Source organism: Pseudomonas sp. ASL4 (assembly GCF_056680395.1).
This window is the reverse complement of record NZ_CM155280.1, coordinates 5923004-6038346: the sequence shown is the minus strand read 5'-3', so window position 1 is coordinate 6038346 and position 115343 is coordinate 5923004. Positions and strand designations below refer to the sequence as shown.

General features: G+C 59.6%; 88 protein-coding genes and 1 other RNA gene (2 of these 89 running past the window's edge). 46 read left to right on the top strand and 43 right to left on the bottom strand.

Going from position 1 to position 115343, the window contains the following annotated elements; all coding sequences use genetic code 11:
* Nucleotides 1-62: the 5' end (the start) of an ANTAR domain-containing response regulator gene (locus tag AC1MEW_RS27565; protein ID WP_322267854.1), read on the bottom strand. The gene continues 514 nt to the left of window position 1, outside the view; only the first 62 of its 576 coding nucleotides appear in the window; it begins with the start codon at nucleotides 60-62; its stop codon lies beyond the left edge, outside the window.
* Nucleotides 63-77: 15 nt separating this feature from the next.
* Nucleotides 78-1289: a CmpA/NrtA family ABC transporter substrate-binding protein gene (locus AC1MEW_RS27560; RefSeq protein ID WP_201255915.1), complete on the bottom strand. Its 1212-nt coding sequence runs from the start codon at nucleotides 1287-1289 to the stop codon at nucleotides 78-80.
* 231 nt (nucleotides 1290-1520) lie between these two features.
* Between AC1MEW_RS27560 and AC1MEW_RS27555 the strand changes: the two genes are divergently transcribed.
* Nucleotides 1521-2540, top strand: coding sequence for a quinone-dependent dihydroorotate dehydrogenase (locus AC1MEW_RS27555; protein WP_201202098.1), 1020 nt, complete (start codon nucleotides 1521-1523; stop codon nucleotides 2538-2540).
* 292 nt (nucleotides 2541-2832) lie between these two features.
* Here the strand turns inward: AC1MEW_RS27555 and rmf are convergent, their stop codons facing one another.
* A complete protein-coding gene (gene rmf / locus AC1MEW_RS27550) occupies nucleotides 2833-3048 on the bottom strand; it encodes a ribosome modulation factor (RefSeq protein ID WP_003223300.1) in 216 nt (71 codons plus the stop codon).
* 532 nt (nucleotides 3049-3580) lie between these two features.
* Between rmf and rlmKL the strand changes: the two genes are divergently transcribed.
* Together rlmKL and AC1MEW_RS27540 are read left to right on the top strand one after the other, a co-directional pair.
* Nucleotides 3581-5851 carry a bifunctional 23S rRNA (guanine(2069)-N(7))-methyltransferase RlmK/23S rRNA (guanine(2445)-N(2))-methyltransferase RlmL gene (rlmKL, locus tag AC1MEW_RS27545; RefSeq protein WP_201196284.1) on the top strand — a complete coding sequence of 757 codons (2271 nt, stop codon included), beginning with the start codon at nucleotides 3581-3583 and terminating at the stop codon, nucleotides 5849-5851.
* A 143-nt stretch (nucleotides 5852-5994) separates the two neighbouring features.
* Nucleotides 5995-8394, top strand: a complete 2400-nt coding sequence (locus tag AC1MEW_RS27540) for a sensor domain-containing diguanylate cyclase (protein WP_480424324.1) — start codon at nucleotides 5995-5997, stop codon at nucleotides 8392-8394.
* Nucleotides 8395-8650: 256 nt separating this feature from the next.
* Here the strand turns inward: AC1MEW_RS27540 and dacB are convergent, their stop codons facing one another.
* On the bottom strand, nucleotides 8651-10111 hold the full coding sequence (gene dacB / locus AC1MEW_RS27535) for a D-alanyl-D-alanine carboxypeptidase/D-alanyl-D-alanine endopeptidase (RefSeq protein ID WP_480424322.1): 1461 nt from the start codon (nucleotides 10109-10111) through the stop codon (nucleotides 8651-8653).
* Nucleotides 10112-10345: 234 nt separating this feature from the next.
* Between dacB and AC1MEW_RS27530 the strand changes: the two genes are divergently transcribed.
* A complete protein-coding gene (locus AC1MEW_RS27530; protein ID WP_201202105.1) occupies nucleotides 10346-10690 on the top strand; it encodes a YggL family protein in 345 nt (114 codons plus the stop codon).
* A gap of 111 nt (nucleotides 10691-10801) precedes the next feature.
* On the opposite strand, the gene AC1MEW_RS27525 is transcribed toward AC1MEW_RS27530, so the two are convergent.
* Nucleotides 10802-11992: a benzoate/H(+) symporter BenE family transporter gene (locus AC1MEW_RS27525; protein WP_201202107.1), complete on the bottom strand. Its 1191-nt coding sequence runs from the start codon at nucleotides 11990-11992 to the stop codon at nucleotides 10802-10804.
* 267 nt (nucleotides 11993-12259) lie between these two features.
* On the opposite strand from AC1MEW_RS27525, the gene AC1MEW_RS27520 reads away from it, so the two are divergent.
* A complete protein-coding gene (locus AC1MEW_RS27520; protein WP_201255913.1) occupies nucleotides 12260-13024 on the top strand; it encodes a GntR family transcriptional regulator in 765 nt (254 codons plus the stop codon).
* 180 nt (nucleotides 13025-13204) lie between these two features.
* Here the strand turns inward: AC1MEW_RS27520 and guaD are convergent, their stop codons facing one another.
* The 4 genes from guaD to xdhA form a co-directional block, all read right to left on the bottom strand.
* Nucleotides 13205-14509: a guanine deaminase gene (gene guaD / locus AC1MEW_RS27515; RefSeq protein ID WP_201202109.1), complete on the bottom strand. Its 1305-nt coding sequence runs from the start codon at nucleotides 14507-14509 to the stop codon at nucleotides 13205-13207.
* An 8-nt stretch (nucleotides 14510-14517) separates the two neighbouring features.
* On the bottom strand, nucleotides 14518-15363 hold the full coding sequence (gene xdhC / locus AC1MEW_RS27510; protein WP_480424320.1) for a xanthine dehydrogenase accessory protein XdhC: 846 nt from the start codon (nucleotides 15361-15363) through the stop codon (nucleotides 14518-14520).
* Between the two features lie 118 nt (nucleotides 15364-15481).
* Nucleotides 15482-17884, bottom strand: a complete 2403-nt coding sequence (gene xdhB / locus AC1MEW_RS27505) for a xanthine dehydrogenase molybdopterin binding subunit (RefSeq protein WP_480424318.1) — start codon at nucleotides 17882-17884, stop codon at nucleotides 15482-15484.
* The gene (gene xdhA, locus AC1MEW_RS27500) at nucleotides 17877-19331 is read right to left on the bottom strand and encodes a xanthine dehydrogenase small subunit (protein ID WP_201202119.1); all 1455 of its coding nucleotides are present in this window, start codon (nucleotides 19329-19331) and stop codon (nucleotides 17877-17879) included. The genes xdhB and xdhA overlap by 8 nt, the downstream gene beginning before the upstream one ends.
* Before the next feature lie 265 nt (nucleotides 19332-19596).
* Here xdhA and AC1MEW_RS27495 point away from each other — a divergent pair, with 265 nt between their 5' ends.
* The 6 genes from AC1MEW_RS27495 to ffs all read left to right on the top strand — a co-directional run bounded on the left by AC1MEW_RS27495 (nucleotide 19597) and on the right by ffs (nucleotide 29058).
* Nucleotides 19597-20256 carry a GntR family transcriptional regulator gene (locus tag AC1MEW_RS27495; RefSeq protein WP_201202121.1) on the top strand — a complete coding sequence of 220 codons (660 nt, stop codon included), beginning with the start codon at nucleotides 19597-19599 and terminating at the stop codon, nucleotides 20254-20256.
* Nucleotides 20257-20258: 2 nt separating this feature from the next.
* Nucleotides 20259-23747: a chromosome segregation protein SMC gene (gene smc / locus AC1MEW_RS27490; RefSeq protein ID WP_201255911.1), complete on the top strand. Its 3489-nt coding sequence runs from the start codon at nucleotides 20259-20261 to the stop codon at nucleotides 23745-23747.
* Nucleotides 23748-24005: 258 nt separating this feature from the next.
* Nucleotides 24006-24860 carry a cell division protein ZipA gene (gene zipA / locus AC1MEW_RS27485; RefSeq protein WP_201202130.1) on the top strand — a complete coding sequence of 285 codons (855 nt, stop codon included), beginning with the start codon at nucleotides 24006-24008 and terminating at the stop codon, nucleotides 24858-24860.
* Nucleotides 24861-25085: 225 nt separating this feature from the next.
* The gene (gene ligA / locus AC1MEW_RS27480) at nucleotides 25086-27443 is read left to right on the top strand and encodes an NAD-dependent DNA ligase LigA (protein ID WP_480424315.1); all 2358 of its coding nucleotides are present in this window, start codon (nucleotides 25086-25088) and stop codon (nucleotides 27441-27443) included.
* A gap of 186 nt (nucleotides 27444-27629) precedes the next feature.
* On the top strand, nucleotides 27630-28793 hold the full coding sequence (locus AC1MEW_RS27475; protein WP_201202132.1) for a zinc-binding metallopeptidase family protein: 1164 nt from the start codon (nucleotides 27630-27632) through the stop codon (nucleotides 28791-28793).
* A 168-nt stretch (nucleotides 28794-28961) separates the two neighbouring features.
* Nucleotides 28962-29058: signal recognition particle sRNA small type (ffs, locus tag AC1MEW_RS27470), an RNA gene on the top strand.
* Between the two features lie 184 nt (nucleotides 29059-29242).
* On the opposite strand, the gene AC1MEW_RS27465 is transcribed toward ffs, so the two are convergent.
* Nucleotides 29243-30151 carry a DUF2167 domain-containing protein gene (locus AC1MEW_RS27465; protein WP_201255910.1) on the bottom strand — a complete coding sequence of 303 codons (909 nt, stop codon included), beginning with the start codon at nucleotides 30149-30151 and terminating at the stop codon, nucleotides 29243-29245.
* Between the two features lie 161 nt (nucleotides 30152-30312).
* Nucleotides 30313-30627, bottom strand: coding sequence for a helix-turn-helix domain-containing protein (locus tag AC1MEW_RS27460; protein WP_123403304.1), 315 nt, complete (start codon nucleotides 30625-30627; stop codon nucleotides 30313-30315).
* Between the two features lie 416 nt (nucleotides 30628-31043).
* Here AC1MEW_RS27460 and AC1MEW_RS27455 point away from each other — a divergent pair, with 416 nt between their 5' ends.
* Nucleotides 31044-32744 (top strand): putative bifunctional diguanylate cyclase/phosphodiesterase, encoded by a 1701-nt coding sequence (locus AC1MEW_RS27455; RefSeq protein ID WP_201255909.1) that lies wholly within the window; start codon nucleotides 31044-31046, stop codon nucleotides 32742-32744.
* 142 nt (nucleotides 32745-32886) lie between these two features.
* On the opposite strand, the gene AC1MEW_RS27450 is transcribed toward AC1MEW_RS27455, so the two are convergent.
* Nucleotides 32887-33636, bottom strand: coding sequence for a substrate-binding periplasmic protein (locus tag AC1MEW_RS27450; protein WP_201255908.1), 750 nt, complete (start codon nucleotides 33634-33636; stop codon nucleotides 32887-32889).
* A 145-nt stretch (nucleotides 33637-33781) separates the two neighbouring features.
* Between AC1MEW_RS27450 and dnaX the strand changes: the two genes are divergently transcribed.
* The 5 genes from dnaX (at nucleotide 33782) to AC1MEW_RS27425 (ending at nucleotide 39567) form a co-directional block, all read left to right on the top strand.
* Nucleotides 33782-35869, top strand: coding sequence for a DNA polymerase III subunit gamma/tau (dnaX, locus tag AC1MEW_RS27445; protein ID WP_480424313.1), 2088 nt, complete (start codon nucleotides 33782-33784; stop codon nucleotides 35867-35869).
* 63 nt (nucleotides 35870-35932) lie between these two features.
* Nucleotides 35933-36271: a YbaB/EbfC family nucleoid-associated protein gene (locus AC1MEW_RS27440; protein ID WP_123403312.1), complete on the top strand. Its 339-nt coding sequence runs from the start codon at nucleotides 35933-35935 to the stop codon at nucleotides 36269-36271.
* A 308-nt stretch (nucleotides 36272-36579) separates the two neighbouring features.
* Nucleotides 36580-37614 (top strand): NADP-dependent oxidoreductase, encoded by a 1035-nt coding sequence (locus AC1MEW_RS27435; RefSeq protein ID WP_201202135.1) that lies wholly within the window; start codon nucleotides 36580-36582, stop codon nucleotides 37612-37614.
* Between the two features lie 65 nt (nucleotides 37615-37679).
* Nucleotides 37680-38282: a recombination mediator RecR gene (gene recR, locus AC1MEW_RS27430; RefSeq protein ID WP_201202136.1), complete on the top strand. Its 603-nt coding sequence runs from the start codon at nucleotides 37680-37682 to the stop codon at nucleotides 38280-38282.
* A gap of 136 nt (nucleotides 38283-38418) precedes the next feature.
* Nucleotides 38419-39567, top strand: a complete 1149-nt coding sequence (locus AC1MEW_RS27425) for an acyl-CoA dehydrogenase family protein (RefSeq protein ID WP_201202137.1) — start codon at nucleotides 38419-38421, stop codon at nucleotides 39565-39567.
* Between the two features lie 99 nt (nucleotides 39568-39666).
* Here the strand turns inward: AC1MEW_RS27425 and AC1MEW_RS27420 are convergent, their stop codons facing one another.
* Nucleotides 39667-40215 carry an adenine phosphoribosyltransferase gene (locus tag AC1MEW_RS27420; protein WP_008057870.1) on the bottom strand — a complete coding sequence of 183 codons (549 nt, stop codon included), beginning with the start codon at nucleotides 40213-40215 and terminating at the stop codon, nucleotides 39667-39669.
* A gap of 79 nt (nucleotides 40216-40294) precedes the next feature.
* The gene (gene fnr, locus AC1MEW_RS27415) at nucleotides 40295-41026 is read right to left on the bottom strand and encodes a fumarate/nitrate reduction transcriptional regulator Fnr (protein ID WP_201202139.1); all 732 of its coding nucleotides are present in this window, start codon (nucleotides 41024-41026) and stop codon (nucleotides 40295-40297) included.
* Nucleotides 41027-41182: 156 nt separating this feature from the next.
* On the opposite strand from fnr, the gene AC1MEW_RS27410 reads away from it, so the two are divergent.
* Nucleotides 41183-41665: a hypothetical protein gene (locus AC1MEW_RS27410; protein WP_480424310.1), complete on the top strand. Its 483-nt coding sequence runs from the start codon at nucleotides 41183-41185 to the stop codon at nucleotides 41663-41665.
* Here AC1MEW_RS27410 and hemN read toward each other — a convergent pair.
* The 14 genes from hemN to ccoN (AC1MEW_RS27340) all read right to left on the bottom strand — a co-directional run bounded on the left by hemN (nucleotide 41662) and on the right by ccoN (AC1MEW_RS27340) (nucleotide 56215).
* Nucleotides 41662-43044, bottom strand: a complete 1383-nt coding sequence (hemN, locus tag AC1MEW_RS27405; protein ID WP_322267863.1) for an oxygen-independent coproporphyrinogen III oxidase — start codon at nucleotides 43042-43044, stop codon at nucleotides 41662-41664. The two genes, AC1MEW_RS27410 and hemN, sit on opposite strands and share 4 nt — an antisense overlap.
* Nucleotides 43045-43245: 201 nt before the next feature.
* A complete protein-coding gene (locus tag AC1MEW_RS27400; protein ID WP_201202144.1) occupies nucleotides 43246-43929 on the bottom strand; it encodes a sulfite exporter TauE/SafE family protein in 684 nt (227 codons plus the stop codon).
* On the bottom strand, nucleotides 43922-44140 hold the full coding sequence (ccoS, locus tag AC1MEW_RS27395) for a cbb3-type cytochrome oxidase assembly protein CcoS (RefSeq protein ID WP_201202146.1): 219 nt from the start codon (nucleotides 44138-44140) through the stop codon (nucleotides 43922-43924). The genes AC1MEW_RS27400 and ccoS overlap by 8 nt, the downstream gene beginning before the upstream one ends.
* 24 nt (nucleotides 44141-44164) lie before the next feature.
* Complete coding sequence (locus AC1MEW_RS27390) at nucleotides 44165-46615, bottom strand: heavy metal translocating P-type ATPase (protein ID WP_480424306.1); 2451 nt, start codon at nucleotides 46613-46615, stop codon at nucleotides 44165-44167.
* A 144-nt stretch (nucleotides 46616-46759) separates the two neighbouring features.
* Complete coding sequence (locus AC1MEW_RS27385; RefSeq protein ID WP_201255905.1) at nucleotides 46760-47296, bottom strand: FixH family protein; 537 nt, start codon at nucleotides 47294-47296, stop codon at nucleotides 46760-46762.
* 11 nt (nucleotides 47297-47307) lie between these two features.
* Nucleotides 47308-48723, bottom strand: a complete 1416-nt coding sequence (gene ccoG / locus AC1MEW_RS27380; RefSeq protein ID WP_201202154.1) for a cytochrome c oxidase accessory protein CcoG — start codon at nucleotides 48721-48723, stop codon at nucleotides 47308-47310.
* A gap of 590 nt (nucleotides 48724-49313) precedes the next feature.
* The gene (ccoP, locus tag AC1MEW_RS27375) at nucleotides 49314-50291 is read right to left on the bottom strand and encodes a cytochrome-c oxidase, cbb3-type subunit III (protein WP_322267865.1); all 978 of its coding nucleotides are present in this window, start codon (nucleotides 50289-50291) and stop codon (nucleotides 49314-49316) included.
* A complete protein-coding gene (locus AC1MEW_RS27370) occupies nucleotides 50288-50473 on the bottom strand; it encodes a CcoQ/FixQ family Cbb3-type cytochrome c oxidase assembly chaperone (protein WP_003175465.1) in 186 nt (61 codons plus the stop codon). Before AC1MEW_RS27370 ends, ccoP (AC1MEW_RS27375) begins: the two co-directional genes overlap by 4 nt.
* 5 nt (nucleotides 50474-50478) lie before the next feature.
* Nucleotides 50479-51087, bottom strand: a complete 609-nt coding sequence (gene ccoO, locus AC1MEW_RS27365) for a cytochrome-c oxidase, cbb3-type subunit II (protein ID WP_054593209.1) — start codon at nucleotides 51085-51087, stop codon at nucleotides 50479-50481.
* Nucleotides 51087-52529 (bottom strand): cytochrome-c oxidase, cbb3-type subunit I, encoded by a 1443-nt coding sequence (ccoN, locus tag AC1MEW_RS27360; protein ID WP_201192899.1) that lies wholly within the window; start codon nucleotides 52527-52529, stop codon nucleotides 51087-51089. Before ccoN (AC1MEW_RS27360) ends, ccoO (AC1MEW_RS27365) begins: the two co-directional genes overlap by 1 nt.
* A 485-nt stretch (nucleotides 52530-53014) precedes the next feature.
* Nucleotides 53015-53968 (bottom strand): cytochrome-c oxidase, cbb3-type subunit III, encoded by a 954-nt coding sequence (gene ccoP, locus AC1MEW_RS27355; RefSeq protein WP_480424303.1) that lies wholly within the window; start codon nucleotides 53966-53968, stop codon nucleotides 53015-53017.
* Nucleotides 53965-54168, bottom strand: coding sequence for a cbb3-type cytochrome oxidase subunit 3 (locus AC1MEW_RS27350; protein WP_201192892.1), 204 nt, complete (start codon nucleotides 54166-54168; stop codon nucleotides 53965-53967). The genes ccoP (AC1MEW_RS27355) and AC1MEW_RS27350 overlap by 4 nt, the downstream gene beginning before the upstream one ends.
* A 3-nt stretch (nucleotides 54169-54171) precedes the next feature.
* Nucleotides 54172-54780, bottom strand: a complete 609-nt coding sequence (ccoO, locus tag AC1MEW_RS27345) for a cytochrome-c oxidase, cbb3-type subunit II (RefSeq protein WP_201202163.1) — start codon at nucleotides 54778-54780, stop codon at nucleotides 54172-54174.
* A gap of 10 nt (nucleotides 54781-54790) precedes the next feature.
* Complete coding sequence (ccoN, locus tag AC1MEW_RS27340) at nucleotides 54791-56215, bottom strand: cytochrome-c oxidase, cbb3-type subunit I (RefSeq protein ID WP_201202166.1); 1425 nt, start codon at nucleotides 56213-56215, stop codon at nucleotides 54791-54793.
* Between the two features lie 111 nt (nucleotides 56216-56326).
* Between ccoN (AC1MEW_RS27340) and AC1MEW_RS27335 the strand changes: the two genes are divergently transcribed.
* A complete protein-coding gene (locus AC1MEW_RS27335; protein ID WP_201255903.1) occupies nucleotides 56327-57004 on the top strand; it encodes an alpha/beta family hydrolase in 678 nt (225 codons plus the stop codon).
* 196 nt (nucleotides 57005-57200) lie between these two features.
* On the opposite strand, the gene AC1MEW_RS27330 is transcribed toward AC1MEW_RS27335, so the two are convergent.
* The 3 genes from AC1MEW_RS27330 to acnA all read right to left on the bottom strand — a co-directional run bounded on the left by AC1MEW_RS27330 (nucleotide 57201) and on the right by acnA (nucleotide 62652).
* Nucleotides 57201-58766, bottom strand: coding sequence for a methyl-accepting chemotaxis protein (locus tag AC1MEW_RS27330; RefSeq protein WP_201202172.1), 1566 nt, complete (start codon nucleotides 58764-58766; stop codon nucleotides 57201-57203).
* A gap of 104 nt (nucleotides 58767-58870) precedes the next feature.
* Entirely contained in the window at nucleotides 58871-59662 is a 792-nt protein-coding gene (locus tag AC1MEW_RS27325) for a CPBP family intramembrane glutamic endopeptidase (RefSeq protein WP_480424302.1), read from the bottom strand.
* Between the two features lie 248 nt (nucleotides 59663-59910).
* The gene (acnA, locus tag AC1MEW_RS27320) at nucleotides 59911-62652 is read right to left on the bottom strand and encodes an aconitate hydratase AcnA (protein ID WP_201205002.1); all 2742 of its coding nucleotides are present in this window, start codon (nucleotides 62650-62652) and stop codon (nucleotides 59911-59913) included.
* A 222-nt stretch (nucleotides 62653-62874) separates the two neighbouring features.
* On the opposite strand from acnA, the gene rlmM reads away from it, so the two are divergent.
* Together rlmM and tusA are read left to right on the top strand one after the other, a co-directional pair.
* Nucleotides 62875-63948 carry a 23S rRNA (cytidine(2498)-2'-O)-methyltransferase RlmM gene (gene rlmM / locus AC1MEW_RS27315; RefSeq protein ID WP_201192860.1) on the top strand — a complete coding sequence of 358 codons (1074 nt, stop codon included), beginning with the start codon at nucleotides 62875-62877 and terminating at the stop codon, nucleotides 63946-63948.
* 230 nt (nucleotides 63949-64178) lie between these two features.
* On the top strand, nucleotides 64179-64430 hold the full coding sequence (gene tusA / locus AC1MEW_RS27310) for a sulfurtransferase TusA (protein ID WP_054054315.1): 252 nt from the start codon (nucleotides 64179-64181) through the stop codon (nucleotides 64428-64430).
* On the opposite strand, the gene AC1MEW_RS27305 is transcribed toward tusA, so the two are convergent.
* The gene (locus AC1MEW_RS27305; protein WP_201255901.1) at nucleotides 64427-65836 is read right to left on the bottom strand and encodes an MATE family efflux transporter; all 1410 of its coding nucleotides are present in this window, start codon (nucleotides 65834-65836) and stop codon (nucleotides 64427-64429) included. The genes tusA and AC1MEW_RS27305 overlap by 4 nt on opposite strands.
* Nucleotides 65837-66172: 336 nt before the next feature.
* Here AC1MEW_RS27305 and pdxB point away from each other — a divergent pair, with 336 nt between their 5' ends.
* Nucleotides 66173-67315, top strand: coding sequence for a 4-phosphoerythronate dehydrogenase PdxB (gene pdxB, locus AC1MEW_RS27300; protein WP_480424300.1), 1143 nt, complete (start codon nucleotides 66173-66175; stop codon nucleotides 67313-67315).
* Between the two features lie 186 nt (nucleotides 67316-67501).
* Here pdxB and AC1MEW_RS27295 read toward each other — a convergent pair whose 3' ends face one another.
* The gene (locus tag AC1MEW_RS27295) at nucleotides 67502-67681 is read right to left on the bottom strand and encodes a PA1571 family protein (protein WP_201204992.1); all 180 of its coding nucleotides are present in this window, start codon (nucleotides 67679-67681) and stop codon (nucleotides 67502-67504) included.
* A 255-nt stretch (nucleotides 67682-67936) separates the two neighbouring features.
* Here AC1MEW_RS27295 and AC1MEW_RS27290 point away from each other — a divergent pair, with 255 nt between their 5' ends.
* Complete coding sequence (locus AC1MEW_RS27290) at nucleotides 67937-69724, top strand: ABC transporter transmembrane domain-containing protein (protein ID WP_201255900.1); 1788 nt, start codon at nucleotides 67937-67939, stop codon at nucleotides 69722-69724.
* Between the two features lie 100 nt (nucleotides 69725-69824).
* Nucleotides 69825-70859: a Fic family protein gene (locus tag AC1MEW_RS27285; RefSeq protein WP_480424299.1), complete on the top strand. Its 1035-nt coding sequence runs from the start codon at nucleotides 69825-69827 to the stop codon at nucleotides 70857-70859.
* Nucleotides 70860-70875: 16 nt separating this feature from the next.
* On the opposite strand, the gene AC1MEW_RS27280 is transcribed toward AC1MEW_RS27285, so the two are convergent.
* Nucleotides 70876-72804 carry a transglycosylase SLT domain-containing protein gene (locus AC1MEW_RS27280; protein ID WP_201204988.1) on the bottom strand — a complete coding sequence of 643 codons (1929 nt, stop codon included), beginning with the start codon at nucleotides 72802-72804 and terminating at the stop codon, nucleotides 70876-70878.
* Nucleotides 72805-73016: 212 nt separating this feature from the next.
* Between AC1MEW_RS27280 and AC1MEW_RS27275 the strand changes: the two genes are divergently transcribed.
* Nucleotides 73017-74933, top strand: coding sequence for an ATP-binding cassette domain-containing protein (locus AC1MEW_RS27275; RefSeq protein WP_201257040.1), 1917 nt, complete (start codon nucleotides 73017-73019; stop codon nucleotides 74931-74933).
* Between the two features lie 193 nt (nucleotides 74934-75126).
* On the opposite strand, the gene AC1MEW_RS27270 is transcribed toward AC1MEW_RS27275, so the two are convergent.
* Nucleotides 75127-75564, bottom strand: a complete 438-nt coding sequence (locus AC1MEW_RS27270) for a universal stress protein (RefSeq protein ID WP_077748224.1) — start codon at nucleotides 75562-75564, stop codon at nucleotides 75127-75129.
* 104 nt (nucleotides 75565-75668) lie between these two features.
* Between AC1MEW_RS27270 and AC1MEW_RS27265 the strand changes: the two genes are divergently transcribed.
* From AC1MEW_RS27265 to AC1MEW_RS27235, 7 genes are all read left to right on the top strand, one after another.
* Nucleotides 75669-76106, top strand: coding sequence for a hypothetical protein (locus AC1MEW_RS27265; protein ID WP_201204982.1), 438 nt, complete (start codon nucleotides 75669-75671; stop codon nucleotides 76104-76106).
* Nucleotides 76107-76724: 618 nt separating this feature from the next.
* Entirely contained in the window at nucleotides 76725-78872 is a 2148-nt protein-coding gene (gene fadB / locus AC1MEW_RS27260) for a fatty acid oxidation complex subunit alpha FadB (RefSeq protein WP_201204980.1), read from the top strand.
* Between the two features lie 32 nt (nucleotides 78873-78904).
* Entirely contained in the window at nucleotides 78905-80080 is a 1176-nt protein-coding gene (fadA, locus tag AC1MEW_RS27255; RefSeq protein ID WP_201192830.1) for an acetyl-CoA C-acyltransferase FadA, read from the top strand.
* Between the two features lie 99 nt (nucleotides 80081-80179).
* Nucleotides 80180-80416, top strand: a complete 237-nt coding sequence (locus AC1MEW_RS27250) for a DUF1653 domain-containing protein (RefSeq protein WP_046047845.1) — start codon at nucleotides 80180-80182, stop codon at nucleotides 80414-80416.
* Between the two features lie 114 nt (nucleotides 80417-80530).
* Nucleotides 80531-83158, top strand: a complete 2628-nt coding sequence (gene topA / locus AC1MEW_RS27245) for a type I DNA topoisomerase (RefSeq protein ID WP_201204978.1) — start codon at nucleotides 80531-80533, stop codon at nucleotides 83156-83158.
* Nucleotides 83159-83299: 141 nt separating this feature from the next.
* Nucleotides 83300-83824, top strand: coding sequence for a DUF6586 family protein (locus AC1MEW_RS27240; RefSeq protein ID WP_201204976.1), 525 nt, complete (start codon nucleotides 83300-83302; stop codon nucleotides 83822-83824).
* 152 nt (nucleotides 83825-83976) lie between these two features.
* Nucleotides 83977-84210, top strand: coding sequence for a hypothetical protein (locus AC1MEW_RS27235; RefSeq protein WP_123403749.1), 234 nt, complete (start codon nucleotides 83977-83979; stop codon nucleotides 84208-84210).
* Nucleotides 84211-84303: 93 nt separating this feature from the next.
* Here the strand turns inward: AC1MEW_RS27235 and sulA are convergent, their stop codons facing one another.
* Nucleotides 84304-84777 carry an SOS-induced cell division inhibitor SulA gene (gene sulA, locus AC1MEW_RS27230; protein ID WP_201204974.1) on the bottom strand — a complete coding sequence of 158 codons (474 nt, stop codon included), beginning with the start codon at nucleotides 84775-84777 and terminating at the stop codon, nucleotides 84304-84306.
* A gap of 10 nt (nucleotides 84778-84787) precedes the next feature.
* A complete protein-coding gene (gene lexA / locus AC1MEW_RS27225; protein ID WP_201192821.1) occupies nucleotides 84788-85396 on the bottom strand; it encodes a transcriptional repressor LexA in 609 nt (202 codons plus the stop codon).
* A 229-nt stretch (nucleotides 85397-85625) separates the two neighbouring features.
* Between lexA and AC1MEW_RS27220 the strand changes: the two genes are divergently transcribed.
* The 4 genes from AC1MEW_RS27220 to AC1MEW_RS27205 all read left to right on the top strand — a co-directional run bounded on the left by AC1MEW_RS27220 (nucleotide 85626) and on the right by AC1MEW_RS27205 (nucleotide 91606).
* Entirely contained in the window at nucleotides 85626-86333 is a 708-nt protein-coding gene (locus AC1MEW_RS27220; protein WP_201204972.1) for a TetR/AcrR family transcriptional regulator, read from the top strand.
* A gap of 158 nt (nucleotides 86334-86491) precedes the next feature.
* Nucleotides 86492-87502: a beta-N-acetylhexosaminidase gene (gene nagZ, locus AC1MEW_RS27215; RefSeq protein WP_480424295.1), complete on the top strand. Its 1011-nt coding sequence runs from the start codon at nucleotides 86492-86494 to the stop codon at nucleotides 87500-87502.
* Between the two features lie 12 nt (nucleotides 87503-87514).
* Nucleotides 87515-88252, top strand: a complete 738-nt coding sequence (locus AC1MEW_RS27210; RefSeq protein ID WP_201257041.1) for an S-methyl-5'-thioinosine phosphorylase — start codon at nucleotides 87515-87517, stop codon at nucleotides 88250-88252.
* Between the two features lie 60 nt (nucleotides 88253-88312).
* Nucleotides 88313-91606, top strand: a complete 3294-nt coding sequence (locus AC1MEW_RS27205) for a DEAD/DEAH box helicase (protein WP_480424293.1) — start codon at nucleotides 88313-88315, stop codon at nucleotides 91604-91606.
* 142 nt (nucleotides 91607-91748) lie between these two features.
* On the opposite strand, the gene AC1MEW_RS27200 is transcribed toward AC1MEW_RS27205, so the two are convergent.
* Genes AC1MEW_RS27200 through mfd form a run of 3 tightly spaced genes read right to left on the bottom strand, consistent with a single transcriptional unit; the run spans nucleotide 91749 to nucleotide 98480 of the window.
* On the bottom strand, nucleotides 91749-94442 hold the full coding sequence (locus AC1MEW_RS27200) for a DEAD/DEAH box helicase (RefSeq protein WP_480424291.1): 2694 nt from the start codon (nucleotides 94440-94442) through the stop codon (nucleotides 91749-91751).
* A gap of 11 nt (nucleotides 94443-94453) precedes the next feature.
* A complete protein-coding gene (locus AC1MEW_RS27195; protein WP_480424290.1) occupies nucleotides 94454-95020 on the bottom strand; it encodes a CsiV family protein in 567 nt (188 codons plus the stop codon).
* Nucleotides 95021-95030: 10 nt separating this feature from the next.
* Complete coding sequence (gene mfd, locus AC1MEW_RS27190; protein ID WP_201256544.1) at nucleotides 95031-98480, bottom strand: transcription-repair coupling factor; 3450 nt, start codon at nucleotides 98478-98480, stop codon at nucleotides 95031-95033.
* Between the two features lie 364 nt (nucleotides 98481-98844).
* On the opposite strand from mfd, the gene AC1MEW_RS27185 reads away from it, so the two are divergent.
* The 5 genes from AC1MEW_RS27185 (at nucleotide 98845) to AC1MEW_RS27165 (ending at nucleotide 106985) form a co-directional block, all read left to right on the top strand.
* Nucleotides 98845-100308, top strand: a complete 1464-nt coding sequence (locus AC1MEW_RS27185) for a glyceraldehyde-3-phosphate dehydrogenase (RefSeq protein ID WP_131059940.1) — start codon at nucleotides 98845-98847, stop codon at nucleotides 100306-100308.
* A 626-nt stretch (nucleotides 100309-100934) separates the two neighbouring features.
* Nucleotides 100935-102140 (top strand): HlyD family secretion protein, encoded by a 1206-nt coding sequence (locus AC1MEW_RS27180; RefSeq protein WP_201256545.1) that lies wholly within the window; start codon nucleotides 100935-100937, stop codon nucleotides 102138-102140.
* The gene (locus AC1MEW_RS27175) at nucleotides 102137-103381 is read left to right on the top strand and encodes a hypothetical protein (protein WP_480424287.1); all 1245 of its coding nucleotides are present in this window, start codon (nucleotides 102137-102139) and stop codon (nucleotides 103379-103381) included. Before AC1MEW_RS27180 ends, AC1MEW_RS27175 begins: the two co-directional genes overlap by 4 nt.
* Before the next feature lies 1 nt (nucleotide 103382).
* Entirely contained in the window at nucleotides 103383-105536 is a 2154-nt protein-coding gene (locus AC1MEW_RS27170) for a glycosyltransferase family 2 protein (protein ID WP_201256547.1), read from the top strand.
* Between the two features lie 9 nt (nucleotides 105537-105545).
* Entirely contained in the window at nucleotides 105546-106985 is a 1440-nt protein-coding gene (locus AC1MEW_RS27165) for an efflux transporter outer membrane subunit (protein WP_201256548.1), read from the top strand.
* 109 nt (nucleotides 106986-107094) lie between these two features.
* On the opposite strand, the gene tcuC is transcribed toward AC1MEW_RS27165, so the two are convergent.
* Nucleotides 107095-108396, bottom strand: a complete 1302-nt coding sequence (gene tcuC / locus AC1MEW_RS27160; RefSeq protein WP_201256549.1) for an MFS transporter — start codon at nucleotides 108394-108396, stop codon at nucleotides 107095-107097.
* 445 nt (nucleotides 108397-108841) lie between these two features.
* Between tcuC and AC1MEW_RS27155 the strand changes: the two genes are divergently transcribed.
* The gene (locus tag AC1MEW_RS27155) at nucleotides 108842-109786 is read left to right on the top strand and encodes an FAD:protein FMN transferase (protein ID WP_322270866.1); all 945 of its coding nucleotides are present in this window, start codon (nucleotides 108842-108844) and stop codon (nucleotides 109784-109786) included.
* A gap of 207 nt (nucleotides 109787-109993) precedes the next feature.
* On the top strand, nucleotides 109994-111388 hold the full coding sequence (sthA, locus tag AC1MEW_RS27150) for a Si-specific NAD(P)(+) transhydrogenase (protein WP_201204956.1): 1395 nt from the start codon (nucleotides 109994-109996) through the stop codon (nucleotides 111386-111388).
* Between the two features lie 42 nt (nucleotides 111389-111430).
* Here sthA and AC1MEW_RS27145 read toward each other — a convergent pair whose 3' ends face one another.
* Both AC1MEW_RS27145 and AC1MEW_RS27140 read right to left on the bottom strand, forming a co-directional pair.
* Entirely contained in the window at nucleotides 111431-112153 is a 723-nt protein-coding gene (locus AC1MEW_RS27145; protein ID WP_201204953.1) for a glycerophosphodiester phosphodiesterase, read from the bottom strand.
* A gap of 13 nt (nucleotides 112154-112166) precedes the next feature.
* A complete protein-coding gene (locus AC1MEW_RS27140; RefSeq protein WP_201204951.1) occupies nucleotides 112167-112748 on the bottom strand; it encodes a PilZ domain-containing protein in 582 nt (193 codons plus the stop codon).
* Nucleotides 112749-112842: 94 nt separating this feature from the next.
* Between AC1MEW_RS27140 and AC1MEW_RS27135 the strand changes: the two genes are divergently transcribed.
* The 3 genes from AC1MEW_RS27135 to AC1MEW_RS27125 form a co-directional block, all read left to right on the top strand.
* Nucleotides 112843-114093 (top strand): lipoprotein-releasing ABC transporter permease subunit, encoded by a 1251-nt coding sequence (locus tag AC1MEW_RS27135; RefSeq protein ID WP_201204950.1) that lies wholly within the window; start codon nucleotides 112843-112845, stop codon nucleotides 114091-114093.
* A 7-nt stretch (nucleotides 114094-114100) separates the two neighbouring features.
* On the top strand, nucleotides 114101-114784 hold the full coding sequence (gene lolD / locus AC1MEW_RS27130) for a lipoprotein-releasing ABC transporter ATP-binding protein LolD (RefSeq protein WP_201192792.1): 684 nt from the start codon (nucleotides 114101-114103) through the stop codon (nucleotides 114782-114784).
* A 63-nt stretch (nucleotides 114785-114847) separates the two neighbouring features.
* Nucleotides 114848-115343 carry the 5' end (the start) of a lipoprotein-releasing ABC transporter permease subunit gene (locus AC1MEW_RS27125; protein WP_201204948.1) on the top strand. It continues 749 nt past the right edge of the window, so 496 of the gene's 1245 nt are visible here — the first part of the coding sequence; the start codon lies at nucleotides 114848-114850; its stop codon lies beyond the right edge, outside the window.

The following is a 115343-nucleotide window of genomic DNA, read 5'->3' as shown; positions in this document are numbered from 1 at the left end:
AGGGCGGCTTTCAAGCGCCCGACTTTCTTTGCGGTGTCGTTGATCAGCAGGATACGCAACATATTCGCGGGCTCCTGTCAGCGGCTGGCGAGAAGCGGCGAGCTGTTGCTCATGGCGTGCAATTTGAAGCTTCGTGCATAGCTGGCCGGGTCTGAGCCGTCCCAGATTTTGCCGTCGATCAACTGACCGCTGCGCATTTCCTGGCCCCAGGCGGAGACGCCGACGGCAGTGGCGGCGTCGCGGTACAGGTCCAATTGCTGAACCTGACGGGCTACACCGAGGTAATCCGGGTCTTCGCGCAGCAAACCCCAGCGGCGGAACTGGGTCATGAACCACATGCCATCGGACAGATACGGCAAATTGACCTCGCCACCACCGTGAAAACGCAAGGCGTGCGGGTCCTGCCAGCGATTGCCGAGGCCGTCGGCGTAATCGCCGAGCAGGCGCGGCTCGATGCAGTCCAGCGGTGCATCGAGATATTCGGGTGCACTCAACAACTGCGCGGTGCTGCAACGGTTTTCCGGGCTTTCTTCGATGAAGCGGCTGGCTTCGAGGATCGCCATCACCAGCGCCCGGGCAGTATTGGGGTATTGCTCGACAAAGGCGCGGGTGCAGCCGAGGACTTTTTCCGGGTGATCGGGCCAGATGGTTTGAGTGGTCGCCATGGTAAAGCCGAGGTTCTGTTTCACCGCGCTGGCAGACCACGGTTCGCCAACACAGAAACCGTCGATGCGCCCGGCCTGCAGGTGCGCGACCATTTGCGGCGGCGGCACCACCACGCTGTCGACGTCTTGCAGCGGATGGATGCCCTGACTCGCCAGCCAGTAATACAACCACATGGCGTGGGTGCCGGTCGGAAACGTCTGGGCGAAAGTCAGTTTTGGGCGAGTTTGGTGCACATGCCGGTCCAGTGCTTCAGGACTGGTCACGCCCAGCGCTTGCAAACCGTGGGACAGGTTGATGCTTTGGCCGTTCTGGTTCAGACCCATCAGCACCGCCATGTCGGTGGGCGCAATGCCGCCGATGCCCAGGTGCACCGCGTAAATCAGGCCGTAGAGACTGTGGGCGGCGTCGAGTTCGCCGCTGACCAGTTTGTCCCGCAGGTTGGCCCAGGAGGATTGGCGCTTGAGGTTCAGGGTCAAGCCGTAGGGTTGGGCAAAGCCCTGGGTGGCGGCGACCACCACCGAAGCGCAGTCGCTCAGGGCCATGAAGCCTACGTCGATCACGGACTTTTCCGGGGCATCGCTGCCGTTGACCCAGGCCAGCGGGCCGACTGTGGTTTCATTCATCGGATAAACACCTTCCAAAAAAAAGCGTCGTCCCAGGTCCCCGCATGAGCAGAACCGGGTGACGACGCCATTGTCCGTCGACTCATCCCGCCGTTGGCATGAGTGCTGATGCCTATGCCGGTGCAAGGCATATGCCATCGAACGCTGATTTGCGTGTGCGCCTCGCTTGCGACCCCGATGCCCGGCTATAATCGCCGCCTCATTTCGCCGTCATTCGAGTCAAACCCGCCCATGTACACCCTGGCCCGTCAGCTGTTGTTCAAACTTTCCCCGGAAACCTCCCACGATCTGTCCCTGGACCTGATCGGCGCGGGCGGGCGTTTGGGCCTCAACGGCTTGCTGTGCAAGGCCCCGGCGAAAATGCCGGTGAAGGTCATGGGCCTGGAGTTTCCGAATCCGGTGGGTCTGGCGGCCGGTCTGGACAAGAACGGAGCGGCCATCGACGGTTTTGCCCAGTTGGGTTTCGGCTTCGTTGAAATCGGCACCATCACCCCGCGTCCGCAGCCAGGTAACCCGAAACCACGGATTTTCCGCTTGCCGGAAGCCGAGGCGATCATCAACCGCATGGGTTTCAACAACCTCGGTGTCGATCACCTGCTGGCTCGTGTTGCAGCGGCCAAGTACAAGGGCGTGCTGGGCATCAACATCGGCAAGAATTTTGATACGCCGGTTGAGCGTGCAGTCGACGACTACCTGATCTGCCTGGACAAGGTCTACGCCCACGCCAGCTACGTGACGGTCAACGTCAGCTCGCCGAACACCCCGGGCCTGCGCAGCCTGCAGTTCGGTGATTCACTCAAGCAATTGCTCGCCGACCTGGCCCAGCGCCGGGCCGAACTGGCCTTGCGCCACGGCAAGCATGTTCCGCTGGCGATCAAGATCGCTCCGGACATGACCGACGAAGAAACCGCCCAGGTCGCGCAAGCGCTGATTGAAACCGGGATGGACGCGGTGATTGCCACCAACACCACCCTGAGCCGGGTCGGCGTCGAAGGCATGGAACATGGCGACGAGGCGGGCGGTCTGTCCGGCGCGCCGGTTCGCGACAAGAGCACCAACACCGTCAGGGTCCTGGCAGCAGAATTGGCCGGCCGTTTGCCGATCATCGCCGTGGGTGGCATCACTGAAGGCAAGCACGCGGCTGAGAAAATCGCTGCAGGTGCGAGTTTGGTGCAGCTGTATTCGGGCTTCATCTATAAGGGCCCGGCGCTCATCCGTGAATCGGTCGACGCCATAGCGGCCTTGCGCTAAACCCCGTAGGAGTGGGCTTTTGTGGCGAGGGGGCTTGCCCCCGTTGGGCAGCGAAGCGGCCCCAAGCCAGCCAACCCGGTGTGTCAGATGAAACATGGTGGCAGGGTTTACGACTGCTTCGCAGTCGAACGGGGGCAAGCCCCCTCGCCACAATGGTCTCACCGTAGATTTTGCGGGCATAAAAAAGGGCACCTCGAAGGTGCCCCTGGGCCGGAGCCCGCCGTCCGGATGGGACGTGCGTGGTTAATGCGTTATGTATTCAGATTGTTGTGTTGCAGTGTCTGGCCCTTTGTTAGCCAACGGCGTGAAGTTCGTTGAGTCTATGGATTCCCGCAGTGCCGGTCATACCGTCCCAGTTGTCGCCGCGTCCTTCGCGCCAGCCGTTAATCCAGGCTTGGCGTACCGACGGTAGAGTAAATGGGCAAAGCTCACGGGATTTGCCACCAACGCCATATTGATATCCGCGCAAAAATGCTCTTTCCAACGGATCACGCTTAAGTCTTCTCATAGGGTGTTGCCCTCACTTGTTGACTGTATTTATCGCGTCGACCTCAATCGAGGTCTGGCAGAAAAATTCTGCCGTTGGTGGCTCGCTGCCGGCGTCGCGAGCCAAGGTGTTGACGCCGTTGCGACGTCAACCTGTGTTGAGTTCTAACCAATGCGTCACATCGAGGGAATGATCGTTTTGTCATAAGGACGTAACGATAAAGATGCTATGGCCATAAGTAACAAGGCGTTTGTAACGTGTTTGTTGCTCAAAGCCCCGGTATGATCGGCCCCGCGCTAGATGACGGGGTTAATCCTTTAGTGAGAATGGCCCACCGTTGCACTGGGGTACTATTCGACGAAGGGTCGAGTTATGACATTTTGTTGCATCAACTTTTTTCTCTGCCCTGGCATCTAAGCTCTTTTAACCCGAGCAGTCAGGGTGGGACGGCACACCTTCGTGCCACGCGGGCGCTCTTTTAGAAAAGCGCCTGATTGAAAACCGGACCGGCAATGCGTTGTCGGTTCACTCAGCCAAAGGCTTTGAAACTCCAATGTCCGATCAATTCGAAATCTTCCTCACTTGCCCCAAAGGCCTTGAAGGCCTGCTCATCGAGGAAGCCGTCGGGCTTGGCCTTGAAGAAGCGCGTGAACACACCTCGGCCGTGCGCGGCATGGCCACCATGGAAACCGCTTATCGCCTGTGCCTGTGGTCGCGTCTGGCGAACCGGGTGCTGCTGGTGCTCAAGCGTTTCCCGATGAAGGACGCCGAAGACCTGTACCACGGCGTGCTCGACATCGAGTGGCAAGACCATATGCTCAACGACGGCACCCTGGCCGTTGAGTTCAGCGGTCACGGCTCGGGCATCGACAACACCCACTTCGGCGCCTTGAAGGTCAAGGACGCTATCGTCGACAAACTGCGCACCCCGCAGGGCGACCGTCCGTCCATCGACAAACTCAACCCGGACCTGCGCATTCACCTGCGCCTGGACCGTGGCGAAGCGATCCTTTCCCTCGACCTGTCCGGCCACAGCCTGCACCAGCGTGGTTATCGCTTGCAGCAGGGCGCGGCACCGCTGAAGGAAAACCTCGCGGCCGCGATCCTGATCCGTTCCGGCTGGCCACGCATTGCAGCCGAAGGCGGCGCGCTGGCTGACCCAATGTGCGGTGTCGGCACGTTCCTGGTAGAAGCCGCCATGATCGCCGCCGATATGGCGCCGAACCTGCGTCGCGAGCAGTGGGGCTTTACGGCCTGGCTCGGTCACGTTCCGGCGCTGTGGAAAAAACTCCACGAAGAAGCCACCGAGCGTTGCGCTGCCGGTCTGGCCAAGCCACCGCTGTGGATTCGCGGTTACGAAGCTGACCCACGCCTGATTCAACCGGGCCGCAACAACGTTGAACGTGCAGGCCTGAGCGAGTGGATCAAGATCTACCAGGGCGAAGTTGGCACCTTCGAGCCACGTCCGGACCAGAACCAGAAAGGCCTGGTCATCTGCAACCCGCCGTACGGCGAGCGCCTGGGTGACGAGGCAAGCTTGCTTTACCTCTACCAGAACCTGGGCGAGCGTCTGCGTCAGGCCTGCCTGAACTGGGAAGCGGCGGTATTCACCGGCGCGCCCGACCTGGGCAAGCGCATGGGCATCCGCAGCCACAAACAGTATTCGTTCTGGAACGGCGCGTTGCCGTGCAAGCTGCTGCTGATCAAGGTCACGCCGGATCAGTTCGTCACTGGCGAACGTCGCACTCCGGAACAGCGTCAGGTAGAACGCGAACAGGCTGAAGTCGAAGTTGCAGACAACGACGTGGCGCCGGGCAAGTACGAGAAGTACAACAAGAACGGCAACCCGATCAAACCGGCTCCGGTGGTGATCGAGCAACCGCGCTTGAGCGAAGGCGGGCAGATGTTTGCCAACCGCCTGCAAAAGAACCTCAAGGCCATGGGCAAGTGGGTCAAGCGTGAAGGCATCGACTGCTATCGCGTGTATGACGCCGACATGCCGGAATACTCGATGGCCATCGACCTGTATCAGGATTGGGTCCACGTCCAGGAATACGCCGCGCCGAAATCCATCGACCCGGAAAAAGCCTCGGCCCGGATGTTCGATGCCCTGGCAGCGATTCCGCAAGCCTTGAACATCGACAAGAGCCGCGTGGTGGTCAAGCGCCGCGAGCGTCAGAGCGGCACCAAACAGTACGAACGCCAGGCGGCACAGGGCAAGTTCGTCGAGGTCAACGAAGGCGGCGTCAAGCTGCTGGTGAACCTCACCGACTACCTCGACACCGGGCTGTTCCTTGACCACCGTCCAATGCGCATGCGTATCCAGAAAGAGGCGGCCGGCAAGCGCTTCCTCAATCTGTATTGCTACACCGCGACCGCCAGTGTTCACGCGGCCAAGGGCGGCGCCCGCACCACTACCAGCGTCGACCTGTCGAAAACCTACCTCGACTGGGCGCGTCGTAACCTGTCGCTGAACGGTTTCTCCGACAAGAACCGCCTGGAGCAAGGTGACGTGATGGTCTGGCTGGATGCCTGCCGTGACGAGTTCGACCTGATCTTCATCGATCCGCCGACCTTCTCCAACTCCAAGCGCATGGAAGGGATTTTCGACGTACAGCGTGACCAGGTGCAGTTGATCGACCTGGCCATGGCGCGCCTGGCGCCGGGCGGCGTGTTGTACTTCTCCAACAACTTCCGCAAGTTTGTGCTGGAGGAGAACCTCACCACCCGTTACGCGGTCGAGGAAATCACCGCCCAGACCATCGATCCGGACTTTGCCCGTAACGGCAAGATCCATCGTGCCTGGAAAATCACGGCCCGCTGATAGCTGACCGGATTGGATCCACAGAGCCTTGATTTTTAAAGGCTCTTGGGTTCTTTCAGGGCTGGTCAAATTAGTGGCTAATAGCTATAACTCAACGCATGGCCAATGGGCTTTTCCGGCACCAGGCGTTTTGAGTTGCGTTTATGTCGTTGCACTCCGTGCGCCCCAGGATCCTGGGCTTTATCAGCGAAGACGTCTCGGCCTGGCTGGTCGCGGTGCTGGTATTGCTCGCTGGCGGGATTCTCACGGGATTGCTGGCCTGGGCCACGCTGAATCTGTTTCACCATCAATTGCGGCAACGCTTCCAACTGCTGGCCAGTGAGCGTTACAGCCGTATCGAAGAACGTTTCGAAGATCAGGAGCAGCGCCTCGATGGCCTGCGCCGGTTCTTTGCCAATTCCGAATCGGTGTCCCGCGCCGAATTTAACGGTTACACCCAACCTTTATTGCTCCGTACGCAGGCCTATTCCTTCGCACAGCGGGTGACCCGCGACGAACGTCCGGCCTTTGAACACCAGGTGCGCGCCGAAGGGGTGAGCGACTTTTCCATCCGTGAGCTCAATGCTGGCGGCGAACTGCAACTGGCGGCAGCGCGCGATGAGTATGTGGTGGTGCTTTATAGCCAGACGCAAAGTCGACTCGGCTCGCCGCTGGGCTACGACTTGCTCGCCCAACCTTTGCGCCGTGCGACGCTGGAACGCGCGGATGCGCGGGCTGGCATGGTGGTCTCGCAGCCGATGCACTTGGTGAATGTCGAGCCGGCTTATGCCCGAGGCGTGCTGCTGGTTACGCCGGTCCTTCGTCGTGACAGCCTTACCGAAACGGCGATCAAGCCGTTCGGTTACGTCATGGCCGTGATCAGCATGCGCCAGTTGTTGGCGGATGGGCTGCCGGAGGCCGGTCACGATTATTTGTCAGTGCGTATCCTCGATATGTCCACCAACGATCAACACGAAGTGCTGTACGAGTCTGCGAACCCTCCGGCTGCCAGTGATCTGTCCGCCAGTCGATTGTTGCGCATGGCCGACCACGACTATCAAGTAGACATCCAGCCCAGTGAGGCTTTCGTGCAGGCCAACCGCTCTTCGGTGAGCAGCCTGGTGGTGCTCGGTGGCTTGCTCAGCCTGTTACTCAGTGCCTTGCTCTACGTGCTGGTCAGCCAGCGTCAACGGGCGTTGAAAATGGTCGAGCAGCGCACTCAGGAACTGCGTGCCCGCGAGCAAGAACTGCGCGGCACCCACGGTCAGTTGCGCAGTGTGCTGAATGCCGCGACCCAGGTGGCGATCATCGCCACCGACTTGCGTGGGGTCATCAGCACCTTCAACGCCGGTGCCGAGCAGATGCTCGGTTACGACGCCGCTGAGGTGGTGGGCCACATGACCCTGGAGAACCTGCACTTCCCCCGGGAGCTGGTGGCCCGCTCGGCGGAGTTGAGCGCGCGCTATGGCAAGCTGATCCCGACGTGCCAGGCGATGCTGGTCGAGGGCGGCGAGGAGGGTGGGAACGAAGCCCGCGAGTGGACCTTGGTGCGCCACGATGGCAGCCATCTGACGGTCAACATGCTGGCGACCCCGGTGCTGGACGAGCAGGGGTTGTGGGTCGGGCACCTGGCGATTTGCATCGACATCACCGAACGCAAGCGGGTCCACGAGGCACTGGCGGCGCGGGACTTGTTGCTGAAGAAACTCAGCGCCCATGTGCCCGGCGGCATCTATCAATTCAAGATGGAATTCGACGGTCGCTTCAGCGTGATTTACGCCAGTGACGGTATCCGCGAGATCTATGAGCTGGAACCGGATGTGTTACTGCTCAATGCCGAAGCGATCTTTACCCGGATTCATCCACAAGACTCGACCCGTGTCCGCGCCTCGATTCGCGCCTCGGCGGACACCCTGAGTCCGTGGCGCGAGGAGTACCGGGTGCAACTGCCGGTCGGTGGTTTGCGTTGGGTGCGTGGTGAGGCGACGCCGGAGGAGCAGCCGGGCGGCGGTGTGCTCTGGCATGGCTACATCTCGGACATCTCTGATCTGAAACGGGTGGAAGAAGAGCTGCGGGCGCTGTCGGTGACGGATTCCTTGACCGGCATTCACAACCGCCGCTACTTCCAGGAACGGCTGACCACCGAAATGACCCGGGTCGAACGCGGTGGCGGCGAGTTGTCGGTGATCATGCTCGACATCGACCACTTCAAACGCATCAACGACCAGCATGGCCACGCTGTAGGCGACCGGGTGTTGCAGGCGGTGTGCGAGCGCATTGGCCATCGGCTGCGGCGTACCGATGTGTTCTGTCGCCTGGGTGGCGAGGAGTTCATGGTGTTGTGCCCGGACATCGACGGCAAACATGCGCATGTCCTGGCCTTGCAGTTGTGGCAGGCGTTGCGCAACTCATCGATCGAGGGTGTCGGCACAGTGACCGCCAGTTTCGGGATTGCCAGTTGGCGGGTTGGCGAGGGCGCGGATGCGCTGTTGCTGCGGGCGGACTCGGGGGTATATGCGGCGAAGCAGGCAGGGCGGGATCGGGTTGAGGCGCAGCTCAACTGAAGCTGCACGCTGACCCCCTGTGGGAGCGAGCCTGCTCGCGATAGCGGTCTGTCAGTCAAATTGATGTTGGATGTGCTGCGGTCATCGCGAGCAGGCTTACTCCCACATTAATCTGCTGTCGATCAGGGGAGTTGTGTTCAGCGCCGGCCGATTGTAGGAGCGAGCCTGCTCGCGATAGCGGTCTGACAGTCACATTGATGTTGGATGTGCTGCCGTCATCGCGAGCAGGCTCGCTCCCACATGGGAACTGTGTGCTTTACAGCACCGAAGCGGTGGCTGGTACTTTCGGCTGGCGGTACAGGTCCAGCAGCACCTGATCCAGTACCGACGATGCGCCAAACGGGGCCTTGTCGTTGAGGATCGCCACTACCGCCCAGGTATTGCCGTTGATGTCGCGGCTGAAACCGGAGATCGCCCGTACGGTGTTCAGGGTGCCAGTCTTGATGTGCGCTTCGCCGGCCATGGCGGTGTGCTTCAGGCGTTTGCGCATGGTGCCGTCGGTGCCGGCAATCGGCAGCGAGCTGATGAATTCCGCCGAGTATGGGCTTTTCCAGGCCGCTTGCAGCATGCCGGCCATTTCCCGTGCACTCACCCGTTCGGCGCGGGACAGGCCGGAGCCGTTCTCCATCACCAGGTGCGGCGCGGTAATGCCTTTTTGTGCCAGCCACTGACGCACTACGCGTTGGGCAGCCTTGGCGTCGTCGGCGTCGGCATCGTTACGAAACTTCTGGCCCAGGCTCAGGAACAGTTGCTGGGCCATGGTGTTGTTACTGTATTTGTTGATGTCGCGAATGATCTCCGCGAGGTCCGGCGAAAAGGCCCGGGCCAGTACCTTGGCGTCTTTAGGCGTGGCTGCCAGACGATCCTTGCCCTGGATGCTGCCGCCCAGCTCTTTCCAGATCGCCCGTACGGCGCCGGCGGTGTAGGTCGCGTGATCGAGCAGCGACAGATAGGTCTGCGAACTGCAACCGTCGCCCAACTGGCCGCCGACCGTCACGGTCACGCTGCCATCGGCCTGGGTTACCGGGTTGTAGCGCACGCCACCGGCGCATTGCTTGGAATTGACCGCTTTGACCTGGTTGTCGATGCGAATCGTCGCAATCGGCGGCTCGACCGACACCAGCACCTTGCCGTTGTCGTTGCGCGCGACAAAGCGCAGGGCCTTGAGGTTGACCATCAGCGAGTCAGGTTTGACCAGGAACGGTTTGTTCTCGTCATTGCCGTCATCGTTGAATTCCGGCAGTTGCGGCTGCACGAAGAAGCTGCGGTCCAGCACCAGGTCGCCTGTGACTTGGGTCACGCCGTTGGCGCGCAGGTCGCGCATCAGCAGCCAGAGTTTTTCCATGTTCAGTTTCGGATCGCCGCCACCCTTGAGGTAGAGGTTGCCATTGAGGATGCCGCCGCTGAGGGTGCCATCGGTGTAGAACTCGGTTTTCCACTGGTGGTTCGGGCCGAGCATTTCCAGGGCCGCATAAGTGGTGACCAGCTTCATGGTCGAGGCCGGGTTGACCGAAACGTCGGCGTTGAAAATGGTCGGGATGCCCGGGCCGTTGAGCGGAATCATCACCAGGGACAGGGCGCTGTCCTGCAACTTGCTGGCCTTGAGGGCCTTTTCAACGTTGGGCGTCAGCGCGGTGTTGATCTGAGCGGCGGAAACAGGGAGGGCCAGGGGTAGAAGAAAACTGGCCAGGAGCAGTGGGCGCAAAGATTTGATCATGTGAAATAGAACCCTGCAGTCGAGGGGAAAAAAGACGAGGGCATGAAGATAAAATCCCTCAGTGGTCATGAAAGTGTCGGCATTATGCCCCAAGGTGTAGCGGCTTGTGCCGTGCCTGGAGCCTCTAATCGGCTATTTTTTTACCGACGGTAGGCTGGCTGGCACCGTGGGGCGGGCAATTGGCGCCTTAAACTGCTAAAGTGCCGCCCGTTATTACTTATGAGGATTGTTCCAATGGCGACTAACCGTTCCCAGCGTCTGCGCAAAAAACTGTGCGTCGATGAATTTCAAGAGCTGGGTTTCGAGCTGAACCTGGATTTCAAAGAAGATTTGGCTGATGAAGCCATTGATGCTTTCCTCGACGCGTTCCTGAAAGAAGCTATGGAAGCCAACGGTCTGGGTTATGTTGGCGGCGACGACTTCGGTCTGGTTTGCCTGATCAAGCGTGGCTCGGTGTCCGAAGAGCAGCGCGCCGCTGTTGAAGCCTGGCTCAAAGGCCGTAGCGAACTGACTGAAGCAACCGTCAGCCCGCTGCTGGACGTCTGGTACCCGGAAAAGCCGATCAATCCGGTAGCTTGATGTCATAGCTTGATGTCATAAAAGAATCGGCGACCCACGGGTCGCCGTTTTTTTATGCCTATTTTTTGTAGGCTCAAGACTTGGCCTGCGATGTCGATCTCGGGGATGCCTTCAGGCCTTGCGCCAGTTCAAAATCAGCAACGTCAGAACCCCCGCCACAATCCCCCAGAACGCCGACCCGATGGAAAACAGCGTCAGCCCCGACGCCGTGACCATAAAGGTCACCAGCGCTGCTTCGCGCTCCTTCACTTCGCTCATGGCAATGCTCAAGCCATTGATGATCGAGCCGAACAGCGCCAGCGCGGCAATCGACAGCACCAACTCTTTGGGCAGTGCGGCAAACAACGCCGCCAGCGTCGCGCCGAACACCCCGGCAATCCCGTAGAAAATCCCGCACCAGACCGCAGCGGTGTAGCGCTTGTTGCGATCTTCATGGGCGTGCGGCCCGGTGCAAATCGCCGCGCTGATCGCCGCCAGGTTAATCCCGTGGGAGCCGAACGGTGCCAGCAGCAGTGAGGCGATGCCGGTGGTGGTGATCAGCGGCGAGGCCGGCACGTTGTAACCGTCGGCGCGCAACACGGCGATGCCCGGCATGTTCTGCGAGGTCATCGCCACGACGAACAGCGGGATGCCGATGCTGATGGTCGCCGCCAGGGAGAAGTGCGGCGTGGTCCAGACCGGCGTCGCCAGTTCCAGGTGGAAACCGCTGAAATCCAGCAGCCCCATGAACCCCGACAGCGCGGTGCCGATCAGCAGCGCGGCGAGCACTGCATAACGCGGTGACAGGCGCTTGACCACCAGATAGGTGAAAAACATCCCCAGTACCAGCGCGGTGCGATGCTGGGCGGCGACGAAAATCTCGCTGCCGATCTTGAACAGAATCCCCGCCAACAACGCGGCCGCCAGCGAGGCCGGGATTTTTTTCATCAGTCGCTCGAAGCTGCCGGTCAGACCACAAAGGGTCACCAGCACCGCGCAGGTGACGTAGGCGCCAATGGCTTCACCGTAAGTCACGCCGCCGAGGCTAGTGATCAGCAATGCCGCGCCGGGTGTCGACCAAGCGATGGTGATTGGCGTGCGATAACGCAGGGACAGGCCAATCGAACACACCGCCATGCCTATCGAGATCGCCCAGATCCACGAGGAAATCTGCCCGCTGGTCAGGCCCGCCGCTTGCCCGGCCTGGAACATCAGGACCAGGGAACTGGTGTAGCCGGTCATCATCGCGATGAAACCGGCGACGATGGCCGAAGGTGACGTGTCGGCCCAAGGGCGCAGCTGAGTGTGCGTGGCGTCGTTCATGACAACGGTGTTCCTTATACGTATGAAGATGTCCGAAGCCTCGCTCCTACAAGGGATCGCATGCAGGCAGCGGATTGCGCGTTCAAGCCTAAACTCAAATGTAACGCACCGTTGCAATACAGCCGAGGCCACAAACAGCCATACAGTCGTGTTGCCACCATCCATTGTGTACAATCGCGGTGTTTTTTACGCGATACTTGCCAGCGACCTACTGTGCCGTATTACAGTCACGGTCTATTCGCCGCAGTTCTCCCGACTCGAGTGCCCATGAACGAACAGTTGCAGCCCCTCAAGAAACAACCGCGAGCAGGCAAAGCCGGCCGCAGCGGTACCCAGGACGATATTGTCTACGCGCATATCTTCGAGGCCATCCTCGAGCAGCGTCTGGCGCCCGGCACCAAGTTGAGCGAAGAAGCGCTGGGGGAAATTTTCGGGGTCAGCCGCACCATCATTCGCCGCGCGCTGTCGCGCCTGGCCCATGAAGGCGTGGTGTTGCTGCGACCAAACCGTGGCGCGGTCGTCGCCAGCCCGAGCGTCGAGGAAGCCCGTCAGGTGTTCCTCGCGCGTCGTCTGGTAGAGCGGGCGATCACGGAACTGGCGGTGCAGCACGCCACCGTCGAGCAGATTGCCGAGTTGCGGCAGATGGTCAACGACGAGCGCGACAGCTTCTCCCGTGGCGATCGCGGTGCCGGCATCCGTCTGTCGGGCGAATTCCACCTGAAACTGGCCGAAGCGGCGAAGAATGCACCGCTGATCAGCTTCCAGCGCAGCCTGGTGTCCCAGACCTCGTTGATCATCGCCCAGTACGAAAGCGGCAACCGCTCGCACTGTTCTTATGATGAACACACCCAATTGATCGATGCGATTGAAGCGCGCAACGGTGAGCTGGCGGTGGACCTGATGATGCATCACATGGATCACATCGACAGCAAACTCAACCTCGACGAAGAAAGCGCGTCGGATGATTTGCATGCAGTGTTCTCGCATTTGTTGCAGACCAAGAAGCCAGGTCGGTCGACCGCGAAGTTATAAGTAAGGCGGAGTCGTTCCCATCGCGAGCAGGCTCGCTCCCACAGGGTTTTGTGTTGAATGCAAATCCCGTGTCCACCAGAGATCAACTGTGGGAGCGAGCCTGCTCGCGATAGCGATCTGACAGACAATAAAAATCCCCCGGGCTGTAAAGCTGCGGGGGATTTTTTATGCCTGTAAACCTTAACGCTGATGCACCAGATTCCCCGCCGCATACGTCTGCAACACTGTCCGGTCATCCCCCAGCGTCATCAACACAAACAACGTTTCGGCAATGTTATTGGCCTGCTTCAAGCGATAGCCCAGCAGCGGCGTGGCGTTGTAGTCCAACACCAGGAAGTCCGCATCAGTACCCGCGTGCAAAGTACCGATCTTGTCTTCCAGCCGCAGCGCCCGTGCACCACCAAGGGTCGCCAGGTACAGCGATTTGAACGGGCTCAGCCGTGCACCTTGCAACTGCATCACTTTGTACGCTTCGTTCAACGTTTGCAGAAGCGAGAAACTGGTGCCGCCGCCAACGTCAGTGCCGAGGCCGACGTTCAGTTTGTGCTTCTCGGCCATCGGCAGGTTGAACAGACCGCTGCCGAGGAAGAAGTTCGAAGTCGGGCAGAAGGCAATCGCCGAACCGGTTTCCGCCAGCCGCGCACACTCGTCGTCACACAGGTGCACGCCGTGGGCGAACACCGAGCGCTCGCCCAGCAGTTGGTAGTGATCGTAAACGTCGAGGTAGCCCTTGCGCTCCGGGAACAGTTCCTTGACCCATTCGACTTCCTTCAGGTTTTCGCTGATGTGAGTCTGCATGTACAAATCAGGGTATTCACCGAGCAACTGGCCAGCAAGGGTCAGTTGTTCAGGGGTGCTGGTCGGGGCGAAGCGCGGGGTGACCGCGTAGTGCAAGCGACCCTTGCCGTGCCAGCGCTCGATCAGCGCCTTGCTTTCGACATAGCTGGATTCTGCGGTGTCGGTCAGGTAGTCCGGCGCGTTGCGGTCCATCATCACCTTGCCGGCGATCATCCGCAGGTCCAACTGCTGGGCGGCTTCGAAGAACGAGTTCACTGACTGCGGATGCACGCTGCCAAACACCAGCGCGGTGGTGGTGCCGTTGCGCAGCAGTTCCTTGATGAAAATGTCGGCCACTTCATCGGCGTGGGCCTTGTCGGCGAACTGGCTTTCGCACGGGAAGGTGTAGGTGTTGAGCCAGTCCAGCAGTTGCTCGCCGTAAGCGCCGACCATGCCGGTTTGCGGCAAGTGAATGTGGGTGTCGATCAGCCCTGGGGTGATCAGCGCATCCTGGTAATGAGTTATCTCGATGTCGGCCGGCAGAGTCGCCAGCAATTCAGTGGCGTGACCGACGGCGCTGATCTTGCCGTTTTCGACCACCAGCAAGCCGTCTTCGAAATACTCATAAGACGCTTCGATCCCCACTTCAGCGGGGTCGGCGATACTGTGCAGGATGGCGGCGCGGTAGGCTTTGCGAGTTAAAGGCATGAGGGTTCTCAGTTTGAGGCTTGGCTGCGGCGTGAAGCAGGCAGCAGTTTGGCAATCGATGATCCGGCGCTGGCAGTCTGCTGGCCGAAATTCGCGTTATAGGTGGCGATGATTTCGCCGGCGATGGAGATGGCGATTTCCACAGGCAATTTGCCTTTGACTTCGCCGATGCCCATCGGGCAGCGCATGCGTTGCAGCACCGCGCTGTCGAAACCACGATCACGCAAGCGGTGTTCGAACTTCACCCGTTTGGTTTTCGAACCGATCAGGCCGAAGTAGGCGAAGTCGTTGCGCTTGAGGATTGCGGCAGTGAGTTCGAGGTCGAGCTGGTGATTATGGGTCATGACGATGCAGTAACTGCCGGCGGGCAGGTCGTCGATTTCATCCACAGGTTCTTCGGCGACGATTTTGCGCACGCCGTGGGGGATCTGTCCCGGGAACTCCGCATCCCGCGAGTCGATCCAGCGCACCCGGCAGGGCAGGCTGGCGAGCAGCGGCACCAGCGCCCGGCCGACATGGCCGGCGCCGAATACGGCGATTTGTGCCTGGACCTGGCCCATCGGTTCGAACAGCAATACGGTCACGCCGCCGCAGCACTGGCCGAGGCTGGCGCCAAGGCTGAAACGCTCCAGATGCGTGTCTTGCTTACCGCTGGCGAGCATCTCGCGACCGATCTGCATGGCCTTGTATTCCAGATGCCCGCCACCGATGGTGTCGAAGGTCTGGGTGGCGCTGATGACCATTTTCGAGCCGGCGTTGCGCGGCGTCGAGCCGAGCTCTTCGATGATGGTCACCAACACGCAGGGCTCACCCTGGGATTGCAGGTCGGCGAGGGCGTCGATCCAGTTGTACATGTTTCACCTCGACATCTGTGTTGTCTGTTCGGCCGTCTTCGCGAGCAAGCCCGCTCCCACATTTGGAATGCATTCCCCTGTGGGAGCGGGCTTGCCCGCGAAGGCCGCGCCTCGGTCCTTAAAGCGAAGCCAACTCCGCCGGCTCAGCCTCGACCGCCTTCGCCACCTTCAACTGCCGCATCTGCTCACAGCCCCACAACACCCGCTCCGGGGTCGCCGGCGCGTCGATGTTCGGTTGATGCTTGTAGTCGCCGAGGCTGGCCACGGCGTCCTTGATCGCACACCACGAGGCAATGCCGAGCATGAACGGCGGCTCGCCGACAGCCTTGGAGTGGAACACCGTGTCTTCCGGGTTCTTGCGGTTTTCCACCAGCTTCACCCGCAGGTCCAGCGGCATGTCGGCCACGGCCGGGATCTTGTAGCTCGCCGGGCCGTTGGTCATCAGCTTGCCCTTGTTGTTCCACACCAGTTCTTCCATGGTCAGCCAACCCATGCCCTGGATGAAACCGCCCTCGACCTGACCGATGTCGATCGCCGGGTTCAACGAGGCGCCGACGTCGTGAAGAATGTCGGTGCGCAGCATCTTGTACTCGCCGGTCAGGGTGTCGACGATCACCTCGCAGCACGCCGCACCGAAGGCGTAGTAGTAGAACGGACGACCACGGGCCTGGCTGCGATCGTAGAAGATTTTCGGGGTCTTGTAGAACCCGGTGCTCGACAACGACACCTGAGCGAAATACGCCTGCTGGATCAGCGTTTCGAAGGTCAGGATGTGATCGCGAACCCGCACGTGGCCGTTGTGGAATTCGACGTCTTCTTCGCTGACCTTGTAGTGCCGAGCAGCGAATTCCACCAAGCGTTTCTTGATGATTTCCGCGGCGTTCTGCGCGGCTTTACCGTTCAGGTCGGCGCCGCTGGAAGCCGCCGTCGGCGAGGTGTTTGGCACCTTGTCGGTGTTGGTCGCGGTGATTTGCACACGGTCCATTTCCACTTGGAACACTTCGGCCACGACCTGCGCGACTTTGGTGTTCAGGCCTTGGCCCATTTCGGTGCCGCCGTGGTTCAAGTGGATGCTGCCGTCGGTGTAGATGTGGATCAGCGCGCCGGCCTGGTTGAGGAAACTGGCGGTGAACGAGATGCCGAATTTGACCGGGGTCAGCGCCAAGCCTTTTTTCAGGATCGGGCTGTTGGCGTTGTAGCGGCGGATCGCTTCGCGGCGCTCGTAATACTGGCTGCTTTCTTCCAGTTCGGCGGTCATTTCCTCGAGCATGTTGTGCTCGACGGTCTGGTAGTAATGGGTGACGTTGCGCTCGGTCTTGCCGTAGTAGTTGGCCTTGCGCACGGCCAGTGGATCGAGGGCCAGATGGCGGGCAATCGCGTCCATCACTTCTTCGATGGCGACCATGCCTTGCGGGCCACCGAAGCCACGGTAAGCGGTGTTCGACGCGGTGTTGGTCTTGCAGCGGTGACCGTTGATGGTCGCGTCGCCCAGGTAGTACGAGTTGTCGGCGTGGAACATCGCACGGTCGACAATCGACGCCGACAGGTCCGGCGAGCAGCCGCAGTTGCCGGCCAGTTCCAGGGCGATGCCGTGCAGGCGGCCGGTGCTGTCGAAGCCCACGTCATACTCGACGTAGAACGGGTGACGCTTGCCGGTCATCAACATGTCTTCGACCCGCGGCAGGCGCATCTTGGTCGGTTGGCCGGTGAGGTGCGCGATGACCGCGCAGAGGCATGCCGGGCTCGCGGCCTGGGTTTCCTTGCCGCCGAAACCACCGCCCATACGGCGCATGTCGACGATGATCTTGTTCATCGACACGTCCAGAACTTCGGCAACAAGCTTCTGTACTTCGGTCGGGTTTTGCGTGGAGCAGTAGACGATCATCCCGCCGTCTTCAGTAGGCATCACCGAAGAGATCTGGGTTTCGAGGTAGAAGTGTTCCTGGCCGCCGATGTGCAACGTGCCCTGGATGCGATGTTCAGCGGTGGCCAATGCGCCAGCAGAATCGCCGCGTTGGTGAGTGTGGCTGTCGAGTACGAAATGGCGTTTTCTTAATGCTTCAACCACGTCCAAAACCGGTTCAAGGTCTTCGTATTCGATGATCGCGGCCATCGCGGCTTTGCGTGCGGTTTCCAGATCTTTAGCGGCAACCGCAAGCACCGGTTGCCCAACGAATTGCACATCATCGATGGCCAGCAGCGGATCGCCCGGCATCAGCGGGCCGATGTCTTTCAGGCCCGGCACGTCTTCGTGGGTGATGGCGATGCGCACGCCTTCGAAGGCGTAACAGGGCTTGGTGTCGATGCTGATGATTTTCGCGTGGGCGCGGTCCGACAGGCGTGCATAAACGTGCAACTGGTTCGGGAATTCCAGTCGGTCGTCGATGTACTGCGCTTCACCGGACACGTGTTTGGCGGCGCTGTCGTGCTTGACGCTGCGGCCGACACCGGTGGTCAGGTCCTTGGCGAACAGTTCAGCCAGTTCGGCTTGGGTCTTCTCTACAGCGTGATGATTAGACATAAGCGGTCACCCGAGTCTCGATGTGCGGTGTTTGCAGTTCGATGAAGTATTTACGCAGCAGGTTTTGCGCGCTGAGCAGGCGATATTCCTTGCTGGCGCGGAAGTCCGAGAGCGGCGTGAAATCTTCGGCCAGGGCGGCACAGGCGCGTTCAACGGTGTCGTTGTTCCAGGTCGCACCGAGCAACACGGCTTCGCAGGTCTTGGCGCGTTTTGGCGTGGCGGCCATGCCGCCGAAGGCGACGCGGGCGTCGGCGATCACGCCATTGTCGATGCGCAGGTTGAACGCGGCGCAGACCGCAGAAATGTCATCGTCCAGACGCTTGGAAACCTTGTAGGCGCGGAACAGTTGTTCAGCGCTGGCGCGGGGCACGATGATCTTTTCGATGAACTCGCTTTCCTGGCGCGCGGTGACCCGGTAGTCGATGAAGTAATCTTCGATGGCCAGGGTGCGGCGGGTTTCGCCTTTGCACAGAACGATCTGCGCGCCCAGGGCAATCAGCAGCGGTGGTGAGTCGCCAATCGGCGAGGCGTTGCCGATGTTGCCGCCCAGGGTGCCCTGGTTGCGAATCTGCAAGGAGGCGAAGCGTTGCAGCAATTCGCCGAAGTCCGGGTATTCGGTTTTCAGTGCGTCGTAGCAATCGGAGAGGGCTGTCGCGGCGCCGATTTCCAGGCGATCGTCGAAGCGTTCGATGCGCTTCATCTCGGCGACGTTGCCGACGTAGATCATCACCGGCAAGGTGCGGTGGAACTGGGTGACTTCCAGCGCCAGGTCCGTGCCGCCGGCCAGCAGCCGGGCCTGTGGATAAGCGTCGTAGAGGTCGGCCAGATCAGCGACGGTCAGCGGCACCAGGCAGCGCTTGTCGCCACTGTTGAGTTCGCCGATGTCGGTGGGGGCGATGGACTTGAGGCGAGCGATGGTCTCGGCTTCACGGGCGTCGAACTGATCCGGCTGCTTGGCGCAGCAGGACTGTTCGGCGGCCTGGAGGATCGGCCGATAACCGGTGCAGCGGCAAAGATTGCCGGCCAGCGCTTCGTGAGCTTTATGAGAATCGGGCTCGTCGCTGTTTTTTTGCAGCGCGAACAGCGACATCACGAAGCCTGGGGTGCAGAAGCCGCATTGCGAACCGTGGCACTCGACCATGGCTTTTTGCACGCTGTGCAGTTCGCCCTTGTACTTGAGGTCTTCGACGCTGATCAATTGTTTGCCGTGCAATGACGAAACGAACGTCAGGCACGAGTTGAGGCTGCGATAGCGAATGTGTTCGCGGCCGTCGTCATCCGTTTGCAGCTCGCCGACCACCACGGTGCACGCGCCGCAGTCACCGCTGGCGCAGCCTTCTTTGGTGCCGGGTTTGCCCACATGGTCGCGCAAGTAATTGAGCACGGTCAGGTTCGGGTCCAGGGCGTGCTCGCTACGGAGTTCCTGGTTTAGTAAAAACTGGATCACGGAAGGCCTCGCAGACTCATTATTGTTGTTAACCGATTTGAACCGAATTTATCAGGTCTGGCTTTTCGGTCAATGGTTTTCTGACTTAAAGGTCAGGAAATCAGTTTTTCTCGATGAACAACGCGTTCCATCAGTATTGACCCTCACGGGATAGCCTGCTTTTTGCTTAATTCGTGCCAAAACCGCCGGGTGGGCACTCCGCCATGACGTACCAATTGCGCTACACTGCGCCGCTTGTGCAGATCGAAGAGTTTGAAGGACAACCATGACGTTCAAGGCGCCGGACAGCCTCGCCGAGCAAATTGCTCACCACCTCGCCGAACGTATCATTCGCGGCGAAATGAAGCCGGGAGAGCGCATCCAGGAACAGAAGGTCACGCTGGCCCTCAATGTCAGCCGCGGTTCGGTCCGTGAGGCCTTGCTGATTCTCGAGCGCCGCCACCTGATCGCGATACTGCCGCGACGTGGCGCCCATGTCACCGAACTCACCGCGCACAAGGTCCAAAGCCTGTGCACGCTGATGAGCGAGTTGTACATCCTGCTCGGCAATGCCGTGGCTACGGGCTGGCAAGTCCAGGCCGACCTGGCGCCGTTCGTGCAGATCCAGCAGCGCCTGGCGTCCAGCTACGAGCGTCAGGACATCCGCACGTTCGTCGACGACAGCTTCAGTGTGATGCGCGCCGCGTATCCGTTCGCCAACAACCCGTACTTGCAGGAAACCGTCGAGAATCTGCAGCCGGCCATGAGCCGCGCGTATTTCCTCGCCCTGGAACAGCGCAAGGCCGAGATGAGCGAGTTTCTGGAGTTGTTCGAACGCTTGCTCGCAGCGGTGATCGCCCGTGACTTTCCGCAGATTCGCGAAGTGCTGACGGCATATGCCCAGCGCAGTAGCGATCTGGTGGTTTCTGCCCTGACGGACGCTTAAGCGTGCGGCTCAAGTGCATCAAGCTGGCGGGGTTCAAATCCTTCGTCGACCCGACCACGGTGAACTTCCCCAGTAACATGGCGGCGGTGGTCGGGCCCAATGGTTGCGGCAAGTCGAACATCATCGACGCCGTGCGTTGGGTGATGGGCGAGAGTTCGGCCAAAAACTTGCGTGGCGAGTCGATGACCGACGTCATCTTCAACGGCTCCACCAGTCGTAAACCGGTGAGCCAGGCGAGCATCGAACTGGTGTTCGACAACTCCGACGGCACGCTGCTCGGCGAATACGCCGCCTATGCGGAAATCTCCATTCGCCGCAAAGTGACCCGCGACAGCCAGACCACTTACTACCTCAACGGCACCAAATGCCGTCGTCGCGACATCACCGACATCTTCCTCGGCACCGGCCTGGGTCCGCGCAGCTACTCGATCATCGAGCAGGGGATGATCTCCAAGCTGATCGAATCCAAACCCGAAGACCTGCGTAACTTTATTGAAGAGGCGGCGGGGATCTCCAAGTACAAGGAGCGCCGGCGCGAGACTGAAAACCGCATCCGCCGCACCCATGAAAACCTGGCCCGCCTGTCTGACTTGCGTGAAGAGCTTGAGCGTCAGCTCGAGCGCTTGCACCGCCAAGCCGAGTCCGCCAGGAAGTATCAGGAATACAAGGGCGAAGAGCGTCAGCTCAAGGCCCAACTGTCGGCCCTGCGCTGGCAGGCGTTGAACGAACAGGTCGGTCAGCGCGAAGCGATCATCGGCACTCAGGAAATCACCTTTGAGGCCCTGGTCGCCGAGCAACGTAACGCCGATGCGGCGATTGAACGCCTGCGTGACGGTCACCACGACCTCTCCGAGCGCTTCAATCTGGTGCAAGGGCGCTTCTATTCGGTCGGTGGCGACATCGCCCGCGTCGAGCAAAGCATCCAGCACGGTCAGCAGCGTTTGCGTCAGTTGCAAGATGATCTGAAAGAAGCCGAGCGCGCACGTCTGGAAACCGAATCGCACTTGGGCCACGACCGCACCTTGCTGTTGACCCTCGGCGAAGAGCTGGACCTGCTCACGCCGGAACAGGAAGTCACCAGCGCCGCGGCCGAAGAAGCCGCCGCTGCGCTGGAAGAATCCGAAACCACCATGCACGGGTGGCAAGAGCAGTGGGACACCTTCAACCTCACGGCCGCCGAGCCGCGTCGTCAGTCTGAAGTGCAGCAGTCGCGCATCCAGCAGCTGGAAACCAGCATGGAGCGTTTGGCTGATCGCCAGAAGCGTCTGGGCGAGGAGCGCACGTTGCTCTCGGCGGACCCGGAAGACGCGGCGATCATGGAACTCAGCGAGCAGCTCGCTGAATCCGAAGCGACGCTTGAGGACTTGCAAACCAGTGAAGAAGCTCAGGTCGAAAAGCTTGAACAGCTGCGTCAGGAATTGCAGCACGCATTGACCGCGCAGCAACAAGCCCAGGGTGATTTGCAGCGCCTCAATGGTCGTCTCGCGTCCCTTGAAGCCTTGCAGCAAGCCGCGCTCGATCCGGGCACCGGCACCGCCGAATGGCTGCGTGAACAAAACCTGGCAGACCGTCCGCGCCTGGCCGAAGGCCTGAAGGTAGAAGCGGGTTGGGAGCTGGCGGTGGAAACCGTGCTCGGCGCCGACCTGCAAGCGGTGCTGGTGGATGACTTCGGCGATTTCGATCTGGCCGGGTTTGCCCAGGGCGATCTGCGCTTGCTCAGCCCCGCCAGCGAGGGCGTGCGCGTGGCCGGTAGCTTGCTCGACAAGGTCGAGGCGCAGATCGATCTGTCGCCGTGGCTGGGGCAGGTCAAACCGGTGGAAAGCCTTGAGCAGGCCTTGGCTTTACGCGCTCAATTGGCGCCCGGCGAAAGCTTGATCAGTCGTGACGGTTACTGGGTCGGTCGGCACTTTTTACGTGTGCGTCGGGCCAGTGAAGCGGAAAGCGGCGTGCTTGCCCGTGGCCAGGAAATCCAGCGCCTGGGCCTTGAACGCGAAGAGCGCGAAACTTCGGTCGAAACGCTGGAAACCCAACTTCAAAATCTCAGGGCGCAACAGCGTCAGCAAGAAAACGGTCGCGAACATTTGCGCCGTCTGTTGCAAGACGAAGCCCGTCAACAAGGTGAATTGAAAGCCCAGTTGTCCGCCGGTAAAGCCAAGGCTGAACAACTGACCCTGCGCCGCACTCGTCTCGATGAAGAGCTCACCGAGCTGAGCGAGCAGCGGGCGCTGGAACACGAAAACATCGGCGAAGCGCGCCTGCAATTGCAGGACGCCCTCGACAGCATGGCGCTGGACACCGAGCAGCGCGAGTTGCTGCTGGCTCAGCGCGACAGTTTGCGCGAGCGCCTCGATCGGGTGCGACAGGAAGCCCGGCAGCATAAGGATCATGCGCATCAACTGGCGGTGCGTCTGGGTTCGCTCAAGGCGCAACATGACTCGACGCGTCAGGCGCTGGAACGGCTGGAGATGCAGTCCGAGCGCCTGACCGAGAAGCGCGAGCAACTGAGTCTGAATCTGGAGGAGGGCGAGGCGCCGCTGGAAGAGCTGCGCCTGAAGCTCGAAGAATTGCTCGACAAGCGCATGACCGTCGACGAAGAACTCAAGACCGCGCAAATGGCCATGGAAGATGCCGACCGCGAATTGCGTGATGCCGAGAAGCGCCGCAACCAGGCCGAGCAACAATCGCAATTGATCCGTGGCCAGCTCGAACACCAGCGCATGGAATGGCAAGCCCTGACCGTGCGCCGCAAGACCCTCGAGGATCAGTTGCTGGAAGACGGCTACGACCTCCACGGCGTGATCGCGACCCTGGTGGCCGAAGCCAACGAAAAAGAGGCTGAGGAAGAGTTGGAGCGCATTGCCGCACGTATTGCGCGTCTTGGTGCGATCAACTTGGCGGCCATTGACGAATACACGCAACAATCCGAGCGCAAACGTTATCTGGATGCGCAGAACGACGATCTGGTGGAAGCGCTGGATACCCTGGAAAACGTGATTCGCAAGATCGATAAGGAAACCCGCAACCGCTTCAAAGATACCTTTGATCAGATCAATGCCGGTATTCAGGCACTTTTCCCAAAAGTTTTCGGTGGAGGGCGCGCGTATTTGGAACTGACGGGCGAAGATCTACTCGATACAGGGGTAACGATCATGGCGCAGCCGCCAGGAAAGAAGAACAGCACCATCCATTTGCTCTCCGGTGGCGAAAAAGCCCTGACTGCTCTGGCCCTGGTTTTTGCGATCTTCAAGTTGAACCCGGCGCCGTTCTGCATGCTCGATGAAGTTGACGCGCCATTGGATGACGCTAACGTTGGACGCTATGCACGACTGGTCAAAGAGATGTCGCAGACGGTGCAGTTCATCTACATCACCCACAACAAGATCGCCATGGAAATGGCCGATCAACTGATGGGGGTGACGATGCACGAGCCGGGTTGCTCACGCTTGGTAGCAGTGGATGTCGAGGAGGCGATGGCGATGGTGGATGCCTGAGTCGCTGGCTGTAGGGCAAGTATTTATGTGCTGTAGGCTTATTTACTTTCTCTTTACTTGCTGGCCAATCGACATATTCGCTGAAGCCATTGTGACAGACGGTGTAAAGTTGCCTTTGGTCGTGCTAGTTTAATGTCAATTTTTCGTATACGTGGGCAAAACGCCTGTCAGAACATAGAGTTGGCGCCACGTTTTAAAGCGGTTTGCACGTTGTAAACCCCTTATTTTTCAGCATTTTTTATAGAGGCACGGGATTACATGGAAATCGGTCTGCGCGAGTGGCTGATCGTCATCGGCATTATTGTCATTGCCGGTATTCTTTTCGATGGCTGGCGTCGCATGCGCGGCGGCAAGGGAAAACTTAAATTCCGCCTTGACCGAAGTCTGTCCAACCTGCCGGACGAGGACACCAGCGCCGAGCTGTTGGGCCCGCCACGGGTGCTGGATACTCATAAGGAGCCGCAACTGGATGAGCACGATCTGCCGTCCGTGAGCATGCCGGCCCGGGAACCTCGTGAGTCGGGCTCCAAGCGCGGCAAGCGTGGCCATGGCGAACCTTCCCAGGGTGACATGAACCTCAGCCTCGACCTGGACGGCGGCCCGAGCTTCAGCAGCCGTGACGACGATTTCCCGGATGACGCCAAGTCCGCGCCATCGGTCAGCGAAAAAGATCAGCCGCAAGCCGAAGAAGTGCTGGTGATCAGCGTGATTTGCCGCGACGCTGCCGGCTTCAAAGGCCCGGCGCTGTTGCAGAACATTCTGGAAAGCGGCCTGCGTTTCGGCGAGATGGATATTTTCCATCGCCACGAAAGCATGGCGGGTAACGGCGAAGTGCTGTTCTCCATGGCCAATGCGGTCAAGCCGGGCATCTTTGATCTGGACGACATCGACCACTTCAGCACTCCGGCGGTGAGCTTCTTCCTCGGCCTGCCAGGCCCACGTCATCCGAAGCAAGCCTTTGACGTGATGGTGGCTGCGGCACGCAAGCTGTCCCAGGAACTGAACGGCGAATTGAAAGACGACCAGCGCAGCGTGCTGACCGCTCAGACCATCGAGCATTACCGTCAGCGCATCGTTGAATTCGAACGTCGCGCCCTGACCCAGAAGCGCTAGAGTCAAAAGGGCTGTTGTGGCGAGGGGGCTTGCCCCCGTTGGGCTGCGAAGCGGCCCCAGAACCATTCAGCCTGTTTTGCCAGATGGGGCACGATCACAGGATTTGCGACTGCTTCGCAGCCGAACGGGGGCAAGCCCCCTCGCCACATAGTGCAAGCCTTTAGGCTATCGTGATTAGAAGATTGAGCAGCCTCGGCTGCTCTTTTGCTTTATGAGAGAACACCCATGACCGCCGTCAAAAACCGCATTCTAGAGCTGCGCGCTGAGCTGGATCAGCACAACTATCGCTATCACGTGATGGACGAGCCGAGCATTCCGGACGCCGAGTACGACCGGTTGTTCCATGAGCTCAAGGCCCTCGAAGCGGCCAATCCCGAACTGATCACCAGCGACTCGCCGACCCAGCGCGTCGGCAGCGCGGCGCTGTCGGCGTTCACCCAGGTGCGCCACGAAGTGCCGATGCTCAGCCTCGGCAACGCCTTCGAAGAAACCGACATGCGCGAGTTTGATCGTCGGGTGACCGAAGGCCTCGACCTGCCGGCCGGCGACCTGTTCGGTGGCGGCGCGGCGGTGGAATACAGCTGCGAACCGAAACTCGATGGCCTGGCGGTCAGCCTGTTGTATCAGGACGGCGTACTGGTACGCGGCGCCACGCGCGGCGACGGCACCACCGGCGAAGATATCAGCGTCAACGTACGCACCGTGCGCAACATCCCGCTCAAGTTGCACGGCACTGGCTGGCCGGCGACGCTTGAAGTGCGCGGCGAAGTGTTCATGTCCAAGGCCGGTTTCGAACGGCTCAACGCCACGCAACTGGAAGTCGGCGGCAAGACCTTCGCCAATCCGCGTAATGCGGCGGCCGGCAGTTTGCGCCAGCTGGATTCGAAGATCACCGCCAACCGTCCACTGGAATTCTGCTGCTACGGCATCGGCCAGATTTCGGCCGACATTGCCGACACGCATATCGGCAATCTCAAGCAATTGCAGGTCTGGGGCATGCCGATCAGTCATGAGCTGAAACTGGCCCATGGCATCGATGAATGCCTGGATTACTACCGCGACATCGGTGAGCGCCGCAACGGTCTGGCCTATGAAATCGATGGCGTGGTGTTCAAGGTCAACAGCATTGCTTCGCAACGTGAATTGGGTTTCCGTGCACGCGAACCGCGTTGGGCGATTGCGCACAAATTTCCGGCGATGGAAGAGCTCACCGAATTGCTCGACGTGGAGTTCCAGGTCGGCCGCACCGGCGCGGTGACGCCGGTCGCTCGCTTGAAACCGGTCAAGGTCGCTGGCGTGACGGTGGCCAACGCGACGCTGCACAACATGGACGAAGTGGCGCGACTGGGTTTGATGATCGGCGACACGGTGATCATCCGCCGCGCTGGCGATGTGATCCCGCAAGTGGTGCAAGTTGTCCTTGAGCGTCGTCCAGAAGACGCACGGCCGGTGCAGATTCCCGAGCAATGCCCGGTGTGCGGCTCTCATGTCGAGCGCACGCAATTGGTCAAGCGCAGCAAAGGTCGCGAGACCGTCAGCGAAGGCGCGGTGTATCGCTGCGTCGGTCGTCTGGCCTGTGGTGCGCAGTTGAAGCAAGCGATCATCCACTTCGTCTCCCGTCGTGCCATGGACATCGAAGGCCTGGGCGACAAGAGCGTCGAGCAACTGGTGGATGAAGGCCTGGTGAGTTCGCCGGCCGATCTGTATGCGCTGAAGTTCGAAGACATTGTCGACCTGGAAGGCTTTGCCGAGCTGTCGAGCAAGAAGCTGCTCAGCGCCATCGAAGACAGCAAGCAGCAGAGCCTGGCGCGCTTCATTTACGCCCTCGGGATTCCCGATGTCGGCGAAGAGACGGCCAAGGTGCTGGCGCGTTCTCTGGGTTCGCTGGAGCGGGTTCAGCAGGCGTTGCCGCAAGTGTTGACGTACTTGCCGGATGTTGGGCTGGAAGTGGCTTACGAGATTCACAGCTTCTTTGAAGATGCGCATAACCAGCAGGTGATTGCCGAGCTGCTCAAGCACGGTTTGCAGATTCAGGATCAGGGCGAATTGGGCGCGGAGTTTTCTGCGAGCACCACGCTCGGCGGCTTCCTCGATAAGTTGCACATCCCTTCGGTGGGGCCGGGCGGTGCGCAGAAACTGGCGGACAAGTTTGGTTCACTGGAAGGCGTGTTTGGCGCCGACTGGCTGGACATGCGCCAGGCATTGCCGGAGAAACAGGCGAATTCGGTTCGCGAGTTTTTCGCTGTCGAAGAAAATCGCCAGATTGCCGAGGCGGCCGAGAAACAGTTGCGTGATTTCGGCATGCACTGGCAGAGCGAGAAGAAAGTCGTCGAAGGCTTGCCGCTGGCCGGGCAGACCTGGGTGTTGACTGGTTCGCTTGAGTTGATGAGTCGCGATGTGGCTAAGGAGAAGCTTGAGAGCCTCGGCGCCAAAGTGGCGGGTTCGGTGTCGGCCAAGACTCATTGCGTAGTGGCTGGCCCGGGGGCGGGCTCCAAGTTGGCCAAGGCCAATGAGCTGGGGTTGAAGGTGCTGGATGAAGAGGCGTTTGTGGTATTCCTGAAGGAACACAATATCTCTGTCTAAAGCGGACCTGTGGCGAGGGGGCTTGCCCCCGTTGGAGCGCGAAGCGGTCCCCTTGGCATTTGCGCCTGCTGCGCAGTCGAACGGGAGCAAGCTCCCTCGCCACAGGCAAGCTCCCTCGCCACAATTATGGGAACGATCGGCTAGCTGAAATGATCTAGTCTTGGCACCCCTCAGGGAGAGTTCGCCATGTACCGTTTCTTCGAACAGCTCAGTTCCCGCATCGCCGCGCCTTTCATCAGCGAGAGTTCGCGCAACAGCAAGGTCTGGCATTGCCGCTGCGGACAGTCGCTGTTCTTTCGCAACAGTCAGTGCCTGGCCTGTTCGGCGGCGCTGGGCTATCAGCCGGAGCAGAGTCGCTTGTCGTCGCTGCAACCCGGCCCGCAAGCGGACACTTGGCTGCTTGATGCTGATCCCGAGGCCGGTGTATTGCGCCGCTGCGCCAATCTCGATTCCCCGGCCGCGTGTAACTGGCTGCTCCCAGCCAACGATCACGATGCGTTGTGCATCGCCTGTAGTCTGAATCACACCATCCCTGATCTATCGATTGCCGAAAACCCTGAGCGCTGGTGTAAGGTCGAAACGGCCAAGCGCCGATTGGTTGCGCAACTGGTCAGCCTCGGGTTGCAGGTCATCCCGAAAACCGTGGATGAAGAAACCGGCCTGGCCTTTGACTTCATCGGCATCAACCTCGAAGGCAAGCTGCCGACGACGGGGCACGCCAACGGCTTGATTACCCTCGATATCAAAGAAGCCGATGATGCTCACCGCGAACAGGTTCGGGTGCAGATGCACGAGCCGTATCGCACGTTGCTCGGGCACTTCCGTCATGAGGTCGGCCATTACTACTGGGATCGACTGATCGCCAACAGCCATTGGCTGGAACCGTTTCGTGGCTTGTTCGGCGACGATCGAGCGAGCTACGCCGAATCCCTTGAGCGGCATTACCAGCAAGGTGCGCCGCTGGACTGGGAGCAACATTACGTCAGCGCCTACGCGACGATGCATCCGTGGGAAGACTGGGCCGAAACCTGGGCGCACTACCTGCACATGATGGACGCCGTCGACACCGCCCTGGGCTTTGGCATGAGTGCCCGGGAAATGGACTTCGATTACCAGCCATTCCCGTCCAGCACCCTCTACGACCCGCAGCATCCTGGCGGCACGGCGTTCCTGTCGTTCGTCAATGCGTGGATCGAGTTGGCTGGCATGCTCAACGAATTGTCTCGGAGCATGGGGCAGCCGGATTTCTATCCGTTCGCGCTGCCGTCAGCGGTGATCGCCAAGCTGCACTTCATCCACCTGGTGATCCAGCAGGAGGGCGGCAGGGCGGATGAGGTGTTGGCGCAATAGGATCAAAAGATCGCAGCCTTCGGCAGCTCCTACACGTGCGATCTTTTTGGGTCGCTGCATGTCCTTGACGCTGCTCATATTTTTTAATCCTCCCGAACGGTTGTAACTTCGTCTCAGATAGGTACAATGGCGCCGTTCGCCGTGAGGTGAACGTCGTTATGGTGACCCCATCGGTCCCCCCGCAACGATTACCCGTGAACCTGGTCAGATCCGGAAGGAAGCAGCCACAGCGGGAACATTGTGTGCCGGGGTGTGGCTGATGGGGTTGCCTCCATAACGCCAAGTCCTCCGATTCGAGGCTTGCGCGCGCAATACCTTCCGATATCACTCGTTTTAAAAACCTTATTTTTTGTTCATCTGCTGCGCTGTCATGTAGCGGTGTTGTCGTGCCTGGCGTTTGCTTCTCCTGCGTTGCCAGCGTCACCCGGCAGCGCAGAAGGCCAATAGTCTTAAGAAGACTTGCGGCTGAACAGCTTGCGTACAAAACCTGCAATCACGACCAGCCCCACGACCAGGAACTTCTTCGCTGCCAGCAGGAAGATACCGATCTTGGCAAACAATCCTGCCTTCGCTGCCAAACCGCCGCCTACCAGTGCTGCCAGGCCATAAGACGCCAGTTTATCGGTGCCAGGGCTGTAGTCGGTGTAGAGGTTGCCGTCGGTGAAGTTGGTGAAGGCGATGACTTTAGGCAGTTCTTGCTTGATGGTCGGCAGGTCCGCCATGGCGGCGACGGCATTCAATTCCAGGACACCTTTGCGGCCCAGCACGCGAATGCTGTAGTTCAGGGTGCTGCCCTCGGCGTCATCGGATTTCAGTTCCCGGGCCCAATACATTTTGTGGCTGGTTTCGTCATAGTGCGGTTGCTCGGCCCAGCCCAGCAGGTGCAGACCAGCATAGCCTTCCTTCTGGCGTGCCTTGTTGTCTTCCTCGTCCTCTTCCTGCATTTGCTTGAGCAGGTCGGCATAGTCGATTTTTGCCGCATCTTCATCGGAAATATGCCCGTCGTCCTTGTAGCTGACGATCACGCCCCAGCCGCTGGCGGTCAGTGGATTCACGGCTTTTGGGATGATCATGCCCAGGGTCTTGTTGCCGGGCGGGTTGCCCCAGCCCTCGGTCAGCAGGCGTTCGGTGTCTTTCGGATCGAGGTAGTAAAACTCGTCGTTGAGTTTCATCGTTGCAATGCCGGAGGGCAGGGTGATGGTGCCGTGCTGTTGTTTCAGGGTGGCGAGAAACTGCTCCGGCGTTTGCTGCACCTCGGCCGCTTCGGTGGGTGCCGCCGGGGTGTTGCTGGCCGCTTGCGCGGGATTGTGCAGTGCGCACAACAGCGCTGCCATGAGGATCGGGCGAAGGTGTTTCATCGTATTCCCTTACATTTTGAATTAATTTCGCGCGGAGAATATCGGATGGCCACTATCGATGCACGTTCTTCAACGCTCAAGGCAGGCGGTTTTTCAGGCGCCAGTCAACGCAAAAGGCAGATTTATCGACATCGACAAATCTGCCTTTTTCATTACTGGCACTAAGGCTTGGACAAGGCCTGGTCAACCGCAGCAATCAGCTTTCCCAGATCCTTTGAGGTGGCTTTGTGTATGACGCTGAACAGGTACGCCCGCTGTTCGTCTTCATCGCCCAAATCTGCGAAAAACGCTTTCAGCTTCACGCCCAGCACATCGGCAAGCAGAAACAATGCTTCCACGCTGGGGGTATAGGTACCGGTTTCGAAGCGGCTGATGGTTTTGGGGTCAAAACCGGTTTTTTCGCCGAGTTCAGCCTGAGTAAGCCCCGCGACCTTGCGATAGCGTCGGATGGCCGGACCCAAACTTGAAATTTGCATCGCTCAATTCCCATTTAGAATCAAGAACTTAACGATAGATTTTTGCATTAGGCAACCGCATGATCCATCACCTTTCCTTGCAAAATGTGATGTATTTCGTAGAATCTCCGCTCATAGGGGGCATTTGGTGACCTGCTTTCAGAAGTTGAGGCGATATAAAACAGCCAGCATTGCGTTCCATTGCCGGGTGTGCGGAGCGCTCTAAGAGCTGCTCAATGCCTTGCAAAATGTGACCTGGATTGCTGTTTCCACTTTCGCCGAGGCCTTTGAGCCTAGTTGATCTTCGGCTGTCCCGGGGCCATCAAAGCTGTCCATGGAGTGATCTCGTGTCTCTGCGCAGTCCGTCTCAAAACATCTCTTCCGGGCATTGTGTGCTGGTCGAGCGGTACCACCGCTAGCGACAGTGAGCCTGACTCATGGATGAGAATTACCGCAGGGCCGTGGATGCCGCCGCCATATTTTCCGAGACTGACCTCAGCGGCCGGATCACTTACGTCAATGAGCAGTTCTGCGCGATCTCCGGCTATAGCCGCGCGGAACTGATTGGGCAGAACCATCGCCTGCTCAACTCCGGCCTGCACTCTGCCGAATTTTTCGCCACCCTGTGGCGCACCATCGCTCTGGGCAACGTTTGGAAGGGCGAGATCTGCAATCGCGCCAAGGATGGCAGCCTGTACTGGGTCGACAGCACCATGGTGCCGGTGCTCGATGACGCCACCGGGCGGGTTCACCGCTATTTGTCGATTCGTTTCGATATCAGCGAAAAACGCCAACTGTTGCATTCACTGCAATGGCGGGTCGGGCATGACGTGCTGACGGGCCTGCCCAATCGCGCGTTTCTCTCGGACCTGCTGGATCAGGCGCTGGAGTTCTCCCGCAAGGAAAACATCCCGCTGGCGGTGTGCATGCTTGACCTCGATGGCTTCAAAGCCGTCAACGATGGCTACGGGCATGCCAGTGGCGATTTGTTGCTGGTGGAAGTGGCGAAGCGTTTACGCGCAATCGTGCGGGGCGAAGATGTGGTGGCACGGTTGGCCGGCGATGAGTTCGTGCTGGTGCTGCGTTACGTGCGTGATCTACCGGAGCTGCGCGCGGCGCTGAATCGGGTGCTGGGAACGATTTCGGCGCCGTATTCGCTGCACGCCAAGGACATTAATGTGTTCGCCAGCATTGGCGTGACGCTGTTTCCCGATGACAACGAAGACGCCGAAACCCTGTTGCGTCACGCCGATCAGGCCATGTACGTGGCCAAGCAGCGCGGGCGCAATCGCTTTCACGTGTTCGACGTCACCCGGGACCAGGAAGTCAAAGCCACCCATCAAACGGTCGAGCGTGTGCGCCAGGCCCTGGCCGCCGGCGAGTTGCGCCTGCATTTTCAACCGAAGGTGAACATGCGCCGTGGCGAGGTCGTCGGTTTCGAGGCGTTGTTGCGTTGGGAGCATCCACAAAACGGTTTGGTGCTGCCGCGAGAGTTTTTGCCGCTGGTGGAGGAGACCGATCTGATCATCGACATCGGTGAGTGGGTGATGGATCAGGTCCTGGCGCAATTGCAGCGCTGGCAGCAAGCGGGGCAGGGCTGGCCGATCAGCATCAATATTGCGGCGCGACATTTTCAGCGGGCGGATTTCGTCGAGCGCCTCAGGCTAGTGCTGGCACGGCATGCCCAGGTCTCACCGCAACTGCTGGACCTGGAAATCGTCGAGTCGGTGGCGGTCGAGAACATCCAGCATGTCAGCGCTTGTTTGCAGGCCTGCCAGGCGCTCGGGGTGCAGTTTTCATTGGGGGATTTCGGCACCGGTTACTCGTCCCTGAGCTACCTCAAGCGCTTGCGCACGCAAACCATCAAGATTGATAAATCCTTTGTGCGCGACATTCTTCACGATCATGACGACCTGGCGCTGACCACCGCGGTGATCGGCCTCGCCCGGGCGTTTGGCCGGCAGGTGATCGCCGAGGGGCTGGAGAGTATCGAACACGGTCAGTTGCTGCTGCGGCTGGGCTGCGAGGTTGCGCAAGGCTATTTCATCGCCCGGCCGATGCCGCCCGCCGAGGTGCCGGGCTGGGTTGCCGGGTTTGTTGCGCCGGCGCAGTGGCAGGTGCTGGATCAGGTTGGCTGAAGTCTTGTATTCACCACTAATCCCCTGTGGGAGCGGGCTTGCTCGCGAAAGCGTCAGTACATTCAACATGAGTGTGACTGACAAACCGCTTTCGCGAGCAAGCCCGCTCCCACATTGATCCGGTGTTGATCAGAGAGATTGCTTAGGGTGTCGTCGGCTCCGCCCCAATATAAAGCCCGATTATGTCGTCAATCTCCCCCGACATTTTCATCCGCAACAACGTGCGTAAAATGCGCTGCACCGGCACGTTCGGGTCGTTGCGCACGTAGCAGCCGACATTCTGCTCCTGCAACACCGCCACGGCTTGCAATTGCTGGTCGGGTAGCAGGCGCTGGTTGAACCAGTCCAGGGTCCATTGATTGCTGACGGCGTAGCGGTAGCGCCCGGCCAGCAGCTTATCCAGCACTTGTTCCTGATTGCGCGCGTCTTCGCGTTGCAACTGACCTGCATCGAACAGCGGTTGCAGTGTGGGATAGATGTAGCCAAGCACGGTGCCGATAGCCTCGTGCTGCAAATCTGCGGGAAGCACTGACGTGGGTGGGCCTTTTCGGCTGACCAGCAGGTCGCGCTGCAGAAACAGCGGAATGCTCCAGATGTAGTCCCCGGACTGATTCGGCAGCCACGATTGTGCGGCATAGCAGCGCACATCGACTTCGCCGTGTTCCATGGCGTTTTGCACCCGCGCCCGAGGCAACACATGAAACTCGGCCGGCACGCCGACCTGGGTCGCGAGGCTGAGCAGGATGTCATAAAGGATGCCCTGGGTCGGTCGGCCCTGCTCCAGTTGCACCATCGGCATGGCCCAACTGTCGGCCATGACAAAGCGCACCGGCGTGTCGGCGGTGGCGACGTTCAGGCAGAAGAATAACAAAGCCCCCAAGGCCAACCGCATAAACGCTCCGGTACTGATGAACCTTGAGCCGAGAAATAGCCCCCCAAAATGCAGCTTAGCCAGATTAGACGAGCACACCGGATGCAATTTCAGGCCTGCTCCGCTAGCATTAGCCGCTTCTGCTTCCCAGTGGCGATGGTTTTCGATGAGTTATCAGGTTCTTGCACGTAAATGGCGTCCGCGCTCGTTCCGCGAAATGGTCGGCCAGACCCATGTGCTCAAGGCTCTGATCAATGCCTTGGACAGCCAGCGGCTGCACCACGCCTACCTGTTTACCGGGACGCGCGGTGTCGGCAAGACCACCATCGCACGAATCATTGCCAAATGCCTGAACTGTGAAACCGGCATCACGTCGACGCCTTGCGGCGAGTGCTCGGTGTGCCGCGAGATCGATGAAGGTCGCTTCGTCGACCTGATCGAGATCGACGCCGCGAGCCGGACCAAGGTCGAGGACACCCGCGAGCTGCTCGACAATGTGCAATACGCCCCGAGCCGTGGGCGCTTCAAGGTCTACCTGATCGACGAAGTGCACATGCTCTCCAGCCATTCCTTCAATGCGCTGTTGAAAACCCTCGAAGAGCCGCCGCCCTACGTCAAGTTCATCCTGGCGACCACCGATCCGCAGAAACTCCCGGCAACGATTCTTTCGCGTTGCTTGCAGTTCTCCCTGAAGAACATGACGCCTGAGCGAGTGGTCGAGCATTTGACCCACGTGCTGGGTGTCGAGCAAGTGCCGTTCGAAGACGATGCGCTGTGGTTGCTGGGTCGTGCCGCTGACGGTTCGATGCGTGACGCCATGAGCCTGACCGACCAGGCCATCGCCTTCGGTGAAGGCAAGGTCATGGCCGCCGACGTACGGGCGATGCTCGGTACGCTCGATCATGGTCAGGTGTTTGATGTCCTGCATTCGCTGATCGAAGGCGACGCCAAAGCGTTGCTCGAAGCCGTTCGTCATCTGGCCGAGCAAGGCCCGGACTGGAACGGCGTGCTCTCGGAAATTCTCAACGTGCTGCACCGGGTCGCCATCGCCCAGGCCTTGCCTGAAGGCGTCGACAACGGCCACGGCGACCGTGACCGGGTGCTCGCACTGGCTCAGGCATTGCCGGCCGAAGACGTACAGTTTTATTACCAGATGGGCTTGATCGGGCGCCGCGACTTGCCGCTGGCACCCGACCCGCGTGGCGGCTTCGAAATGGTCCTGCTGCGCATGCTGGCGTTCAGACCCGCAGACACGGCGGACGCTCCGAGGCAACCGCTAAAGCCAGTGGGGATCAGCCAGGCCACAGTTGATTCCGCAAACTCAGTGGCTGCCGCGCCTAAAGTTGCGCCGGTAGTCCCAGCGGCAGTTGCACCGGTTGTGACGGCGCCAGTGGCGGCCGTTGTTGAGCCTGCGCCAGCGCCGGAACCCGAACCTGTTACGCCAGTGATCGTGCCCGAGCCTGTCGTTGAAACGGTGGTCGTCGAAGAAGTCGTCGACCTGCCGTGGAATGACCCGGTAGAGCCCGAAGTCATCCAGCAGCCGGCCGTCGAGCCCGTGCTGGAAACCGCCAGCGAGCAACCCGATTTGCCGCCGATGCCAATGCCTACGCCTGACAGCGTGGTGCCGGATGCGCCGGAATGGGCCGCCGCGCCCATCCCGGAACCGTCCGTGGCCGACGTCGATGCTGCCACGCCGGGTATCGACCTGGATGACGAGCCGCCGCTGGACGAGGACTACATAGAGCCGGACATCGACTCGGCCTACAGCTATCTCGATGAACTGGCCAGCGAACACACCGCCGAGCCGACGCCAGAACCCGAGCCTGAACCGGCTGCAATGCCGGCCACCGGTTTGGCGCTGCAATGGCTGGAACTGTTCCCGAAACTGCCGATCTCCGGCATGACCGGCAGCATCGCCGCCAACTGCACGTTGATCGCCGTCGATGGCGACAACTGGCTGTTGCACCTGGACCCGGCCCACAGCGCCTTGTTCAACGCGACTCAACAACGTCGCTTGAACGATGCCTTGAACCAGTTTCACGGCCGCACGCTGACGCTGACCATGGAACTGATCAAGCCTGAGCAGGAAACCCCGGCCCAGGCTGCGTCCCGGCGCCGAGTGAACCGTCAGCGCGAGGCGGAGGAATCGATCCACGGTGATCCGTTCATCCAGCAAATGATGCAGCAGTTCGGTGCGGTGGTCCGTAACGATACTATTGAACCTGTCGACGCCCTGGTCAGTCAGGGCAAATAACTGAAGGCGTTCGGCTATATTTACCGGGCGCCGTTTTTATCCAAGTACTTTGAGGTGATTACCATGATGAAAGGTGGCATGGCCGGCCTGATGAAGCAGGCGCAGCAGATGCAGGAAAAAATGGCCAAGATGCAGGAAGAACTGGCCAACGCCGAAGTCACCGGTAAGGCGGGTGGCGATATGGTCACCGTGGTGATGACCGGTCGTCACGACGTCAAGCGCGTGACCATCGACCCAAGCCTGGTAGAAGGCCTGAGCGAAGACGACAAAGAGATGCTGGAGGCCGTGTTCGCCGCCGCCGTCAACGATGCCGTGCGCAAGATCGAAGCCAACAGCCAGGACAAAATGGGCAGCGTGACCGCTGGCATGCAACTGCCGCCGGGTATGAAACTGCCATTCTGATTCGCCAAGGCGCGTTGGATGGGCTACAAAAAAATGCCAGGCAGCGCGCCTGGCATTTTTGTTTCTGCCAGATGAGGTTGGCCTGCTTTTGTGGCGAGGGGGCTTGCCCCCGTTGGAGTGCGAAGCGCTCCCAAAACCTGCCACAGTGGTGTATCAGGTGCATCCTGGCTGTAAGGCTTAGCGACTGCCTCGCAGTCGAACGGGAGCAAGCTCCCTCGCCACAATGAAAGGCAGAAACATCGAACGCCCCACCCCCGCAAAGGTCTGCACCCTATACCGCTGAATTCATCGATCAAGGAGACGCTCACATGCCACAAGCATTGACCCTCAACCAACGTATCGTCTTGGTGTCCCGTCCGGTGGGCGCGCCGAAGCCGGAGAATTTTCGTCTGGAGCGTGTAGCGCTGCCGGACCTGGCAGACGGCCAGGTTCTACTCAAGACTCTCTACTTGTCCCTCGATCCCTACATGCGCGGTCGCATGAGTGACGCGCCGTCCTACGCTGCGCCTGTAGAAATCGACGAGGTGATGACTGGTGGCGCTGTCAGCCGCGTCGAGCGCTCGCTGAATCCGAAGTTTCAGGAAGGTGATCTGGTGGTCGGATCCACGGGCTGGCAGAGCCACAGCATCAGCGATGGTCGCAACATCATTCCTATTCCATCCGGGCTGCCGAGCCCGTCGATGGCGTTGGGTGTGCTAGGGATGCCGGGCATGACGGCGTACATGGGCCTGATAGACATTGGCCAGCCCAAGGCCGGCGAAACCCTGGTGGTGGCTGCGGCTTCCGGTGCGGTGGGATCGGTGGTTGGCCAGGTGGCGAAGATCAAAGGCCTGCGGGTGGTCGGTGTGGCCGGTGGAGCCGACAAGTGCCGCTACGTGGTCGAGGAGCTGGGTTTCGACGCCTGCATCGATCACAAGAGCCCGGACTTTGCCAATGACCTGGCGCTGGCGTGCCCTAAGGGCGTCGACATCTACTACGAGAACGTTGGTGGCAAGGTCTTCGATGCGATCATGCCGTTGCTCAATACCAAGGCGCGGATTCCGCTCTGTGGCCTGATTGCCGGTTACAACGCCCATGAAGCCCCAAGTGGGCCGGATCGTCTGCCGCAATTTCAGCGAACCCTGCTAACCAAGCGCGTACGCATGCAGGGCTTTATCGTGTTCGATGACTACGCTGATCGACAGCCGGAATTCGTCAGTGCCATGGTGCCGTGGGTGCGTGAGGGCAAGGTGAAGTTCCGCGAGGACATCGTCGAGGGCCTGGAGCAGGCGCCCGAGGCGTTCATCGGTCTGCTGGAAGGGCGCAACTTCGGCAAACTGGTGGTGCGGGTCGCCCAAGACTGAGTATTTGACGCTGACCAGAGGCGCGGGTATAAACCGCGTCTCGTTGTTTTGTCGGACTTTTCCCCATGAGCTTCAGCCCTCTGATTCGCCAACTGATCGATGCCCTGCGAACGTTGCCGGGCGTGGGTCAGAAAACCGCCCAACGCATGGCGTTGCAACTGCTTGAGCGCGATCGCAGTGGTGGCTCGCGGCTGGCGCTGGCCCTGAGCCAGGCCATGGAAGGGGTCGGTCACTGCCGCTTGTGCCGCACGCTGACCGAAGACGACCTCTGCCCGCAATGCGCCGACACCCGACGCGACGATACCTTGCTGTGCGTGGTGGAAGGGCCGATGGACGTCTATGCGGTTGAGCAGACCGGGTTCCGCGGTCGCTACTTCGTGCTCAAGGGCCATCTGTCGCCGCTCGACGGGCTCGGGCCAGAGGCCATCGGTATTCCGCAATTGCTGGCGCGGATTGAAGAGGCGGGCACCTTTGCCGAGGTCATCCTGGCCACCAACCCGACGGTGGAAGGTGAGGCTACAGCGCATTACATCGCCCAGTTGCTCAGCAACAAAGGCTTGATCGCCTCGCGAATCGCCCATGGCGTGCCGTTGGGTGGCGAGCTGGAATTGGTGGATGGCGGGACATTGGCGCATTCGTTTGCCGGGCGTAAGCCGATTGCCTTGTGATTTTTGGTGTTGCCGCTAACGCCATCGCGAGCAAGCTCGCGATGCAGGCGCCTCGGTCCATCTGATTCAAACAATCCGGTTGAAAACCAAGCAAGCGCTCGGTTAACGTCGTTGAACCCTTCAGTGGAGTTCGCCGATGCCTGCCTTTCAGGAATACTTCGATCCCAGCCACCAATTGGTCCGCGACAGCGTCAGGCGCTTCGTCGAGCGCGAGATCCTGCCGGACATCGATCAGTGGGAAGAAGCCGAAAGCTTTCCTCGCGAGCTCTACCTCAAGGCCGGTGCGGCGGGCATTCTCGGTATCGGTTATCCCGAAGTCCTCGGCGGCAGTCATGAAGGTGATCTGTTCGCCAAGGTTGCCGCCAGCGAAGAGTTGATGCGTTGCGGCTCCGGCGGGTTGGTGGCCGGCCTCGGTTCGCTGGACATCGGCCTGCCGCCAATCCTCAAGTGGGCTAGGCCTGAAGTTCGTGATCGGGTGGTGCCGCAAGTGCTATCCGGCGAAAAAATAAGCGCCCTGGCCATCACCGAACCCAGCGGCGGCTCCGATGTAGCCAACCTGCAAACCCGCGCCGTGCGTGACGGTGACGTCTACCGGGTCAGCGGCAGCAAAACCTTTATCACCAGCGGCATTCGTGCGGACTTCTACACCGTGGCGGTACGCACCGGCGCGCCGGGTTTCGGTGGCATCAGCCTGTTATTGATCGAGAAGGGCACGCCCGGTTTCACCGTCGGCCGGCAGTTGAAGAAAATGGGTTGGTGGGCGTCGGACACCGCCGAGTTGTTCTTCGACGATTGCCGGGTGCCCGTGGGCAATCTGATTGGCGCCGAAAACATGGGCTTTGCCTGCATCATGGGTAACTTCCAGAGCGAACGCCTGGCCCTGGCGTTGATGGCCAACATGACCGCGCAACTTGCGCTCGAAGAAAGCCTGAAATGGGCGCGTCAGCGTGAGGCCTTTGGCAAACCGATCGGCAAATTCCAGGTGCTCAAGCATCGCCTCGCGGAAATGGCCACGGCGCTGGAAGTGTCACGGGAGTTCACCTACCGACAAGCGGCGAAAATGGCGGCGGGGCAGAGCGTGATCAAGGAGATTTCCATGGCCAAGAATTTTGCGACCGACACGGCGGATCGCATTACCACGGATGCGGTGCAGATTCTGGGTGGTATGGGTTATATGCGCGAGAGTCTGGTGGAGCGGTTGTATCGGGATAACCGGATACTGTCGATTGGCGGCGGGACGCGGGAAGTGATGAACGAGATCATCAGCAAGCAGATGGGGCTGTAAATGCAAAAGATCGTCCGAACGCGGCCCGAGCCTTCGGCAGCGCCTACATTGGAATGCGTACATCTGTAGGAGCTGCCGAAGGCTGCGATCTTTTGATCTTTACTTATCGCTCAACGCAAACTGCGTCAGGCAAAACGTCGGAATCCCCATATCTTCCAACCGCTGCGAGCCACCCAGCTCCGGCAAATCAATAATCGCCGCCGCTTCATGCACTCGCGCACCCATGCGTCGAATCAGGTTCGCCGCCGCAATCAAGGTGCCACCGGTCGCAATCAGGTCATCGAACATCACTACCGAATCGCCTTCGCACAGGCTGTCGGCGTGCACTTCCAGGAACGCTTCGCCGTACTCGGTCGCGTAACCCTCGGCCAGCACGTCCGCCGGCAGTTTGCCTTGCTTGCGAAACAGCACCAGCGGCTTGTTCAACTGGTAGGCCAATACCGAGCCAATCAGGAAGCCGCGGGCATCCATCGCGCCGATGTGGGTGAAGTCGGCCTCGACGTAACGGTGAGCGAAGCTGTCCATCACCAGGCGCAGGGCCGTGGGCGATTGAAACAGCGGGGTGATGTCGCGAAAGATCACGCCGGGCTTGGGGAAGTCGATCACGGGGCGGATCAGGGATTTGATGTCGAAGGAGTCGAAGACCATCGTCGAGGTGTCCTGGCAGGCTGCAAACGACGCAGTATAACGGCGGCTGAACCGTTTCGCTCAGCCGCAATTGTGTCTGTCAGTCGAGAGAACCGCCTGCCAGGGCGCACAGCTGGATCGGGTCGAGAATATGGATTTCCTTACCCTCCGCGGCGATCAGTTCGTTTTGCTGGAAGCGGGTGAACACCCGGGACACGGTTTCCACCGCCAGGCCCAAGTAGTTGCCGATTTCGTTGCGCGACATGCTCAGGCGGAACTGGTTGGCCGAGAAACCGCGCGCGCGGAAGCGAGCGGACAGGTTGACCAGGAACGTGGCGATGCGCTCGTCGGCGGTTTTCTTCGACAGCAGCAACATCATTTGTTGATCGTCGCGAATCTCGCGGCTCATCACCCGCATCAACTGACGACGCAGCTGCGGCAGTTGCAGGGCCAGTTCATCGAGACGCTCGAACGGGATTTCGCAGACCGAGGTTGTTTCCAGCGCTTGGGCCGAGACTGGGTGCTTTTCAGTGTCCATGCCCGACAGGCCGACCAATTCGCTCGGCAAGTGGAAACCAGTGAGCTGCTCTTCGCCGCCATCGCTGAGGCTGAATGTCTTCAGGGCGCCGGAGCGAACTGCATAAACGGAATCGAACGTGTCGCCCTGGCGGAACAGAAACTCGCCTTTTTTCAGCGGGCGACCACGTTTAACGATCTCGTCCAGCGAATCCATGTCTTCCAGATTCAAAGAAAGTGGCAAGCAGAGGGGGGCCAGGCTGCAATCCTTGCAATGGGCCTGGCTGTGAGCGCGCACTTTTACTGGCTCAGACATTTCTTTAATCCTTGTGGGAAAAACACACATAAGCCGTAAGGGTAACTCACGGGAGGACATTCAGGCCAGCACACGGCGATTTTGCCGCAGGCGCGTAAAGCCAGCGGCCGGACGGCCGATAACCTGTCTACTGATCGCTTGCAAGGAGCTGCATTCATGTCCGCCATTGGCACGTTGAATCCCGGTAACAGCGGCTTGTCGTCGTTGATCGATACCTCGAAAACACCGACGGTCGATGACTCGGACATCACCTTGCCAAGCACCGATACCCCGGCCGTGGTCCAAGGCATCAAGGTGTCGCTGTCCGGTGCCGGCATCGAAAAAGCTGCCGGGGCCAAGGGCGAAAACAGCGACATCGAAGAAAGCGGTTTGCCGGAAAACATTCAGCAGGTCCTGAAAATGATTCGCAAATTGCAGCAGCAAATCGCCGAAAAAATGGCCGAAATGCAGGCCGTGATGCGAGATAAACGTCTCAGTCCGGAAGAAATCAAGGTCAAACTCGGCGCCTTGCAAGCGTTTATCAACAACCTCAACGGTGGCCTGATCACCGCCAATACCGCGCTCAGTAAAGCCATGAAGCAGGCGGGCCTGACGCCGGAGCAAATCCTCAAGGCGGCGTCGCTGCTCATGAAGTCCTAAATCACCCGGGAAAACCGCTGGCGATTTTGCTGCTCCAGGTAGGCATCGAACACCATGCATACCGAGCGCACCAGCAGTCGTCCGGCCGGCAGTACTGTGATTCGCTCGCTGTCCAATTCGATCAAGCCGTCATTGGCCATCGCCTCCAGCTGCGGCCAGAGTTCGCTGAAGTAGCCTCGGAAATCGATGTTGAATGCTTGTTCGATCCCGGCGAAATCCAATGTGAAGCTGCAAATCAGTTGCTGAATCACTGCCCGTCGCAAGCGGTCGTCGGCGTTGCACAACAGGCCACGGTTGGTGGCCAGTTGGGCTGAGGCCAGGGTGTTCTGGTACAGGTTCAGATCGCTGGTGTTCTGGCAGTACAGGTCGCCGATCTGGCTGATGGCCGAGACCCCGAGCCCAATCAAGTCGCAGTGACCGTGGGTGGTGTAGCCCTGGAAGTTGCGTTGCAGGGTCGATTCTTCCTGGGCGATGGCCAGTTCATCATCCGGCAGGGCAAAGTGGTCCATACCGATGTAGCGATAGCCGGCCTTGGTCAGTTGTTCAATGGTGCCCTGGAGCATCTCCAGTTTCTGCGCCGGCGTCGGCAGTTCATTGCTGTTGATCCGCCGTTGCGGCAGGAAGCGTTCCGGCAGGTGCGCGTAGTTGAACACTGAGAGCCGGTCCGGCTGCAAGGCGATGACCTCGTCAACGGTGCGGGCGAAGTTCTCCGGCGTCTGGCGCGGCAAACCGTAGATCAGATCGATATTGATCGAGCGAAACTGCAAGGTTCGCGCGGCGTCGATCACGGCGCGGGTTTCTTCCAGGCTTTGCAGGCGATTGACCGCACGTTGCACCGCCGGGTCCAGGTCTTGGAGGCCGATGCTGACCCTATTAAAGCCCAGTTCACGCAGCAGGCCCATGGTCGACCAGTCGGCTTCGCGTGGATCGATTTCAATGCCGTAGTCACCGGAATCGTCATCCAGCAAGTTGAAATGCTTGCGCAACTGAGCCATCAACTGGCGCAGTTCGTCGTGGCTGAGAAAGGTCGGGGTGCCGCCGCCGAAATGCAATTGCTCGACTTTCTGTGCCGGGTCCAGGTGACAGGCGATCAATTGGATCTCCTGCTCCAGGCGCTGCAAGTAGGGGAGTGCGCGGCCACGGTCCTTGGTGATGACTTTGTTGCAGGCGCAGTAGTAGCAGATGTTCGCGCAGAACGGCACATGCACATACAACGACAGCGGGCGCAGCGCTTTACGGCTGTCGCGCAGGGCATGAAACAGGTCGAAGGTGCCGACCTGGCTGTTGAATTGAACGGCGGTCGGGTACGAGGTGTAGCGCGGCCCCGACAGGTCGTAACGGCGAATCAGATCGGTGTCCCAACGAATGGCGTCGAGCATGCGGGCATTCCCCCGGATAGGCTTGCAGTGTGAGCAAGTCTATGGGGTGCGGCGTTGGGGCATCTTGATTTGCATCAACGGTGGTTGGTGGCTTTGATCGGTTTTTGTGGCGAGGGAGCTTGCTTCCGCTGGACTGCGTAGCAGTCCCATCTTTTGGGGCCGCTTCGCAGCCCAGCGGGAGCAAGCTCCCTCGCCACAGGGTCAGTGCCCCATGAACCAATGCTGATGCGGCCCCGGCAATGTCCAGATCCCGAACAGAATCACCAACAACCCGCCACTCATCCGCACGCTACGCTTGCGCAACAGTGCCGTGACCCGTTCCGCCGCCAGGCCCGTGGCCAACAAAACCGGCCATGTCCCCAGCCCGAACGCCAGCATCAACAACGCACTGTCCAGCGCATTGCCCTGACTCGCCGCCCACAGCAACGTGCTGTAAACCAGCCCGCACGGCAGCCAGCCCCAGAGTGCGCCCAGCAGCAAGGCGCGGGGCAGGCTCGACACCGGCAGCAATTTGTTGGCAATCGGCTGGATATGCCGCCACAGGCCGCGACCGAGGCTTTCGATGCGGGTCAGGCCGCTCCACCAACCGGCCAGGTACAGGCCCATGCTGATCAGCAGCAGCCCGGCGATGATCCGCATGAACATCGCCGCCGGGCTGTTGGCCACCGCCCAGCCAGCCAGGCCGATCAGCAGGCCGGCCGTGGCGTAGCTGAGAATTCGCCCCAGGTTGTAAGCCAGCAGCAAGCGGAAGCGACGGCTGCGTTGTTCCTTGGGAATCGCCAGCGTCAGCGCACCCATCAAGCCGCCGCACATGCCCAGGCAATGGCCGCCGCCGAGCAGGCCGAGGATCAGCGCCGACACCAGCAGCGGCGCCAGCTCAAGCATGGGGTGGCGCCTTGTCTTCCGGTTTGGCCGGATGACCGCTGGCCTCGTCGACCGCTGCTTTGTGAGCCGGGTCCTGGTCGTCGAACAGAATGCTGTGGGCCGGGCCGTCGAGGTCGTCGTACTGACCGCTGTCGACCGCCCAGAAGAAGATGTAGACGGCGATGGCCACGATCAGCAGCGCGGCCGGGATCATCACGTAAAGAGCTGGCATTGGAAGACTCCATGCCCGCGCGGCTCAGGCCGGCAGCGGACGGGTTTCTGGCGTGGTGCGGGCCTTTGGCGTACTCGGCATGCGAGTCAGGCGCAGGGCATTGAGTACCACGGTCAACGAACTGATCGACATGCCAATCGCAGCCCACACCGGAGTGATCCAGCCGAGGGCGGCGAACGGCAGCATGAGGCCATTGTACAGTCCGGCCCACAGCAGGTTCTCGATGATTACCCGACGGGTGCGCCGCGCCAGGCTGAAGGCTTGTACCAAGGCGTCGAGGCGGTTGGACAGCAACACCGCGTCGGCGCTGGTTTTCGCCAGATCGGTGGCCGAACCCATGGCCACGCTGATATCGGCGGCGGCCAGCACCGGTACGTCGTTGACCCCGTCGCCGAGCATCAACACCTTACGACCTTCCTTGTGCAGTTGTTGCAGCACTTGCAACTTGTCATCGGGCCGCAAGCCGCCACGGGCCTCGTCGATGCCCAATTCGGCGGCGACGCTGGCGACCATCGGTGAGCTGTCGCCCGACAACAACAGCGTGCGCCAGCCGCGAGCCTTGCACGCGGCAAGCAGCGCCGGGGCATCGGCGCGCAAGCGGTCGTCGAGGACAAACCACGCCAGCGGCCCAAAACTGTCACCGAGCAGCAGCCATTGGCCGGCTTCATCCGGCATCAGCGGCACGGTGGCACCACTGAGTTCGCAGACAAAACCCGGTTGGCCGATGCGCAAGCGTTGTAAACCGACCAAGCCTTCAAGCCCTAGCCCCGGCGTACTGAGGACTTCTTCGGCGGCCAACGGTGCACGGCCAAACGCAAGGGCGATCGGGTGTTCGGAGCGGTTTTCCAGCGCTGCCGCGAGGCTCAGGCATTGATCACTGTTGAGCGAACCGAGTGGGCGAATCGAGCGCAGCGCCAGCCGGCCTTCCGTCAGCGTACCGGTCTTGTCGAAAATCACCGTGTCGATCTGGTTCAGTCCTTCCAGGACATGGCCGCGAGTTAGTAGTAGGCCGAGTTTGTGCAACGTGCCGGTGGCGGCGGTCAGGGCGGTCGGCGTGGCCAGGGACAAGGCGCACGGGCAGGTCGCGACGAGCATCGCCAGCACAATCCAGAACGCTCGCGATGAGTCCAGCTCCCACCACAACAGGCCGATGGCAGCGGCAGCAATCAACGACAGCAGCAGAAACCATTGGGCGGCGCGGTCGGCGATTTCCGCCAGGCGCGGTTTTTCGGCCTGTGCGCGTTCCAACAGACGGACGATGGCGGACAGTCGCGTGTCATGACCCAGCGCCAGCACCTCCACGGTCAGCGCACCTTCAACGTTCAAGGTGCCGGCCGTGACCGCATCGCCAAGAGTGCGCGGTTGCGGCAGGTATTCACCGGTGAGCAACGATTCGTCAATGCTCGACTGGCCATCGAGAATCTTGCCGTCGGCCGGGAGAATGGCGCCGGGATGCACCAGCACCTGATCGCCGACGCGCAGTTCGCTGAGCAGGATTCGCTCGCTCTGGCCGTCGGCACTCAGGCGCAGGCACGAGGCGGGCAATAGATTCACAAGTTGAGCGGTGGCAGCAGCGGTGCGTTCCCGGGCGCGGCGTTCCAGGTAACGTCCGGCCAGCAGGAACAGCGCGAACATCCCGACCGCATCGAAATACAGTTCGCCGACTCCGGTGATCGAGGTCCAGATCCCGGCGAGGTAAGCGCTGCCAATCGCCAGCGAGACCGACACATCCATGGTCAGGTGCCGGGTGCGCAGGTCGCGCATGGCGCCCTTGAAGAAGGGTGCGCAGCTGTAAAACACGATCGGCGTGGTCAGGAACAGCGCGACCCAGCGCAGGATGGTGTGCAGCTCCGGGCTGAGGTCGATATTGAATTCGGGCCAGGTGGCCATGGTCGCCATCATCGCCTGAAACCACAGCAATCCGGCGACGCCGAGTTGGCGCAGGGCCAGGCGATTTTCGCTGGCCAGTTGTTCGCTGGCGCGGTCGGCCTGATAAGGGTGCGCGGCGTAACCGATGTGGCGCAATTCGCTAAGCACGTGGCTTAGCGGCAGTTGGGCGTCGGCCCAACGCACGAATAGGCGATGGTTCGACAGGTTCAGTCGCGCTTCGGCCACGGCCGGCAAGCCGCGCAGGTGTTTCTCGATCAGCCAGCCGCAGGCGGCGCAACTGATGCCTTCCATCAGCAGCGTGGTTTCAGCGAGTTCGCCTTCGTGATGAACGAAGGGTTGCTGGACGTCGGCGCGGTCGTACAGCGCCAGTTCGTCGACCAATTGCACCGGCAAGGTTTGCGGGTTGGCCGAGGCTTCGCTGCGGTGCTGGTAATAGCTTTCCAGGCCACCCGCCACAATGGCTTCAGCCACGGCCTGGCAACCCGGGCAGCAGAGCTCGCGGGTTTCACCGAGGACGACGGCGGTGAAGCGGCCGCCGGCCGGGACGGGCAGGGCGCAGTGGTAGCAAGGGGTTGGGGTGGTCATCAGGGGTTCACAGGTACCGCGATTCTGTTCGGGAATTTATGTTGTCTGAGAGGGCCTCTTCGCGAGCAAGCCCGCTCCCACAGTGGACCGCGATCTAATGTGGGAGCGGGCTTGCTCGCGAATGCGCGAAGCGCAGGCTTTTTACTACTTCAGGTCTTCAGCACCTTGCAGCGGCTCATCGCCCAGCAGCAGGTTCTTGTCGGGGCTGATCTGTTCTTCCTCGAACATGCGCCAGGTCTTGTCGTCCTGCACGCCCAGCAATTCAACGAAACGGCGGCCGTCGACCTTGTCGCTCATCTGGCCGATGTAGCGGCCCTGTTCGGTTTCGCTGCGGGTCAGGGTGATCTTACGATCCTTCTCCGGCTGGGTCGGCGAGATCAGGTTCAGCTCAACGGTCTTTGGCTGGCTGTTGCCGGTCAGGCGCAGGTCGACTTCGCCGGTCACCTCATCCAGGTGGACGTTGGCGTGCATTAGCAGGGTCTGGGCCAGCAACTCACGGTCCAGGGAACGGTTGATGCCTTTGCCGGCCTCGTAGTAGTTGTCATTGACCAGGTTGTCCGGGTTCTTGACCGCAATGGTCACCATGGACAGTGTCAGGGTCACCGAGCAAGTCAGAATCCCGATGATGATCCACGGCCAAAGATGCTTGTACCAAGGGCTTGCGGCATTTGCTGCGGGCATGTTCAGTTCTCTCAACGAATTTGTGGGCCGATGAATCGGCTCTTGGCTTCAACGTGAACGCTGTCGTCATCGGCATCCTTGAGGGTGAATTTCACCTCATTGGTGCTCGATGGCAATTGCTCCGGTGCGCTGGAGAGCTCCACCGGCTGGCTGAATATTTCTCCGGCGGCGACTTTGATCTCACGCTTGCCTTGCAGCTTGAGGTCCGGCAGACCGCTGGCTTCGAGCAGGTAAGTGTGGTCGCGTTGGTCTTTGTTCATGATCTTCAGGCTGTAGACGTTTTCGATCCGGCCTTCGGCGTTCTCGCGGTACAGCACGCGGTCCTTGCTGACGTCAAAACCGACCAGCGAGCGCATGAAGAACGCGGTGACCAGCAAGCCGATCATGGTCAGCAGCACAACGGCATAGCCAATCAGGCGTGGGCGCAGCTTATGGGTTACTTGCCCGGACAGGTTGTGCTCGGTGGTGTAGCTGATCAAGCCGCGCGGGTAGTCCATTTTGTCCATGATGCTGTCGCAGGCATCGATGCACGCGGCGCAGCCGATGCACTCGATTTGCAGGCCGTCGCGGATGTCGATCCCGGTCGGGCAGACCTGGACGCACATGGTGCAGTCGATGCAGTCGCCCAGGCCTTGGGCCTTGTAGTCCACGCCTTTCTTGCGCGGGCCGCGGGACTCACCACGACGCGGGTCGTAGGAAACAATCAGGGTGTCCTTGTCGAACATCACGCTCTGGAAGCGCGCATACGGGCACATGTAGATGCACACCTGCTCGCGCAACCAGCCGGCATTGCCGTAAGTGGCGAGGGTGAAGAAACCGACCCAGAAGTACGACCAGCCATCGGCTTCGCCGAGGAAGAAGTCGATGGTCAGCTCGCGGATGGGCGAAAAGTACCCGACGAAGGTCATGCCGGTGACGAAACCGATCAACAGCCACAGGCTGTGTTTACTGAGTTTGCGCAGGAATTTATTGCCGCTCATTGGCGCTTTGTCGAGCTTGATGCGCTGGTTGCGGTCGCCTTCAGTGACCTTCTCGCACCACATGAAAATCCAGGTCCAGACGCTTTGCGGGCAGGTATAGCCGCACCAGACGCGTCCGGCGTACACGGTAATGAAGAACAGGCCAAAGGCACTGATGATCAGCAGGCCCGAGAGCAGGATGAAATCCTGGGGCCAGAAGGTCGCGCCAAAAATGAAGAATTTACGTTCCGGCAGGTTCCACCAGACGGCTTGATGACCACCCCAGTTCAACCACACCGTACCGAAATACAGCAGGAACAAACCGGCCCCGCCCATCATCCGCAGGTTGCGGAACAGGCCGGTGAAGGCGCGGGTGTAGATCTTTTCTCGAGAGGCGTAGAGATCGACGCTGTTGTTCGCGTTCTTGGCAGGCGGGGTAACGTCGTGTACCGGAATCTGATTGCTCATCATTGCATCCCACGGCAGTGGAAAAATGCCTCGGTCAGTACGTGCCGACCGCGGTCAAAAAGAGGTGTTGCAGTGGCGCAATGATACGCCTGTCGCTCTATCTCAAGGGTGCGACCTTTGGTCGCGTTGGGGGAAAAGCGTAGATGGTGTAGCAGATGTAACAAATCATGATCCAGATCAATTGACTATAGACGATCCACGATTTGCCTTGAGAGCAGCGCGTTGGCGCTGCTCTGTGTCAATGCAGCGGTTGAGCTATTTAGGGAGGCGCCCGCCACCCAGGCCGTCCAGCCCACCCGAGCCGTTTCCGGGTTCTAGCGTTGGGGTGAACGGGATGTTTTGAGGCTGTTGGATACGACGAGCTTCAGAATAGGACATGTCATTTTTTCCTTGGTGATCACCTGTGAAATGCATCTGTCTCCTTGAGAGATTCACTTTGGTAAGTGCGTCTTCAAGGTGAGAAAAAACTACAGGCCCCAAGGTGTTCGGTCGATTAAAAATCGGTCTCAATGTGTGACGGTCATGCAAATGAAAACGGCCCCGCCAATTCTCATTGGCGGGGCCGTTTTTTGTTGCTTCAAGCGTTTGCCTTACTGGGCGTCCGCTGCCTTCTCACCGTGAGACAAGCTGTAGACGTAAGCGGCCAGCAGGTGAACCTTGTCGTTGCCTTGCAGCTGTTCTTGCGCAGGCATCTGGCCCTGACGGCCGTAACGGATGGTCTGCTGCAGTTGAGCAAAGCTCGAACCGTAGATGAACGCAGCCGGGTGAGTCAGGTTAGGTGCGCCCATCGCTGGCGTACCTTTGCCTTCCGGACCGTGGCATGCCACGCAGTTGGCCGCGAACAGTTTCTGGCCGGCAACCGGATCGGCCTTGGTGCCTTCCGGCAGCTTGCGGCCATCGAGGTTGGTCAGCACAAAGGAGGCAACATCCGCAACGCCTTGCTCGCCGATCACTTCAGCCCACGCAGGCATCACCGCATGACGGCCGCCCATGATGGTGGTCTTGATGGTGGCCGGCTCGCCGCCCCAGCGCCAGTCTTCGTCTGTCAGGTTAGGGAAGCCGTAAGCACCCTTGGCGTCGGAACCGTGGCAGACCGAGCAGTTGGAGGCGAACAAGCGGCCACCCATCTTCAGGGCTTGCGGGTCCTTGGCCACTTCTTCGATGGGCATGGAAGCGAACTTGGCGAAGATCGGGCCGAACTTGGCGTCCGACTTGGCCATTTCCTTTTCCCACTCGTGAACGCCGGTCCAGCCGGTCTGGCCGTTGGCGAACGCGGTCTGCTTGTCGTTATCGAGGTAGTTGTAACCCGGCAGCAGGCCTTTCCAGTTACCCAGGCCTGGGTAGAGCACCAAGTAGCCGAGGGCGAAAATGATGGTGCCCACGAACAGCATGAACCACCATTTCGGCAGTGGGTTGTCATACTCCTCGATCCCGTCGAAGGAGTGGCCAACCGTTTCTTCCGTCTGCTCGCTGCGCTGGCCCTTGCGGGTCGACAGCAGCAGCCAGGTCAGGGCGAAGATAGTGCCCAGACTGAGGACCGTGACGTACAGACTCCAGAATGTAGTCATTCTTTGTTACTCCTAGAAGCTTGCTCGACGTGCTTGATGGCTTCGGGATCATCCGCGAAAGGCAGCAAGGTCGCGTCTTCAAACTCCGACTTGCGCTTGGGACTGAACACCCACAACGCCAGACCGATAAAGGCCACCATCACAACAACGGTGCCCAGGCCACGAATCATCCCGATATCCATCTAAATCACCGTTTGCTTTTGATGATGGTGCCCAGGCCTTGCAGATAGGCCACCAGCGCGTCCATTTCGGTTTTGCCCTTCACAGCATCCTTGGCGCCGGCGATGTCTTCGTCGGTGTAAGGGACGCCGAGCGTGCGCAAGACTTCCATTTTCTTGGCGGTGTCTTTGCCGTCGAGCTTGTTTTCCACGAGGAACGGGTAGGCCGGCATTTTCGACTCAGGCACGACGTTGCGCGGGTTGTACAAATGCGCACGCTGCCAGTCATCGGAGTAACGACCGCCGACACGGGCCAGGTCCGGACCGGTACGCTTGGAACCCCACAGGAACGGGTGGTCCCAGACGCTTTCACCGGCTACCGAGTAGTGGCCGTAACGTTCGGTTTCAGCACGGAACGGGCGGATCATCTGCGAGTGGCAGCCGACACAGCCGTTGGCGATGAAAATGTCACGCCCTTCAAGTTCCAGCGCCGGGCGAGGCTTCATGCCTTCAACCGGCTTGTTAGTGACGTCCTGGAAAAACAACGGAACGATCTGGGTCAGGCCGCCGATGCTGACGGCGATAACCATGAAGAAGGCCAGCAGGCCAATGTTCTTCTCGACTGCTTCATGCTTCATCAGTGAGCTCCAACTACAGCAATCTGAGCGGCGGCTTCGGCTTCAGCCGGGTTCGAGGCACGTACGGTACGGAATACGTTGTAGGCCATGAACAGCATGCCGCTGGCAAAGAACGCACCGCCCAGGGCGCGAACGATGTAACCAGGGTGACTGGCTTGCAGCGCTTCAACGAACGAGTAGGTGAGGGTGCCGTCGTCGTTGATTGCACGCCACATCAGACCCTGGGTGATGCCGTTGACCCACATCGAAGCGATGTACAGAACGGTACCGATGGTCGCGAGCCAGAAGTGGGTGTTGATCAGGCCGATGCTGTGCATCTGTGTGCGACCGAACAGTTTCGGGATCATGTGGTAGATCGCGCCGATCGAGATCATCGCAACCCAGCCAAGCGCGCCGGCGTGTACGTGGCCGATGGTCCAGTCGGTGTAGTGCGACAGCGAGTTGACGGTCTTGATGGCCATCATCGGGCCTTCGAAGGTCGACATGCCGTAGAACGCCAGGGACACGACCAGGAAACGCAGGATCGGGTCGGTGCGCAGCTTATGCCAGGCGCCCGACAGGGTCATCATGCCGTTGATCATGCCGCCCCAGCTTGGTGCCAGCAGGATGATCGACATCGCCATGCCCAGGGACTGAGCCCAGTCCGGCAGTGCGGTGTAGTGCAAGTGGTGCGGACCGGCCCAGATGTACAGGGTGATCAGCGCCCAGAAGTGCACGATGGACAGACGATAGGAGTAGATCGGACGCTCGGCCTGCTTCGGAACGAAGTAGTACATCATCCCCAGGAAGCCAGTGGTCAGGAAGAAACCTACCGCGTTGTGGCCGTACCACCATTGGATCATGGCGTCAGTCGCACCGGCGTAGGCCGAGTAGGACTTGAAGAAACTGACCGGCAGGGAGGCGTGGTTGACGATGTGCAGCATCGCCGTCACGACGATGAAAGCACCGTAGAACCAGTTACCGACATAGATGTGCTTGGTCTTGCGCTTGACGATGGTGCCGAAAAACACCAGTGCGTAAACGATCCAGACAATCGCCAGCAGGATAGCCAGGGGCCATTCCAGTTCGGCGTATTCCTTGGTGGTGGTGTAACCCAGCGGCAAGGTCACGATGGCGCCGATGATCACCGCTTGCCATCCCCAGAAGTGGAAGGCTGCAAGGCTGTCGGAAATCAGTCGCGTTTGGCAGGTTCGCTGCACGACGTAATAAGAAGTGGCAAACAGTGCACAACCACCGAAGGCGAAAATCACCAGGTTGGTGTGCAACGGGCGTAAGCGTCCGAATGTCGTCCACGGCAGGCCGAAATTCAATTCCGGCCATACAAGCTGTGAGGCGATGAAGACACCAAGCCCCATGCCAAGGATCCCCCAGACCACCGTCATGATGGCGAACTGGCGGACTACCTTATAGTTATAAGCAGTCGGACTGATTGCTGTGCTCATTCTAAGGTTCCACGGTTTGAGTATGTTTTATTAGGAGTAAAAATCGGCCGCAAGTATGTAGAAAGCAGGGGGTCATTGCAACGCGCCATGACCTGGGTCAATGCTTTCAGACGCTGATTCTGCGGCCTTTCCATGCGCCGCGTAAGGACAAAATTGCCCCCGGACAAAATGTCGCAGCGGAAGAAAAAGGCGAGGGGTTCAGGTCAGTTGTAACGGGGTGTGTTGAAACGCAACGATAAGGTGACCGATGGCAATTGGCACGACAGCCGGTATCTACCAGCCTTTGCGGCCTGTCATCGAGCAGATTCGTCGAACACATCGGCTAGGGTCGACCTGGAACCGGTACTTTGCCAGTCCGCATCGAGCAAGCGTAGACCCGAATCCGGGGAACCGAAAGGGAGACTGATTGAGGGTGCGACAATGCGTCGCAAATGAAGAAGGGAACTGCCGCATCCGGGAGAATGCGGCAGCAGAGCGGTCAAGATTTACTCGTTTTTGCCTTCGGCCTGCAAACGCTCGGTGCTGGCACCGTGGGACAAGCTGTAAACGTAGGCGGCCAACAGTTGCACCTTATCGTTGCCGAGCAGTTCGCTCTGCGCCGGCATATGGCCCTGGCGGCCATGACGAATGGTTTGTTGCAGTTGCACCAGGCTTGAGCCGTAGATAAATCCGGCCGGGTGCGTCAGATTCGGCGCGCCCATGGCTTCAGTGCCCTGGCCGTTTGCCCCGTGACAGGCGACGCAGGTGGTACTGAACACTTGCTGGCCGGCGTTTACGTCGGCGCTGCTGTCGGCAGGCAACGGCAGGCCGGCCAGTTCGTGACGCACATACGCGGCGACGTTTTTCACCCCAGCCTCACCGAGGATTTCACCCCAGGCCGGCATCGCGGCCATGCGACCGCCCATGATGGTGGTCTTGATGGTGTCGGCTTCACCGCCCCAACGCCAATCGCTGTCGGCCAGGTTCGGGAAGCCGAAGGCGCCCTTGGCGTCGGAGCCGTGGCACACCGAGCAATTGGACGCAAACAGGCGACCGCCCATTTTCAACGCTTGCGCGTCCTTGGCGACTTCTTCCACTGGCATGGCGGCGAATTTGGCGAAGATCGGTCCGAACTTGGCGTTAGCCTTGTCCATTTCCTTTTCCCATTCGTGAACGCCGGTCCAGCCGTCCTCGTAGCCGGGCAGGATGCCTTTCCAGTTGCCCAGGCCCGGATAAAGAATCAAGTAACCCACGGCAAACACCAGCGTGCCGGCGAACAGCATGAACCACCACTGCGGCAGCGGGTTGTCGTATTCCTCGATGCCGTCGAAGCTGTGGCCCATGGTCTGGTCGACGCTGCCCTTGGTTTCACCCTTGCGGGTGCCGATCAGCAGCCAGGTCAGGCCGATCAGGCTGCCGATGGTCAGTACGCAGATCCACGTACTCCAGAAGGTGGTCATGGCCGGGTACTCCTTGTTTCAGGTTCTTGGGTGTTGGCGTCGTCGGGTAACGGCTCATCGGCGAACGGCAGCAAACGTGCTTCGGCGAATTCCGGGCTGCGCTTGCCGTTGAACACCCACAACGCCAGGCCGACGAAGGCCACAAACACCACGACCGTGCCCAGGCCGCGGATCATTCCACTGCTCATTTCAAAGACCATGGCTCACCTCTTGCTCTTGATGGCAGTGCCGAGCACTTGCAGGTAGGCGACCAGGGCGTCCATTTCGGTCTTGCCCTTGAGCGAGGCGACTGCACCAGTGATGTCATCGTCGGTGTACGGCACGCCGAGGGTGCGCATGGCCTTGATCTTGGTTTCGGTGTGGCTGCTGTCGAGCTGGTTGGACACTAGCCACGGGTAGCCAGGCATTTTCGATTCCGGCACCACGTTGCGCGGGTTGTACAAATGCGCGCGATGCCAGTCTTCGGAGTAGCGACCGCCGACCCGCGCCAGATCCGGCCCGGTGCGCTTGGAGCCCCACAGGAACGGGTGATCCCAGACGCTTTCACCGGCCACCGAGTAGTGCCCGTAACGTTCGGTCTCGGCGCGAAACGGCCGGATCATCTGCGAGTGGCAACCGACGCAGCCTTCGCGGATGTAGATGTCACGACCTTCCAGTTGCAGCGCGGTGTAGGGCTTCATGCCTTCCACCGGCTTATTGGTCACGTCCTGAAAGAACAGCGGGACGATCTGAGTCAGACCGCCGATGCTCACGGCAAAGATCATCAGCAACAGCAGCAGGCCGACGTTTTTTTCGATTGTTTCGTGTTTCATGGCGGACTCCTCAGGCCATCTGCGCGGCAGCGGCGGCTTCGGCAGGCTGCGAGGCCCGAACGGTGCGCCAGGTGTTGTAGGCCATCAGCAACATGCCGCTGAAGAAGATCGCGCCGCCCACCAACCGCACGACGAAGCCCGGGTGGCTGGCCACCAGGGTTTCGACGAAGGAGTAGGTCAGCGTGCCGTCTTCGTTGACAGCGCGCCACATGAGGCCCTGGGCGATGCCGTTGACCCACATCGAAGCGATGTAGAGCACGGTGCCGATGGTCGCGAGCCAGAAGTGCGCGTTGATCAAGCCGATGCTGTGCATCTGTGGGCGACCGAAGATTTTCGGGATCATGTGATACAGCGCGCCGATGGAAATCATCGCCACCCAGCCGAGTGCCCCGGCGTGTACGTGGCCGATGGTCCAGTCGGTGTAGTGGGAGAGGGCGTTCACCGTCTTGATGGCCATCATCGGCCCTTCGAAGGTCGACATGCCGTAGAACGCGAGCGAGACCACCAGGAAGCGCAGGATCGGGTCGCTGCGCAACTTATGCCAGGCGCCCGAGAGCGTCATCATGCCGTTGATCATCCCGCCCCAGCTTGGCGCCAGCAGGATCAGCGACATCACCATGCCCAGCGACTGTGCCCAGTCCGGCAGTGCGGTGTAGTGCAAGTGGTGCGGACCGGCCCAGATGTACAGGGTGATCAATGCCCAGAAGTGCACGATCGACAAACGATACGAATACACCGGGCGCTCGGCCTGTTTCGGCACGAAGTAATACATCATCCCGAGGAAGCCGGCAGTCAGGAAGAAACCCACCGCGTTGTGGCCGTACCACCACTGAACCATGGCGTCAGTCGCACCGCCGTAGACCGAGTAGGACTTGTTCCAGCTAACCGGAATTTCCAGGTTGTTGACGATGTGCAGAATCGCCACGGTGATGATAAAAGCACCGAAGAACCAGTTACCGACGTAGATGTGCTTGGTCGTACGCTTGGCCAGTGTGCCGAAGAATACGATGGCGTAGGCGACCCAGACGATGGTGATCAGGATATCGATCGGCCATTCCAGCTCGGCGTATTCCTTGGAACTGGTGTAACCCAGCGGCAGGCTGATGGCCGCCAGCACGATCACCAGTTGCCAGCCCCAGAAGCAGAACTGGGCGATTTTCGGTGCGAACAGTCGGGTCTGGCAGGTGCGTTGCACCGAATAGAACGAACTGGCGAACAAAGCGCAGCCGCCAAAAGCGAAAATCACAGCATTGGTGTGCAGCGGGCGCAGGCGGCCGAAGCTGGTCCACGGCAAATTGAAGTTGAGTTCGGGCCAGACCAATTGGGCCGCGAGAAAAACCCCGAGCCCCATGCCGACGATGCCCCACACCACCGTCATAATGGCGAATTGGCGGACCACCTTGTAGTTGTAGGCGGTACTGATAGAAGTGTTCATGGTTCCCCATCCACGGTTCAGCCGAAGTGAAGGCCCGTCTTTGCGAGTAAGCCGCGCAAGGCAGACGCTTCCTTCGCCTGGAGTTATAGGCAGACTAAAAGCGAGGCAAGCATGGACAAAGAGCACAAGGCCAGTATTGACGGGGATCAATGGGCGCAGTGCGTGGCCGAACATGGCTGGCTGTGGGATGCCGCCTCGACGCCATCATCGCCGACGTTGATCCTGGCTCACGGCGCCGGTGCACCGATGGACAGCGGCTGGATGAACGACATGGCTGCGCGCCTTGCGGCACATGGGCTCAACGTGCTGCGCTTCGAGTTTCCATACATGGCGCAACGGCGCATCGACGGCGGCAAACGTCCACCGAATCCGGCGCCGAAACTGCTGGAATGCTGGCGTGAGGTGTATGCGGTGGTGCGACGCCATGTCACTGGGAAACTGGCCGTTGGCGGCAAGTCCATGGGCGGGCGGATGGCCAGTTTGCTGGCGGATGAATTGGGCGCGGATGCGTTGGTGTGCCTGGGGTATCCGTTTTACGCGGTGGGTAAACCGGAGAAGCCTCGGGTAGAGCATCTGGCCGGGCTCAAGACCCGGACCTTGATCGTGCAGGGCGAGCGGGATGCGTTGGGTAATCGTGAGGCGGTGGAGGCTTACTCGCTCTCACCGAGCATTGAGGTGTTTTGGCTGGTAGCGGGGGATCACGATTTGAAGCCGTTGAAGGCGTCCGGGTTTAATCATGAGCAGCATTTGGCGGCTGCGGCGCAGAAGGTCGCTTCATTCCTTCAGTAAGATTTTGCGGTGTTAGTGCCGGTCTCTTCGCGGGCAAGCCTCGCTCCTACGGTTTACCAGCGTCTGCATGACCGGCGCATAACCTGTAGGAGCGAGGCTTGCCCGCGAAGAGGCCCGAACAACCAACATCACTTTCACAGCGGCAATAAAAAACCCGGAAGCTTTCGCTGTCCGGGTTTTGTCTTTCCAGCATCAATCAGCGGTTAAACCGCTCCACCAACGAATACTGGGTATTGGCCGTCTTGGTCAGTTCTTCACTCAGCAACGCCGAGTGTTGTGCCTGTTCCGAGGTCTGGTCCGCCAGTTGCGAGATGTTGCTGATGTTGCGGCTGATTTCTTCGGCCACCGAGCTTTGCTCTTCGGTTGCCGCAGCAATCTGCGTGGTCATGTCGGTGATGTGCGCCACCGCTTCGCTGATGCCGATCAGTGCCTGGTCCGCTTCCAGTACTCGCGCCACACCTTCTTCAGCTTGGCGATGGCCGGCGTCCATGGTCTGCACGGCAGTGTTGGCGGTCTGTTGCAGCTTGGCGATCAGTGCATGGATCTGCCCGGTGGACTCGCTGGTGCGTTGCGCCAGTTGGCGCACTTCGTCGGCCACGACCGCGAAACCACGGCCCATTTCACCGGCGCGAGCCGCTTCGATGGCGGCGTTCAACGCCAGCAGATTGGTCTGGTCGGCGATGCCTTTGATCACATCGACCACACCACCGATTTCGTCGCTGTCCTTGGCCAGTTGGGTGACGGTCAGGCCGGTTTCACCGACCACCACCGACAGACGCTGAATGGCTTCGCGGGTTTCCCCGGCGATGTCACGACCGCGACCGGTCAGGCGATTGGCTTCCTGGGTAGCGTCAGCCGTGCGTTGCACGTGGCTGGCGACTTCCTGGGTGGTGGCGGCCATCTGATTGACCGCGGTGGCCACTTGCTCGGTTTCGACGCGCTGACGTTCCAGGCCGCTGGAGCTCTTGTGGGCCAGGGTATCGGACTGCTTCGCTTGCTCAGTCAGGTGTTCGGCAGTGTCCTGCAGGCGGGTCAGGCAGGTTTTCAGGCGCGCTTCCTGGCTGAGGATCGACATTTCCAGTCGCGCCTGGGCGCCACGGCTGTCGGTGTACATCTGCGCGATCAGTGGGTCGGAGGTGGTTTGCCCGGCCAGGACCAGCAGACGCTTGAGACCGCGTTGCTGCCAGCTCAAGCCCATCAAGCCCAGTGGCACCGACAGGCCGGCGGCCAAGGCAAAACCCCAGTGGGAGTTCAGCGACGCGCCGATCATGAAGCTCAGTTGGCTGACCAGAATGAACGGCACCCAGTCCTGAAGGACCGGCAGCCACTTGTCTGTCGAAGGAATCGCCGACTTGCCCTGGTTGATGCGTTGGTAAAGCGCTTCGGCACGGCGGATCTGTTCGGCGGTGGGTTTGATCCGCACCGACTCGTAACCGACCACCTGATTGCCTTCGAAAACCGGTGTGACGTAGGCGTTAACCCAGTAGTGGTCACCGGTCTTGCAGCGATTCTTGACAATGCCCATCCATGGCAAGCCTTGTTTCAAAGTACCCCACATGTGCGCGAATACCGCTGCCGGGACGTCTGGGTGACGAACCAGGTTATGCGGCGCACGGATCAGCTCTTCACGGGAAAACCCACTGATTTCGATGAAAGCGTCGTTGCAGTAGGTGATCACGCCTTTGGCGTCGGTCGTGGAAATCAACCGTTGCTGAGCCGGGAAGGTCCGTTCGCGTTGTGTAATGGGTTGGTTGTTACGCATGGCTATGTCAATCCGTGAGGCTTTGACAGGGTGTCGGCATCGTCAGGAATTTATTGAAATTTTATTTTCAATAATCAGCGGTGCGTCGCAAAACGACCGTTGCGTCATCCGGCGAGCATCGGGTAGGTGAACAAGCCGAAATGCAGCAGGTTCAAGCCGAAATGGGTAGCGATGGCCGCACCCAACCCGCCAAATCGGTAGGCCAGACCATAGCCGACACCCGCCAGGCTCGCCAGCAACACCCATTGCCAGCCCGCGCCCAGATGGGCCAGGCCGAACACCAGCGAGGCGAGCAGCAGTGCGAGGTTTTCGCCGTAGGGCAGGTGTTTGAAGTGCCGGCTCAGGCCACCCTGGATGTAGCCGCGAAACAGCGCTTCCTCAACCAGCGTTACCAACAGCAGGTTGTTCGCCACCCACAGCCAGGCCTGGTCCGGCCATTTCGGCGCCCAACTGATCATGCCCAGCAACAAGGCACCGCCGAGGGCGAGCACGACACTCAGGATCAGGGCCATAGCGGTGGCGTAAATCGACAGTCGCAGCGAACGCCGGCCGACAATCCACGGGCAGACCAGCAACAGCCAGAAACCAATCAGGGGTTTGTCCTGATTCAGGTACATGGAAAACGGCACGGCATCGTCGGTGAGGCGATGTGGGTTGATGCCGCGACCGTTGTAGAAGCCCGGGAGCCAATGCATGGCCAGCGCCAATGCCAGAAAGATGAACAGGCCGTGACCGAGGTAACGGCCGACGGGCACCGTTTGCTGGCGCACGGCGAAACCGGCGATCAGCAACAACCCGACGGAAATCGCCGCCAGCCAGCTAAGTTGGCCGTAGACCAGGGCCAGTGCGTAGCCGAGGGAGAGGAGTGCCAGGTGCAGCCATGGCAGAGCGAGCATAGAGAGTCCTTTGAGGCTGAAGAGCTTTTGTGGCGAGGGAGCTTGCTCCCGCTGGGCTGCGAAGCGGCCCCAAATCAGGTGACCACATTGTTTCAGAAAGATCGCGTTGGTTGGTTTTACGACTGCTGCGCAGCCGAACGGGAGCAAGCTCCCTCGCCACAGGGTTGTGCAATGTTTGAGGCGCGCGATTATAAGCAGCCCACAAACAAAAACACCGCCCGAAGGCGGTGTCTTTGTCAGCAGGAGAGTTAAGAGGCAATCAACTGCCGCAACACATAATGCAAAATCCCCCCCGCCTTGAAGTACTCCACTTCGTTCAACGTGTCGATCCGGCACAACACCTCGATCTTCTCGCTGCTGCCGTCTTCACGGGTGATCACCAGCGTCAGGTTCATGCGCGGCGTCACTTCAACCCCGGTCAAACCGAGAATATCCACTGTTTCCTTGCCCGTGAGGTTCAGGCTTTTGCGGTTCTGATCCAGCTTGAACTGCAGCGGCAGCACACCCATGCCCACCAGGTTGGAGCGGTGAATCCGCTCGAAGCTTTCAGCGATGACCGCTTTCACCCCCAGCAGATTGGTGCCCTTGGCCGCCCAGTCTCGGCTCGACCCGGTGCCGTATTCTTGCCCGGCGATCACCACCAGCGGCGTGCCCGAGGCTTGATAGCGCATGGCCGCGTCGTAGATCGGCAGTTTCTCGCCGGTCGGAATGTAGATCGTGTTGCCACCTTCTTCACCACCGAGCATTTCATTGCGAATGCGGATGTTGGCGAAGGTACCGCGCATCATCACTTCATGGTTGCCACGACGGGAGCCGTAGGAGTTGAAGTCCCGTGGCTCCACGCCTTTCTCGCGCAGGTAATGCCCGGCCGGGCTGTCGGCCTTGATGTTACCAGCGGGGGAGATGTGGTCGGTGGTCACCGAATCGCCGAGTAGCGCCAGTACATTGGCTTTCTTCACATCCTGGATCACCGGCAGCGGGCCGCCGATGTCATCGAAGAACGGCGGATGCTGGATGTACGTCGAATCCTCCTGCCAGACATAAGTCGCGGCTTGCGGCACTTCGATCGCCTGCCATTGCTCGTCACCGGCAAACACTTCGGCGTATTCCTTGTGGAACATCGCGGTGTTGACCTGACTCACCGCGTCGGCGATTTCCTTGGAGCTCGGCCAGATGTCCCGCAGATAAACCGGATTGCCGTTCTTGTCATCGCCAAGGGATTCGCTGCTGATGTCGATCCGCACCGTGCCGGCCAATGCATAAGCGACAACTAGCGGCGGCGAGGCCAGCCAGTTGGTTTTGACCAGCGGATGCACCCGGCCTTCGAAGTTGCGGTTACCGGACAGCACCGAAGCCACGGCCAGATCGGCTTTCTGAATCGCCTTCTCGATGGGCTCCGGCAACGGCCCGGAGTTACCGATGCAGGTGGTGCAGCCGTAGCCGACCAAGGCAAAACCCAGTTCATCGAGGTATTGGGTCAGGCCGGCTGCTTTGTAGTAGTCGGTGACCACTTTCGAACCGGGCGCGAGGGAACTCTTGACCCACGGTTTGCGCCTGAGGCCTTTCTCCACGGCTTTTTTCGCCACCAACCCGGCCGCCATCATCACGCTCGGGTTGGAGGTGTTGGTGCAGGAAGTGATGGCGGCGATCACCACCGCGCCGTTTTTCAGCCGATAGGTATGGCCTTCAGACTCGTAGTCCGCTTCGCCAATCAAATCAGCGTTGCCCACCGCGACACCGCCGCCACCTTCACTTTCCAGGCGACCTTCTTCTTTGCTGGTAGGTTTGAGTTGCAGGCCGATGAAGTCGCTGAAGGCTTGGGCGACATTCGGCAGCGAGACGCGGTCCTGCGGGCGTTTAGGCCCGGCGAGACTGGCTTCGACACTGCCCATGTCCAGCTCCAGGCTGTCGGTGAATATCGGTTCCTTGCCCGGCAGACGCCACAGGCCCTGGGCCTTGGTGTAGGCCTCGACCAGTTTGACCACTTCGGGCGGCCGGCCGGACAGGCGCAGGTATTCCAGCGTCACGTCATCCACCGGAAAGAAACCACAGGTGGCGCCGTATTCCGGGGCCATGTTGGCGATGGTCGCGCGGTCGGCCAACGGCAGGTCAGCCAAACCGTCGCCGTAGAACTCGACGAACTTACCGACCACGCCTTTTTTGCGCAGCATCTGGGTGACCGTCAGCACCAGGTCGGTGGCCGTGATGCCTTCCTTGAGCTTGCCGGTGAGTTTGAAGCCAATCACTTCCGGAATCAGCATCGACACCGGTTGGCCGAGCATCGCCGCTTCCGCTTCGATCCCGCCGACGCCCCAGCCGAGGACGCCGAGGCCATTGATCATGGTGGTGTGGGAGTCGGTGCCGACCAACGTGTCGGGGAAGGCGTACGTGCGGCCGTCCTCGTCCTTGGTCCAGACCGTGCGGCCGAGGTATTCCAGGTTCACCTGATGGCAGATCCCGGTGCCTGGCGGCACGACGCTGAAGTTGTCGAAGGCGTTCTGGCCCCAGCGCAGGAAGGCGTAACGCTCACCGTTGCGCTGCATTTCGATGTCGACGTTCTGTTCGAAGGCGCTGGAACTGGCGAACTTGTCGACCATCACCGAGTGGTCGATCACCAGGTCCACCGGCGACAGCGGGTTGATGCGTTGCGGGTCGCCGCCGGCCTTGGCCATGGCGGCGCGCATGGCGGCCAGGTCGACCACGGCGGGCACGCCGGTGAAGTCTTGCATTAACACGCGGGCAGGGCGGTACTGGATTTCGCGATCGGAGCGGCGCTCCTTGAGCCACGCGGCAATCGCCTTGAGGTCGGCGCCAGTGACGGTTTTTTCGTCTTCCCAGCGCAGCAGGTTTTCCAGCAGGACTTTCAACGACATCGGCAACTTGTCGAGATCACCGAGGCTCTTGGCAGCGTCGGGCAGACTGAAATAGTGGTAGGTCTTGTCGTCGATTTGTAAGGTCTTAAGGGTTTTCAGGCTATCGAGGGACGGCATTTGAAATGACTCCTTTAAGTCCGCACGGCTACGGACTGGGGGAAGGACAGAGCATTAAACCTAGCCCTGTTTTAAGTAGCTGGCTAATAACTGGACTCTATCGACAAGTCCAAGGTTCCGAACTCGGCTATCATGCGGCGGTTTTCGTGACAGGCTTTGCTTCAACGCAAGCCTGGGCATCGCGCAGTGGTTGAATTTCTCGCCATCTGCCCAGGAGTAAGAATGAACACCCTCTTTATGCATTGCCGGCCGGGCTTCGAAGGCGAAGTCTGTTCCGAGATTTCCGAACACGCGGCACGGCTGAACGTGGCCGGTTATGCCAAGGCTAAAACCGCCAGCGCCTGTGCCGAATTTATTTGTACCGAAGAAGATGGCGCCGAGCGCCTGATGCGCGGCCAGCGGTTCGCCGAATTGATCTTCCCGCGTCAGTGGGCTCGGGGGATCTTCATCGATCTGCCGGAAACCGACCGTATCAGCGTGATCCTGGCGCACATTGTCGACTTCCCGGTGTGCGGCAGCCTGTGGCTGGAAATGGTCGACACCAACGATGGCAAGGAACTGTCGAACTTCTGCAAGAAGTTCGAAGGTCACCTGCGCAAGGCACTGATGGCGGCCGGCAAACTGGTGGAAGACGCCAGTAAACCGCGCCTGCTGCTGACGTTCAAAAGCGGCCGTGAAGTGTTCGTCGGTTTGGCTGAGTCGAATAACTCTGCGATGTGGCCGATGGGCATCCCACGGCTGAAGTTCCCGCGTGACGCACCAAGCCGTTCGACCCTGAAGCTGGAAGAGGCCTGGCACCATTTCATCCCGCGCGACCAGTGGGACGAGCGTTTGCACAGCGACATGACCGGCGTTGACCTGGGCGCCGCGCCGGGCGGTTGGACCTGGCAACTGGTCAACCGTGGCATGCTGGTGACCGCCATCGACAACGGCCCGATGGCCGAAAGCCTGATGGACACTGGTTTGGTGCAGCACTTGATGGCTGACGGTTTTACCTTCAAGCCTCGTCAGCCAGTGGACTGGATGGTTTGCGACATCGTCGAGAAACCGGCGCGCAACGCCGCGATGCTCGAAGAATGGATTGGCGAAGGGCATTGCCGCGAAGCGGTGGTCAACCTCAAGCTGCCGATGAAACAGCGTTACGCTGAAGTGAAGCGCTTGCTCGAACGCATCGCTGATGGCTTCAAGGAACGCGGCATCAAGGTCGAAATTGGCTGCAAACAGCTGTATCACGACCGCGAAGAAGTGACCTGCCACCTGCGCCGGATTGACGTGAAGAAACCTAAGTCCCGTTAATCACGCGGACTAATGTGGGACCGGGCTTTTGTGGCGAGGGAGCTTGCTCCGCTGGGCTGCGAAGCAGCCCTAATACCAGACGCCGAGATCTTCCGATAAACCGCATCGCCAGAATTGGGGCCGCTTCGCGCTCCAGCGGGAGCAAGCTCCCTCGCCACAGTGACAAGCTGTACGATCTGTTAAGAACCCCGGCAATGCGCGACAATGCCGGCCAGTTTCAGGAGTGAATCATGAGTGAAATGCTTGATACGCCGGTAGACGGCACCCTCGATGCCACCGGCCTCAATTGCCCGGAGCCGGTGATGATGTTGCACCAGCACATTCGTGACCTGGCGCCCGGCGGCTTGCTCAAGGTGATCGCCACCGACCCGTCGACCCGTCGCGATATCCCCAAGTTTTGCGTGTTCCTCGACCACGAACTGGTCGCGCAGCATGAAGAGGCAGGCACCTACCTCTACTGGATCCGCAAGAAACTCGCTTAACCCGCTGACTGGCTGATGCGGATCCGCTTGCGTGCACTGCGCGTCAGGCGGATTGACAGCATCAGCGCCGCGCAACTCAAGCCCACGATCAAACCCTGCCACAGCCCACTCGGGCCACTTGGCGTGCCGAACCAATCGGTCAGCCCCAAGGCGTAACCCACCGGCAAACCAATCCCCCAGTACGCAAACAGCGTCAGGATCATCGTCACCCGTGTGTCCTGATAACCGCGCAGCGCGCCGGCCGCCGTGACCTGGATCGCGTCGGAAAACTGGAACAGCGCCGAATACACGATCAGCATCGCCGCCACATGGATCACCGTCGGATCAGCCGTGTAGATCGTTGCGATGTGTTCACGCAGCAACAGCATCATGCTCGCCGACAGACAGGCGTAAGCCAACGCACTGCCCATGCCGACGCCCGCTGCGAATCGGGCTTCACGCGGTTCATTGCGGCCCAGTGCCTGACCGACGCGCACGGTGACGGCCATCCCCAGCGAGTAAGGGATCATAAAGACCAGCGAGCTGACGTTCAGCGCAATCTGGTGGCCGGCCACGACGGTCGCGCCGAGGCTGCCGATCAGCAGGGCAATCACCGCGAAGATGCTCGATTCGGCAAACACCGCAATGCCGATCGGCAGGCCGATGCCCAGCAGGCGTTTGATCACCGACCATTGTGGCCAGTCGAAGCGGCTGAACAGCTCGCTTTTTCGGTAGGCGGGCGCCCCGCGTGTATAGGCCGCCATGCCGAGGGCCATGAACCACATCACAATCCCCGTTGCCCAGCCACAGCCGGCACCGCCCATGGCGGGTACGCCCAAGTGGCCGTAAATGAATACGTAGTTCAACGGGATGTTCAGCGCCAGGGCGCACAGACCGAGGATCATTGCCGGGCGAGTGCGGCCCATGCCGTCACTGAAGCAGCGCAACACGTGATAGAACGCGACCGCTGGCAAACCTGCGGCGATGCCATGCAGGTATTGCATGCAGGGGCCGATCAGCTCGGGATCGACTTTCATGATGTGCAGGATCGGTTCGGCAGCGATCAGCATGCCAGTCGCCATCAACCCCACCACCAACGCCAGCCATAGCGCCTGACGCACGATCGGGCCGATCTCGCTGTGAGTGCCGGCGCCGAAGCGCTGGGCAACTTTCGGCGTCGTGGCGAGCAACGTGCCGGTCATCAGCAGGAACACCGGCACCCAGATCGAGTTACCCAGCGCCACAGCGGCGAGATCTCGTGGCCCGACACGGCCGGCCATCACCGCATCGACGAAGCCCATGGCGGTGGTCGCCAGTTGCGCGATCATGATCGGCAGCGCCAGGGCGAACAGGTTTCTCAGCTCCAGGCGAACCCGGGCCGGGCGGGTGAGGGTGGTTGCAGCGGGGCGGTCAGTTACGGAATTCAAGGGCGAAACGTCCAGGGATATTTGATGCGCTAGGCGGCGCATTCTACCCGTTGACGCAGTGGTCAGGAAAAGAGCTGTGTTAGGGATTTGTAATCCACTCTTGGCTGTTTCGACATTCCCTGTGGCGAGGGAGCTTGCTCCCGCTGGGCTGCGAAGCGGCCCCAAAATCAACAACCCGGTTTTGTCAGGCCCACCGCGTGCGCAGATTTTACGACTGCTGCGCAGCCGAACGGGAGCAAGCTCCCTCGCCACAGAGGCGCGCTGCGATCCTGAATACGCGCTGGCCCATCACATCCTTCTGCGCCTAAACTGCCGATCCGCCAAAGGAGCCTCGCCATGCTGATTGTTGCCGATGAAAATATCCCGCTGCTTGATGCCTTCTTCGAAGGTTTCGGCGAAATCCGCCGGGTGCCGGGGCGTTCCATCGACCGCGCCGCCGTCGAACAGGCCGATGTGCTGCTTGTGCGCTCGGTGACCAACGTCAACCGCGGATTGCTCGAAGGCAGCAAAGTGAAGTTCGTCGGCACCTGCACCATCGGCACCGATCACCTGGACCTGGATTACTTTCAACAGGCCGGCATCACCTGGTCCAGTGCACCCGGCTGCAATGCCCGGGGCGTGGTCGACTACGTGCTCGGCAGCCTGCTGACCCTGGCCGAAATCGAAGGCGCCGACCTGACGCAGCGCACCTATGGCGTGGTCGGTGCCGGGGAAGTGGGCGGGCGGCTGGTCAAGGTCCTGCGAGGCCTGGGCTGGAACGTACTGGTCTGCGATCCGCCACGACAAGCGGCTGAAGGCGGCGATTACGTCAGTCTTGAGCAGATCATCGAGCAGTGCGACGTCATCAGCCTGCACACGCCTTTAAAGAAGCATGGCGCTCAAACGACTTGGCATCTGTTCGACAAGCCTCGTTTGAATCGACTCAAGCCTGGCACCTGGCTGATCAATGCCAGTCGTGGTCCGGTGGTGGACAACGCCGCCCTGCGTCAGGTGTTGCTGCACCGTGAAGACCTGCAAGCGGTGCTGGACGTCTGGGAGGGTGAGCCTGAGGTCGATGTGGCATTGGCCGAACTCTGCGTGCTGGCGACCCCGCATATCGCCGGTTACAGCCTCGACGGCAAGCAGCGCGGCACGGCGCAGATCTATCAGGCGTATTGCGACTTTCTCGGTCAGCCGGCCCAGGTCAGCCTGAGCGATTTGCTGCCGGCGCCGTGGTTGTCACACGTGACGTTGAACGCTGATAGCGACCCGGCCTGGGCGCTGGCGATGTTGTGCCGCGGCGTGTACGACCCGCGCCGTGACGATGCAGATTTTCGTCGCAGCCTTGTAGGTAACGTGAACGAGCAGCGCGCGGCGTTCGATGCACTGCGCAAGCATTATCCGCTGCGGCGTGAGATTGACGGGTTGCAGGTGCGCATTGAGGGGGATTCGCCGGTGTTGCGCCAGATTGTGGCGGCGTTGGGTGCAGTGGCTGTCTAAGGACCGAGTTGGCCCATTCGCGAGCAAGCCCGCTCCCACATTTGATCTCGGCTGAACACGAGATCTGTGTTCACCACAAGACACCTGTGGGAGCGGCTTGCTCGCGAATGGCTGCACCACAATTTTGGATAATCACCCATAAAAAACCCGGCCAACGAGGGCCGGGTCAAGAAGACGGTGGCTATATCACTTTTGTTCGGCAGGCTTGACCAGTCGCTTCTCCAGTTCGCGGCAAGCGTCCTGGATCATGTCTTCAGTGATCGGTACTTCACGTCCATGCTCATCAATAATCGAGCAACCCAGAGACTGGTGCGGCTGCGTGCGGATCACTTCAATTTTGTCATCGCTGCTGTTTTGCAAGGACATGGCCTGTCTCCTCATCAGGTTGTGTGCTTACTCTAAAACCGCCAGGTGACCGGGCTGTGACAACTCCCTGCGATCTTCCAGGTCGGCAATACCAGTCCACCAGAAATACTTCGGCGTTGCCACCCGGACTTTAGACCAATAGCGTCTAGGCGCTAGTCTTGGCGGTCATAATTAACCTGACTCATTGTGATTTACAGCGTTCCACCCCATTGAGTGTGTAGGCTGGCCCCATCAACGCTTGTGTTGTGAACCTGGATGAACCCGATGCTCTCTTCCCGTCACCGTCGTGCCATTCGCCTGGCCAGTCATTTTGTTGCGCCTTATCGCTGGCATGCGTTCGGTGCCTTGCTGGCGCTGATTGTCACTGCGGGCATCACCTTGTCCATGGGGCAGGGGATTCGCCTGTTGGTGGATCAGGGTTTCATGACCCAGTCACCGCATTTGCTCAATCAGTCCATCGGACTGTTTATGGTATTGGTGGTTGGGCTGGCCGTCGGTACCTTTGCACGCTTCTATCTGGTGTCGTGGATCGGCGAGCGGGTTGTCGCGGACATCCGCCGTCAGGTTTTCAATCATCTGGTTTACCTGCATCCCGGTTTCTACGAAGACAACCGCAGCTCCGAGATCCAGTCGCGGCTGACCGCAGACACCACGCTGCTGCAATCGGTGATCGGCTCGTCGTTATCGCTGTTCCTGCGCAACTTGCTGATGGTGATCGGCGGGATCGTGCTGCTGTTTATCACCAACCCCAAGCTCACCAGCATCGTGGTGATTGCGTTGCCGCTGGTGGTCGCGCCGATTTTGATCTTCGGCCGTCGGGTGCGCAGCCTGTCGCGCGAGAGCCAGGACCGGATTGCCGATGTCGGCAGCTACGTCTCCGAAACCCTCGGCCAGATCAAAACCGTACAAGCCTACAACCACCAGGTCCAGGACGAGCAACGCTTTGCCGTCACCGTGGAAGAAGCATTCGAAACGGCTCGCAAACGTATCGTCCAGCGTTCGTGGTTGATCACGCTGGTGATCGTGCTGGTGCTGGGTGCAGTCGGCGTCATGCTCTGGGTCGGCGGCATGGATGTGATCGCCGGGCGGATTTCAGGTGGCGAACTGGCGGCGTTTGTTTTCTACAGTCTGATCGTCGGCAGCGCCTTCGGCACGTTGAGCGAGGTGATCGGCGAGTTGCAGCGGGCGGCCGGTGCCGCGGAACGGATTGCCGAATTGCTGCGCTCGGAAAATATCATCCAGCCACCGAGCACCGGACTGGTGACCTTGCCGGAACGGGTCAAGGGCAATCTGGTCCTTGAGGATGTACGTTTTTCCTACCCCTCGCGCCCTGAAAGCTTCGCTGTCGACGGCTTGAATCTGACGATCAACGCGGGCGAAACCCTGGCGCTGGTTGGGCCGTCCGGCGCGGGCAAGTCCACGGTGTATGACTTGCTGTTGCGTTTTTACGATCCTGCCGAAGGGCGCATCTTGCTGGAAGGCGTACCGCTGACTCAGCTTGATCCACTGGACCTGCGCCGCTGCTTCGCGCTGGTCTCGCAAAACCCGGCGCTGTTCTTCGGCAGCATCGAAGAGAACATCCGCTACGGCAATCCGGGCGCGACCCTGGCCCAGGTTCAGGAAGCGGCAAAAATCGCCTACGCCCACGACTTCATCGAACAAATGCCCAACGGCTACCAGACCCACCTCGGTGACGGTGGCCTCGGCTTGTCCGGCGGCCAACGCCAACGCCTGGCCATCGCCCGGGCGCTGCTGGTGGACGCACCGATCCTGCTGCTGGACGAAGCCACCAGCGCCCTCGACGCCCAGAGCGAACACCTGATCCAGCAAGCCCTGCCAAGCCTGATGAAAAACCGCACCACCTTGGTCATCGCCCACCGCTTGGCCACGGTGAAAAACGCTGACCGGATCGCGGTCATGGATCAGGGCAAACTGGTGGCGGTGGGCACGCACCAGGAGCTGGTGGCGAGCAATGCGTTGTATGCGCGGCTGGCGGCGTTGCAGTTCAGTGATGGCAAGGCTGAATACGATATGCACCCGTAGAAGCTGCCGCAGGCTACGATCTTTTGACATTGAATGAAGTCTGCTCAGACCAGCTTGTTCGGGCATTATGTCGGCTCGATCGAGTTGCCTGGATGAGGATATGAGTCGCTACCAACCACCGTTGACCCTGACCACAAGAATACTGGCGCTGATCGCCGAGATCAGCGAGCAGATCGGTCAGCTTTCGGCTGTAGGTGATAGTCGGCAGACGCCTCAACTGCGCCGTGGTAATCGTATCCGTACGATTCAGGCTTCATTGGCGATCGAGAACAATACGCTCAGCATCGAGCAGGTAACGGCTGTTCTGGCTGGGCAGCGAGTACTGGGTTTGCCAAGGGAAATCCAGGAAGTACGCAACGCTTTTGCAACCTACGAATCCATGCCGGACTGGCAGCCGGGCAGCCGAGCTGATTTGCTCCGGGCGCATGAGCTGCTTGTGCACGGATTGATTGATGATTGTGGCCGGTTTCGTCAGGCGGGTGTGGGCATATACCGCGGCGAACAACTGGTTCATATGGCGCCGCCTCCGAGTCGCGTTGCGCACTTGATGGATGATTTGCTGGCTTGGCTGGGTGCATCCGACTGGCATCCACTGATCATCAGTTGCGTATTCCACTATGAGTTCGAATTCATCCATCCCTTTGCTGATGGCAACGGGCGCATGGGGCGTCTCTGGCAAACTTTGATACTCAGTCAGTGGCGCCCCGTGTTGGCCTATCTGCCGGTTGAGGCGGTGATTCGTGAGCAGCAGGACGCTTATTACGCTGCATTGTCTGCCGCCGACCAGTTGGCCGAAGCAACGCCTTTTGTTGAGTTCATGCTTCAGGCGTTAAGTGTCGCGCTGGCGGAAGCTGCTCGAAGCGAACCACCAACCGACCAAGTAACCGACCAAGTAACCGACCAAGTAACCGACCAAGTAGCGAGACTGCTTCGCGTGCTTCATGACGGAAGTTCGCTCAAGGTCAATGAATTGATGGCAAAGGTCGGTTTGGCTCACAAAGCGACCTTTCGGGCTAACTATCTCAAGCCAGCATTGGCGGCCGGTCTGATCGAAATGACTGACCCTGACTCACCTAAAAGCCCGGCTCAACGATATCGATTGACCACAGTCGGCAAGGTATCGAGATCGGTGTAGGAACCGGCATTACCGGTTACTGATCGTCAAAATACCGCTCATGCCAATCCACCAGCGGCTGTGGCGAGTTGAGTTTCTGGCCGTAGATCACTGAGTACGACAGCACGTTCTGCACGTACTGGCGGGTTTCGTCGAACGGGATGCTTTCCACCCACACGTCGAAGCTCAGGTGATCGGCACCGCGCAACCATTGGCGCACGCGGCCGGGGCCGGCGTTGTAGGCAGCGGTGGCGAGGACGCGGTTGCCGTTGAACTGGCTGTGGACCTGGCTCAGGTACGCGGCGCCAAGCTGGATATTCTTGTCCGGGTCGAGCACTTGCTGCGGCGAGGCCAGGGGAATACTGAACTTGCGCGAGGTTTCCTTGGCGGTGCCGGGCATCAGTTGCATCAGGCCGCTGGCGCCGACCCCGGAACGGGCGTCGTCCATGAAGGCGCTTTCCTGGCGGGTAATGGCGAACACCCAGCTCGAATGCAAGCCACGCACCTTGGCTTCACGCACCAGGGTATCGCGGTGGGCCATCGGGAAGCGGATGTCCAGGTCATCCCAGTACTTCGCCTCGCTGATGGTGCGGATCGCCGGGAAATACCATTTCAGGTCATAGGCCAGTTTCGCCTGGGCGACCATCTCGTCACGGTTGAAGTGGCGGCTGACGTAATACCACTCGCGACGACCATCGACGACTTGTCCGCGGGCGTGGAACTCAAGAGCCCGACGAATACCCGGCGTGTTGCGCACTTTGTTGATGGTGGCCTGGCTGAGTACCAGCGGTTTGTTGACCAGCGAGTAGGGCAACTGCGAACGGTCGGCGGCCAGGAAACCATAGAAATCACGTTCGCGGGCGAGGCCCTTGTAAAGCGTCTGCGCTTCCGGATTCTGCGGTTGCGCCAACTCAAGGCTGCGGGCCTGCCAGTAGCGCCAGCGGTTGGTGGTAGCCAGGTCTTGTGGCAAACGACGGGTCAACTGATAGGCGTCGTCCCAGCGAGCCAGTCGAAGCAATAGGCGCAGACGCCACTCGGACACGGTGTTGTCCCGCAGTTCCGGGTCGTACTTGGTCATGACATCGAGTGCGCGAGGGTCATAACGCCGTGCCAGGGTCAGGCCGATTTCCCGGGCGATCGCTACTTTTTCATCGCGGGAGAAGTGCATGCTGCTCGCATAACCGTCGAGCAGGTCCATGGCCTTGTCCGGGTCCTGCTTGGCCAGGCGGCGCAGGCCAAGGCTGACGATGTCGGACATCGGCTCATCGGCCGGGATAAACCGCGACGGCTGATTGAGCAGCTCGGGTTTCTGCGCCACATCCACCAACAAGCGACCACGAGGGGCGAGGGTGGTCAGGCTGTTCACCAGGCTGTTGGCCAGCGGATAATTGCGCGCCTGGGCGGCGAGTTTGGCGCGCTCCCAGCGTTTCTGTTCGGTCAGTTGACCTTCGGCGGCCCAGGCTCCGAACAGACCATCGCAGGCCTCGGGTTGGGATTTACCGGTCAGCCAGAGCTTGTCGGCATTGGCGTAACCCTGGGCTTTGAGGTTATGGCCAATCTCATACTGCGCGTTCAGGCAGTCCAGTTCGGTGAAGTTGAGCTTGGGATCGTAGTACTTGACGAAGGTGGCCCAGTCGCCGCGATCGGCCAGCCAGCGCAACCAGCGCAATTTCATCCAGTTGGCCTGGGGCAGGTCCCCATGTTCAGCGAGGAATTTCTCGATTTCCGGGTTGCTCGCGGTTTTCAGACGCGCGGTCAGCTCGTCATAGGCCAGGTACGGTTCCAGCGGATAATCACTGAGGGCCTGACTGTAGCGAAAATAGGGGCCGGAGTCGCCGTTGGCCAAGGCGCGCTTGGCCTCATCGTAATACTGGCGTTGGGTGGACAGGTCTACCGCCTGGACTGATTGAGCGGCAGTGGCAGAGAGGAGCAAACAAGATAGAAGACTGAACAGGCGACTGCGCATGAGACATCCGGGCAGAAAAATCATGACAAGTGCCGACAGCATCAGCACTGATTGCTTGTAGCTTAGCCTTTTGCCAGCAACGGGCGAAAGCTTTGCCGGCCTGTCGGTGCAAGATCGCAACATTTGTTATGCAGAGTGCTTCGACATTGAAATTGCCGGCCTTCTGAAGCCTCAAGTCAGGTAGAATGCGCGCCCGGTTTTTGGAGAAGCTCATGACCCTGCTCAAATTCAGCGATGTGTCCCTTGCTTTCGGCTCTACGCCGTTGTTGGACAAGGTGTCCTGGCAGATCGCCCGTGGTGAGCGGGTGTGCATCATCGGCCGCAATGGCACTGGCAAGTCCAGCATGATGAAGCTCGTCAAGGGCGACCAGAAGCCCGACGACGGCTCCGTTTGGCGCGCACCCGGCCTCAAGATTGGCGAATTGCCGCAAGAATTGCCGGTAGCCGACGGGCGGACCGTGTTCGACGTAGTGGCTGAAGGCCTGGACGGTGTGGGCGAGCTGCTTGCGCAGTATCACCACCTGAGCCAGAACATCGTCACCGACGCCGACCTGGACAAGCTGATGCACGTCCAGCATGACCTCGAAGCCCGCGATGGCTGGCGTTTGCAGCAATTGGTAGACAGCACCTTGAGCCGTCTGCAGTTGCCGGCCGACAAGACCCTCGCCGAATTGTCCGGCGGCTGGCGTCGCCGCGTCCTGTTGGCCCAGGCCCTGGTTTCCGAACCGGACCTGCTGCTGCTCGACGAACCGACCAACCACCTGGACATCGGTGCAATCGCCTGGCTCGAAGAAGCGTTGAAGGATTTCCAGGGCGCCGTGCTGTTCATCACGCACGACCGTTCCTTCCTGCAAAACCTCGCCACCCGCATCCTCGAACTGGATCGCGGCGGCCTGATTGACTGGAACGGCGACTACGCCAGCTTCCTGGTGCACAAAGAAGCGTCTCTGGCGGCTGAAGATACGGCGAACGCGCTGTTTGACAAAAAACTGGCCCAGGAAGAAGTCTGGATCCGCCAGGGTATCAAGGCTCGTCGCACCCGTAACGAAGGCCGCGTCCGCGCCCTCAAAGCCCTGCGCAACGAGCGTAGCGAGCGTCGTGAGCGCACCGGCAAAGCCAACATTCAGCTGGATACCGCTGACAAGTCCGGCAAGCAGGTGATGGTCCTCGAGAACGTGAGCTTTGCTCACCCGGGTGGCCCGTTCCTGATCAAGGACTTCTCGATGGTCCTGCAGCGCGGCGACCGTATCGGTCTGCTGGGCGCCAACGGTACCGGCAAGACAACCTTGCTGAAACTGATGCTCAACGGTTTGCAGCCAACCAGCGGCACAGTGGAAGAGGGGACGCGTATCGACGTGGCTTACTTCGACCAGTTGCGCCATCAACTGGACCTGGAAAAGACCGTGATCGACAACGTGGCCGAAGGTCGCGACTTCATCGATATCGATGGTCAGAGCCGTCACGTGTTGAGCTACCTCGGCGACTTCCTGTTCAGCCCGCAGCGTGCCCGCACGCCGGTCAAGGCGCTGTCCGGTGGTGAGCGCGCTCGCCTGTTGCTGGCCAAGTTGTTCAGCAAGCCGGCGAACCTGCTGGTACTCGATGAGCCGACCAACGATCTCGATGTCGAAACCCTCGAGCTGCTGGAAGAGGTCTTGCTGACCTTCAACGGCACCGTGCTGATGGTCAGTCACGACCGGGCATTCCTCGACAACGTCGTGACCAGCACCCTGGTCTTCGAAGGTGAAGGCAAGGTTCGCGAATACGTCGGTGGTTATCAGGACTGGCTGCGTCAGGGCGGCTCGCCGCGCCTGCTGGGCGTGACTGAGAGCAAGTCCGGCAAAGCCGACCTGACCTCCGCTGTAGTGACCGCCGAAGCGGCACCAGTTGCTGCGGTAGAAGCGCCGGTGGCGAAGAAAAAGCTCAGCTACAAGTTGCAGCGCGAGTTGGAAATGTTGCCGGCTCAGATCGAAGCCATGGAAAAGCAGATCGCTGCGGTTGAAGCGCAGATGGCGGATTCCGCTTTCTATCAGCGCCCGGCTGCCGAGACTGCTGCCGTAATTGCTCAGCTTGAGCAATTACAGGCTGAACTCGACGTCATGGTCGAGCGTTGGGCCGAGCTGGATGCCTGATTGATCCTGCAATAAAAAAAGCCCGGCGTTCAGTGATGAATGCCGGGCTTTTTATATGGAATGCGATCTACTGGGCTGGTGTCTATCCCCTGTGGGAGCGAGCTTGCTCGCGATGAGGCCCTGTCAGCCGATATGAATGTTGACTGACAGGACGCCATCGCGAGCAAGCTCGCTCCCACAGGGTTTAGTGTTATCAGCTTTTGATCAGGCGTACCGCAAGCACATCGCAGGGCGCACCGTGCAGAACGTCGTTGGCGGTGGAGCCCAGCAACAGCGCCAAGCCATGCCGGCCATGGCTGCCGACCACGATCAGGTCGCAGGTCTGTTCCTTGGCCAGGTGGTGAATCTCCTGGCGCGGCTGGCCGTAAGTCAGGTGGCTGTACTCCTTGGAGAGTTCCGGATACTTCAGGATCAGCCGGTCAAGGCGTTCCTTGGCTTGATCGAACTGTTGCTGCTGCAACTGGGACAGGTCCATTGGTACGTCGCCGCCAAAGGCCATGGCCATCGGCTCGACAATATGCACCAGGGACAGCTTCGCGCCGTTGCTCACCGACAGTTCGCGAGCGCGGTGGATAACAGGGTCGCACTCTTCGGTTAGATCTACAGCGACCAGAATGTGGTGGTAGGGCATGAAGTGCTCCTCCTGAGGATTGCAATATTGGTAAGTATGGCTGGTTTCAAGCGCATTGGTTCCAAAGTGACTGAATGCGCCCATCAAGAATCGGGAGTACAGATATGACGGTCTGGATAGTGGTGTCAATCCTGCTGGTGGTACTGAGTCCACTGGCATGGTTGCGACCGTCCCGCCACCAGAGCGGCCGCATGGCCTTGCGCATGGAAGCGCGGCGCATCGGGTTGGCCATGCAACTGGCGCCTCAGGAGTGGCCGCACTGGCTGAGCCACGAGCCGCCGAGCCCGTGTGCTCAGTACCACCGCCCGCGTCGAGGTAACCAACCCAAGTGCTGGAGTTATTGGCAGAAGTCGCCAGGAGTGTGGGTCAATCAGTGGCAGGAGGTCTGTGAGGATCCGGCGTTGCTGATTCATTTCGAGAAATTGCCGGACAACGTTTACAAGATCGAGGCGGACAAGCAGATGATCACGTTGTACTGGGGCGAGAAGGGCGAGGCCGAGGTTTTGCAGCAGATCGATGCCACGCTGAAGGCGTTGGCCTGAAACACAATCCTCGCAGGAGAGCTGCCGAAGGCTGCGATCTTTTGACGTTGTTTTTAAGGGCAAGATCAAAAGATCGCAGCCTGCGGCAACTCCTACACAGGCAAACTCCTGCGCCTGACAGACAGGCAATAAAAAGCCCGACATCATCATCGGGCTGGAGTTGGCCAGGCAGGCCGGAAATTCTTTGTGGCGCTGATCTTACGCTGGGCATTCGCCAAAAGCGTTCAAATTTTTTCCTCAATGTCCCGCTAGCGTAGCTGCTCAAACGCAGGTTGCCGCGAATTAGGGCGACTTTTCTAACTATTGATCCTATGAATGGCCTCACATGCATCCGCGTGTTGCAGGACTTCGTGTTACGGAAGTGACCGGAAAGTCGCGTTTAAACCAGCATTTTGGGCGATTGACAATTGTCGGAAATTCCGTGAAGGTGACGTACCCAAATCAAACGGGCGTATGAATTGAGCGTTTGTATTTCAGACCGCTCCTACAGAATCCCGACTATCGCGTTGGCGGGTGTGCCGGGTGGATTGGCGTTAGCATCGACGAAAAGCGTCCTGCCGAGCCATTCGCCTGCGTCCGACGTGTACTGTTCAGCTTCCATATCGTGGAGATCAGTTGATGATTTACGAAGGTAAAGCCATCACGGTTAAGGCTCTTGAAAGTGGCATCGTCGAACTGAAGTTCGATCTCAAGGGTGAGTCCGTCAACAAGTTCAACCGTCTAACCCTGAACGAATTGCGTCAGGCTGTAGACACCATCAAGGCAGATGCTTCGATCAAGGGTGTGATCGTCAGCAGTGGCAAGGACGTGTTCATCGTCGGCGCCGACATCACCGAATTTGTCGAAAACTTCAAGCTGCCTGATGCAGAGCTTGTCGCTGGCAACCTCGAAGCCAACAAGATTTTCAGCGATTTCGAAGACCTCAACGTCCCGACTGTCGCCGCGATCAACGGTATCGCCCTGGGTGGCGGTCTGGAAATGTGCCTGGCGGCGGACTACCGCGTCATGTCCACCAAGGCCAAGATCGGTCTGCCAGAAGTCAAACTGGGCATCTACCCAGGCTTCGGCGGCACCGTGCGCCTGCCGCGCATCATCGGTGCCGACAACGCCATCGAGTGGATTGCCTCTGGCAAGGAAAACCGTCCTGAAGACGCACTGAAAGTCAGCGCCGTCGATGCGGTGGTTGCCCCTGAGAAGCTGCAGGAAGCTGCCCTGGAACTGATCAAGCGCGCCATCTCCGGCGAGTTCGACTTCAAGGCCAAGCGTCAGCCGAAGCTTGAGAAACTCAAGCTGAATGCAATTGAACAAATGATGGCTTTCGAAACCGCCAAAGGTTTTGTTGCCGGTCAAGCTGGCCCGAACTACCCGGCGCCGGTCGAAGCGATCAAGACCATCCAGAAAGCCGCGAACTTCGGTCGCGACAAAGCGCTGGAAGTCGAAGCCGCCGGTTTCGTCAAACTGGCCAAGACATCTGCCGCGCAGAGCTTGATCGGTCTGTTCCTGAACGATCAGGAACTGAAGAAAAAGGCCAAGGCCTACGACGAAATCGCCAAGGACGTGAAACAGGCTGCTGTATTGGGCGCTGGCATCATGGGTGGTGGTATCGCTTATCAGTCGGCCTCCAAAGGTACGCCGATCCTGATGAAGGACATCAATGAGCACGGCATCGAGCAAGGTTTGGCTGAGGCCGCCAAACTGCTGGTCGGTCGCGTTGATAAAGGTCGTATGACTCCAGCGAAAATGGCTGAAGTGCTTAACGCCATTCGTCCGACCCTGTCCTACGGTGATTTCGGTCACGTTGACCTGGTCGTTGAAGCAGTCGTCGAGAACCCTAAGGTCAAGCAAGCCGTACTGGCCGAAGTCGAAGACAACGTCAAAGAGGACACCATCCTCGCGTCCAATACCTCGACCATTTCCATCACCTTGCTGGCCAAAGCCCTCAAGCGTCCGGAAAACTTCGTCGGCATGCACTTCTTCAACCCGGTGCACATGATGCCGCTGGTTGAAGTGATTCGCGGCGAGAAGTCCAGCGAGCTGGCCGTTGCCACCACCGTTGCCTACGCCAAGAAAATGGGCAAGAACCCGATCGTGGTCAACGACTGCCCGGGCTTCTTGGTCAACCGCGTGCTGTTCCCGTACTTCGGCGGTTTCGCCAAGCTGGTCAGCGCCGGTGTGGACTTCGTCCGTATCGACAAGATCATGGAAAAATTCGGCTGGCCAATGGGCCCGGCATACCTGATGGACGTGGTCGGCATCGACACCGGTCACCACGGTCGTGACGTGATGGCTGAAGGTTTCCCGGACCGCATGAAGGATGATCGCCGTTCGGCCATCGATGTGCTCTACGAAGCCAAACGCCTGGGCCAGAAGAATGGCAAGGGTTTCTACGCTTACGAGACCGACAAGAAAGGCAAGCAGAAGAAAGTCGCCGACCCGTCGGTACTGGAAGTGCTCAAGCCGATCGTTTACGAGCAGCGCGAAGTCACTGACGAAGACATCATCAACTGGATGATGATCCCGCTGTGCCTGGAAACCGTGCGTTGCCTGGAAGATGGCATTGTCGAAACCGCCGCCGAAGCCGACATGGGTCTGGTCTACGGTATTGGTTTCCCTCCATTCCGTGGCGGCGCGTTGCGCTACATCGATTCTATCGGTGTTGCAGAGTTCGTTGCCCTGGCTGACCAGTACGCTGATTTGGGCGCGCTGTACCACCCGACCGCAAAACTGCGTGAAATGGCCAAAACCGGCCAACGGTTCTTCGGTTAAGCGTCCAAACACTTGAGCGAGAGTGAAATTTTATGAGCTTGAATCCAAGAGACGTCGTGATTGTCGACTTCGGTCGTACTCCGATGGGCCGCTCCAAGGGTGGCATGCACCGTAACACCCGCGCCGAAGACATGTCGGCGCACCTGATCAGCAAATTGCTGGAACGCAACGTCAAGGTTGATCCGAACGAAGTCGAAGACGTGATCTGGGGCTGCGTAAACCAGACCCTGGAGCAGGGCTGGAACATCGCGCGCATGGCGTCCCTGATGACTCAGATTCCGCACACTGCTGCCGGCCAGACCGTCAGCCGCCTGTGTGGCTCGTCGATGAGTGCGCTGCACACAGCTGCGCAAGCGATCATGACCGGTAACGGTGACGTGTTCGTGGTTGGCGGCGTCGAGCATATGGGTCACGTGAGCATGATGCACGGTGTCGATCCGAACCCGCACATGTCCCTGTACGCGGCGAAAGCCTCGGGCATGATGGGGCTGACCGCTGAAATGCTGGGCAAAATGCACGGCATCACTCGCGAACAACAGGATGCTTTCGGGGTGCGCTCTCACCAGCTCGCCTACAAAGCGACCCTGGAAGGCAAGTTCAAAGACGAAATCATCCCGATGCAAGGCTACGACGAGAACGGTTTCCTGAAACTGTTCGACTACGACGAAACCATTCGTCCGGAAACCACCCTGGAAAGCCTGGCGGCTTTGAAGCCAGCGTTTAACCCGAAGGGCGGCACCGTGACAGCCGGGACTTCGTCGCAAATCACTGATGGTGCTTCGTGCATGATAGTGATGTCGGCGCAGCGTGCGCAGGACCTGGGCATCCAGCCTATGGCTGTGATTCGTTCGATGGCAGTGGCAGGTGTGGACCCGGCGATCATGGGCTATGGTCCAGTACCGGCCACCCAAAAAGCACTGAAGCGTGCGGGCCTGGGTATTAACGATATCGACTTCTTTGAGCTCAACGAAGCTTTCGCCGCACAGGCCCTGCCAGTGCTGAAAGATTTGAAAGTGCTCGACAAGATGAACGAGAAGGTTAACCTGCACGGCGGCGCGATCGCCTTGGGTCACCCGTTCGGTTGTTCCGGTGCACGTATCTCCGGCACTTTGCTGAACGTGATGAAGCAAAATGGCGGCACCTTTGGGGTAGCCACCATGTGCATTGGTCTCGGCCAAGGCATCTCCACCGTCTTCGAACGCGTTTAAGCGTCTCGTTGATGGAAGCCGGGGCCAAGTGCCCCGGTTTTTGTTTTTCTGAATTTATTTTTATTTTTATTTTGAAAAGATTTGAGTGAGGGCCAAACCATGCCGATACAACCTGGGCTCTACCAGCATTACAAAGGTCCGCAGTACCGCGTATTCAGCATTGCGCGGCATTCCGAGACCGAAGAAGAAGTGGTCTTCTACCAAGCCCTGTATGGCGATTACGGCTTTTGGGTGCGTCCCTTGAGCATGTTCCTGGAGTCGGTCGAGGTTGACGGCGAACAGGTCCCACGCTTTGCTTTGGTGCAAGCCGAACCGAGCCTTTTTTCCAAGCCATAAGCTGAGTGCGCGCAAAACCCTGCGCTTGACCTCACCTTGTAGCCACTATATATAGCGGTGCCGCGTCAGGCGCCAACCGCCTTTCACTTCTAGAATTCAGGAATTTTCTGATCCATGGGCAAATCGCTGGTCATTGTGGAATCCCCGGCTAAGGCCAAGACCATCAACAAGTATCTGGGTAACCAATACGTGGTGAAGTCGAGTATCGGCCATATCCGAGACCTGCCCACCAGCGGTTCGGCTAGCGCCAGCAAAGAGCCAGCCGCCAAGCGCGGCAAGGCTGCCGCGGGTGAAGGTCCGGTGCTCACGCCGAAAGAGAAAGCGCGCAAGCAGCTTGTCTCGCGCATGGGTGTCGATCCCGATCATGGCTGGAAAGCCAAGTACGAGATCCTCCCGGGCAAAGAGAAGGTCATCGAAGAGCTGCGCCGGCTCGCCAAAGATGCTGACACCATCTATCTCGCAACCGACTTGGATCGCGAGGGGGAAGCCATTGCCTGGCACCTGCGCGAAGCCATCGGTGGTGACGACAGCCGCTACAAGCGCGTGGTGTTCAACGAAATCACCAAGAAGGCGATTCAGGAAGCTTTCTCCAAACCAGGCGAGCTGGACATTGACCGTGTCAACGCCCAGCAGGCGCGGCGGTTCCTTGATCGCGTGGTCGGTTACATGGTTTCGCCGCTGCTGTGGGCCAAGGTCGCTCGCGGCCTGTCCGCCGGTCGCGTGCAGTCGGTTGCGGTAAAACTGGTCGTTGAGCGTGAGCGAGAAATCCGCGCGTTCAACCCGGAAGAGTACTGGGAAGTTCACGCTGACCTCGGCACCGCCAAGGGCGCCACCGTGCGCTTTGACGTGGCTCGCGAGAAAGGCGAAGCCTTCAAGCCGCTCAACGAAACCCAAGCCATGGCCGCGCTGGAGAAGCTCAAGTCTTCCAGCTACAGCATCGTCAAGCGTGAAGACAAGCCGACCAGCAGCAAGCCGTCGGCACCGTTCATCACCTCCACCCTGCAGCAGGCCGCGAGCAACCGCCTGGGCTTCGGTGTGAAGAAAACCATGATGATGGCCCAGCGTTTGTACGAAGCTGGCTACATCACGTATATGCGTACCGACTCCACCAACCTCTCGGTTGATGCGGTGGCGATGGCGCGTACTTATATTGAAGGCGAATTCGGCAAGAAGTACCTGCCGGAAAATCCGAACGTCTACAGCAGCAAGGAAGGCGCACAAGAGGCTCACGAAGCGATTCGTCCCTCCGACGCCAATACCGAGCCAAGCAAGCTGTCGGGCATGGAGCGTGACGCTGAGCGGCTCTACGAGCTGATCTGGCGCCAGTTCCTCGCTTGCCAGATGCTGCCTGCGCAATACCTGTCGACCACGGTGACTGTGGGTGCCGGTGATTTCGAGTTGCGTGCCAAGGGCCGCATCCTGAAGTTCGACGGTTACACCCGCGTCATGCCGCAAATCGCCAAGCCAGGTGATGACGACGTGCTGCCGGACATGGTTCAGGGCGACGCGATGAAACTGATCAAGCTTGATCCGACCCAGCATTTCACCAAGCCGCCGGCCCGTTATTCGGAAGCGAGCCTGGTAAAAGAAATGGAAAAACGCGGCATCGGTCGTCCTTCGACCTACGCAGCGATCATTTCGACCATCCAGGACCGCGGCTACGTGGCACTGCACAACCGTCGTTTCTACTCGGAAAAGATGGGCGATATCGTCACCGAGCGTCTGGCCGAGAGCTTCTCCAACCTCATGGACTACGGCTTCACCGCCGGCATGGAGGAGAACCTCGATGACGTGGCCCAGGGCGAACGCGACTGGAAAAACGTGCTCGACGAGTTCTACGGCGACTTCAAGAAGAAGCTCGAAGTAGCCGAAAGCGCTGAAGGCGGCATGCGCGCCAACCAGCCAGTGATGACTGATATTCCATGCGTGGTATGCGGCCGTCCGATGCAGATTCGTACTGCGTCGACTGGTGTGTTCCTCGGCTGCTCGGGCTACAGCCTGCCGCCGAAGGAGCGCTGCAAGGCCACCGTCAACCTGGTGCCGGGCGATGAAATCGCTGCGGACGACGAAGGTGAGTCGGAATCCCTGGTCCTGCGCGGCAAGCACCGCTGCCCGATCTGCAGCACGGCGATGGACGCTTACCTGCTGGATGAGAAGCGCAAGCTGCATATCTGCGGTAACAACCCGGATTGCTCTGGCTACGAAATCGAAGAAGGCACTTACCGCATCAAGGGCTACGAAGGTCCGAGCCTGGAATGCGACAAGTGCGGCAGCGAGATGCAACTCAAGACCGGTCGTTTCGGCAAGTTCTTCGGTTGCACCAATGCGACGTGCAAAAACACCCGCAAACTGCTGAAAAGCGGTGATGCGGCACCGCCGAAGATGGATCCGGTGAAGATGCCTGAGCTGAAATGCGAAAAGGTCAACGACACCTACATCCTGCGCGACGGCGCATCCGGCCTGTTCCTGGCGGCGAGCCAGTTCCCGAAAAACCGCGAGACTCGTGCTCCGCTGGTGATCGAGATCGTGCCGCACAAGGATGAAATCGATCCGAAGTACCACTTCCTCTGTGAAGCGCCGAAGAAGGATCCGGATGGCCTGCCTTCCGTGATCCGTTACAGCCGCAAAACCAAAGAGCAGTACGTTCAGACTGAAGTCGACGGCAAGCCGACCGGTTGGAAGGCGTACTACGACGGCGGTAAGTGGAAGGTTGAAGACAAGCGGCCAGCCGCTAAAGCTTAAAAAGAAGCTGTACATAAAAGGCCGCATGACAATCCTCGGATTTTCATGCGGCCTTTTGTTTTGGGCTTGCGGTCAGATCGGGTGATCCACGACACTGTCCGACCTGTGTGAAGCAATTATTTCGCTGTGGAGGCTGCCGTCATGGCCCACGAACTCTATACCCGTACCAACCAGAAAATTTATTTCGCCGGCCTGTCGCTCGAAGCGCTCGCCAGAGTCGAAGAGGGGCGGGCGATGAACTCCCTGGCGCTGATTCAGGCCGGGCGCGAATCGGCGCTGTTTCACCTTTATGGTGCGTTGCTGGGGCTGTGCCATGAAATCGCCGGTTTCTATCGCTTGCCTCAGGCGAATGCGCCGCGAGCGGAGATGTTGCTGACTCGCGAAGTGCTGGAAGCCATCGCCATTCCGGAAATGGCTGAGCTGGTCGAACTGGCCAATAATTCGGAAACCTGGCTGGCCAAGCTGCTGGCAGCCCATGCCGCACTGTTTCAGCCACCGCGGGTGCCGCACAAGCCGAAGGGTGACGTGACACAGCCACTGATCATGGCGGTTAACCTGGACGAAGAAGAGGCGCCTCAAGAGCTGAGTCGAGAGGAGTTGGAGAGCTGGCGTCAGAACCTGAAGGGGTTGGCGATTCGCTTTCGTGAAGGGTTGAACGAGTGCTAACGGATTGATCGATGAGACGGATGACCTGTTGGGCTGTCCGTTTTGGAATGAGTGCTAACAGATATTTCTTCGCGATGACTTCTGGTCAAGATCCCGAGCGAAGCTTGGCCGATGCCTATATAATCCCCGCCTTTCGTGGAGAACAGACCTTTATGCCAACGTCCTTTCTAGAAATTGTCGAGTTACCAGACGGCCGAATCGAGCTGCGCAGGGCTGAGGACGAGGGTTCTCTGGTTACTTTGGATTTCTCCGAGGACGCCAAAGCGTTCCTGCAAGGCAATCACGTGGAAGTCGCCAAAGCGATGTTAAGCGTCGGTGTGCAGATGGCGGGGCGCCTGGTTGAAGGCGAATTCAATAAAGATGAAGAGCCGCGGATCCTGCATTGATCCCGCCCGTCGGTTTCTGCTGATACCGCTACAGATCGGCTTCTCTATCCTTGGAGAAGCCCGGCGCTGTTCAAGGCGCGCATTATTTGTCAGTTAGCCTAATCGAATATTCAGACTTTGAGCGTCCCCGGTGCGGGCGGCGCTGATCAGCTGTTGCCGTGCACTGGCGTTCAGCGGGTTGAGCCAGCTAACGACCGTGTGGCTGCGGCCCAATCGCAAGGCTTCGCAGGTCAACTGTTGAGCGCTCTGGGTGCCGCGCGGTTGCAGTAGCAGGATGCGTTCGCGATTCAGGCCGGCGTCCCGCAGCCAAGCCTGGGTCAGGCTGGCCGGTGGGGCGATCAGGGTTAGCCAGCGTGCATCCTGGTCTTGACTCAACTCCCGGAGAATCGGCGCCAGAAGGTTCAGGCAGCTCCCTGCTGCACCACGCAGTGACAGTTCGCTGAAGACCTCGGGTTCTGCGCTCCAGGGCGACTCGACCACGTTCTTCAGGATCGGCGCCAGCGGTTGCGCCATGAACGCCTCGAACAACGGCAGTTGGGCTTGCTGTGGTGTGTGTGGGAACTGCATAAAGCCTCCTTTAGCGGCGAATCACGCCGACACTCAAGCCTTCGATCACCAGTTCCTGATCTTTCAGGTTGACTTCGATGGGGGCGAACTCGGGATTTTCGGCTATCAGCCAAACCTTGCTGCCATCGCGCTTGAAGCGCTTGACGGTCACTTCATCGCCGATCCGCGCTACCACGATCTGGCCATTGCGGGCTTCACGGGTGGTGTGAACGGCCAGCAGGTCGCCGTCGAAGATGCCCACATCCTTCATACTCATGCCATGAACCCGCAGCAGATAGTCGGCACGCGGATGGAAGAAGGTCGGGTTGATGTTGCAGGACTCTTCGATGTGTTGCTGGGCCAGAATGGGCGCACCGGCAGCCACACGGCCAATGATCGGCAGAGTGGATTCGTCGGCCTTGGCTTCGAAGCCGGGGATGCGGATGCCACGGGAGGCGCCCGGGGTCATCTCGATCGCGCCCTTGCGGGCTAGCGCCTTGAGGTGCTCTTCAGCCGCGTTTGGCGATTTGAACCCGAGTTCCTGCGCGATTTCCGCGCGGGTTGGTGGGTAGCCGTTGTCGTCGAGGCAACGTTTGATGAAGGCCAGAATCTCTGCTTGGCGTGGCGTCAGTTTTATCATAGTGATCGCTCTGTCTTTTTATACAGTGACTGGGATTATATACAGTGAACTGCGCTTGGCAATGCCCCTTTTTTTGCCTGCCGCTGGACGGTCTGTTCCTCGACTGATTAACGCGTTGCTGTTGTATGGTTAAATAGCTGACCGACCATTCCCAAAACGAACCGCCAGGCTTGACAACGCCTAGGCTGAAACGTATGTTTCAAACAAGTGTTTGTCAGGCGGAGTAGTCATGGCCCAGTCGGAAACCGTTGAACGCATTCTCGATGCTGCCGAGCAGTTGTTCGCGGAAAAAGGTTTCGCCGAAACCTCGTTGCGTTTGATCACCAGCAAGGCCGGGGTCAATCTGGCGGCGGTGAACTATCATTTCGGCTCCAAAAAGGCGCTGATTCAAGCGGTTTTCTCGCGCTTTCTCGGGCCGTTCTGCATCAGCCTCGATAAGGAGCTGGAGCGGCGTCAGGCCAAGCCGGAAAACAAGCCGACGCTTGAAGAGCTGCTGGAAATCCTCGTCGAGCAAGCCCTGGTGGTGCAGCCGCGCAGCGGCAATGACCTCTCTATCTTCATGCGTTTGCTGGGTCTGGCTTTCAGTCAGAGCCAAGGCCACTTGCGTCGTTATCTGGAAGATATGTACGGCAAAGTGTTCCGTCGTTACATGATGCTGGTCAACGAAGCTGCGCCGCGTATCCCGCCGATCGAACTGTTCTGGCGCGTGCACTTCATGCTCGGCGCTGCAGCGTTCAGCATGTCGGGGATCAAGGCCTTGCGCGCCATTGCCGAGACCGATTTCGGCGTCAACACCTCCATCGAGCAGGTGATGCGCCTGATGGTGCCGTTCCTGGCCGCCGGCATGCGTGCCGAAACCGGCGTCACCGATACGGCCATGGCCACCGCGCAGTTGCGTCCGCGCAGTAAATCGGTCCCGGCTGCCGCCAAGGTTTAACCGTACACGGGTGGGCGCGGCAGCTGACATCCGCTAAGCTAGCCGCCCATGCCGACTCTCGTTTTGAACCCGCTTCCCATTGATATCGCCGACCTGCCGGGCACAGCCCATGGCGGCGAGTCCGTGCGAGGCGGGTTTTTCGTTTTCAAGGAATCTCTATGACTGCTGGCCTGCAAGGCTCGTTGATGGTGGACGTCGCCGGTACCTGGCTGACGGCCGAAGATCGCCAATTGTTGCGTCAGCCTGAAGTGGGCGGCCTGATCATTTTCGCCCGCAACATCGAGCACCCGCGACAGGTGCGCGAGCTGAGCGCCGCAATCCGCGCTATTCGTCCTGATCTACTGCTGGCAGTGGACCAGGAGGGCGGTCGGGTCCAGCGTCTGCGCCAGGGCTTTGTGCGGCTGCCGGCCATGCGCGCCATTGCCGACAATCCAAATGCTGAATACCTGGCCGAACAGTGTGGCTGGATCATGGCGACCGAAGTCCTCGCCGTCGGCCTCGACCTGAGCTTCGCCCCGGTGCTGGACCTTGATTACCAGCGCAGCGCTGTAGTCGGCACCCGCTCGTTCGAAGGCGATCCCGAGCGTGCAGCGCTGCTCGCCGGCGCCTTCATCCGCGGCATGAACAGTGCTGGTATGGCGGCCACTGGTAAGCATTTTCCGGGTCACGGTTGGGCTGAGGCGGATTCTCACGTCGCCATTCCCAACGACGAGCGCAGCCTCGACGAGATCCGCGCTAAAGACTTGGTGCCGTTCGCTCGACTGAGCAAACAACTGGCCGCCGTCATGCCGGCACACGTCATTTATCCACAAGTCGATTCCCAGCCCGCCGGTTTCTCCCGGCGCTGGTTGCAGGACATCCTGCGTGGCGAGTTGCAGTTCGATGGTGTCATCTTTAGTGACGATCTTTCCATGGCCGGTGCCCACGTAGTCGGTGATGCTGCCAGCCGTATCGAAGCCGCGCTGACCGCTGGTTGTGACATGGGCTTGGTGTGCAACGACCGCGCAGCTGCGGAATTGGCCCTGAGCGCCGCCCAGCGGATGAAGGTCAAGCCGTCGGCGCGTATCGCGCGGATGCGCGGGCAGTCCTTCGCTGGCACTGAATACCGCCAAGATCCGCGCTGGCTGACCGCTGTCGGCGCGCTCAAAGAAGCTCAACTGATTGATTAAGGACGTTTCGTTATGACGATTTACGCGATTATCGGTGGTACCGGCCTGACTCAACTCGAAGGTCTGAGCATTCGTCAGTCACTTGCAGTAGACACGCCCTACGGCCCACCTTCGGCCGAGGTGCAGATCGGTGAGTACGCCGGCAAGGAAGTGCTGTTCCTTGCGCGCCACGGTCACCCGCATCGCTTCCCTCCTCATCAGGTGAACTACCGCGCCAACCTTTGGGCGCTGAAGCAGGCCGGTGCCGAAGCGATTCTCGCGGTCAACGCCGTGGGTGGGATTCATGCCGCGATGGGCACCGGACATTTTTGCGTGCCCCATCAACTGATCGATTACACCAGCGGTCGCGAACACACTTATTTCGCCGATGACCTTGAACACGTCACGCACATCGATTTCAGCTACCCCTACAGCGAGCCACTGCGTCAGCAGTTGATCGCCGCGTTGGCGGCTGAAGGCGTTAGCTACAGCAGTCATGGCGTGTACGCCTGCACCCAGGGTCCACGTCTGGAAACCGTCGCAGAAATCGCCAGGCTGGAACGCGACGGCTGCGACATCGTCGGCATGACCGGCATGCCGGAAGCGGCGTTGGCCCGTGAACTGGAACTGGATTACGCCTGTCTGGCGCTAGTGGTTAACCCTGGAGCGGGCAAGTCCACGGCGGTGATTACCATGGCCGAGATCGAACAGGCGTTGCATGACGGTATGGGCAAAGTGAAGTCAACGCTGGCGCGGGTGTTGGCGGGTTGAGTTTCAGCGGCCAGATAAAGTGTCTGGCCGATTAACTGAGTTTTAAGCGGCGTTGATTTCATGAGCACAATAATTGAGCAACTTCATGCGCTACCTTGGGCAGAGGTGTTCAGTCATCGCGCTCTGGATAAGGCCCGTAGCTACGCGGAAGAGGATCGGGTAACGATCCGTCAAATCGATGACTTGAGGGTTATCGCGTCGTGCGTCGGTTCAGAGGCGCAGGCGTACCAGCAAGTCATTGAACTCTCTGAAAATCGGAATGGGCAACCGCGGCTCGAATGCGTGTGTTCTTGTCCTGTGATGATCAATTGCAAGCACTGTGCAGCAGTCATCTATTACCTGCAAGATCAGCCTGTTAAGCCATCCGAGAGCGCCGTTCAGGTTCACCTGAATCGTGAACTTGAGCGTTGGCTCGGCGATATTCCTTCTGCGAGCACGCCGCTCGATGAGTCGGTGCAGGGGACGAATACGCGCCTGGTCTACAGGCTCAAGGCAACGTCGGCCGCTGGAAAGTGGACGCTGGAGATTTTCAAGGCTCGTCAGCTCAAGGACGGTCGCCTGCAAGACCTCAAGGCGTTGCACTCGCTGTCTGACATGCTGATACGGCAACCCGGTTATCTGACCGAATTGGACCTTCGGATCGCCAGGCTCTTGGTCGCCGTTCACTCCCATCACGCGTATTACAGCGGCTACCCCTTGCAAGGCAGCAGTGGCGCCGAACTCATCGAGATGTTGTTGCGTACCTCGCGGCTGTTCCTTGATTTCGAAAAACTGCAACTCCTGACCTCAGGTGTGAGGAGGGTGGGGCAGTTTGCCTGGGCTGAACAATCCAACGGCAGTTTTCGCCCTCAGTGGCGTAGCGACGAAGCTGCCGTGGAAACGATCCTGGCCCTGGAACCCTTGTACTACCTGGATCGCGAGCGGCTGCAAATCGGCCCGCTGTTCAGCGAGCTGGAGGAAAAACTGGCTTGTCACTTGTCGTTGGCCCCGGACATTCCCGCGCGCCAGGCGATGCAGTTCAGCCATCGCATGAGTGCGGTGACTCAAGTTGCCCCGCCGCACAGGCTGACCGAGCGGGTTATCGAGGGCATTTTGCCTCAGGCTCACCTGACACTCGCCAGCGGCAAGCATCGCAAGCACTGGCAATACGAACCAGAGCACCGTGCTGCCTTGATGTTTACCTACGCCGGGCATCCGGTAGCGGACAGGAACCCGGAAGTACTGGTCCTTTCCGGTACGGAAACCCAACGTATCCAGCGCCAGCCCGCCGTCGAAAAAGCACTGCGTCAGGCCCTGCAAAAACACGGCTTTAAAAAGGCCACACGTAAAAGCAGCGTTGATCGTCCGGGCGAGATGTTCGCGCTGCCGGATGATTCGGCGTGGCTCGCCTTTGTTCAACAAGGGCTTGAGTCGTTGCGTGAGGCAAACTGGCACGTCGATATCGTCGATGGCTTTCACTTCAACGTGCAGCCTGTAGAGCAGTGGTATGCAGACGTTGAGGAAGAGTCGGGGCATCAGTGGTTTGATCTGCAGCTGGGAATTATCGTAAACGGCGAACGCCACAGCCTATTGCCGATCTTGCTGCATTTGCTGCGTAGCCAGCCACAGCTGATGGATCCGGCAAGCCTGGCCAAGCGCAACGATGATGAACTGTTATTGATCGAATTGGGTGCAGGGCGTTTCAGTTACGGCGATCGTACAAAAGTCGCGCTGCCCTATGGTCGGATCAAGCCGCTGATGGCCACCCTTGGCGAGTTGTATCTGGGTGTGCACCTGGGCGATTCACTGCGTTTGAGTGCTCCAGACGCCGCGCGGTTGAGTGTGCTGGAAGGCGTGCCGCTGGTTTGGCAGGGCGGCGAGCGACTGCGCAGTTTTGCGCAGCGATTGCGTGAGTCGACGCATGTTCATGTTCCGGCTCCCGAGGGTCTCAAGGCGACACTGCGACCGTATCAGCTAGAAGGGCTGAACTGGATGCAAACCCTTCGCGAGCTAGGAGTCGGCGGCATCCTCGGCGACGACATGGGACTGGGGAAAACCCTGCAAACCCTGGCGCATTTATTGACGGAAAAACAGGCTGGACGGCTTGATCGTCCAGCACTGGTCGTGATGCCCACCAGCCTGATCCCCAACTGGATCGACGAGGCTGCACGCTTTACCCCGCAACTGAAGGTTTTGGCACTGCATGGCTCGGCGCGGCAAAAAGACTTTGCCGGTCTTGCCGAATACGATTTGGTGTTGACTACCTACGCGTTGCTGCCGCGGGATCTGGAAGTATTGCAGCCACAGGACTGGAGTGTGCTGATTCTCGATGAGGCGCAGAACATCAAGAACCCGATAAGCAAAGCTGCGCAGGCTGCCCGTGATCTACAGGCTGGCCAGCGACTGTGTCTGTCCGGCACACCATTGGAAAACCACCTCGGCGAGCTGTGGTCCCAGTTTCACTTTTTGTTGCCCGGTTGGCTTGGCGACAGCAAAACCTTCAATCGCGACTACCGCACGCCGATCGAGAAGCACGGCAACAGTGAGCGGATGCAGCATCTGACGGCCCGAATTAAGCCCTTCCTGCTACGTCGCAAGAAAGATCAGGTGGCTACCGAATTGCCGCCGAAAACCGAGATCGTGCATTGGGTTGATCTCAGCGATGGGCAGCGGGATGTGTATGAAACCGTACGCGTGGCGATGGACAAAAAGGTGCGCGACGAAATTGCCCGAAGTGGCGTGGGGCGCAGCCAAATCATTATCCTTGATGCGCTACTCAAGCTCCGTCAGGTCTGCTGCGATCTGCGCTTGATCAAAACGCCGCTCACGGCAAAGGCGCTTCGTGCAGGCAGTGGAAAGCTGGTCAGTTTGATGGAAATGCTGGAAGAACTGCTCAGCGAAGGTCGCAAGATTTTGCTGTTTTCGCAGTTCACGTCAATGCTGGCCTTGATTGAAGAGGAATTGCAGCAGCGTGGCCTCGCCTACTCATTGTTGACCGGTGAAACGACGGATCGGCGCACGCCGGTCAAGGACTTCCAGGGCGGTAAAGTGCCGCTGTTTCTGATCAGTTTGAAGGCCGGCGGCACAGGTCTGAACCTGACGGCGGCGGATACGGTTATTCATTTCGATCCTTGGTGGAACCCAGCGGTCGAAAATCAGGCCACCGACCGTGCCTACCGGATTGGGCAAAACAAGCCTGTGTTTGTCTACAAGCTGATTGCCCGGGGCACGGTTGAAGAAAAAATACAGGCACTGCAACAGGAAAAAGCCATCCTGGCCGAAGCGGTGCTCGAAGGTGGAGCGACGGGTGGGTTGAAGCTTGAGCAGAGTGATATTGAGGCGCTGTTCGCCCCGCTGCCCAATCTCAAGTCCTGATGGCGGGTTTTTTCAGTGATGGCCTTTTCGCAGGCAAGCCTCGCTCCTACAAGGTTTAAGTTGATCGCCGATGCTGCGAACGACTTAAGACCCGTAGGAGCGAGGCTTGCTCGCGAAGGCTATCTGCCAAACGCCTCTGATTTCAGCGCTTTTCCAGTTTGTCCGGCAACGGCGCAAACAACGCCTCGATATCATCACTCTGCAACTTCCAGTCCCCGGCTGAGCGTCCATCCAGTACGCCAGCCGCCAGGTCGGACTTTTCCTTTTGCAGATGTTGAATCTTCTCTTCCACCGTGCCCCGAGCAATCAACTTATAGACGAACACCGGTTTTTCCTGGCCGATGCGATAAGCCCGGTCAGTCGCCTGGTTTTCCGTCGCCGGGTTCCACCACGGGTCGTAGTGAATCACCGTATCGGCTTCGGTCAGGTTCAAGCCCACGCCGCCAGCCTTCAGGCTGATCAGAAAAATCTGACGCTTGCCGCTCTGGAAGTCCTTCACCGGCGCGCGCCGGTCGCGGGTTTGTCCGGTCAATATTGCGTATTCAACGCCACGCTTCTTCAGTTCATCCTCGATCAACGCCAGCATTGACGTGAACTGCGAGAACAGCAAAATCCGCCGACCTTCCTCAAACAGCTCTTCCAGCATCTCCATCAAGCTGTCGAGCTTGCCAGACGTGCTGCCGCGAGTGGGCAGGACGGCATCGTTGACCAGGCGAAGATCGCAACACACCTGCCGCAGCTTCAGCAGCGCCTCAAGAATGATGATCTGGCTGCGGGCCACACCTTTGCGGGTGATCTCGTCGCGTACTTTTTTGTCCATGGCCAGGCGCATGGTTTCGTACACGTCGCGCTGCGCTTCGTTGAGTTCGACCCAATGGATAATCTCGGTTTTCGGTGGCAGTTCTGTCGCGACCTGTTCTTTGGTCCTGCGCAGCAGAAACGGTTTGATCCGACCGTTGAGGTGCTGAAGTCGTACTTCACTGCCGCGCTTTTCAATCGGCACGCGGTAATCGCGGTTGAAGCTTTTCACATCGCCAAGCCAACCGGGCAGCAAGAAGTGAAACAGCGACCACAGCTCGCCCAAGTGATTTTCCAGTGGCGTGCCACTCAGGCACAGGCGCTGGCGCGCATTCAGTTCGCGGGCAGCCTGGGCGGCCTTGCTGTTGGGGTTCTTGATGTACTGCGCTTCATCCAGGACCAGCACGTGCAATGGCACTGCCGCGAGGGTTTCGACATCCTTGGGCAGCAGCGCGTAGGTGGTCAGGATCAGGTCGTAATCGGTCAGGCTCTCGAAGTGCTTTTTGCGGCTGGCGCCGTACAGTGCCAGCACTTTGAGTTGTGGCGTGAAGTGCGCCGCTTCGTCGAGCCAGTTGGGGATCAGGCTGGTGGGCATCACCACCATGCATGGCCGATCCAGGCGGCCGGCGATTTTCTCGCTGAGAATGTGCGCCAGGGTCTGTAGGGTTTTACCCAAACCCATGTCGTCCGCGAGAATCCCGCCGACTTCCAGTTGTCGCAACGACTGCATCCAGCTCAGACCTTCGAGCTGATACGGTCGCAACGTGGCGTTCAAACCTTCCGGCGCGGTCGATGTAAAGTCCTTGATGTCCCGCAGACGCTGGGCAAAGGTGCGAATCTGCTCGCCGCCTTCCCACAATAGCGGCATGCCTTCCAGCGGGTTCAGCCGGATAGCGTCGGCCTTACTCAGACGCAGCGTGGTTTCGCCAGGCCCTTGCAGGTAGAACTCGCCAAGGGTCGCCAGCACCGGTTTCAAGCGGCCGAAGGGCAGGGCGACTTGCAGTGGGCCGTACTCGGAGTTCGGGCGATTCGGGATGTTCACCAGGATCAATTCGTCGTCGCGACGTCGGGCCAGTCGTTCCGGGTTGAGAATTTCGGTGTGCGAGCGCATCAGGTTTAACAGGATCGGCAGCAGGCTCAGCCGCTCGCCATTCACGATAATCCCCAGTTCCAGATCAAACCAGTCGCGTTCCGGTACCTGCTCGACGGTGGCGTACCAGTCGTCCACGGCGGTCAGGTCGAAGCCGAAATCCTCGTCGATCTGCAATTCCCAGCCTTGGGTGCGCAGCTTCGGGAGTTCGTTGAGGGTGAAAGTCAGCCAGGCGCTGTCGTTGACCATCTCGAACAGTTCGCCAGCGCTTTCCGGCAAGGCTTTGCTTTGGCGGGTGGCGATCTTGAAACCGAGGATTCGTAGCTGTTCCCTGTAGGCCTGTTCGACTTCCGGGTGACGTTTTATCCGTAAAGTCTGTGTCTCTTGGCGAATCAGGATGTCGGCATTTTTCTGCCCGGAAACGTATTCATCCAGATAGCTGAAGGACAGCGCCGCACGATGCTGGATGTAGCGCTGCATCTTGCCGTTGCGCGGTTCGAAGGCGCTGAACTCGATACTCGCCAGCCACAGGCGCGGCACCGGTTGCACGTTATCCACGAGCACTTGCGGCAACGCCTTCGGGCTGCGGTTTTCCAGTACGGCCTGGAGTTTTTCCAGCAGTTCGGCGTCTTGCGCGGCGGCGGGGTAGGCCAGGGTTTCCTGGACTTTCAGTAGCACCGCTGCGCAATGTTTGCAGTTGCTGTGGACCGGGCAGGTGCAGGTCGCGTCGATCATCAGCAACGTGCCTTTGGCCGACTCGCGCAGGCGAATGGTCTGACGGTAAACGTTACCGCCAGAGCCTTCGCAAGCGGCGATGATCGTCGCGTCGCCGGCCTCGACGATCCTGACGCGGTTCTCTATCGCGTAGCGACGGCCGCGCTCCAGGCTCTGTTCCTTGAATCGGCTGACCCAGGAAGGTGCGAGGGGTTTGCTCAGGGTCGGGGGCATAGGGACTTCAATCAGTCCGGAATTTGTTCGGGGGCTGGCCGAGGCGCAGGTGCGGTCAACGAAGTGATCTTGATCAACAGGCCCAAGTGGCCGTTATCGAGAAAATTCAATTGGCCGTTCTTGGTGTGGCTTTCCTGTTTCAGGCGTTCGCTGGCGGTGACCATGCCGTTGGCGTCGATCTGGTTGACCCAGAAGTCGGCGTCGACGTCGGTGAAACGCCCCAGTTTCAGGTCCAGCGTGCCCTCGATCGGGAATTGGCCGTACTGTTCCTTGCCGTCGCTGATCGCGATTTTGCTGGCTTCTTCACCCAGTTCCTGTTGCCAGGCCTTGTGTAGCAGCACCGTGTAGTCGGCGCTGGCGGTGAGTTTTTCCACTTCGCCATTGAGGCTCGGCGTGCGCAGGCTGTCCGGGTTGATGCGTTGTGCACCGGCCGCCCAATCTTCCGGCGCGGCACGACTGACAATCGCCGGCACGGCGTTTTGCCGGACCAGGATCATTTCAACCTGATACTTATCATCGGCAAACGCCGAGGGGGCAGCCAGCGTCATCAACAATGTCAGTGAGAGAAACAGGCGCATGCGGCGTCCTTCAAGCAGTTTTCGGGAGGAGGCGCTCAAACAGCGCCTCTACAGTATTAAAGCGTTCTTCCGGACGCTCCATGGGCACCATGAACTTGAACATCGTGGCGCCTTCGAATTTGTAGCGTTTGGGTTGGCTCTGGATCAGTTTGATCAGCGTCAACGGGTCGACCGGAGTCTGCGCCGCGAACTCGATTCGACCGCCTTGCGGGCCACCGTCGACTTTCTTGATGCCCAGTTGTTCGGCCTGCAATTTCAGCAGCGTGATCCGCACCAGGTTCTTGGTGGGCTCTGGCAGCAGGCCGAAACGGTCGATCATCTCCACTTGCAGGTCTTTGAGGCCTTCCTCGTCCGTGGCCGAGGCGATGCGTTTGTAGAGAATCAATCGCGCATGAACGTCCGGCAAGTAGTCCTCGGGAATCAACGCAGGTACCCGCAAATTGACTTCCGGACCACCGCCCAGCGGCTGATCGAGGTTCGGTTGTTCGCCCTTGCGGATCGACTTCACCGCGCGCTCGAGCATTTCCATGTACAGCGTGAAGCCGACGGCCTGGATCTGCCCGCTCTGGCCGTCGCCCAGCAGTTCGCCGGCGCCACGGATTTCCAGGTCGTTGGTCGCGAGCACGAAGCCCGCGCCGAGGTCCTGGGTGTTGGCGATCGCTTCCAGACGCTTTTCCGCATCCGGGGTGATTTGCTGGCGCGGCGGCGTCAGCAGGTACGCGTAAGCCTGGTGATGACTGCGACCGACCCGGCCGCGCAACTGGTGCAACTGCGCCAGGCCAAACTTGTCGGCACGCTCGATGATGATGGTGTTGGCGCTTGGCACGTCGATGCCGGTCTCGATGATGGTCGAGGCGATCAGCACGTTGAAGCGCTTGTGGTAGAAGTCGCTCATCACCTGTTCGAGTTCGCGTTCGCGCATCTGCCCGTGGCCGATGCCGATCCGAGCTTCCGGCACCAGTTCGGCGAGGTCGGCGGCGCATTTCTCGATGGTCTTCACGTCGTTGTGCAGGTAGTAAACCTGGCCGCCACGCAGCAGTTCACGGAGCAGGGCTTCCTTGACCGTGCTTTTGTTCTGCTCCATGACGAAGGTCCGCACCGACAGGCGACGGGCCGGCGGCGTAGCGATGATCGACAGGTCGCGCATGCCCGACACCGCCATGTTCAGCGTGCGCGGAATCGGCGTGGCAGTCAGCGTGAGGATGTCGACTTCACTGCGCAGGGCCTTGAGCTGTTCTTTCTGACGGACACCGAAGCGGTGCTCTTCGTCGATGATCACCAGCCCGAGGTTTTTGATCTTCACATCGTCGGACAGCAGTTTGTGGGTGCCGATAACAATGTCGATCTTGCCTTCGGCCAGATCAGCGATGGCGGCATTCACTTCCTTGGTCGACTTGAAACGGCTCATCACTTCCACGCTCACCGGCCAGTCGGCGAAGCGGTCGCGGAAGCTGTTGTAGTGTTGCTGGGCGAGCAGGGTGGTCGGCACCAGAATCGCCACCTGGCGACCGCCGTGCACGGCGATGAACGCAGCACGCATCGCCACTTCGGTCTTGCCGAAACCGACGTCGCCGCAGACCAGTCGGTCCATCGGTTTGGGCGCGAGCATGTCGGCGCGTACGGCGTCGATGGTGGTTTGCTGATCCGGGGTTTCTTCGAACGGGAAACCGGCGCTGAAGGTCGCGTAATCGGCTTTCGGGTCAGCGAAGGCATGACCTTCACGGGCGGCGCGGCGGGCATAGATGTCGAGCAACTCGGCGGCCACGTCACGCACCTGTTCGGCAGCTTTGCGCTTGGCCTTCTGCCAGGTCTCGGAGCCGAGGCGGTGCAACGGGGCCAGCGCATCGTCGCTGCCGGTGTATCGGGCGATCAGGTGCAGGTTGGCAACCGGCACGTACAACTTGGCGCCTTCGGCGTATTGCAGAGTCAGGAATTCGGCAACTTGGTCGTCGATTTCCAGAGTCGCCAGACCCAGATAACGGCCGACACCGTGGTCTATGTGCACCACCGGCGCGCCTTCGCGCAGCTCGGTGAGGTTCTTGATCACTGCATCGTTGTTGCCGTCGGCACGCTTTTCCCGGCGACGACGCTGCATCACCCGTTGACCGAACAGCGGGCTTTCGGCGATCAACGCCAGCGCCGGGTCATCCAGCATCAGGCCTTCGTCCAGCGGCGCAATGGTGATCGCCAGGCGATCCTTGCTCGCGACAAAGTCCGGCCAGCTGTCGACGGTTTTCGGTCGCAGCTTCAGGCGTTCGAGCAATTCCAGCAGCACTTCACGACGGCCCGCGGACTCAGCGGTAAACAGCACGCGGCCGGGGAATTCGTCGAGGAAACCCGCCAGTGCGGCCAATGGCTGGGTGGCTTTGGCTTCGATGGCCAGGTTCGGCAACAACTGCGCCGGGAAACGTTCGCGGCCGACGCCGGTTTCCACATCCTGTTGACTGGCCACCACGCGCGGCCAGTTCTTCAGGCGCGCGAAGCAGTCCTCCACCGGCAGGAACAACTCGGCCGGTGGCAATAAAGGACGGGAAGGATCGACGCGGCGCTCTTCATAGCGATTGCGCACGTCGTTCCAGAAGTTCTCCGCCGCTTGTTCGATGCCCGGCAGGGAAAACACCTGGGTGTCTTGCGGCAGGTAATCGAACAGCGTCGAGGTTTCATCGAAGAACAGCGGCAGGTAGTACTCGATACCGGCCGGGGTAATTCCGCTGCTCAAATCCTGGAAGATCGGGCAGCGGCGGAAGTCGACGTCGAACCGCTCGCGGAACCGTGCCTTGAAGCGGGTGACCGCGTCCTTCTGCAACGGAAACTCACGTGCTGGCAGCAGGCGTACGGTGTCGACCTTGTCGATTGAACGCTGGTTGTCCGGATCGAAGGTGCGCAGGGTCTCGATTTCGTCGTCGAACAGATCGATCCGGAACGGCAGTTTGCTGCCCATCGGGAACAGATCGATCAGCGAACCGCGGACAGTGAATTCGCCGTGTTCGTACACCGTGTCGACATAGCGATAGCCGCTGGCCTCAAGCCGGGTGCGCATTTGTTCGACGTCGAGCTTCTGGCCGACGTCCAGCACCAGGCTGCTGCCGAGCAGGAACTTGGTCGGCGCCAGGCGATGCAGGGCGGTGGTGATCGGCACGACCAGCACGCCATGGGTCAGCTCCGGCAACCTATATAAGGCAGCGATGCGCTGGGAGATGATGTCCTGGTGCGGCGAAAACAGGTCGTAGGGCAGGGTTTCCCAGTCGGGAAAATGCAGCACCGGTAAATCCGGGGCGAAGAAACTCAGCTCCTGTTCCAGCCGTTCGGCACTCTGGCTGTCGGCGGTCAGTAGCAGGGTAAAGCGCTTGGCAGCGCTGGCGGCCTCGGCAATGGCCAGGCTCAGGGCGGCACCGGGCAGGTTGCCCCAGTGCTGTTTACCTGCCGCGGCAGGGAGAAGCGGTAGACGCAGAACGGGCACGGAAGGTTGAGCTCCAAGCGTTGCGACAAAGTCGGTAATTGTAGCGGCCTCTGGTGCTGGCTGTCAGTTGCAGATGTGTCTATTACTCGGCTTGAGCGAAATGTAGTGGTAAAGACAAAATCGAGCGGTTTTTTAGTGAAAATTGCCGATTATGTAGTGGCAAAACGAGTTGGTGTTTCGGATGGTTACGGACAAGGCAGCGCTGTCCCCAAAAAATTGACGATGCTGGAGGCCCCGGTTTTATTGGGCTTCAGCGCGGCGTAATTTTTTTGAATGGAATTTTGTTATGGCTCGCACGACAGGCGCGCATTGCTACGGGAGGCACTCGGCGGCATAATGTAGCCCCTTTTTTCTGCCCCTACATATGTGGAAGGTTCCCGTGACTCAGAAGCCCGACCAGTGTCTTGGTGAATGGATCGACCGTGAAGCACTCGCAGAAGCGATGATTCCGCTTATCGGTCAGCTCTACCGCAATAACAACGTGGTGAGCTCGATCTATGGCCGCAGCCTGATCAATCGTTCAGTCATTGCGATTCTCAAAGCTCACCGCTTTGCTCGCCATCGCCAGTCCGACGACAGCGAACTGTCCGTCCACGAAACATTCCCGCTGCTCAAAGCCATGAGCGAGCTCAAACTCGGCGCCGCATCGGTCGACCTGGGCAAGCTGGCAGTCAAATTCAAGGCTGAAGGCAATGGCCGTACTGCTGAGCAGTTCGTCCGTGAAGAACTGGCTGACGTGGTTGGCCAGCAGAACGTTGCCGCTCGCAAAGGCACCGACGTTGTCCTCTACGGCTTCGGTCGTATCGGCCGTCTGCTGGCGCGCATCCTGATCGAGAAAACCGGTGGTGGCGACGGCCTGCGTCTGCGCGCCATCGTCGTGCGCAAGGGCGCCGAAAACGACCTGGTCAAACGTGCCAGCCTGCTGCGTCGCGACTCGGTTCATGGTCCGTTCGATGGCACCATCACCATTGATGAAGCCAACAACACCATCACCGCCAATGGCAACCTGATCCAGGTTATCTACGCGAAAAACCCGACTGAAGTGGATTACACCCAGTACGGCATCAAAGACGCGCTGCTGGTGGACAACACCGGCGTATGGCGTGACGCCGAGGGCCTGGGCCAGCATTTGGCTTGCCCGGGTATCGACCGCGTTGTGTTGACCGCGCCTGGTAAAGGCAAGCTGAAGAACATCGTTCACGGCATCAACCACGGCGAAATCACCGCTGACGACAAGATCGTATCCGCGGCGTCCTGCACCACCAACGCCATCGTGCCGGTGCTGAAGGCTGTCAACGACAAGTTCGGCATCATCAACGGTCACGTTGAAACGGTTCACTCGTACACCAACGACCAGAACCTGATCGACAACTTCCACAAGGGCGATCGCCGTGGCCGTAGCGCCGCGCTGAACATGGTAATCACCGAGACCGGTGCTGCCACCGCTGCTGCCAAGGCTCTGCCTGAGCTGGCCGGCAAGCTGACCGGTAACGCGATCCGCGTTCCGACGCCTAACGTGTCGATGGCCATTCTCAACCTGAACCTTGAGAAAGCCGCTACCCGCGAAGAGATGAACGAGTACCTGCGCTACATGGCGTTGCACTCCGATCTGCATAAGCAAATCGACTACGTCAATTCGCAGGAAGTGGTTTCCACCGACTTCGTTGGCTCGCGCCACGCTGGCGTTGTGGACGCTGAAGCAACCATCACCCAAGACAACCGCGTTGTTCTGTACGTTTGGTACGACAACGAATTCGGTTATAGCTGCCAGGTGGTTCGCGTGATGGAAGACATGGCCGGTGTAAACCCGCCAGCGTTCCCGCGCTAAGCGTTAGCTGCACATAAAGAGCCCCGACTTTGGTCGGGGCTTTTTTTTGTGTGAGGTTTGTGGGGGGATGTCTGTTGTTAGTGTGTTGTCTGGGAGGGCCTCTTCGCGAGAGGACGCTACAAGGTGTCTCGACTTATATCATTTTAATCTCTGCGCTTATTGACTCAGAACTATACAAAAAACGACATATAGTTCCGTGCTGTTACAAAAATAAAAACTCTTCTAAAAATAAACAGTTGCCGACTAGTTGTTGCTAGTTGTTGGGTATGGATCCAATACAGTAATCGGCACAATATTGGCGTCATTTATTTGTATCACCCAAAAGCTTGACAGCCAAAAGTCCTGAACATAGTGTCGCCAATGACAGCGCCCGCTCTGCCTCGGGCCTTATGCCAGCTGTCAGCGTTGCGCCCTATGTAACTCTCCAAAAAGACAGGAATCTCATTCCTGCTCACATCACGATAAAACCAGAGAAAACAGTCTCGGCTTAGTTGCCGTGCAATGTACTTACTTGTTCTTGCTCACCCTGCCAATTGTGATTCGCGGTCACGGCTTGCTATTGCCTGACTGTTACGCAGTACGGGCTATGGCCTTATGTGTTCATGGGTCTATCGGGAGAGTCGAACATGGCTGAAGAACGCTCCAAGCTATTGTCTCTGTTACCGCGCCTGGTGGGTTTGGGTGTCTTGGGATTTGTCGTCTGGCTGTTATTGTCGACGTTACTTATGCCACTGCTATCAGCCTCTGCCACGCGAGCGATTTTGAATGCGCCGGTGATATTGCTGACCACACCGATTGATGGCGTCGTCAGCTCCCTGGATGTCAAACCAGGCACAACCTTCGTCCAGGGCCAGAAAATCGCCGTGGTGGAAAACCCCCGGGCCAATCAAGAGACCTTGCTGACCCTGCAAACCCGGCGATTGACCCTGGAGCAGGAACTGTCGTCTTCAGCCAGTCAGGCCGATCACGATCAGCAGTATTACGAGGCCTTGGAGAGGACTAGCCAGCAATACCAAACAGCCTTCCACACCCGCCAACTGTTCACCCAAAAAGCCCTGAAAGCCGAAAACAGCGCAGCCAATGCGCGGTTGATGGATGCTCAGGAAACCGTCGAACGCAATCTGGATCTGTTCACACAAGGGGCGGTGAGTGGTGCGGTGGTTGCATCATCGAAAGCGCAGTTGGCTTCGTTGCAGGGCGCCGCTGAGTCGGTGCGCTCGCAGTTGCGGATCAATGACGGCGATGTCAGCGCCGCCAACAAACAGGTCTACCTCGATCCCGATCAACTGCGCATGTTCGATCTCAGCGCGCAAATGACCACCCTCAAACTCAGCCTGGACAATCAGGCGCGCAACCGAGCGACCTATCAACGTGAGCTCGACAACCTCAATCAACTGATCGAAACCGAGCAGAACCGGGTCAAGTTGATGGCTGGTTACGATGTGGTGGCCTACTCACCGGGCACCGTTCAGGAGTTATTGGCACCCCAAGGCACGCTGGTGCAGGCCGGATCAACGCTGCTGCGCGCCACCGATTGCGGACAGAGCTACGTGATTGCGGTGTTCCCCGAACGCATGGCCAGCAAGATTGATCGCGACAGCGTGCTGACGGTGAAAATCCGTGGCCTCAATGAACCGCTCAAGGCCAACGTGGTGCAGTTGTTGTCCAGCGCTTCGGACATTCGCGCCAACAGCTACAGCGTGCCGTTCCCGTATGCCGAACAGAACTCGGTGTACGTCGTCGGCACCTTTGCCGCCGACCTTACCGACGCTCAGCGCGCCATGACCTGCAACCCGGGATTATGGGCCAGCGCCGAGGTCTCGCGGCCATGAACAGGATCTTGCAAGGAATCGTCGGCGTGATCCTGATCGGCAGCGGCGCGTCGGCACTGGCGGCACAAGCACGGCCGCAATTGGTGGCGATGACGTGCGCAGCGCTGGATCGGGCTGTGGCGTCGGAGGCAGCCGGCCCGGTGCTGGTGGCCAGTTATCCGCCGTTGAACGGCCAGCCTGCACCGATTCTGGCCCTGCGCGGCGTGGCGTTCACCTACGACAACGCCTTGGCGAGTATCGCGTTGTTTGCCTGTGGCAAAACCGAATCCGCGCGCCGGATCGCTGATGCCCTGGCCTTCGCCACCCAGCACGATCCCGAGTATCAGGACGGGCGCTTGCGCAACGCCTACGCCGCCGGTCCGGTCGGCTCTGGGTCGATGAAATTGCCGGGTTACTGGAGCACCGAGCGCAACGCCTGGAATCAGGACGCCTATCAAGTCAGCAGCGCCACCGGTAATCAGGCCTGGGCCGCGCTGGCGTTGTTGGAAGCTTATCGCCAAAGCGGCGAGGCGTCTTACCTTGAGGCTGCACGAAAAGTCCTGCACTGGTCACAGAAAAATACCTACGACGGGCAATCCCCGGCGGGCTTCAGCGGTGGCTACTACGGCTACTTCGCCAAACAAACCCAGCAGAACTGGAAATCCACGGAGCACAACGTTGATCTCGCAGCAGCCTGGACCGCGCTCAACGCAGTAGCGCCGGATCCGGATTCGGCGCAGCAGGCGCAGATCGCCCGGCAATTTGTGGCGAGCCAGTGGGATGCCGGGGAAGGGCGGTTTCTGATTGGCACCGGTGCGGACGGGCAGACGTCTGACCGTGTGCGCTCAGGGCTGGACGCACAGATCTGGCCATTGATTGCCTTGCACGATCCCCCCAGGGATTGGCGTCGGGTCTTCGCGTTTATTGATCATGCCCACCGGGCGGGCGATGGCTACGGTTTCAACCGCGACCCTGACGGCTTATGGACCGAAGGCACCGCTCAGGCTGCCGCCGTCGCGCAATTGAGCGGCTTGAGTGACAAGGCGCAACCGCTGTGGAACGTGCTGCTCGCCCAAGAGGCTGGCAACGGTTGGCTGTTCGCTACACCGGCACCACGCATCAGTACCGGGCTGGCCATAGGCCCGGACTCCGTCACCAACGACTTCTTTTATTACCACCTGCCTCACTTGGGCGCCACGGCGTGGGCGGCGATTGCTGCCACCGGCGTCAATCCCTTTACCGGTTCGCTAGAGGCTGACTGACATGCAGGCACTGGACTCGTTGCAACTGCTGCAAATCAATTTCTGGACGCTGGCGGTGGTGGTGCTGTTCACCTGCCTGACTCACCGGGACCAATGGGCCGCCCGCGCAGGATTCGGCGCCGTCACTGCGTTGTTGCTGGTCAATTACGCGGCCTGGCGGATCCGCGACACCTTGCCCGATGGTCACTCCGGGTTCGCCACGGTCTGGTCTTACACCTTCCTGTTCTTCGAAATGTTGGCGATCGGCTACACGCTGTTTTCCATCATCGTCATGCTCTGTCGTTCTGATCACAGTCCGCAGGCCGATGCCGGCGAACGACAACTACGCGCCCAAGGCCACAACGTGCCGGCAGTGGACGTGTTTATCGCCACCTACAACGAAGGCTTGGAGATCCTCGAAAAAACCATCATCGCCGCTCAGGCCATCGACTACCCGAACTTCACCATTTGGGTACTCGACGATACCCGACGCGACTGGTTACGTGACTACTGCGCCGAGGTCGGCGTGCAATACGCCAGGCGCCCGGACAATGCCCACGCCAAGGCCGGCAACCTGAATAACGGATTGCGCCAGTCGGCGGCCGGTAGCAACGCGCCGTACATTCTGGTGCTTGACGCCGATTTTGCGCCGCAGCAGCCGATCCTGATGCGCACCCTCGGTCTGTTCGACGATCCGAAAGTCGGTTTGGTGCAAACGCCACAGTTCTACTACAACCCCGATCCGATCCAGCACAACCTTGGCACGTCAGCGTGCTGGGTGGATGAGCAACGGGTGTTTTTCGATGTATTCCAACCGGCCAAGGACGGGTGGGATGCGGCGTTTTGTGTTGGCACTTCCTTCGTGGTGCGGCGGGATTTGATCACCGAGATTGGCGGCTTTCCTACAGGCTCGGTGTGCGAGGACATCTACACCACCTACCGATTGCTACAAAAAGGCTACGTCACCCGTTGGCTGAACGAACGCTTGTCCATCGGTTTGTCTGCCGAGGGCCTGACCGAGTACATCAACCAGCGTGGTCGCTGGTGCCTGGGCACGATCCAGGTCGCGCTGCTCAAGGACGGACCGTTGCGCGGCAGCGGCTACACGCTCAACGACCGTTTGCACTACATCCACGGCTTGATGCACTGGTTTTCCAAACCGTTCATTTTGATGATGCTGGTGTCGCCGGTGCTGTACTGGTACTTCGGCATCGCCGGGTTCTACGCTAACCCGGTGGATTTCCTCGCCTACGGCATGCCGGCACTCATCGCGTTCTGGGGCTACGGCACTTGGGTCACCGACCGGCGGACCCTGCCGATCTTCACCGAGGTCACGCAGATCGTCGCTTCGCTGGCGGTCACGGCGACCATTGCCAGCGCCATGATTCGACCGTTCGGGCGACCGTTCAAAGTCACCGCCAAGGGCCTCGACCGTTCGAAGACGATGGTGCACTGGAAGCTGTTTGGGTTCTTTTTAGCGCTGACACTGTTATCGCAATTCGGTGCCTACATCGCCATCAGCACCGCCGCCGCGTTTGACGGCAACATGATGTTCAACCTCTGCTGGACGGTTGTCGCGCTGGTCTACAACCTCGCAACGTTGGTGGCGTGCGTCGACCGGCCGCGACTGCACGGCGAAGAGCGTTTTCCGTTCGATAAGCCAACTGGTTTCCGCTTTGGCGGTAAGACATTGGCGGGGCGTTTGAAGGACATTTCCCTCAGCGGTGCATCGATGACCTGTGCTTTTGCGTCCTCGATCAAGCCCGGGTTGTGCGGTCAGGTGTGGATCAACCGACTGGGCTGGCTGGACGTCGAAGTCATGCGCAATCACGGCGCTGATCAATTGGGCTTGAGGTTTGTCGATCTCGACGAAGGCTTGCGTCGGCGGTTGATTGCGCGGCTGTTCAGCGATGCGACGATCAATGTGGTCAGCAAGGCTGAGCCGGCACTGGCGTTTGGCACCTTGCTGCAGCGCGCGTTGTTGGGCGAAAAGAACAACGCGCCGCGTTTGCCTGCGCCGGTCAAGGCGCCGTCCTACGCATCGTCACCGCGTTGGCGGCCGGTCATCGTCCGTTCGCACAAGCAGCCATTGCCCCCGATCAGTGTGTCCAGATCGTCCGGTGTGTGGACTTTGCTTCTTTCTCCGTTGCGAGCCTTGCTCGGCCAACGCTTGTAGGTGCGCGCCATGAACCGTTGCTTACCCACTTCATGCTTCATGTCTTTGGTGTTGCTCGGCGGATGCTCGCTGGAGCCCACTTACGAGAAACCCGATGCGCCGATCGATCAGCAATGGCCGGCCAACACCGCCGGCCAGTGCTGTGTCGGCAAGCAGGCGTTCGACAAGGATTGGCGTGGTTTTGTGGTGGATGACCGACTGCGCCAGTTGATCGAAATGGCCCTGGTCAACAACCGCAGCCTGCGTCAGTTTGCGGCTGGCGTTGAAGAATCGCGGGCCGGGTATGACAGTGCTGAATCCGGGCTTTTTCCTACCATCGGCCTCAACACCTACGCCGGGCGCAGCAAGTTGCCGCCGTTGGTGCGTACGCCGGGCGGTGGCGACAGTGCCGGCAGCATCGCCAATACTTTTCAGGCGACTGGCGGATTTACGTCCTACGAGTTGGATTTTTTCGGGCGCATTCGCAGTCAGCGCAATGCCGCTGGGGCGCGTTTCGAGGCATCGGAAGCGGATTATCAAACGGCGCGGTTGGCGCTGATCGGCGAAGTGGCGAGCACTTGGCTGAGCCTCAAGGCCAATCAGAATTTGCTCGACCTCGCGCAGAACACCTACCAATCCCAGGACCGTTACGGGCAGTTGTTGCGCAAGAGTTTCAACCTCGGTTCCAGTGCGCGGATCGACGTTCACCAGGCGGATGCGCAAACCAACACCGCCGCCGTGCAGGTCAACACCTACCGCATGCAAGTGGCGCAAAACATGAACGCATTGCGAGTGTTGGTGGGGCAGCCGGTGCCGGTGGGATTACTGCCGACTGGCGTGCTGGGTGAGCAATTGGCGACGCTGGATGTGCCGGCAGGTTTGCCTTCGTCATTGGTCGAGCGACGGCCCGACATCATGTCAGCCGAAGCGCTGTTGCGCGCCGCCAACGCGGACATTGGCGCGGCGCGCAGTGCGTATTTTCCGACGTTTTCCCTGACCTCGGCGCTGGGGAGTCTGACGGGGGATTTTTCCCGATTGCTCAGTGGCCCGGCGGAGTTCTGGTCGTTGGCGTTGGCGGGATCGATGCCGTTGATCGATGGCGGTGCGCGTCGGGCACAGGTGGATGCCAGTCATGCGCGGTTCGATGGCCGGGCGGCGGCTTATGAGGCCACGGTGCAGAATGCCTTTCGCGAAGCCGCAGATGCCTTGAACGCTCGGCAGGAAATGCTCACGCAGGTGGAGTTCCAGAAAAAACTGGTAGGGGATTATCAAGAGGCCTATCGGCAATCGCGCTTACGGTTCGAGGCGGGGCTGGACAGTTATTTTTCCACCATGGACGCCCAGCGTTCGCTGTTCGATGCGCAGCAGAAATGGGCGCAGCTGGAGCTGGCGCGGGAGATCAATCAGGTGACGTTGTACAAGGCGTTGGGCGGGGGATGGAGTCAGTCGTTGAAAGTGGCGAATCGATGAATTGAGGGTGATTTTTCGGGCCTCTTCGCGGGCAAGCCGAATCGTCGCACCGCTCGCTCCTACAGGTTTGATGCAATCCTGTGGGAGCGAGCCTGCTCGCGAATGCGATTTACCGGGTGCCGCCGACCACTGCGGCCTGCGCAGTCCGCAGTTCATGCCGGTTGCCACGGAACAGCACCAGCGTCGCGATCAACCCCATCACTGCTGCACCGCTGAGCCAGATACCCGGCGCAGCCTTGTTGTCCAGTATGTGGATCAGGTAGGTGCACGCCGCCGGCGTGAAGCCGCCAAAGGTTGCGGTCGCCAGGCTGTAGGCCAGGGAGAAACCGGTTGTACGAACTTCTACCGGCATGATCTCGGTAAGGGCGACCACCATGGCGCCGTTGTACGAGCCATACAGGAACGACAGCCACAACTCGACGATCAGCAAATGGCTGAAGCTCGGGTTGGCCACCAGCCACGACAGGGCAGGGTAGGCCGTGAGGATCGCCAGAATCGTCGCCGCCAACAGTAGGGGTTTACGTCCGATCCTGTCGGAAAGCGCACCCATCACTGGTAGCCAGAAGAAGTTCGACACGCCGATGCACACGGTGACCAGCAGCGCATCAAAATCTGACAGGTGCAGTTCGGCTTTACCGAAGGTCGGGGTGTAGGCGGTGATCAGGTAGAACGATACGGTGGTCATGACCACCAGCGCCATGCCGGCGAAAACGATACCGAAGTTCTGACCGATCGAACGGACGATTTCCTGGAGGGTAGGGCGGTGTTTACGCGCCTGGAATTCAGGGGTTTCTTCCAGCGAGCGACGGATCACGAAGATCACCGGTACGATCATGCAGCCGATCAGGAACGGCACGCGCCAGCCCCAATCACCCATTTGTTCCGGGCTGAGCCAGTGGTTCAGGCCCACACCCAGCAAACCGGCGAAAACCACGGCGGCTTGTTGGCTGGCGGACTGCCAACTGACGAAAAAGCCCTTGCGGCCTGGAGTAGCAATCTCGGCCAGGTAGACCGACACACCGCCCAGTTCCACGCCCGCCGAGAAGCCTTGCAACAGACGACCGAACAGCACGATCAGCGGCGCGGCGACACCCAAGGTGGCGTAACCCGGCACGCAGGCAATCAGCACCGTACCGGCAGCCATCAACGCGAGGGTAATGATCAGCCCTTTGCGACGACCATGACGGTCAATATAGGCGCCGAGAAAAATCGCACCCAGCGGACGCATCAGGAACCCGGCGCCGAAGGTCGCCAGGGACAGCATCAGGGATGCGAAGGCGCTGTCGGCCGGGAAGAAGGTCTTGGCAATGGCCGTGGCATAAAAGCCGTAGACCATGAAGTCGAACATCTCGAGAAAGTTACCGCTGACAACGCGAAAGATCGCCTTGCCTTTGCCCGTATTCGAGGACATTTGAACGCACTCACTTTGGCTGTCTTATTGGAAATCCCTGGTCATGACGCTTCCTCGCTGTCGGCCTCAAGCACGCAGGCACGCACCGAACAGTTTTGTAACGATATGTGTATGAGTTGGCGTAGGCAACAATTAGTTAGCCTGCTGCTTAAACGATATAGCCATTAGCCACGCCACATCTTGGATCTGAGTGAATTAAGCGTTGGTGCAACGCAGATCAAATGTGGGAGCGGGCTTGCTCGCGAAGAGGGAGTGTCAGTCGCTATCAATGTGACTGACACACCGCTTTCGCGAGCAAGCCCGCTCCCACAGTTGTGTCGCATAATGGCCCGCAATGGCGTTGTGTCAGGGAATTCTCTTGGGGAGGCAGGATTTGTCGAATTGGCGGTTAGTCAGTTTCGTTGTGTTGATCAGCGCCTTATCCGGCTGCGGCAACGGCGATTCCATGGAAAGCTTCGGCGGACCGACCATGGGCAGCACCTATTCGATCAAATACCTGCGTCACGCCGGGCTGCCCGGCCCGAAAGAGGTACAGGCCGAAGTCGAGAAAATCCTCGCCGACGTCGACCGGCAAATGTCCACCTACCGCAGCGACTCGGACATCGAGCGTTTCAACGATCTGCCTGCCAATAGCTGTCAGACAATGCCCGCGGCGATCCTCGAATTGGTCCGCGTCGGCGAGCAGCTGTCGCTGCAAAGCGAAGGCTCCTACGACTTGACTGTTGAACCGCTGATGAACCTCTGGGGTTTCGGTCCGCAGGGTCGAGAAGAAAAAGTCCCGAGCGCCGAAGCGTTGGCCGAGGTAATGAAGCGCGTCGGTCACGGGCACCTGCGCATTAACGGCGATCAGCTCTGCAAGGACGCCGCCATCGAGGTTGACTTCAACAGCATTGCCGCCGGTTACACGGTGGACACCATTGCCGCCAGACTCGAAGCGCTGGGCATCCACAGCTACCTCGCCGAAGCCACCGGCGAACTCAAGGCTGTCGGTAAAAAGCTCGACGGTTCTCCGTGGAAGATCGCCCTGGAGGAACCACGGGACGATCAACAAGTGGCTGAACGCATCATTAATGTCGACGGCTACGGTGTGTCCACCTCTGGCGACTACCGTAATTATTTCGAACAGGGCGGCCAGCGTTACTCTCACACCTTCGATGCCCGCACCGGTGCGCCGATCACCCACAACCTCGCCTCGGTCACGGTGATTATTCCTTCAACCCTGATGGCCGATGGCTTATCGACGCTGTTGCTGATTCTCGGCCCCGAGCGGGGTTGGGACTACGCGGAAAAACACAACATTGGTGCATTCTTTGTGATTCGTGCCGATACAGGTTTCGTCACACGGACTAATCAGGCTTTTGAACGCCTCAGTGGCGGCAAAACCGAATGATTACGGCGATTCGCGCATTGAAGGCTGGCGTTGTCGTGCAGGCAAAAGTAGCCTACGACGCGACCAAGGGTTAATGTGCGCGGCGTTGACGCTTCTATAGACTGTGTCCGGGTTCTGAATTGACCCCAAATTGTTCCTTCACGCCGCAGATCGGCGTGATTTAGCCGCCGGTGCCGAGGGCGCCGCGGCCCGTTCTGAGGAGTATGCATGGCTGTCTACAACTACGACGTGGTGGTATTGGGTTCCGGCCCGGCGGGAGAAGGCGCGGCAATGAACGCCGCCAAAGCAGGACGCAAAGTGGCAATGGTCGACAGCCGTCGCCAGGTCGGCGGCAACTGCACCCACCTGGGTACCATCCCGTCCAAGGCACTGCGTCACTCCGTCCGGCAGATCATGCAGTTCAACACCAACCCGATGTTCCGGGCCATTGGTGAGCCGCGTTGGTTCTCGTTCCCGGACGTACTGAAAAGCGCCGAAAAAGTCATCTCCAAACAAGTCGCTTCGCGCACCGGCTACTACGCCCGTAACCGCGTCGACGTATTCTTCGGCACCGGCAGCTTCGCCGACGAGCAAACCATCGAAGTGGTTTGCGCCAACGGTGTGGTCGAGAAGCTGGTCGCCAAGCACATCATCATCGCCACCGGTTCGCGTCCTTATCGCCCGGCGGACATCGATTTCCATCACCCGCGTATCTACGATAGCGACACCATCCTCAGCCTCGGCCACACCCCGCGCAAACTCATCGTTTACGGCGCTGGCGTGATCGGTTGCGAATACGCGTCGATCTTCAGTGGACTGGGTGTACTGGTTGAGCTGGTGGATAACCGCGGTCAGTTGCTGAGCTTCCTGGACTCGGAAATATCCCAGGCCCTGAGCTATCACTTCAGCAACAACAACATCACGGTTCGCCATAACGAAGACTACGACCGCGTCGAAGGCGTGGACAACGGTGTGATCCTGCACCTCAAGTCCGGCAAGAAGATCAAGGCCGACGCCTTGCTCTGGTGCAATGGCCGTACCGGCAACACCGACGCGCTGGGTCTGGAAAACATCGGCGTGAAGGTCAACAGCCGTGGCCAGATCGAAGTTGATGAAGCCTACCGCACCTGCGTGCCGAACATTTACGGTGCCGGTGACGTGATCGGCTGGCCAAGCCTGGCCAGTGCCGCGCACGACCAGGGCCGTTCGGCGGCTGGCAGCATTGTTGATAACAACAGCTGGCGCTTCGTGAATGACGTGCCGACCGGCATCTACACCATTCCGGAGATCAGCTCGATCGGCAAGAACGAGCAAGAGCTGACTCAGGCCAAGGTGCCGTACGAAGTGGGCAAGGCGTTCTTCAAGAGCATGGCGCGTGCACAGATCGCCGGCGAGCCTCAGGGCATGCTGAAGATCCTGTTCCACCGCGAAACCCTGGAAGTGCTGGGCGTTCACTGCTTCGGCTATCAGGCGTCGGAGATTGTTCACATCGGCCAGGCGATCATGAGCCAGCCGGGCGAACTGAACACCCTTAAGTACTTCGTCAACACGACGTTCAACTACCCGACCATGGCCGAAGCCTATCGGGTAGCGGCGTACGATGGCCTCAACCGGCTTTTTTGAGCGGCTCCGGCCGGTGGCCTGAGCCGGCCGGGGAGACCGATTTCAGCAATTCTCGAGCGTGGCAGTGGCCAAACCGGGAAAGTCTGTAATCAGGCTGTCAACGCCGAAGTCGGCGAGTCTGCGCATCAGCGCGGGCTCGTTGACTGTCCATACCGACACATGCAGCCCCTGGCGCTGCGCCTTCTGCAGGCGTTCCGGCGTACACAGGGTCCAGTTCAGCGCCAGAATCTCACAGCCATAGCTTTGCGCGACCTTCAACGGGTCGAGCCAGGCATACTCGGCCACCAATCCGCGGGACACGTCCGGCACCAGGTCCAGCGCGGCTTTCAACACTTCGCGCGAACTTGAGGTGATGGTTACCTTGTCGAGCAGGCCGAAACGCTGGGCCATTTCACGAATCGCCAACACAGTGGTCGCGGCGCGAGTGCGCGAAGCGCTTTTGACTTCCAGTTGCCAGTGCTCGAAATCACACTTCTCGAACAGTTCTTCCAGCGTTGGAATCGGGCACGGCTTGATCCAGCCCGGGCCGCCCTTGCGGGCGTCGTAGGTCACCAGATCTTTTGCCGAATGCTCGACCACTTTGCCGCGACGGTCGGTGGTGCGCTTGAGCGTCGGATCGTGGATGACCATCAATTCGCCGTCCATGGACAGGTGCAGGTCCAGTTCGCAACGGCGAACGCCGTGCTTGAGGCATTCCTGGAAACTGGTGAGGGTGTTTTCCGGTGCTTCGCCTTTGGCGCCGCGATGGCCGTAGATGAGGGTCACGGTTCTTCCTTAATTAAATGCCTGATTCGTTTTGTTCGCGGGCCAGGCGTCGTTCCTGGGCCTGCTTTTGCAATATGTAGCGGGCGAGTAACTGGCGTTGGGCATCGGTCGGGTACTCGAACTCGGTGCCGACGTCGTAGCCGTCGCCCTTGCGGTCGCAGTGGGTGACCTTGGCCCGCAGCAGCAGGCCCAGCGCTTGCGGCATCAGCACCATTTTGACTGACAGGTGCGCCCCGGCCGCAATGGGCGTCGGGTGCTGAAAGTCGATGCCGCCTTCAGAGATGATCACCGGTTGCGGTTCGCCAATGTGCCCGAGCACAGTCAGGGCGATCACCTGACTGAGCAGGTCGATGCGTTTGTTCTGGGATTTCAGGAAGGCGGCGATGCTGCGGTCGCGCTCACTGATCTGGCGCAACAGGTGCTGCGACTCGAATTCGCTCAGGTGCAGTTCGCTGAGCAGGTTGAACAGCGGGGAAGCATCCTGCAACACTTCCTGGCCTGCGGCTTCGGGAGCGGACAGGGGCCGAATTTCCAGTGCGATCGCGTCCTCGATACGGTAGTATTCGCGGCGATCTTCTTCATCTAATGTCGACATGGCGAACCCATGGTAGCGGCGGTGGTCTGAGTGTAAAGCTGGTTATCGACCCCCGCCACAAGGACGTTCCTTTTCCCTCCGAACAAGCCCCGACATGTTCAGACCTCTCTTCGTATTTATTGGCACGCGTTATACCCGTGCAAAGCGTCGCAATCATTTTGTGTCGTTCATTTCCCTGACTTCGATGATCGGGCTCGCCCTTGGCGTGGTCGTGATGATCGTCGTGCTTTCAGTGATGAACGGCTTCGATCATGAGATGCGCACCCGCGTGCTGGGCATGGTGCCCCACGCGACCATCGAGTCCGGTGAACCCATCAGTGACTGGCAAAGCCTGGCCGCGAAGGTCAAGCAGAACCCGCAGGTGACGGCCGTTGCGCCGTTCACCCAGATGCAGGGCCTGCTGACCAACAACGGCAAGGTGTCCAAGGTGCTGCTCAATGCCATCGACCCTGCGCTGGAGCGGCAGGTCTCGATCATTGATAACTTCATGCAGCAGGGCAAGCTCGACGACCTGACCCCCGGCAGCTTCGGCATCGTCATTGGCGATAAGGCTGCGGCCAAGCTCGGTGCGTCCATCGGCGATAAGCTGACGTTCGTCGCGCCGGAAGTCACAGTGACCCCGGCCGGGATGTTCCCGCGTATGAAACGCTTTACCGTGGTCGGCATCTTCCATGTCGGCGCCGGTGAGCTGGACGGCTACCTGGGTGTGACCAACCTGCAGGATCTGGCCAGGTTGCACCGCTGGAAACCCGATCAGGTCCAGGGCCTGCGCCTGAAGTTCGACGACCTGTTCCAGGCGCCGCGCACGGCATGGACCATCGCCCAGCAACTCGGCGAAGACCATTACTATGCCCGCGACTGGACCCGTACCCACGGCAACCTGTATCAGGCGATCCGCATGGAAAAAGCCATGATCGGTCTGCTGTTGCTGCTGATCGTTGCCGTTGCGGCCTTCAACATCATCTCCACGCTGGTAATGGTGGTGAACGACAAGAAGGGCGACATCGCGATTCTGCGTACCCTGGGTTCCACGCCGGGGCAGATCATGGCGATCTTCATGGTCCAGGGCACGGTCATTGGTGTGATCGGTACGCTGATCGGCGCTGTGGTCGGGATCTTCGCCGCGCTGAACGTCAGCGCCGCGATCTCGGCCCTCGAAGGGTTGATCGGGCATAAATTCCTGAACGCCGACGTGTATTTCATTGATTACCTGCCGTCGCAAGTGCAGAGCCAGGACGTATTGATGGTCTGCGCCGCCGCGTTGGTACTGAGTTTCCTCGCCACCCTGTATCCAGCCTGGCGTGCCGCGCGCACCCAGCCTGCGGAGGCGCTACGTTATGAGTGAGTCGGGCATGAGTGATAAAGCAATCTTGAGCTGCCGCAACCTGGGCAAATCCTACGAGGAAGGCCCGGAGTCGGTAGAAGTATTGGCCGGTCTGCAACTGGAACTGCATCCGGGTGAGCGCGTGGCCATCGTCGGCACTTCGGGTTCGGGCAAAAGTACTTTGCTCAACCTGTTGGGCGGCCTCGACACGCCAACCAAGGGCAGCGTCTGGCTCGATGGCGAAGAGCTGTCGGCACTGAGCGAGAAGAAGCGTGGCCTGCTGCGTAACCGTTCCCTAGGGTTCGTGTACCAGTTCCACCACTTGCTGCCGGAATTCACAGCGCTGGAAAACGTCTGCATGCCGTTGCTGATCGGCAAGACTGCGATCCCGGAAGCGCGTCAGCGTGCCACCGCGTTACTGGAGCGGGTAGGGTTGGGCCATCGCCTGGAGCACAAACCGTCGGAGCTGTCCGGTGGCGAACGCCAGCGTGTGGCCATCGCCCGCGCCCTGGTGAACAATCCTGGCCTGGTGATGCTCGACGAGCCGACCGGCAACCTCGACTCCCACACTGCCCAAGGCATTCAGGATTTAATGCTGGAACTCAGCACCTCGATGCGCACGGCGTTTTTGGTGGTGACTCACGACATGAACCTGGCCCGCCAGATGGACCGCGTCCTGCATTTGCAGGAAGGTCGCCTGACAGCCATCTGATCGGCCCAAACCCGACGTCTGAAAAGACGCCGGGTCTTTTATTTTTATACGGTGCCCCAGCGAATGTTCAGACCGTTATCGATCTTTATCGGCGCGCGCTATACCCGCGCCAAGCGCCGCAATCGCTTTGTATCCTTTATCTCGATGACCTCGATGATCGGCCTCGCCCTGGGCGTATTGGCGATGATCGTCGTGTTGTCGGTGATGAACGGCTTCCAGCGCGAAATGAGCTCGCGCATTCTCGGCATGGTGCCCCACGCGACCATCGTCGGCGTGAACCCGATCGACGATTGGCAGCCAGTGGCCGCCGCAGCGATGAAAAATCCGGAAGTGACCGCCGCCGTGCCGTTCACCGAGATGGAAGGCATGCTGTCTTATAAAGGCTCGATGCAGCCGATCCAGGTCAGCGGCATCGATCCGGCGCAGGAAGGCAAGGTCTCGATCGTTGCGCAGCACATCGTGCAAGGTCGCCTCGATGACTTGAAACCCGGCGAGTTCGGCGTGGTAGTCGGTGAAATCACCGCGCGGCGCTTCCGCTTGAACGTCGGCGACAAGATCA

Excerpts from the sequence above, each read along its gene's own strand:
- AC1MEW_RS27560 (WP_201255915.1), bottom strand. The coding sequence starts at position 1,289 with ATGAATGAAACCACAGTCGGCCCGCTGGCCTGGGTCAACGGCAGCGAT.
- AC1MEW_RS27555 (WP_201202098.1), top strand. The coding sequence starts at position 1,521 with ATGTACACCCTGGCCCGTCAGCTGTTGTTCAAACTTTCCCCGGAAACC.
- rmf (WP_003223300.1), bottom strand. The coding sequence starts at position 3,048 with ATGAGAAGACTTAAGCGTGATCCGTTGGAAAGAGCATTTTTGCGCGGA.
- rlmKL (WP_201196284.1), top strand. The coding sequence starts at position 3,581 with ATGTCCGATCAATTCGAAATCTTCCTCACTTGCCCCAAAGGCCTTGAA.
- AC1MEW_RS27540 (WP_480424324.1), top strand. The coding sequence starts at position 5,995 with ATGTCGTTGCACTCCGTGCGCCCCAGGATCCTGGGCTTTATCAGCGAA.
- dacB (WP_480424322.1), bottom strand. The coding sequence starts at position 10,111 with ATGATCAAATCTTTGCGCCCACTGCTCCTGGCCAGTTTTCTTCTACCC.
- AC1MEW_RS27530 (WP_201202105.1), top strand. The coding sequence starts at position 10,346 with ATGGCGACTAACCGTTCCCAGCGTCTGCGCAAAAAACTGTGCGTCGAT.
- AC1MEW_RS27525 (WP_201202107.1), bottom strand. The coding sequence starts at position 11,992 with ATGAACGACGCCACGCACACTCAGCTGCGCCCTTGGGCCGACACGTCA.
- AC1MEW_RS27520 (WP_201255913.1), top strand. The coding sequence starts at position 12,260 with ATGAACGAACAGTTGCAGCCCCTCAAGAAACAACCGCGAGCAGGCAAA.
- guaD (WP_201202109.1), bottom strand. The coding sequence starts at position 14,509 with ATGCCTTTAACTCGCAAAGCCTACCGCGCCGCCATCCTGCACAGTATC.
- xdhC (WP_480424320.1), bottom strand. The coding sequence starts at position 15,363 with ATGTACAACTGGATCGACGCCCTCGCCGACCTGCAATCCCAGGGTGAG.
- xdhB (WP_480424318.1), bottom strand. The coding sequence starts at position 17,884 with ATGTCTAATCATCACGCTGTAGAGAAGACCCAAGCCGAACTGGCTGAA.
- AC1MEW_RS27495 (WP_201202121.1), top strand. The coding sequence starts at position 19,597 with ATGACGTTCAAGGCGCCGGACAGCCTCGCCGAGCAAATTGCTCACCAC.
- zipA (WP_201202130.1), top strand. The coding sequence starts at position 24,006 with ATGGAAATCGGTCTGCGCGAGTGGCTGATCGTCATCGGCATTATTGTC.
- ligA (WP_480424315.1), top strand. The coding sequence starts at position 25,086 with ATGACCGCCGTCAAAAACCGCATTCTAGAGCTGCGCGCTGAGCTGGAT.
- AC1MEW_RS27475 (WP_201202132.1), top strand. The coding sequence starts at position 27,630 with ATGTACCGTTTCTTCGAACAGCTCAGTTCCCGCATCGCCGCGCCTTTC.
- AC1MEW_RS27465 (WP_201255910.1), bottom strand. The coding sequence starts at position 30,151 with ATGAAACACCTTCGCCCGATCCTCATGGCAGCGCTGTTGTGCGCACTG.
- AC1MEW_RS27460 (WP_123403304.1), bottom strand. The coding sequence starts at position 30,627 with ATGCAAATTTCAAGTTTGGGTCCGGCCATCCGACGCTATCGCAAGGTC.
- AC1MEW_RS27455 (WP_201255909.1), top strand. The coding sequence starts at position 31,044 with ATGGATGAGAATTACCGCAGGGCCGTGGATGCCGCCGCCATATTTTCC.
- AC1MEW_RS27450 (WP_201255908.1), bottom strand. The coding sequence starts at position 33,636 with ATGCGGTTGGCCTTGGGGGCTTTGTTATTCTTCTGCCTGAACGTCGCC.
- dnaX (WP_480424313.1), top strand. The coding sequence starts at position 33,782 with ATGAGTTATCAGGTTCTTGCACGTAAATGGCGTCCGCGCTCGTTCCGC.
- AC1MEW_RS27440 (WP_123403312.1), top strand. The coding sequence starts at position 35,933 with ATGATGAAAGGTGGCATGGCCGGCCTGATGAAGCAGGCGCAGCAGATG.
- AC1MEW_RS27435 (WP_201202135.1), top strand. The coding sequence starts at position 36,580 with ATGCCACAAGCATTGACCCTCAACCAACGTATCGTCTTGGTGTCCCGT.
- recR (WP_201202136.1), top strand. The coding sequence starts at position 37,680 with ATGAGCTTCAGCCCTCTGATTCGCCAACTGATCGATGCCCTGCGAACG.
- AC1MEW_RS27425 (WP_201202137.1), top strand. The coding sequence starts at position 38,419 with ATGCCTGCCTTTCAGGAATACTTCGATCCCAGCCACCAATTGGTCCGC.
- AC1MEW_RS27420 (WP_008057870.1), bottom strand. The coding sequence starts at position 40,215 with ATGGTCTTCGACTCCTTCGACATCAAATCCCTGATCCGCCCCGTGATC.
- fnr (WP_201202139.1), bottom strand. The coding sequence starts at position 41,026 with ATGTCTGAGCCAGTAAAAGTGCGCGCTCACAGCCAGGCCCATTGCAAG.
- AC1MEW_RS27410 (WP_480424310.1), top strand. The coding sequence starts at position 41,183 with ATGTCCGCCATTGGCACGTTGAATCCCGGTAACAGCGGCTTGTCGTCG.
- hemN (WP_322267863.1), bottom strand. The coding sequence starts at position 43,044 with ATGCTCGACGCCATTCGTTGGGACACCGATCTGATTCGCCGTTACGAC.
- AC1MEW_RS27400 (WP_201202144.1), bottom strand. The coding sequence starts at position 43,929 with ATGCTTGAGCTGGCGCCGCTGCTGGTGTCGGCGCTGATCCTCGGCCTG.
- ccoS (WP_201202146.1), bottom strand. The coding sequence starts at position 44,140 with ATGCCAGCTCTTTACGTGATGATCCCGGCCGCGCTGCTGATCGTGGCC.
- AC1MEW_RS27390 (WP_480424306.1), bottom strand. The coding sequence starts at position 46,615 with ATGACCACCCCAACCCCTTGCTACCACTGCGCCCTGCCCGTCCCGGCC.
- AC1MEW_RS27385 (WP_201255905.1), bottom strand. The coding sequence starts at position 47,296 with ATGCCCGCAGCAAATGCCGCAAGCCCTTGGTACAAGCATCTTTGGCCG.
- ccoG (WP_201202154.1), bottom strand. The coding sequence starts at position 48,723 with ATGAGCAATCAGATTCCGGTACACGACGTTACCCCGCCTGCCAAGAAC.
- ccoP (WP_322267865.1), bottom strand. The coding sequence starts at position 50,291 with ATGACTACATTCTGGAGTCTGTACGTCACGGTCCTCAGTCTGGGCACT.
- AC1MEW_RS27370 (WP_003175465.1), bottom strand. The coding sequence starts at position 50,473 with ATGGATATCGGGATGATTCGTGGCCTGGGCACCGTTGTTGTGATGGTG.
- ccoO (WP_054593209.1), bottom strand. The coding sequence starts at position 51,087 with ATGAAGCATGAAGCAGTCGAGAAGAACATTGGCCTGCTGGCCTTCTTC.
- ccoN (WP_201192899.1), bottom strand. The coding sequence starts at position 52,529 with ATGAGCACAGCAATCAGTCCGACTGCTTATAACTATAAGGTAGTCCGC.
- ccoP (WP_480424303.1), bottom strand. The coding sequence starts at position 53,968 with ATGACCACCTTCTGGAGTACGTGGATCTGCGTACTGACCATCGGCAGC.
- AC1MEW_RS27350 (WP_201192892.1), bottom strand. The coding sequence starts at position 54,168 with ATGGTCTTTGAAATGAGCAGTGGAATGATCCGCGGCCTGGGCACGGTC.
- ccoO (WP_201202163.1), bottom strand. The coding sequence starts at position 54,780 with ATGAAACACGAAACAATCGAAAAAAACGTCGGCCTGCTGCTGTTGCTG.
- ccoN (WP_201202166.1), bottom strand. The coding sequence starts at position 56,215 with ATGAACACTTCTATCAGTACCGCCTACAACTACAAGGTGGTCCGCCAA.
- AC1MEW_RS27335 (WP_201255903.1), top strand. The coding sequence starts at position 56,327 with ATGGACAAAGAGCACAAGGCCAGTATTGACGGGGATCAATGGGCGCAG.
- AC1MEW_RS27330 (WP_201202172.1), bottom strand. The coding sequence starts at position 58,766 with ATGCGTAACAACCAACCCATTACACAACGCGAACGGACCTTCCCGGCT.
- AC1MEW_RS27325 (WP_480424302.1), bottom strand. The coding sequence starts at position 59,662 with ATGCTCGCTCTGCCATGGCTGCACCTGGCACTCCTCTCCCTCGGCTAC.
- acnA (WP_201205002.1), bottom strand. The coding sequence starts at position 62,652 with ATGCCGTCCCTCGATAGCCTGAAAACCCTTAAGACCTTACAAATCGAC.
- rlmM (WP_201192860.1), top strand. The coding sequence starts at position 62,875 with ATGAACACCCTCTTTATGCATTGCCGGCCGGGCTTCGAAGGCGAAGTC.
- tusA (WP_054054315.1), top strand. The coding sequence starts at position 64,179 with ATGAGTGAAATGCTTGATACGCCGGTAGACGGCACCCTCGATGCCACC.
- pdxB (WP_480424300.1), top strand. The coding sequence starts at position 66,173 with ATGCTGATTGTTGCCGATGAAAATATCCCGCTGCTTGATGCCTTCTTC.
- AC1MEW_RS27295 (WP_201204992.1), bottom strand. The coding sequence starts at position 67,681 with ATGTCCTTGCAAAACAGCAGCGATGACAAAATTGAAGTGATCCGCACG.
- AC1MEW_RS27290 (WP_201255900.1), top strand. The coding sequence starts at position 67,937 with ATGAACCCGATGCTCTCTTCCCGTCACCGTCGTGCCATTCGCCTGGCC.
- AC1MEW_RS27285 (WP_480424299.1), top strand. The coding sequence starts at position 69,825 with ATGAGTCGCTACCAACCACCGTTGACCCTGACCACAAGAATACTGGCG.
- AC1MEW_RS27280 (WP_201204988.1), bottom strand. The coding sequence starts at position 72,804 with ATGCGCAGTCGCCTGTTCAGTCTTCTATCTTGTTTGCTCCTCTCTGCC.
- AC1MEW_RS27275 (WP_201257040.1), top strand. The coding sequence starts at position 73,017 with ATGACCCTGCTCAAATTCAGCGATGTGTCCCTTGCTTTCGGCTCTACG.
- AC1MEW_RS27270 (WP_077748224.1), bottom strand. The coding sequence starts at position 75,564 with ATGCCCTACCACCACATTCTGGTCGCTGTAGATCTAACCGAAGAGTGC.
- AC1MEW_RS27265 (WP_201204982.1), top strand. The coding sequence starts at position 75,669 with ATGACGGTCTGGATAGTGGTGTCAATCCTGCTGGTGGTACTGAGTCCA.
- fadB (WP_201204980.1), top strand. The coding sequence starts at position 76,725 with ATGATTTACGAAGGTAAAGCCATCACGGTTAAGGCTCTTGAAAGTGGC.
- fadA (WP_201192830.1), top strand. The coding sequence starts at position 78,905 with ATGAGCTTGAATCCAAGAGACGTCGTGATTGTCGACTTCGGTCGTACT.
- AC1MEW_RS27250 (WP_046047845.1), top strand. The coding sequence starts at position 80,180 with ATGCCGATACAACCTGGGCTCTACCAGCATTACAAAGGTCCGCAGTAC.
- topA (WP_201204978.1), top strand. The coding sequence starts at position 80,531 with ATGGGCAAATCGCTGGTCATTGTGGAATCCCCGGCTAAGGCCAAGACC.
- AC1MEW_RS27240 (WP_201204976.1), top strand. The coding sequence starts at position 83,300 with ATGGCCCACGAACTCTATACCCGTACCAACCAGAAAATTTATTTCGCC.
- AC1MEW_RS27235 (WP_123403749.1), top strand. The coding sequence starts at position 83,977 with ATGCCAACGTCCTTTCTAGAAATTGTCGAGTTACCAGACGGCCGAATC.
- sulA (WP_201204974.1), bottom strand. The coding sequence starts at position 84,777 with ATGCAGTTCCCACACACACCACAGCAAGCCCAACTGCCGTTGTTCGAG.
- lexA (WP_201192821.1), bottom strand. The coding sequence starts at position 85,396 with ATGATAAAACTGACGCCACGCCAAGCAGAGATTCTGGCCTTCATCAAA.
- AC1MEW_RS27220 (WP_201204972.1), top strand. The coding sequence starts at position 85,626 with ATGGCCCAGTCGGAAACCGTTGAACGCATTCTCGATGCTGCCGAGCAG.
- nagZ (WP_480424295.1), top strand. The coding sequence starts at position 86,492 with ATGACTGCTGGCCTGCAAGGCTCGTTGATGGTGGACGTCGCCGGTACC.
- AC1MEW_RS27210 (WP_201257041.1), top strand. The coding sequence starts at position 87,515 with ATGACGATTTACGCGATTATCGGTGGTACCGGCCTGACTCAACTCGAA.
- AC1MEW_RS27205 (WP_480424293.1), top strand. The coding sequence starts at position 88,313 with ATGAGCACAATAATTGAGCAACTTCATGCGCTACCTTGGGCAGAGGTG.
- AC1MEW_RS27200 (WP_480424291.1), bottom strand. The coding sequence starts at position 94,442 with ATGCCCCCGACCCTGAGCAAACCCCTCGCACCTTCCTGGGTCAGCCGA.
- AC1MEW_RS27195 (WP_480424290.1), bottom strand. The coding sequence starts at position 95,020 with ATGCGCCTGTTTCTCTCACTGACATTGTTGATGACGCTGGCTGCCCCC.
- AC1MEW_RS27185 (WP_131059940.1), top strand. The coding sequence starts at position 98,845 with ATGTGGAAGGTTCCCGTGACTCAGAAGCCCGACCAGTGTCTTGGTGAA.
- AC1MEW_RS27180 (WP_201256545.1), top strand. The coding sequence starts at position 100,935 with ATGGCTGAAGAACGCTCCAAGCTATTGTCTCTGTTACCGCGCCTGGTG.
- AC1MEW_RS27175 (WP_480424287.1), top strand. The coding sequence starts at position 102,137 with ATGAACAGGATCTTGCAAGGAATCGTCGGCGTGATCCTGATCGGCAGC.
- AC1MEW_RS27170 (WP_201256547.1), top strand. The coding sequence starts at position 103,383 with ATGCAGGCACTGGACTCGTTGCAACTGCTGCAAATCAATTTCTGGACG.
- AC1MEW_RS27165 (WP_201256548.1), top strand. The coding sequence starts at position 105,546 with ATGAACCGTTGCTTACCCACTTCATGCTTCATGTCTTTGGTGTTGCTC.
- tcuC (WP_201256549.1), bottom strand. The coding sequence starts at position 108,396 with ATGTCCTCGAATACGGGCAAAGGCAAGGCGATCTTTCGCGTTGTCAGC.
- AC1MEW_RS27155 (WP_322270866.1), top strand. The coding sequence starts at position 108,842 with ATGGAAAGCTTCGGCGGACCGACCATGGGCAGCACCTATTCGATCAAA.
- sthA (WP_201204956.1), top strand. The coding sequence starts at position 109,994 with ATGGCTGTCTACAACTACGACGTGGTGGTATTGGGTTCCGGCCCGGCG.
- AC1MEW_RS27140 (WP_201204951.1), bottom strand. The coding sequence starts at position 112,748 with ATGTCGACATTAGATGAAGAAGATCGCCGCGAATACTACCGTATCGAG.
- AC1MEW_RS27135 (WP_201204950.1), top strand. The coding sequence starts at position 112,843 with ATGTTCAGACCTCTCTTCGTATTTATTGGCACGCGTTATACCCGTGCA.
- lolD (WP_201192792.1), top strand. The coding sequence starts at position 114,101 with ATGAGTGATAAAGCAATCTTGAGCTGCCGCAACCTGGGCAAATCCTAC.